Annotated in this window: 93 protein-coding genes, 2 tRNA genes and 1 other RNA gene (2 of these 96 running past the window's edge); 44 read left to right on the forward strand and 52 right to left on the reverse strand. The window is 38.2% G+C overall.

Going from position 1 to position 115,343, the window contains the following annotated elements:
* From ABWU87_RS03170 to ABWU87_RS03180, 3 genes are all read left to right on the forward strand, one after another.
* Positions 1-18 carry the 3' end of a trimeric intracellular cation channel family protein gene (locus ABWU87_RS03170; RefSeq protein WP_353333206.1) on the forward strand. The gene continues 591 nt to the left of window position 1, outside the view, so the window shows 18 of its 609 coding nt (coding positions 592-609); its start codon lies beyond the left edge, outside the window; the stop codon is at positions 16-18.
* A 147-nt stretch (positions 19-165) separates the two neighbouring features.
* Positions 166-669, forward strand: coding sequence for an RNA polymerase sigma factor (locus ABWU87_RS03175; RefSeq protein WP_353333208.1), 504 nt, complete (start codon positions 166-168; stop codon positions 667-669).
* Between the two features lie 221 nt (positions 670-890).
* Positions 891-2,666 (forward strand): biotin/lipoyl-binding protein, encoded by a 1,776-nt coding sequence (locus ABWU87_RS03180; protein WP_353333210.1) that lies wholly within the window; start codon positions 891-893, stop codon positions 2,664-2,666.
* 528 nt (positions 2,667-3,194) lie between these two features.
* Here the strand turns inward: ABWU87_RS03180 and ABWU87_RS03185 are convergent.
* From ABWU87_RS03185 to ABWU87_RS03200, 4 genes are all read right to left on the reverse strand, one after another.
* On the reverse strand, positions 3,195-4,439 hold the full coding sequence (locus ABWU87_RS03185; RefSeq protein ID WP_353333212.1) for a DUF5103 domain-containing protein: 1,245 nt from the start codon (positions 4,437-4,439) through the stop codon (positions 3,195-3,197).
* A 23-nt stretch (positions 4,440-4,462) separates the two neighbouring features.
* Positions 4,463-5,158, reverse strand: a complete 696-nt coding sequence (mtgA, locus tag ABWU87_RS03190) for a monofunctional biosynthetic peptidoglycan transglycosylase (RefSeq protein WP_353333214.1) — start codon at positions 5,156-5,158, stop codon at positions 4,463-4,465.
* Between the two features lie 88 nt (positions 5,159-5,246).
* Positions 5,247-5,924, reverse strand: a complete 678-nt coding sequence (locus ABWU87_RS03195; RefSeq protein WP_353333216.1) for an OmpA family protein — start codon at positions 5,922-5,924, stop codon at positions 5,247-5,249.
* A gap of 198 nt (positions 5,925-6,122) precedes the next feature.
* A complete protein-coding gene (locus ABWU87_RS03200; protein ID WP_353333218.1) occupies positions 6,123-7,472 on the reverse strand; it encodes an MATE family efflux transporter in 1,350 nt (449 codons plus the stop codon).
* A 112-nt stretch (positions 7,473-7,584) separates the two neighbouring features.
* On the opposite strand from ABWU87_RS03200, the gene ABWU87_RS03205 reads away from it, so the two are divergent.
* The 6 genes from ABWU87_RS03205 (at position 7,585) to ABWU87_RS03230 (ending at position 13,773) form a co-directional block, all read left to right on the forward strand.
* Entirely contained in the window at positions 7,585-8,418 is an 834-nt protein-coding gene (locus ABWU87_RS03205; RefSeq protein WP_353333220.1) for a sulfite exporter TauE/SafE family protein, read from the forward strand.
* 7 nt (positions 8,419-8,425) lie between these two features.
* On the forward strand, positions 8,426-8,824 hold the full coding sequence (locus tag ABWU87_RS03210; RefSeq protein ID WP_353333222.1) for a DUF1634 domain-containing protein: 399 nt from the start codon (positions 8,426-8,428) through the stop codon (positions 8,822-8,824).
* 91 nt (positions 8,825-8,915) lie between these two features.
* Positions 8,916-10,094: a glycosyltransferase gene (locus ABWU87_RS03215; protein WP_353333224.1), complete on the forward strand. Its 1,179-nt coding sequence runs from the start codon at positions 8,916-8,918 to the stop codon at positions 10,092-10,094.
* Entirely contained in the window at positions 10,079-11,095 is a 1,017-nt protein-coding gene (locus tag ABWU87_RS03220) for a lysylphosphatidylglycerol synthase transmembrane domain-containing protein (protein ID WP_353333226.1), read from the forward strand. Before ABWU87_RS03215 ends, ABWU87_RS03220 begins: the two co-directional genes overlap by 16 nt.
* Positions 11,096-11,192: 97 nt before the next feature.
* Entirely contained in the window at positions 11,193-11,351 is a 159-nt protein-coding gene (locus ABWU87_RS03225; RefSeq protein ID WP_353333227.1) for a hypothetical protein, read from the forward strand.
* A 250-nt stretch (positions 11,352-11,601) separates the two neighbouring features.
* Positions 11,602-13,773, forward strand: coding sequence for a bifunctional alpha,alpha-trehalose-phosphate synthase (UDP-forming)/trehalose-phosphatase (locus ABWU87_RS03230; RefSeq protein WP_353333229.1), 2,172 nt, complete (start codon positions 11,602-11,604; stop codon positions 13,771-13,773).
* A gap of 1 nt (position 13,774) precedes the next feature.
* Here the strand turns inward: ABWU87_RS03230 and ABWU87_RS03235 are convergent, their stop codons facing one another.
* On the reverse strand, positions 13,775-15,571 hold the full coding sequence (locus ABWU87_RS03235) for a glycoside hydrolase family 15 protein (RefSeq protein WP_353333230.1): 1,797 nt from the start codon (positions 15,569-15,571) through the stop codon (positions 13,775-13,777).
* A gap of 347 nt (positions 15,572-15,918) precedes the next feature.
* Here ABWU87_RS03235 and ABWU87_RS03240 point away from each other — a divergent pair, with 347 nt between their 5' ends.
* A complete protein-coding gene (locus tag ABWU87_RS03240) occupies positions 15,919-17,154 on the forward strand; it encodes an anaerobic sulfatase-maturation protein (protein WP_353333232.1) in 1,236 nt (411 codons plus the stop codon).
* Positions 17,155-17,414: 260 nt separating this feature from the next.
* Positions 17,415-18,080: a DUF4412 domain-containing protein gene (locus tag ABWU87_RS03245; RefSeq protein ID WP_353333234.1), complete on the forward strand. Its 666-nt coding sequence runs from the start codon at positions 17,415-17,417 to the stop codon at positions 18,078-18,080.
* 46 nt (positions 18,081-18,126) lie between these two features.
* Here ABWU87_RS03245 and ABWU87_RS03250 read toward each other — a convergent pair whose 3' ends face one another.
* Genes ABWU87_RS03250 through ABWU87_RS03260 form a run of 3 tightly spaced genes read right to left on the reverse strand, consistent with a single transcriptional unit; the run spans position 18,127 to position 19,288 of the window.
* Entirely contained in the window at positions 18,127-18,396 is a 270-nt protein-coding gene (locus tag ABWU87_RS03250) for a hypothetical protein (RefSeq protein WP_353333236.1), read from the reverse strand.
* A complete protein-coding gene (locus ABWU87_RS03255; RefSeq protein ID WP_353333238.1) occupies positions 18,393-18,857 on the reverse strand; it encodes an N-acetylmuramoyl-L-alanine amidase in 465 nt (154 codons plus the stop codon). The genes ABWU87_RS03250 and ABWU87_RS03255 overlap by 4 nt, the downstream gene beginning before the upstream one ends.
* Positions 18,857-19,288 (reverse strand): HU family DNA-binding protein, encoded by a 432-nt coding sequence (locus ABWU87_RS03260; RefSeq protein ID WP_353334404.1) that lies wholly within the window; start codon positions 19,286-19,288, stop codon positions 18,857-18,859. Before ABWU87_RS03260 ends, ABWU87_RS03255 begins: the two co-directional genes overlap by 1 nt.
* Before the next feature lie 838 nt (positions 19,289-20,126).
* Here ABWU87_RS03260 and ABWU87_RS03265 point away from each other — a divergent pair.
* Together ABWU87_RS03265 and ABWU87_RS03270 are read left to right on the forward strand one after the other, a co-directional pair.
* A complete protein-coding gene (locus ABWU87_RS03265; RefSeq protein WP_353333240.1) occupies positions 20,127-20,741 on the forward strand; it encodes a T9SS type A sorting domain-containing protein in 615 nt (204 codons plus the stop codon).
* Between the two features lie 180 nt (positions 20,742-20,921).
* Complete coding sequence (locus ABWU87_RS03270) at positions 20,922-21,152, forward strand: DUF4248 domain-containing protein (RefSeq protein ID WP_353333242.1); 231 nt, start codon at positions 20,922-20,924, stop codon at positions 21,150-21,152.
* A gap of 237 nt (positions 21,153-21,389) precedes the next feature.
* Here ABWU87_RS03270 and ABWU87_RS03275 read toward each other — a convergent pair whose 3' ends face one another.
* Positions 21,390-21,887 carry a hypothetical protein gene (locus ABWU87_RS03275; RefSeq protein WP_353333244.1) on the reverse strand — a complete coding sequence of 166 codons (498 nt, stop codon included), beginning with the start codon at positions 21,885-21,887 and terminating at the stop codon, positions 21,390-21,392.
* 187 nt (positions 21,888-22,074) lie between these two features.
* Positions 22,075-23,520, reverse strand: coding sequence for an amidohydrolase family protein (locus ABWU87_RS03280; protein WP_353333246.1), 1,446 nt, complete (start codon positions 23,518-23,520; stop codon positions 22,075-22,077).
* 227 nt (positions 23,521-23,747) lie between these two features.
* Between ABWU87_RS03280 and ABWU87_RS03285 the strand changes: the two genes are divergently transcribed.
* The gene (locus tag ABWU87_RS03285) at positions 23,748-24,239 is read left to right on the forward strand and encodes a hypothetical protein (RefSeq protein ID WP_353333248.1); all 492 of its coding nucleotides are present in this window, start codon (positions 23,748-23,750) and stop codon (positions 24,237-24,239) included.
* A gap of 33 nt (positions 24,240-24,272) precedes the next feature.
* On the opposite strand, the gene ABWU87_RS03290 is transcribed toward ABWU87_RS03285, so the two are convergent.
* From ABWU87_RS03290 to ABWU87_RS03300, 3 genes are all read right to left on the reverse strand, one after another.
* A complete protein-coding gene (locus ABWU87_RS03290) occupies positions 24,273-25,760 on the reverse strand; it encodes a phytoene desaturase family protein (protein ID WP_353333249.1) in 1,488 nt (495 codons plus the stop codon).
* A gap of 488 nt (positions 25,761-26,248) precedes the next feature.
* Complete coding sequence (locus tag ABWU87_RS03295) at positions 26,249-27,325, reverse strand: MBL fold metallo-hydrolase (RefSeq protein ID WP_353333251.1); 1,077 nt, start codon at positions 27,323-27,325, stop codon at positions 26,249-26,251.
* A 392-nt stretch (positions 27,326-27,717) separates the two neighbouring features.
* On the reverse strand, positions 27,718-28,836 hold the full coding sequence (locus ABWU87_RS03300; RefSeq protein WP_353333252.1) for a S1 family peptidase: 1,119 nt from the start codon (positions 28,834-28,836) through the stop codon (positions 27,718-27,720).
* A 547-nt stretch (positions 28,837-29,383) separates the two neighbouring features.
* On the opposite strand from ABWU87_RS03300, the gene ABWU87_RS03305 reads away from it, so the two are divergent.
* The gene (locus ABWU87_RS03305; protein ID WP_353333254.1) at positions 29,384-29,983 is read left to right on the forward strand and encodes an ester cyclase; all 600 of its coding nucleotides are present in this window, start codon (positions 29,384-29,386) and stop codon (positions 29,981-29,983) included.
* Between the two features lie 197 nt (positions 29,984-30,180).
* Here the strand turns inward: ABWU87_RS03305 and ABWU87_RS03310 are convergent, their stop codons facing one another.
* On the reverse strand, positions 30,181-30,738 hold the full coding sequence (locus ABWU87_RS03310; protein ID WP_353333256.1) for a hypothetical protein: 558 nt from the start codon (positions 30,736-30,738) through the stop codon (positions 30,181-30,183).
* A gap of 386 nt (positions 30,739-31,124) precedes the next feature.
* Here ABWU87_RS03310 and ABWU87_RS03315 point away from each other — a divergent pair, with 386 nt between their 5' ends.
* Entirely contained in the window at positions 31,125-31,553 is a 429-nt protein-coding gene (locus ABWU87_RS03315; RefSeq protein WP_353333258.1) for a PepSY-like domain-containing protein, read from the forward strand.
* Positions 31,554-31,697: 144 nt separating this feature from the next.
* Here ABWU87_RS03315 and ABWU87_RS03320 read toward each other — a convergent pair whose 3' ends face one another.
* Positions 31,698-33,107, reverse strand: coding sequence for a tetratricopeptide repeat protein (locus tag ABWU87_RS03320; RefSeq protein ID WP_353333260.1), 1,410 nt, complete (start codon positions 33,105-33,107; stop codon positions 31,698-31,700).
* 500 nt (positions 33,108-33,607) lie between these two features.
* On the opposite strand from ABWU87_RS03320, the gene ABWU87_RS03325 reads away from it, so the two are divergent.
* Entirely contained in the window at positions 33,608-34,297 is a 690-nt protein-coding gene (locus ABWU87_RS03325; protein WP_353333262.1) for a hypothetical protein, read from the forward strand.
* Positions 34,298-35,252: 955 nt separating this feature from the next.
* Here the strand turns inward: ABWU87_RS03325 and ABWU87_RS03330 are convergent.
* Complete coding sequence (locus ABWU87_RS03330) at positions 35,253-37,472, reverse strand: VapE domain-containing protein (RefSeq protein ID WP_353333264.1); 2,220 nt, start codon at positions 37,470-37,472, stop codon at positions 35,253-35,255.
* Between the two features lie 1,307 nt (positions 37,473-38,779).
* On the opposite strand from ABWU87_RS03330, the gene ABWU87_RS03335 reads away from it, so the two are divergent.
* Together ABWU87_RS03335 and ABWU87_RS03340 are read left to right on the forward strand one after the other, a co-directional pair.
* Positions 38,780-39,982, forward strand: a complete 1,203-nt coding sequence (locus ABWU87_RS03335; protein ID WP_353333266.1) for an AAA family ATPase — start codon at positions 38,780-38,782, stop codon at positions 39,980-39,982.
* A gap of 12 nt (positions 39,983-39,994) precedes the next feature.
* Positions 39,995-40,609 carry a hypothetical protein gene (locus ABWU87_RS03340; RefSeq protein ID WP_353333267.1) on the forward strand — a complete coding sequence of 205 codons (615 nt, stop codon included), beginning with the start codon at positions 39,995-39,997 and terminating at the stop codon, positions 40,607-40,609.
* A 512-nt stretch (positions 40,610-41,121) separates the two neighbouring features.
* Here ABWU87_RS03340 and ABWU87_RS03345 read toward each other — a convergent pair.
* Positions 41,122-41,454, reverse strand: coding sequence for a zinc ribbon domain-containing protein YjdM (locus ABWU87_RS03345; RefSeq protein WP_353333269.1), 333 nt, complete (start codon positions 41,452-41,454; stop codon positions 41,122-41,124).
* A gap of 446 nt (positions 41,455-41,900) precedes the next feature.
* Between ABWU87_RS03345 and ABWU87_RS03350 the strand changes: the two genes are divergently transcribed.
* Both ABWU87_RS03350 and ABWU87_RS03355 read left to right on the forward strand, forming a co-directional pair.
* Positions 41,901-42,236 carry a helix-turn-helix domain-containing protein gene (locus tag ABWU87_RS03350; RefSeq protein ID WP_353333271.1) on the forward strand — a complete coding sequence of 112 codons (336 nt, stop codon included), beginning with the start codon at positions 41,901-41,903 and terminating at the stop codon, positions 42,234-42,236.
* On the forward strand, positions 42,229-43,335 hold the full coding sequence (locus tag ABWU87_RS03355) for a type II toxin-antitoxin system HipA family toxin (RefSeq protein ID WP_353333273.1): 1,107 nt from the start codon (positions 42,229-42,231) through the stop codon (positions 43,333-43,335). Before ABWU87_RS03350 ends, ABWU87_RS03355 begins: the two co-directional genes overlap by 8 nt.
* 121 nt (positions 43,336-43,456) lie before the next feature.
* Here ABWU87_RS03355 and ABWU87_RS03360 read toward each other — a convergent pair.
* Positions 43,457-43,529 (reverse strand) — tRNA-Lys (locus ABWU87_RS03360).
* Positions 43,530-43,642: 113 nt separating this feature from the next.
* Here ABWU87_RS03360 and ettA point away from each other — a divergent pair.
* The 3 genes from ettA to ABWU87_RS03375 all read left to right on the forward strand — a co-directional run bounded on the left by ettA (position 43,643) and on the right by ABWU87_RS03375 (position 49,605).
* Complete coding sequence (gene ettA, locus ABWU87_RS03365; RefSeq protein WP_353333275.1) at positions 43,643-45,331, forward strand: energy-dependent translational throttle protein EttA; 1,689 nt, start codon at positions 43,643-43,645, stop codon at positions 45,329-45,331.
* 197 nt (positions 45,332-45,528) lie between these two features.
* Positions 45,529-48,195 carry a TonB-dependent receptor gene (locus ABWU87_RS03370; protein ID WP_353333277.1) on the forward strand — a complete coding sequence of 889 codons (2,667 nt, stop codon included), beginning with the start codon at positions 45,529-45,531 and terminating at the stop codon, positions 48,193-48,195.
* A gap of 21 nt (positions 48,196-48,216) precedes the next feature.
* Positions 48,217-49,605 carry a choice-of-anchor J domain-containing protein gene (locus tag ABWU87_RS03375; protein ID WP_353333279.1) on the forward strand — a complete coding sequence of 463 codons (1,389 nt, stop codon included), beginning with the start codon at positions 48,217-48,219 and terminating at the stop codon, positions 49,603-49,605.
* A 198-nt stretch (positions 49,606-49,803) separates the two neighbouring features.
* On the opposite strand, the gene ABWU87_RS03380 is transcribed toward ABWU87_RS03375, so the two are convergent.
* Complete coding sequence (locus ABWU87_RS03380; protein ID WP_353333281.1) at positions 49,804-50,337, reverse strand: 30S ribosomal protein S16; 534 nt, start codon at positions 50,335-50,337, stop codon at positions 49,804-49,806.
* A 220-nt stretch (positions 50,338-50,557) separates the two neighbouring features.
* On the opposite strand from ABWU87_RS03380, the gene ABWU87_RS03385 reads away from it, so the two are divergent.
* Positions 50,558-51,040 carry a ferritin gene (locus tag ABWU87_RS03385; protein WP_353333283.1) on the forward strand — a complete coding sequence of 161 codons (483 nt, stop codon included), beginning with the start codon at positions 50,558-50,560 and terminating at the stop codon, positions 51,038-51,040.
* Positions 51,041-51,047: 7 nt separating this feature from the next.
* Here ABWU87_RS03385 and ABWU87_RS03390 read toward each other — a convergent pair whose 3' ends face one another.
* The 13 genes from ABWU87_RS03390 to ABWU87_RS03450 form a co-directional block, all read right to left on the reverse strand.
* The gene (locus tag ABWU87_RS03390) at positions 51,048-51,434 is read right to left on the reverse strand and encodes a DUF2752 domain-containing protein (RefSeq protein ID WP_353333285.1); all 387 of its coding nucleotides are present in this window, start codon (positions 51,432-51,434) and stop codon (positions 51,048-51,050) included.
* A gap of 68 nt (positions 51,435-51,502) precedes the next feature.
* Positions 51,503-51,889, reverse strand: coding sequence for a CD225/dispanin family protein (locus ABWU87_RS03395; protein WP_353333287.1), 387 nt, complete (start codon positions 51,887-51,889; stop codon positions 51,503-51,505).
* A 221-nt stretch (positions 51,890-52,110) separates the two neighbouring features.
* A complete protein-coding gene (locus ABWU87_RS03400) occupies positions 52,111-55,320 on the reverse strand; it encodes a glycoside hydrolase family 2 TIM barrel-domain containing protein (protein WP_353333289.1) in 3,210 nt (1,069 codons plus the stop codon).
* Between the two features lie 84 nt (positions 55,321-55,404).
* Entirely contained in the window at positions 55,405-56,253 is an 849-nt protein-coding gene (locus ABWU87_RS03405; RefSeq protein ID WP_353333291.1) for an alpha/beta hydrolase, read from the reverse strand.
* Complete coding sequence (locus ABWU87_RS03410) at positions 56,253-58,259, reverse strand: OPT family oligopeptide transporter (RefSeq protein WP_353333293.1); 2,007 nt, start codon at positions 58,257-58,259, stop codon at positions 56,253-56,255. Before ABWU87_RS03410 ends, ABWU87_RS03405 begins: the two co-directional genes overlap by 1 nt.
* 162 nt (positions 58,260-58,421) lie before the next feature.
* A complete protein-coding gene (locus ABWU87_RS03415) occupies positions 58,422-58,850 on the reverse strand; it encodes an Hsp20/alpha crystallin family protein (protein ID WP_353333295.1) in 429 nt (142 codons plus the stop codon).
* A 202-nt stretch (positions 58,851-59,052) separates the two neighbouring features.
* Positions 59,053-59,511, reverse strand: coding sequence for a hypothetical protein (locus tag ABWU87_RS03420; protein ID WP_353333297.1), 459 nt, complete (start codon positions 59,509-59,511; stop codon positions 59,053-59,055).
* Between the two features lie 206 nt (positions 59,512-59,717).
* The gene (locus ABWU87_RS03425; protein ID WP_353333299.1) at positions 59,718-60,233 is read right to left on the reverse strand and encodes a hypothetical protein; all 516 of its coding nucleotides are present in this window, start codon (positions 60,231-60,233) and stop codon (positions 59,718-59,720) included.
* 76 nt (positions 60,234-60,309) lie between these two features.
* Positions 60,310-60,948, reverse strand: coding sequence for a DUF4738 domain-containing protein (locus ABWU87_RS03430; protein ID WP_353333301.1), 639 nt, complete (start codon positions 60,946-60,948; stop codon positions 60,310-60,312).
* Positions 60,949-61,142: 194 nt separating this feature from the next.
* Complete coding sequence (locus ABWU87_RS03435; RefSeq protein ID WP_353333303.1) at positions 61,143-61,817, reverse strand: DUF4919 domain-containing protein; 675 nt, start codon at positions 61,815-61,817, stop codon at positions 61,143-61,145.
* A gap of 11 nt (positions 61,818-61,828) precedes the next feature.
* Positions 61,829-62,263: a hypothetical protein gene (locus ABWU87_RS03440; RefSeq protein WP_353333305.1), complete on the reverse strand. Its 435-nt coding sequence runs from the start codon at positions 62,261-62,263 to the stop codon at positions 61,829-61,831.
* A gap of 38 nt (positions 62,264-62,301) precedes the next feature.
* Complete coding sequence (locus ABWU87_RS03445) at positions 62,302-62,757, reverse strand: hypothetical protein (RefSeq protein ID WP_353333307.1); 456 nt, start codon at positions 62,755-62,757, stop codon at positions 62,302-62,304.
* A 2-nt stretch (positions 62,758-62,759) separates the two neighbouring features.
* Positions 62,760-63,302, reverse strand: a complete 543-nt coding sequence (locus ABWU87_RS03450; RefSeq protein WP_353333309.1) for a hypothetical protein — start codon at positions 63,300-63,302, stop codon at positions 62,760-62,762.
* Positions 63,303-63,927: 625 nt separating this feature from the next.
* On the opposite strand from ABWU87_RS03450, the gene ABWU87_RS03455 reads away from it, so the two are divergent.
* A complete protein-coding gene (locus ABWU87_RS03455) occupies positions 63,928-65,013 on the forward strand; it encodes an HpaII family restriction endonuclease (RefSeq protein WP_353333311.1) in 1,086 nt (361 codons plus the stop codon).
* Positions 65,014-65,799: 786 nt separating this feature from the next.
* Here the strand turns inward: ABWU87_RS03455 and ABWU87_RS03460 are convergent.
* From ABWU87_RS03460 to ABWU87_RS03480, 5 genes are all read right to left on the reverse strand, one after another.
* The gene (locus ABWU87_RS03460; RefSeq protein ID WP_434533901.1) at positions 65,800-67,503 is read right to left on the reverse strand and encodes an alpha-amylase family protein; all 1,704 of its coding nucleotides are present in this window, start codon (positions 67,501-67,503) and stop codon (positions 65,800-65,802) included.
* A complete protein-coding gene (locus tag ABWU87_RS03465; protein WP_353333313.1) occupies positions 67,494-68,300 on the reverse strand; it encodes a patatin-like phospholipase family protein in 807 nt (268 codons plus the stop codon). The genes ABWU87_RS03460 and ABWU87_RS03465 overlap by 10 nt, the downstream gene beginning before the upstream one ends.
* A gap of 112 nt (positions 68,301-68,412) precedes the next feature.
* A complete protein-coding gene (gene fabD / locus ABWU87_RS03470; protein ID WP_353333315.1) occupies positions 68,413-69,294 on the reverse strand; it encodes an ACP S-malonyltransferase in 882 nt (293 codons plus the stop codon).
* A 245-nt stretch (positions 69,295-69,539) separates the two neighbouring features.
* Positions 69,540-69,785, reverse strand: coding sequence for an RNA recognition motif domain-containing protein (locus ABWU87_RS03475; protein ID WP_353333317.1), 246 nt, complete (start codon positions 69,783-69,785; stop codon positions 69,540-69,542).
* A 357-nt stretch (positions 69,786-70,142) separates the two neighbouring features.
* Positions 70,143-70,388: an RNA recognition motif domain-containing protein gene (locus tag ABWU87_RS03480; RefSeq protein WP_073402758.1), complete on the reverse strand. Its 246-nt coding sequence runs from the start codon at positions 70,386-70,388 to the stop codon at positions 70,143-70,145.
* Between the two features lie 383 nt (positions 70,389-70,771).
* Here ABWU87_RS03480 and purT point away from each other — a divergent pair, with 383 nt between their 5' ends.
* From purT to pgl, 4 genes are all read left to right on the forward strand, one after another.
* Positions 70,772-71,971, forward strand: coding sequence for a formate-dependent phosphoribosylglycinamide formyltransferase (purT, locus tag ABWU87_RS03485; RefSeq protein ID WP_353333319.1), 1,200 nt, complete (start codon positions 70,772-70,774; stop codon positions 71,969-71,971).
* Positions 71,972-72,160: 189 nt separating this feature from the next.
* On the forward strand, positions 72,161-73,627 hold the full coding sequence (gene gnd, locus ABWU87_RS03490; protein WP_353333321.1) for a decarboxylating NADP(+)-dependent phosphogluconate dehydrogenase: 1,467 nt from the start codon (positions 72,161-72,163) through the stop codon (positions 73,625-73,627).
* Positions 73,628-73,663: 36 nt separating this feature from the next.
* Positions 73,664-75,166 carry a glucose-6-phosphate dehydrogenase gene (gene zwf / locus ABWU87_RS03495; protein WP_353334406.1) on the forward strand — a complete coding sequence of 501 codons (1,503 nt, stop codon included), beginning with the start codon at positions 73,664-73,666 and terminating at the stop codon, positions 75,164-75,166.
* Between the two features lie 10 nt (positions 75,167-75,176).
* On the forward strand, positions 75,177-75,872 hold the full coding sequence (gene pgl, locus ABWU87_RS03500) for a 6-phosphogluconolactonase (RefSeq protein WP_353333323.1): 696 nt from the start codon (positions 75,177-75,179) through the stop codon (positions 75,870-75,872).
* 468 nt (positions 75,873-76,340) lie between these two features.
* On the opposite strand, the gene ABWU87_RS03505 is transcribed toward pgl, so the two are convergent.
* Complete coding sequence (locus tag ABWU87_RS03505) at positions 76,341-77,660, reverse strand: YihY/virulence factor BrkB family protein (RefSeq protein ID WP_353333325.1); 1,320 nt, start codon at positions 77,658-77,660, stop codon at positions 76,341-76,343.
* A gap of 38 nt (positions 77,661-77,698) precedes the next feature.
* Positions 77,699-78,065, reverse strand: an RNA gene (gene rnpB / locus ABWU87_RS03510) — RNase P RNA component class A.
* 260 nt (positions 78,066-78,325) lie between these two features.
* On the opposite strand from rnpB, the gene ABWU87_RS03515 reads away from it, so the two are divergent.
* The 11 genes from ABWU87_RS03515 (at position 78,326) to ABWU87_RS03565 (ending at position 94,236) form a co-directional block, all read left to right on the forward strand.
* A complete protein-coding gene (locus ABWU87_RS03515; RefSeq protein ID WP_353333327.1) occupies positions 78,326-79,534 on the forward strand; it encodes a C40 family peptidase in 1,209 nt (402 codons plus the stop codon).
* 10 nt (positions 79,535-79,544) lie between these two features.
* On the forward strand, positions 79,545-80,699 hold the full coding sequence (locus ABWU87_RS03520) for a dipeptide epimerase (RefSeq protein WP_353333329.1): 1,155 nt from the start codon (positions 79,545-79,547) through the stop codon (positions 80,697-80,699).
* 122 nt (positions 80,700-80,821) lie between these two features.
* A complete protein-coding gene (locus tag ABWU87_RS03525; RefSeq protein ID WP_353333331.1) occupies positions 80,822-82,147 on the forward strand; it encodes a transglutaminase-like domain-containing protein in 1,326 nt (441 codons plus the stop codon).
* Positions 82,148-82,354: 207 nt separating this feature from the next.
* The gene (locus tag ABWU87_RS03530) at positions 82,355-83,854 is read left to right on the forward strand and encodes a Do family serine endopeptidase (protein ID WP_353333333.1); all 1,500 of its coding nucleotides are present in this window, start codon (positions 82,355-82,357) and stop codon (positions 83,852-83,854) included.
* 173 nt (positions 83,855-84,027) lie between these two features.
* Positions 84,028-84,888, forward strand: a complete 861-nt coding sequence (locus ABWU87_RS03535) for a sigma-70 family RNA polymerase sigma factor (RefSeq protein WP_353333335.1) — start codon at positions 84,028-84,030, stop codon at positions 84,886-84,888.
* Between the two features lie 138 nt (positions 84,889-85,026).
* A complete protein-coding gene (locus ABWU87_RS03540; protein ID WP_353333337.1) occupies positions 85,027-85,428 on the forward strand; it encodes a hypothetical protein in 402 nt (133 codons plus the stop codon).
* 28 nt (positions 85,429-85,456) lie between these two features.
* On the forward strand, positions 85,457-86,626 hold the full coding sequence (locus ABWU87_RS03545; RefSeq protein WP_353333339.1) for a clostripain-related cysteine peptidase: 1,170 nt from the start codon (positions 85,457-85,459) through the stop codon (positions 86,624-86,626).
* Positions 86,627-86,673: 47 nt separating this feature from the next.
* Entirely contained in the window at positions 86,674-89,526 is a 2,853-nt protein-coding gene (locus ABWU87_RS03550; RefSeq protein WP_353333341.1) for a bifunctional fucokinase/fucose-1-phosphate guanylyltransferase, read from the forward strand.
* 489 nt (positions 89,527-90,015) lie between these two features.
* Entirely contained in the window at positions 90,016-92,457 is a 2,442-nt protein-coding gene (locus ABWU87_RS03555; protein WP_353333343.1) for an outer membrane beta-barrel protein, read from the forward strand.
* A gap of 23 nt (positions 92,458-92,480) precedes the next feature.
* Positions 92,481-93,509, forward strand: coding sequence for a sensor histidine kinase (locus ABWU87_RS03560; RefSeq protein WP_353333345.1), 1,029 nt, complete (start codon positions 92,481-92,483; stop codon positions 93,507-93,509).
* Positions 93,510-93,528: 19 nt separating this feature from the next.
* Positions 93,529-94,236 carry a LytR/AlgR family response regulator transcription factor gene (locus ABWU87_RS03565; RefSeq protein ID WP_353333347.1) on the forward strand — a complete coding sequence of 236 codons (708 nt, stop codon included), beginning with the start codon at positions 93,529-93,531 and terminating at the stop codon, positions 94,234-94,236.
* 116 nt (positions 94,237-94,352) lie between these two features.
* Here ABWU87_RS03565 and ABWU87_RS03570 read toward each other — a convergent pair whose 3' ends face one another.
* Both ABWU87_RS03570 and gmd read right to left on the reverse strand, forming a co-directional pair.
* Positions 94,353-95,438: a GDP-L-fucose synthase family protein gene (locus tag ABWU87_RS03570; protein WP_353333348.1), complete on the reverse strand. Its 1,086-nt coding sequence runs from the start codon at positions 95,436-95,438 to the stop codon at positions 94,353-94,355.
* A 1-nt stretch (position 95,439) separates the two neighbouring features.
* Positions 95,440-96,507: a GDP-mannose 4,6-dehydratase gene (gene gmd, locus ABWU87_RS03575; protein ID WP_353333350.1), complete on the reverse strand. Its 1,068-nt coding sequence runs from the start codon at positions 96,505-96,507 to the stop codon at positions 95,440-95,442.
* A 971-nt stretch (positions 96,508-97,478) separates the two neighbouring features.
* On the opposite strand from gmd, the gene ABWU87_RS03580 reads away from it, so the two are divergent.
* Positions 97,479-97,679, forward strand: a complete 201-nt coding sequence (locus ABWU87_RS03580; protein WP_353333352.1) for a hypothetical protein — start codon at positions 97,479-97,481, stop codon at positions 97,677-97,679.
* Positions 97,680-97,853: 174 nt separating this feature from the next.
* Here the strand turns inward: ABWU87_RS03580 and ABWU87_RS03585 are convergent, their stop codons facing one another.
* Positions 97,854-100,262 carry a transglycosylase domain-containing protein gene (locus ABWU87_RS03585; RefSeq protein ID WP_353333354.1) on the reverse strand — a complete coding sequence of 803 codons (2,409 nt, stop codon included), beginning with the start codon at positions 100,260-100,262 and terminating at the stop codon, positions 97,854-97,856.
* A 356-nt stretch (positions 100,263-100,618) separates the two neighbouring features.
* Here ABWU87_RS03585 and ABWU87_RS03590 point away from each other — a divergent pair, with 356 nt between their 5' ends.
* Complete coding sequence (locus tag ABWU87_RS03590) at positions 100,619-101,509, forward strand: cation diffusion facilitator family transporter (RefSeq protein ID WP_353333356.1); 891 nt, start codon at positions 100,619-100,621, stop codon at positions 101,507-101,509.
* Between the two features lie 37 nt (positions 101,510-101,546).
* On the opposite strand, the gene ABWU87_RS03595 is transcribed toward ABWU87_RS03590, so the two are convergent.
* From ABWU87_RS03595 to ABWU87_RS03605, 3 genes are read right to left on the reverse strand one after another with little or no spacing between them, the layout of a single operon-like run.
* On the reverse strand, positions 101,547-102,128 hold the full coding sequence (locus tag ABWU87_RS03595; protein ID WP_353333358.1) for a hypothetical protein: 582 nt from the start codon (positions 102,126-102,128) through the stop codon (positions 101,547-101,549).
* 56 nt (positions 102,129-102,184) lie between these two features.
* Entirely contained in the window at positions 102,185-102,628 is a 444-nt protein-coding gene (locus tag ABWU87_RS03600; protein WP_353333360.1) for a hypothetical protein, read from the reverse strand.
* Between the two features lie 27 nt (positions 102,629-102,655).
* Positions 102,656-103,105 (reverse strand): hypothetical protein, encoded by a 450-nt coding sequence (locus ABWU87_RS03605; RefSeq protein ID WP_353333362.1) that lies wholly within the window; start codon positions 103,103-103,105, stop codon positions 102,656-102,658.
* 199 nt (positions 103,106-103,304) lie between these two features.
* Between ABWU87_RS03605 and ABWU87_RS03610 the strand changes: the two genes are divergently transcribed.
* Entirely contained in the window at positions 103,305-104,615 is a 1,311-nt protein-coding gene (locus ABWU87_RS03610; RefSeq protein ID WP_353333364.1) for an anaerobic C4-dicarboxylate transporter, read from the forward strand.
* Here the strand turns inward: ABWU87_RS03610 and ABWU87_RS03615 are convergent.
* The 7 genes from ABWU87_RS03615 to ABWU87_RS03645 form a co-directional block, all read right to left on the reverse strand.
* A complete protein-coding gene (locus tag ABWU87_RS03615; protein ID WP_353333366.1) occupies positions 104,603-105,607 on the reverse strand; it encodes a hypothetical protein in 1,005 nt (334 codons plus the stop codon). The two genes, ABWU87_RS03610 and ABWU87_RS03615, sit on opposite strands and share 13 nt — an antisense overlap.
* 143 nt (positions 105,608-105,750) lie before the next feature.
* Positions 105,751-106,773, reverse strand: a complete 1,023-nt coding sequence (locus tag ABWU87_RS03620; protein WP_353333368.1) for a DUF3871 family protein — start codon at positions 106,771-106,773, stop codon at positions 105,751-105,753.
* Between the two features lie 301 nt (positions 106,774-107,074).
* Positions 107,075-107,296: a hypothetical protein gene (locus ABWU87_RS03625; protein WP_353333370.1), complete on the reverse strand. Its 222-nt coding sequence runs from the start codon at positions 107,294-107,296 to the stop codon at positions 107,075-107,077.
* Between the two features lie 510 nt (positions 107,297-107,806).
* Positions 107,807-107,880: transfer RNA gene (locus ABWU87_RS03630), tRNA-Arg, on the reverse strand.
* A gap of 601 nt (positions 107,881-108,481) precedes the next feature.
* A complete protein-coding gene (locus tag ABWU87_RS03635; protein ID WP_353333371.1) occupies positions 108,482-109,213 on the reverse strand; it encodes a hypothetical protein in 732 nt (243 codons plus the stop codon).
* A gap of 137 nt (positions 109,214-109,350) precedes the next feature.
* On the reverse strand, positions 109,351-112,221 hold the full coding sequence (locus ABWU87_RS03640) for a PD-(D/E)XK nuclease family protein (RefSeq protein WP_353333373.1): 2,871 nt from the start codon (positions 112,219-112,221) through the stop codon (positions 109,351-109,353).
* A 20-nt stretch (positions 112,222-112,241) separates the two neighbouring features.
* A protein-coding gene (locus ABWU87_RS03645; protein ID WP_353333375.1) for a UvrD-helicase domain-containing protein crosses the window boundary here: on the reverse strand, positions 112,242-115,343 show its 3' portion. It continues 219 nt past the right edge of the window; the window shows 3,102 of its 3,321 coding nt (coding positions 220-3,321); the start codon falls outside the window, past its right edge; it ends in the stop codon at positions 112,242-112,244.

Genomic DNA, 115,343 nt, shown 5'->3' on the forward strand with positions numbered 1-115,343 from the left:
AAACTAAAAGGAGAATAACCCGAAAATTATCTTTTAATAGACTAAAAACTGTTATTAACAGATTTTCCCCCAATTGTTGATAGATTTTAGGTCATGAATTGAACTTTTTTGCTGTAATATTGTGTTAACGAAAAAAACCAGTATTAACACTTTAACAAGCAAGGTATGAAAAGTTTAAATTTTAAGAAAGATCTCTTGGGAGTACAGGACGAACTACTTCGCTTTGCATACAAATTAACATCTAATCGTGAAGAGGCTAATGATTTATTGCAAGAAACGTCGTTGAAAGCGCTTGATAATGAGGACAAGTATACACCCGACACTAACTTTAAAGGGTGGATGTATACCATAATGCGTAATATCTTCATTAATAACTATCGGAAGGTAATGAGAGATCAGACCTTTGTAGATCAGACAGAGAATTTGTACCATCTTAATCTATCTCAGGATTCAGGATTTGACAGCACTGAAGGTGCTTATGACATCAAAGAGATTCACCGCGTGGTAAATTCATTGCCAAAAGAGTACAAAGTACCATTTTCAATGCATGTATCCGGATTTAAATACCGGGAGATAGCTGATAAGCTTGGTCTTCCACTAGGAACAGTTAAAAGCCGGATATTTTTTACTCGTCAAAGACTTCAACAAGAACTTAAAGATTTTGTATAATATTGATAATATAATTACATATTAAAACATTATAGGGAGTAATTTCAATAAATTGGAATTACTCCCTGTTCTTTTATTTTCCAAGCAATTCTACATGATATTAAACATGTTATATAGCAGGTCGATTTTATTCCTTTTTGTGACAGAATGTCAATTCATTTATTATCTTTGCAATAACATATAATTTAATCTTTGTACTCTTTATTATAGCACTATTCACGATGAAAAAAGAAATTAAATTCAGTCTCCTTTACCGGGATATGTGGCAATCTTCCGGAAAGTATCAACCCAGGGCTGATCAATTGGCTAGAATTGCGCCAGTGATTGTAGAAATGGGATGTTTCGCTCGTGTGGAAACCAATGGTGGAGCATTCGAGCAGGTAAACCTGTTATACGGTGAAAATCCGAATATAGCAGTAAGGACATTTACAAAACCGTTAAACGACGTGGGCATCCAGACACATATGCTCGACCGTGGTTTGAACGGATTGAGGATGTTCCCCGTTCCTGCAGACGTGCGTAAACTGATGTATAAAGTAAAGAAAGCACAGGGAGTTGATATTACCCGTATTTTCTGTGGATTGAACGATGTGCGCAACATTATTCCATCCATAAAATACGCATTGGAAGCAGGAATGATTCCTCAGGCAGCTCTTTGTATCACTTTCTCACCGGTACATACCGTTGAATACTATGCTAATATTGCCGATCAGCTGATTGCAGCCGGAGCACCTGAAATCTGTCTGAAAGACATGGCCGGTGTGGGTCGTCCAGATATGCTTGGTAAATTAACCAAGGCTATAAAGGACAAACATCCGGAAGTGATCATTCAATATCACGGCCATTCCGGTCCGGGCCTTTCAATGGCTTCTATTCTGGAAGTTTGTAAAAACGGAGCTGATATTATTGACGTTGCCATGGAACCGCTATCATGGGGTAAGGTGCATCCAGACTTGCTTTCTGTTCAGGCGATGTTGAAAGATGCTGGTTTCCAGGTGCCGGAAGTTGATATGAAGGCCTACATGAAAGCCCGCAGCTTAACTCAAGAGTTCATCGATGATTTCCTTGGCTATTTTATTGACCCAACAAACAAACATACCTCTTCTCTGCTTCTGGGATGCGGACTACCTGGTGGTATGATGGGTTCCATGATGGCCGACCTGAAAGGAGTTCAATCGGGTATCAATATGATGCTGAAAAGCAAGAATCAGCCGGAAGTAGCTCTGGACGATCTTGTGGTGATGCTATTTGATGAAGTTGAATATGTATGGCCTAAGTTAGGTTATCCACCACTTGTAACGCCATTCAGCCAATACGTGAAAAATGTGGCATTGATGAACGTGATGCAGTTGCTAAAAGGAGAAGAAAGATGGACTGTGATTGACCCACACTCTTGGGATATGATTCTAGGAAAGAGTGGTAAGTTACCTGGTGAACTTGCTCCCGAGATTATTGAACTGGCAAAATCAAAAGGATTCGAATTCTCTACCGAAGATCCACAAGAAAACTTCCCTGATGCATTAGAAAGCTTCAAAAAAGAGATGGACGAAAACGGATGGGAATATGGTCCGGACAATGAAGAACTCTTCGAACTGGCTATGCACGATCGTCAATACAGAGATTATCGTTCAGGAGTTGCAAAGAAACGTTTCCAGGACGAGCTGCAAAGAGCTAAAGATGCAGAGATGGAAAAGAAGGGATATACCGAAGAAGATATCAAGAAGATGAAACGTGCAAAAGCCGAACCAATTACTGCACTCGAAAAAGGACAGGTCTTCTGGGAAGCAAGTTTTACTTCGGGTTCAACACCTCCTGCTATCGGTCAGAGATTCTCTCCGGAAGAAACATTCTGCTACATCGGTACAATGTGGGGAACATTTGACAGAATACCTGCCAATTTCTCCGGACGCATTATCGAAGTCTGTGTAAAACAAGGTGCTCATGTTAATAAAGGAGATGTTCTTGCATATATAGAACGTGCTGAAATATTGGCATAAATTAAACTGACGAGTTCTAACCGTTACAGGTTTCTGTGACAAAAGAGATAAAAAAGGGGTTGTCCTAAAGCAGGAACAACCCCTTTTTAATTAAAGATTAAGACTTCGTAATATACAAAAGTAGTTCCCAAAACAGGAACAACCACTTTTACAGCTCTTTACTTTCGGGTTCTATCCAATTCAGTTTTCAAATACCCAGTATTTTGGTTCATCCTACAAATGAGTAGATAGTGTTCACTCGCCAATTTTCAGAAAAACTTTAATTCAGGACAACCTCTTTCTTTTCTACTAATGGCAGTATAGGTAGGCCAAACAGAATCATCTGAAATTTAAGCCGACAACTCTTTCATTATGCAAATGGAAGTATTCCCTTCAGCTTCTGTATAACTGAGTGCATTTACTAAATTACTGGAAGTATTTCCGGAAAAAGTAGCTAGGCTGGATTTGATATATATAAATCAGCTTCATGATTTATAAAAATGGATTTCTTCCCAGGAAAGGAGTCTGTTTTATTAGTAATAATGATTCCTATTTGTAATAAACCGGCTGAACTCCAATCAGCTTGTCATACCGTTCACCAAAGGGACGGTGATAAATCAGGATGAGATATTCGTTTTCTGTTTCATAGAAGTTTCCTTCTGTTAATGCTCCGGTGGCTTTGTTGCTTTTGGTGGGCACAAAAAGATATTGGTAATTGTATGCTCCCTGTTTCAGGAGTTGTGTTGATTCAAACGACTGTGTTTCCGGATTGTATGTCAGTCGGTAATTATCTGTGAAGTTATCGTTTGTAAAAGATCCTTGCAGATAAAGATCGCCGTCAGGCAATAGGCCTTTCCAGGGAAACGAAAAATGAACAAACATGTAGTCGGCATCAATATCATTGTTATTGCCAAGGTCGTAACGTACATAGTATCGACCGTTCTGATCTTTATCGAAACTGTAGTTTCTGTTTCTTACTTCGTCAGGGAAAAGAATCGTATGATAATAAGGGGCAAAATAGCGAATAGTCTGAATCCCTCTGGCTGCATGTCTAATACTAACCATTTCAAAACGGCGGTATTCATTTCCAGCTTCAAATATCAAATCTCTGTTGTACTCGTACCTTAGCTCCGTAGGGCTTACATAAGATGGCTGCACATTCGTTACGCAATTATCCTCACGAAGATTCTGCATCACCTTTATTTTCACCTCATTCTGGGGATTACGGATGGTGTATCCGTTATAATTCACCTTGAATGATACCTGCTGATGCGACTTGTTGGTATCGATGTCGGTATTGCTGCTTACGCTTGCAGCTATCGCCACCTTCTTTTCCACAACAGAGAAATAAGCCTTGCATATTGGTTTGGAACTGTCATCATCATCGAATATGGTTACCACATAGTTGCCCGAAACCTTCAGCTTTACCTGTTCATTGGGTAAGGAGAGGCGATAATGAGTGTACAACATTGTAGTATTCAACGAATTTTTATAGTCCTCAATCGGGCTGTTATTGAATCCCTCCAGATAATCAATCTCGTTCAGGTCCGAAGGGGTCCAGTCGGCATTGCAATGCGAAATTACATACTGAAAACGGTGATATTCGTGTGATAGTTCATCGAAAGATATTTCAACGATGTCGTCCGAGTTCAGACTTATAACCGGAGGAGCCAGCCAGTTATCATTCACTTTTACCTGCAGGCTCTGAATCTTTGATGAATATACTTCATTGTGTTGTGCTTTTGCAGACAGGCAAAGAAGGGCATACAGACATAATATCATTTGTGTTTTCATAGATTCTTTCACATTAAATCCATTTATCTTTTTGAGGAAGGCGGGAATTTAGGAACCAACTGCATCAGCCTCAGAATTTTTGCCTGGCGTCTGAGAATGTATCTGGATGGATTTGCCGAATCAAATCTGAGAGGATTTGGTAAAGTTGCAGCTATCAAAGCGCATTGACCTCTCGACAATTTCTTGGCTGTAGTATGAAACTTATATTTTGCTGCAGCTTCTGCTCCGTAAATACCTTTTCCCATTTCTATGGAATTGAGGTAAACCTCCATGATGCGTTCCTTTGACCAGAAAGTTTCAATCAGTACGGTGAAGTATACTTCAAAGCCTTTTCTTATCCAGGACGATTCAGGCCACAAAAACACGTTTTTTGCGGTTTGCTGACTGATGGTACTTGCCCCTCTTGACCTTTTACCTCTTTCACTCTCTTCCACTGCCATCTGAATGGCCTCAAAATCAAACCCGTGATGAGTGGCAAATTTGTTATCTTCTGACGCGATAACCGCCATCGGAAGATGCTTTGAAATTTTATCGAAAGATACCCATTTGTGCTTTAAGGTTACCTCTTCTCCATCTATTATCTGCTGTCCGCACCTTATCACCATCAAAGGAGTGACGTATACAGGAACGAATCGATAGATAATCGTAACTAAAATAGTCGATCCGAAGAATGCTATTGCAAGATTTCTTAAAATCCGAAGAATTTTTTTCCCAGGCATAGGTGATTTATTGATGTTGTATAATAAAACAAATCGTGTAAGCACAATAAAGGCCTACACGATCCATTTTATGTATTGGAATTATTTATTATTTGCTTGCGTCCTTAATCATTTGTTCGCTGGCATACATGTATACTTCAACACGGCGGTTTTGTTGTCTGCCTTCTGCAGTATCATTGCTAGCAACCGGCTGCTGAAAATCTTTACCTTCTATGTATTTAAACTGGCTGGATGATACACCGCTGCCTTTCAAATAAGTTGCAACAGAGTTAGCACGGTTGTAAGAAAGCTTCTGGTTAAATGCTAAAGCACCAGTATTGTCTGTATGTCCATACACAGCAATATCAATTGTTGGGTCGTCAGAAAGAACCTTAGCCAATTTAGTTAAAGCTGTTTTAGAAGTTGAGTTCAGTGTGCTTGAATTTGTTGGGAACAAGATGCCGCCCTCGAAAGTTACTTTTACAGCAGTAAGTCCGTTAGCATCTGTAATTGTCTCAACTTGTGCTTCTTTAATAGCTCTTGCCTTCTCGGCAGCTTTATCCATCTTTTTACCGATGATAACTCCGGCACCGGCGCCAACGGCGGTACCAATGGCAGCACCAATAACAGCACCTTTACCTTTACCTGCAATCTGACCAACAATAGCACCCAAGGCTGCACCTGAACCTGCGCCAATCAGACCTCCTTTGGCTGTATTTGACATTCCACATCCTCCAAAAACCAGAGAGAAACTGAGTAGAACTGATAATAATTTGATTTTTTTCATAATAAACTGTTATTTAATTTATTTTCAACCATGAAATATAGTGCAAATTTACTATTTTTTTTGAAAGAAGAATTATATATTATTAATTTATTCTTATACAAAACGCACCATATCTTAAATAAGAAACAGTTCTTTGCATTTATTGTTTGCTAAAAATCCTCGAAATAGGATATACTAACATATAAAATTGAAATTAACCTAAAAATCCAGCGGTGAACTCTTCAGAATTCGTTTCTTCACAATGCCAAACCATACAGCAGCAATTATTCCTTTCGCAATGCTTGTTCCGCTTATAGCCCACCATATTCCCACAACTCCCATGCCCATGTTGGTAAGAACTATGGCAAGCGGAATGCGTAAATAGTTGCAGGTAATACTGATTATTGCCGGAGGCGTAGTGCGTCCGGTGCCGTAGAACAACCCCTGGGTGGTTATTTCGAGCATCATAAACAGTTGTGAGTACCCCGAAATCCGAAGATATATACCTCCAGCAAGCATGGCGTTATGTTCAGGAACAAATACAGAAAAGAGTTCCGGTCCAAAGAAAATGAATAACAATGAGCAGAAGGAACCAAAGACGGATGTCATCCACAAAGTCGCCTTATAAGAGCGAAGCACCCTATCGTTCTTTCCGGCAGCATAATTCTGAGAGATAAAAGCACCAAGGGCACTCGAAAAACCTTGCGATGTGTTCCATGTAATCGCCTCAATCTGCCCTCCGGTAGTCAGCGCCATTAAACCGATGTGTCCTCCTTGTTCTGATGCCAGTCGGCAAAGGAACATATTTACAAAGGCAAATAGCGTGTTAAGTGTAGCTGCAGGAACTCCCAGTTTAAAAACCCGTAATGAAACATCTTTCTGCAATCGGGTGATAAACTTGAAGCCACCCAGCAGACTTTTCTTGTACTTAAGCTGGTAAACAAAGAGACTGAAGACAAATGCCTGAGATATCCACGTGGCAATGGCAGCGCCTGTTGTACCCATGTCGAGAACAAAGATGAAAAAAGGGTCAAGAACCATGTTCATTATGAGTCCAGCTCCGCTTATGTAGAATGGAATCTTGCTTCTGCCCGCAGCATTGTAAATGCCGGTAAAGGCGGTCGATAGGAATATAAAAGGCATGGCGGCAGATATAATCCGCAAATAAACCACAGCATTTCCCGAGATGCGGTCGCTAAGTTCATAGATACCTATAATAGGATGAGCAAAAGTAAAGAGCATTGCTCCCCAGCAAATAGAAATGATTAAAGCAATGGTGATGTTGTGCGAGGCGAATTTCTTGGCAGCACTTTCATCTTTGGCACCGATTGCCTGTCCAACGCTAATCTCCGAACCCACCTTATTCAGCAATGAGATGGAGGCCGACATCCACGATAGTATACCCACGGTTCCGATAGTAGCTACAGCTTCACTTCCCAACCGTCCTACCCATGCCATATTTATCAGGCTGTACGCCATCTGTATAAATGAGGTGGCCATAATGGGCGTTGCCAGGTTGAACAGCTGTTTTAAGATCGGACCTTCAGTGAGTTTTTTTATTCCTTGCATGGATTGGCTTTATTTTGAGCTGCAAATTTAGAAAATTAAACCATACGTTAATGTATTCTCTTTGTCAAAAGAGTTACCTTTGCAATCTGAAAAGAAAAAAATCAATAAGATTATGTCTATTCTTATATTTACACTGATTCTTCTTCTGGGGGCATACTTCGCCGGGTTAATAGGCTCCATGACCGGACTGGGTGGGGGAGTAGTTATCATCCCGTTGCTTACCCTTGGATTTCATATTGATATACATTATGCCATTGGTGCTGCACTCGTAGCCTCAATAGCAACCTCGTCAGGATCGGCAAGTGCCTATGTCAGGGAAGGGATAACCAATATGCGATTGGGTATGTTTCTAGAGATAGCCACCACCCTTGGTGCAGTGCTCGGTGCGGCTATTGCCGTCTACATGCCTACCAATGCCATTGCTATTATCTTTGGCATAGTACTTATCTTCTCCGCCGCCATGACTTTACGCAAGAAGCATGATCAAACCGTAGTAGTAGGAAGCGCGGCTTCCAAGAGACTGAAGCTCAATGGTTCGTATCCTACTGTAGAAGGACAAAAGTCTTATCAGCTCACCAATGTATCCGGCGGCTTTTCTTTAATGACACTGGCCGGTGTGCTTTCCGGTTTACTCGGTATCGGTTCGGGAGCACTGAAGGTGTTGGCAATGGATGTTATTATGCGGGTTCCTTTCAAGGTAAGTACAACAACCAGTAACTTTATGATTGGAGTCACTGCGGCAGCCAGTGCGGTGGTATATCTGCAAAGAGGATATATCGACCCGGGTATCGCCTTCCCGGTAATAGTCGGAGTGTTGGGCGGAGCCACCACAGGAGCTCGGTTGCTGCAACGAATGAATGTAAAAGTACTGCGCATCATATTCAGCGTGGCAATTTCCATTGTTGCCATTAACATGATGTATAATGGTTTCCACCATAAATTCTAGTGTAAAGATGAAGAAGTTTTCAACAATGTATTTCCGCGATCGCGATATTCAGAAAATTATCGGAAAGCTGCTGCGGTTGGGAGTTGTTTCTGCAAGTATAATTTCACTGATAGGAGGCATCATCTACCTTTCGGTTCACGGCATGGATAGCATCCCCGATTATCATAAGTTTCACGGACAGCCCGAGACACTTACCCAAATTGCAGGAATCATCGAAAAGACCTTCAGTCTCAATGCTCGTGGCATTATGCAGCTGGGAGTTGTGGTGCTCATTATGACACCCATACTGCGTGTGTTCTGTTCGCTGTTCTCTTTTGCAATAGAGAAAGACCGTATGTATGTTGTAATTACCTTTGCGGTGTTAAGCATCATTCTCTTCAGTATGTTTACCGGTATGAAAATCTAATTTACACATATTTGTAACTTAATCCATAAATTGATGTAACATTACAAGGCTTACTTTGCATACTGATAGATAGAAATTAATACAGAATGCAATGATAGGTCTTTTTAATGATTGTTTCCCTCCTATAATGGACGGGGTTTCCCTGACTACACAGAACTATGCTCATTGGCTGAACAGGAAAACCGGGAATGTATGTGTGGTGACTCCCAAATCGCCCCATGTGAGAGATAATGAGGAGTATCCCGTTTACCGTTATTCCTCTCTTCCTATTCCAATGCGAAAACCATACCGGTTCGGAGTACCCCAGGTAGACCTGGCTTTTCAATACAAGCTAAATCAAATATCCTTCGAGCTGGTGCACGCTCATTGCCCATTCTCTTCGGGTGCGTTGGCTATGAGAATTGCTAAATCTCAGAATATTCCTCTGGTTGCCACTTTTCATTCAAAATACAAGGCCGATTTTGAACGTGCCATTCCCAATAAAAAAATAGTAGATTATCTGATAAAGGATGTAATTCGTTTTTATGAAGGAGCCGATGAGGTGTGGATTCCTCAGGCTTCGGTAGAAGAAACGCTTCGTGAGTACGGCTACAAGGGAAAAGTAGAGGTGGTGGACAACGGAAACGATTTTTCGGATTATGGTTCAGTCTACTCAATGCGAGCTACTGCTCGTGAAGAACTTGGAGTGAACGATGGCGAGTTTGTTTTCCTGTTCGTAGGTCAGCATATCTTCGAAAAGAATCTGGCCTTTTTGCTGGAGTCTTTGGCAATAATTAGATATATTCCGTATAAGATGTATTTTATAGGTTCAGGATATGCCGAAGGCAGACTAAAGCAGATGACCGAAGAATTGAACCTTTCCTCGAAAGTTTTTTTTGTGGGAACGGTTTCCAACAGAGAGCAGCTTAGCAGATATTATGCAGCGGCAGACCTCTTTCTGTTTCCTTCATTGTATGATAATGCTCCTTTAGTTGTACGCGAGGCTGCAGCATTGCACACCCCTTCCGTTTTGATATCCGGCTCAACATCGGCGGCAATAGTTACCGATTCGGTGAATGGCTTCCTGGCATCTCATTCCACGGCCGATTATGCCCGGAAGATTCGTGAACTCACCGTTTCACCGCTTCTGATGAGAATGGCCGGCGATAAAGCCTCTCACAGCATTGCCCGTTCATGGGAAAACGTGGTGGATGAAGTGTGCGACAGATACCAGTGTTTGATGAGGAGAACATCCTGTAACCACCCCGACGTTCTATGGCAAGCAATCTGAAAGTATTTAAAACAGGATATGTCCTGTTCCCCGTAATTGTTGGATTGGCAGTTGTAGGCTGGTTGTTTTACAAAGAAATAAACCTAGAGCTATTATCCTCTCTCACCTTCAGCGGTCGAATGATTTTTTTTATTGCTCTGGCTTTTCTTCTGATGTTAGGGCGCGATTGGGGATTAATGTGGCGTTACCGGGTGATGGCCGAAAAAAAACTGTCGTGGATTCAGGCATTCAATGTGAATATCCTTTGCGAATTTACGTCGGCGGTTACCCCCATGGCGGTAGGAGGTAGCAGTCTGGTTGCCCTGTTCCTCAATAAAGAAGGGCTTAATGCCGGCAGGAGTGCTGCTATCACAATTTCCTGCCTCTTTCTCGACGAGTTGTTCTTTGTGTTGGCCTGTGCCTTGTTTTTCTCAATCATTCCACTTCAGGATTTATTCGGAAGTTCAACCGCGCTATCAACCAGTGTTCAGGTATTGTTTTTTCTGGTCAATGGAGTTATTGCCTTCTGGACATTCCTTCTTTTCATTGCCCTGTTTAAGCGTCCCGATTGGGTAAAAAAGTTCCTGTTCACTCTTTTCAGTCTCAAAATGCTGCGTGCTAAGAGGAAGTCCGTCACCCGTTTTACCAATAGTTTGGAAAGTTGCTCGAACGAACTTAGCCGCAAGCCCTTTTCTTTCTGGGGCAAATCCTTTCTAGCCACGGCGTTTTCCTGGTGTTGCCGATACCTGGTTGTAAATGCTTTACTCATGGCCTTTACCCCGATGGAGAATCACCTCATAGCCTTTGCGCGCCAGCTGATTCTCTGGATTCTGATGGCGGTAAGCCCCACGCCCGGTGGCAGCGGATTGGGCGAATTTATGTTCAAGGAATACTATTCGGAGTTTTTTGCTGTATCAGGTGTTGCAGTAATTGTGGCATTACTATGGCGCATCATTACCTATTATCTGTATCTCATAGCCGGTGTATGTATTATTCCGCAGTGGGTGCGTAAGCTAGGTTAAAAAAACATTCTTTGTTTTTTCATCTGGTTGTAAAAGATTTGAAATATGTTCCGACTACCTTTACGCTCAGAAAATAAATTCTTAATTATATATCAGGATGAAACAAAATTCTTTTGCTCAGCGTAATAGTTTTATGGCCATTGGAGTCCTGATGGCTGTTATTGGAATATCTTTCTTGTTCTACATGGGTAACTCCCTTTATCAAACCAGTCAGCGCATGCATCACGATTATTATTCTGTTTGCGTGTCGAAATAGTTTTTTTCTAACCTACTATATATTTGTCTTGCTGGGGGTGAACAGTAACATGGTTTCACCCTCATCTTTTTTCTCAATTCTTAAAATGCCAATCCAGCCTGTAATATTGCCTCAATTATTAATAAATCTTTAATTCCTTTCTTGAATCTTATATTCCTCTATTTTTTCCCATTTAAGTTCTGGGTTTAGTTGTTTAAGTTTTTAAGTGCTGCTTCAAAATGATTGTGAAATCACTTATCAACCTACCACCATGAAGATTTTTATTATATCGAACAGACTTCCCGTAAAAGCTGTAAAGACAGAATCGGATAACTTTGAGTTCATTCGTAGCGAAGGAGGAGTTGCCACCGGATTGAGCTCTTTAGAGATGCCTATGGAAAAACATTGGATAGGCTGGCCCGGTGTTTATGCTGAAAATGATGCCGAAAAAGAGACTATTATCGCTCATCTTCGTCCGCATAATTATCATCCCGTATTTTTATCTCCCAATCAAATTCAGAACTTTTACGAAGGCTATAGCAACAGTACGCTTTGGCCGCTTTGCCACTACTTCTTTACTTACATAGAGTACGAAAATAAATACTGGGAATCTTATAAAGAGGTCAACAAGCTGTTTTGCGAGGTGGCTATTCCGCTCATTGAACCGGGAGATATTGTCTGGGTGCAGGATTATCACCTCATGCTCCTGCCACAGATGCTCCGCCATACGGTTGAGGGTATCAGCATCGGCTACTTTCATCACATCCCCTTTCCTTCGTACGAACTGTTTCGGGTGTTGCCCGAACGTGCCGAACTGCTTAACGGTTTACTGGGAGCCGATTTAATAGGATTTCATACCCACGATTATATGCGGCATTTTGTGAGTGCAGCCGAACGGGTGCTCGATTTACGCTTCAAGCTGGACCAGGTGTTGTTGGATAATCGCATGGTGTATGTCGATGCCTTCCCCATGGGAATTAACTACTCTCTTTACCACGATGCCATTCTGAAGCGTGAAGTGCAGCAAAAGGCCGTCGAACTGAAAAAGAGCTATGGCACCCATAAGTTGATTCTTTCTGTCGATAGGCTCGATTACAGCAAAGGAATCCTTCATCGTCTCCGTGGGTTCGACCTTTTTCTCGAGAAACACCCCGAATACAAAGAGAAAGTTTCACTGGCCATGATAATTGTTCCATCAAGAGGAAAGGTGGACCGGTATGCCGGACTAAAGACAAAGATTGACGAAACGATAGGAGCCATAAACGGGAAGTATTCTACCATAAACTGGCGACCGGTATACTACTTTTACCACAGCTTCAACTTCGAAGAGCTGGTAGCCATGTATCATATTGCCGATATTGCCCTGGTTACCCCGCTCAGAGACGGCATGAACCTGGTGGCGAAAGAGTATCTCGCCGCAAAGCGAGATGCCCCCGGTGTGCTGATACTAAGCGAAATGGCCGGAGCCTCTATCGAGCTAAGAGAATCGATTATCGTCAATCCCAATGATGTGGGCGAAATTGAGCAGGCAATACTCCGGGCAATGGAAATGCCGGAAGATGAGCAGATGCATAAGTTGCGACTAATGCAGAAGGATATATCAACGCAGACGGTAGACAAGTGGGCGGCGGGCTTTATCCAAGAGATGAACAAAATACGTTCGCTCAACGAAGTCTTAAAAAGAAAACGGATTGAGGGATGCACTTTTAAGCATATCCAGAAAAAATACCAGGATACCCGAAAGAGGTTGCTCATTCTCGATTATGACGGTACGCTGTGTGCCTTTAATAGCAACCCCGAAGATGCGGTTCCTTCTGCTCAGCTCATGGAAGTGTTAGATAAACTCAGTACGGATCAGAATAACAAGATTGTGATAAGCAGTGGTCGAGATCATCAAACGTTGGATAAGTGGTTTAGCTCGCTTCCAATAGATATGGCTGCAGAGCATGGAGCCTTTTACAAGGAAAACGGACGGTGGCATAACAACTTGCAGACCGATCAGTGGGACGATGAAATACTCTCCATTTTAAACTCCTTCATCGATAAAACCCCTCACTCCAGGCTCGAAGTAAAAGATACGGCATTGGTGTGGCATTTTCGCAATGTGGATGCCTGGCTGGCATCATTGCGCGAGCAGCAATTGGTCAACGCCCTGATATCTCCCTGTGCTCGACAAAACCTGCAGATTATGCGCGGCGATAAAATCGTTGAGATAAAATCGCCTCTTTACACAAAAGGTTCCGAAGCACGTAGAATACTGCAGAACAACTGTTTCGATTTCATACTTGCCATGGGCGATGACGTAACCGACGAAGACACTTTCAAGGAATTGCCCGCCGAAGCATTCACAATTAAAGTAGGAAACATCTCCGAAGTAGCCCGTTTCAGCCTTCTTTCGCAAACAGAGGTGCTTCCTTTCCTTAATAAGCTGACCGGCAATTAACCTATGGCTTAATGAATTCCGAACGTTCAATCTCGTCGCCAAACAGCAGGGCGGTATTTATTACTGCCAGATGCGAATAAGCCTGAGGGAAGTTGCCCAATTGGTCTTTCGTCTCAAAATCCAGGTCTTCGCTAAATAGCCCTAAATGGTTTGCATACCCAAGCAGCTCGTTGAACATGTTCAGTGCTTCTTGTTCCCTGCCGATTACGTACAGTGAGCGTATCATCCAGAACGTGCAGATGGTGAAGGCAGATGATGGCTTTCCAAAATCATCCTTATTAATGTATCTGTACATCAATCCCTTATACTTCAGCGTGCGATATACCGCCTCTACGGTTTTCTTGTATTTTTCATCATTGGCATCAATAAAATCGTATGTTTCCATCAGTAAAAGTGATGAGTCCAAATCGTTGTTGCAATATGTCTGCGAAAAACTCTGAATCTCTTCTTTCCATCCATTGGTAAGAATGTCCTCTTTTATCACGTCGGCCTCTTTCTGCCATCTTTGGGCATATAGCTCGTTTTGGTACAGCAGCGCAATCTTCGCAGCCCTGTCCAGTGCAACCCAGCACATCACCTTGGAAAATACAAAATGCTTTTCCTCTCCCCGTATTTCCCATATTCCCTTGTCGGGATTCCTCCAATCCTCGATTACCGTCCTTGCCAGATTCTTCACAATCCCGAAAAGACTCTCAACCTCATCCAGAGTGCCCGGAAAGTAGCGGTAATATTGGTAAATTACATCCATCAGATACCCAAACGAATCGTTTTGCTTCTGGTGATACGCATCATTGCCTATCCTTACCGGCCGCGAGTCTTTATATCCCTTTAAATGAGGGAGTTCCTCTTCCGTTAGGATACGTTCGCCCCGTATGCCATACATAATTTGGAAAGTATCATGTTTGGATCTGATTATGTTGAGGATAAAATTAATAAATCGCTGTGCAGTTCCCCTATGTCCCGTCTTTAACAGAGTCTCGATTGACATGGATGCATCCCTCAACCAGCAGAAACGATAATCCCAGTTGCGTACCTCGCCAACTGATTCCGGCAGACTGGTTGTCAGTGCCGCCAGTGCAGCGCCTGTGCGGTGGTACGACATTAATTTCAGTACAAGTATGCTTCGCTCAACCTCTTCATTGAACTGAGTATATTTTTTCGACCTGTTGGTCCAGTTCAGCCAATAAACCTTGGTTCGCTGAAACTCCAGTTCAACCCTGTCCTGATCTACAATTATCAGTTTCTGGTTATAAGAGAGCATGATAAATTCGTCCTGCTGAATTTCAAAATCCTTTTTATTCAGAATTTTATGAAAATCGAGGCTCGAGTAGAGATATATCGTGTCTTTGTAGTTCTGCTTCGAATAAGTTTTAATGTATTGCGGACCGCTTTTATGGTCCACCTCCTCCCGGGCATAGTTCAGGGCAGGGCAGTAGTCAACTGTGAGATGAGGCTTTCCGTATTTATATCTTATCAGTCGGTACAGCTCGGGTGGCAGGTAGTGCCCGCTTATCTCGCTTATTTTATACCGTGGCATAAAGTCAAAGATTTCAAATCCGCCTTCGTCCGATTCGAAACTGGTCAATAAAATGTTTGTGTGCTCTACGTACCTTTGAGTTATTTCATATTGGTCGCTCACAATAATACCCAGGTGTCCCCCTTTTTCCCGGTCCAGCAGCCTGGCAAACACAGAAGGTGAGTCAAAGTCGGGAAAACAAAACCAGTCTATGCTTCCCTGGTTCGAGATTAACGCCGCTGTACGGCAGTTGCCCACAGCCCCATAATTCAGATGTTCCATATCTTAATACGAATTTTCAAAAATTGAGATTTATTTATAGAACAAACAATCCAGAGAAAAATCATGATTTAAATGTTAATATTTTCTTTTTATTAACTTCTGAATCTCTTTTTATAATTGAATTTATCAATGAAAATAAGCCTTTATTCTGCTAAATTTAGTAATATTGCGCTCCGATATGGGGACGCATCATTTTTAGGCAGTTTTATTGCAGCACAATGATGCGCAAAAGTGATAAAAGAAGCACTTTTATCACTAGAATACATTTACAGAAAAGGTATTAGGAATCAATCGTGAACTGACTGATGTTCATACCCGTTTTATGAAGATTTTATTTGAATAATTTTATGAGTGAAAGAAGCATAATGCCTTTTGCAAGGCCACTATATGTAATGGTTAAGTCCGTTGGCTCGGTTTGTAACCTTTCCTGCGATTATTGTTACTATCTCGAAAAGTCAAAACTGTACAAAGAAACAAAAAATCATGTGCTGAGCGAAGAGCTCCTCGAGAAATTCACGGAAGAGTACATACTTTCGCAAACCATGCCTCAGGTGTTGTTTACCTGGCACGGCGGCGAACCGTTAATGCGTCCCATCAGCTTTTATAAAAAAGCGGTCGAACTGCAGAAAAAGTACGGTCAGGGACGCACGATAGACAACTGCATCCAGACAAATGGAACACTGCTCACCGACGAATGGTGTAAGTTTTTCAAAGAAAACAACTTCCTGGTAGGTGTCTCCATTGACGGCCCTCAGGAGTTTCACGACGAGTATCGCAAGAACAAGCAGGGGCACCCCTCCTTTGCTAAAGTAATGAAAGGCATCGAGCTGCTCAAAAAGCACGGTGTGGAATATAACGCAATGGCGGTAGTGAATGATTTCAATGCAGATTATCCCCTCGAGTTCTATCGTTTTTTCAAGGAGATAGATTGTCGTTACATCCAGTTTACCCCCATTGTAGAACGCATCTCTGACCGGGCCGACGGCCTCTCGCTCTCTTCGCCCGTTCAGAAAGAAAAAGCCGAGCTGGCAGAGTTTAGTATTTCGCCCGAACAGTGGGGAAATTTCCTTTGTACCATTTTCGATGAATGGGTGCGCGAAGATGTTGGCAAATTCTTTATTCAGATATTCGATTCCACCCTGGCAAACTGGGTAGGAGAGCAGCCCGGAGTATGCAGCTTGGCAAAGAACTGCGGACATGCCGGCGTAATGGAATATAATGGCGATGTGTATGCGTGTGACCACTTTGTGTTCCCCGAATACAAGCTGGGCAATCTCTATTCAAGTACATTGGTTGAGATGATGTACAGTGACAAGCAGACAAAGTTTGGCGAGGCAAAATCAAAAACCCTGCCCACACAGTGCAAAGAGTGCGAATTCCTATTTGCCTGCAATGGTGAGTGTCCTAAGAACCGTTTCGCCTTTACCGCCGATGGAGAACCCGGGCTTAACTACCTGTGCAAAGGCTACTTTAAGTTCTTTAAGCATGTGGCACCCTATATGGACTTTATGAAAAAAGAGCTGATGAACCAGCGTCCGCCGTCAAATGTGATGGAGTGGATAAAAGAAACCGGAATCAGATAGATATGAAATAAATTCCGGATATATTGCCGGACTATAAAATACAAGTTATAACCGCCTTTTGGAAACCATCCCATAAGGCGGTTTCTTTTTTTCAAATATCAGGAATCATATTAACTATTTATTCTGAAACAATTATATCTTAAATATTGTTATTTTTTTAATTCGCAGTAAATAAGCATGTTAAATACAGATTACCTATGTCAGTATTTAATTAACGCATATCATATATAAAGAATCCATTAAACCTAAACTTATTAATTATGAAAAGAACGATTTTATTCATGCTGGTTTCCTTCCTTTTTATATCCTGCGGAAACAAACAGGCAAATAAACCAGCGGACGAGGCGTCTATCGCACCAGTCCAAAACGAAAAAACAATCACGGCAAACAAGAAATTTCCTCTTGAGCATGGCACTATTTATCAGCAGGTCACTGCAGCAGGATTCGAAACTACTCCCACTGTTTATTTCGATAAATGGGGCGATTGGCAAACCACCGAATCAACCATGCTGATGGAAGTTATGGGAATGAAAACCGGCAGCTCCACCATCAATATTGTAAAAGGCGATGAGCATTGGGATATTGATTTAACCGATAAGAAGGGAAAGCACTACAAAATGAGTACAAAGATTAACGACCTGGGAGTCGATTTAAACAAGCTTACCGACGATATCAAGAAGCAAATGAAGATTGAAGAGCTGGGCGAAGAGAATTACCTGGGTTATAAATGCAAAAAACTGAAGATTAAGAACGATAAACTGAAAATGGACATGGTTTATCTCACTTATGGCAACATGATGATGAAGATGGACGGTAAAGCCATGGGTATCAATACCTCTATGAAAGTTACCAAAATTGATACCAAAGCACCTCCTGCCCAAAAGTTCCGGGTTCCCGAAGGGATTAAAATGGAAGAGATGAAATAACAAAACGCCCCGCCATCATGTGAGTGACTAGCGGGGCGTTGCTATTTTAACTTCTATCCTTGCAGGCAGGCACCACGCACTGCAGCTTTAGTGCATCACTGAGGCGGGCATTCAGGGTGATGATTTCCTGATACATCTTCCGTACTTTTTCCGATAGCTCGAAATAGTCGGTTTCAAATCGGGTAACCTGCTCCATCAGGTATTCAAACTGGCTCTTCACCAGGTCGGTGAACTCTTGCATCTCGCGCACACTTTTCTTCTTTACGAAGGGCAGCAGCACGGTAAGCACTTTCAGAATTTCATTGATTACTTTCATTTTTCAAGGTTTTTAAATTCGTTAGCAACATCAAAGCAGGGGCACTGCTTCAGCCATTCGTGTTTCTCTATAATACCGTCTCCGTCCAGGTCGGGGCTTAGGTCTCGGTGACCAACCACCCGGCTGTGGGGGTAGTCCATATGCAATACATTTACCAGTGCACGCAGTGATCTTTTCTGCCACATGGTGCGTGTATCGGCAGGCTTTCCGGCAGCGTTTAATCCACCTTCATAGCAGATGCCTATACTGTTGGCGTTGTGTCCGCGGGCATGAGCTCCGGGCTTCTCCACCGGTCGGGTAGAGGCTATGAAGCCATCCTTGCGAATGTAGAAGTGGTAGCCTATGCCGTTGAAACCTTGCTTGCGATGGCTCCGCTCCAGGTCGGCCTCGGAAAAATCGAGGTCGGCCCGGGTGGCAGAGCAGTGCACCACAAGGAGGTTAATCTCTCTCCTGCAGCTCATTACTCACCTTTTTCAGGTATAGGAATGGGTTGCGGGGCAATAGGCAGCTTGGCCACCTGGTGAAAATCCAGAGCCTTGAGCATCTTAGAAAGCGCTTTGCCAGGGCGGAAGCTGATGCGCGCTTTGCGAATCATACTGCTGTTGAACTCCTTCTCGGTTTCGGCACCGTGGCTGCTAACCGAAATTTGGAAACTTCCAAAATCGCCCAACCGTACAATCTCTCCGCGGCCCAGGGCCATTTTCATGGTTTTGATAACTCCGTTTAGCGAGGCGGTAATATCTGCCTTGGTCACGGTGCAACGACTGTCCACATCGTCGCAGATTTCGTCGAAATCCATGTCGCCACGTGCTTGTGCCTGTGCGTAAAACTTAGGTTCATCGTCAATCTTTGACGGATTCTTTCTGGGAACTACTGAAAATCCTACTGACATAACATTCAAAATTAAAGGGTTAATAATGTGGGGTTTGAATCACATTGCTAAGATACAATGGGCGTTTGCAGAGGGGACACTCATTAGGTTTCAATAGGTGCTATTGAGTAAATAATGGTGAATACTCTTGTTCTTTTGGCTTGAACCAAAAGAACCAAAAGTTCAAGGCTGCATTTTTTTTGCTAAAATCTGCCTGCATTCCGCTAAAGGAGCTGAAACTCGCTTCGCTCAAACAACAGCTCCTTTTTAACGCTTCATTCCGGTAGATTTCTTCACGCAAAAAAAAGTGAGGCCGGTCTTTGTGGGGTTTTTGGGCTGCTGCGGGTTTGGGAGCGTTTAACATAGCTCGCTTTGCTCGCTCGTTATGGTGTTGGCTTGCCTTTGGCTTCGCTTTTTTGGTGGTTATAATCCTTTTTGAAAGAGAGTTAAATTATTCAGATTATAAAGTTACCCTGCATAATCATAAATATATATCCGAAGATTAGGATAATGAATTTATATAAATTAACTGGTGCACTAAAACTATAATTCACAGTACTTGTTTCTTAATAAGTTAGATATTAATTATTAACTCATCAAATTTTTTTCCAAAATTATCACATTTTGTTTCTCAAAAAATATTGTTTTATTATTACCAGAACCAAGTTTAATACGCGGTAATTTATTTTGTAAATAATACAATTCCTTTACTAAATATTAGCTCTATTTTTTGGTTCTGCATTGCACTTTTCGCTCAATTGATAATCAATCACATAATCAAAAAAAGGAGGAGTTCTGAATTCTGTATAGCTCAATGTATGTATGAATAAAATTTATAAATCAATAAAAAGAAAGAATAATGAAAAAATTAGTACTCCTTATTTTGCTATTTACAATGGGAATAGCAAGTTTTGGTAAAAACTGGAGAATCACAAATTCGGGATTTACATTTAGTCCGTCTACTTTAACAATAAGCTTTGGCGATAGTGTTGATTTTAGCCTAGCCGGTATTCATACTGTCCAGGAAGTTGATCAAAACACATGGAATTCAAACGATATCACACCCCTTCCCGGAGGTTTCTCTACGCCCTTTGGTGGTGGACAGGTACTGCCGGACAAGCTTACTGTTGGGACACATTATTATGTTTGTACTGTGCATGTAGGCACCACCGGAATGAAAGGGATTATTATTGTTAAGAATGCTACAGGCATTGACCAGAATAATGCGAATAACAATATTTCAATTTACCCCAATCCAACAAACTCAACCATTCATTTTAAATTAAACATTTCTGAATCTGAAATATTCTCACTTAAAATCTTTAATATCGCAGGACAGAAAATTATGGAAAGTAAAGTTCAAAATGGTGAAAATAATGTTGATGTAAGAAGTCTGCCAGATGGATTGTACTATTTAATTATAGCTTCAAACGATAAGCTGTTATACCGAACAAAATTTACCGTAATTAAGTAAGGACCGATAATATACAAATGTACACGCCTGATTTTTAGGTGTACTCATACTTGTACAGCTGTATTTATAGAAAAACAAGCTTTTCAACATTACATTTTGTGAATTCCAATAGTTTAGTGGTTTTCTCTTGCCCATCTGCTTAATATTTTGTATATTGATGTAGTAATCAATATTTATATTATGGGTAATAATTATTTGGAATTCAGAGTAAAGTCTTACGGAAAGTCCGATCTAGCTATGTTGTATAATCCTCAAATGTCTGTGCGCGAGGCGCTTCGTTTGCTCATGCGATGGATTGTGCGTAATGAGGCTCTTTGCAGAGAGTTGGAAGAGATGGGCTACCGCAAGAATAGCAAGATTCTTACACCGAGAGAGGTTGAGGCCATTACGCGCTATCTTGGAGAGCCGTGAGGGTGTTGCTTCTCTATTAATAATACTGCTTCGAGTTAAACAAATGTATTTGATTCGTTTATTTTTAAACGAATCAAATACATCGGCTAAAGGTGCTAAATACCACGTTTCTTAAATGAAGGAATCTTCTTTTTTCTGGCTGAAAATTTACAGAAAGATTTCTATAATCGAGTTATTTGTAGCTTCCCATTTGATCAGTACGGTTGTTCTACAACAATCATTAAAGTTACTTCTGTACTATTTTATACGTTTATATGTGATTGAAACCTTTTGGTTGTTAGAGATAAAACTTTGAATAAATATATCGGGAGATTTAAACTTTTCATAAAATGTCTGATCTATAATATCAGGATGCATAATGTCCTTGATTGCAGTTCCTTCATAAATATTTTCCGAGATAAATCTGGATAGATAATAAGTAAATGTTCCGGATTTTTTTTCTAGTTCAACTCCGAATATTTTGTCAGACTTTTTATCATATATCCACATTTGTTTCGTCTCAAAGATTATCTTATCCTTCACTTTTGTCTTGAAGCTACCTAAGAAGGCATTTTCTCCGTAAGCGGAAGTTTCAAACCAGATGGTTGTATCTTTCCCCACTTCAGCTTTCCAGAGACCAAGGTACCTCTTAACCAGCTCCGCCTGATTGAGATTTTTCTGATTGTTTTGCGCCTGCACAGCATAACAGAATAGGCTTGCCATGAGCAAGGTCCAAACAAAAAAAAGTTTTTTCATGATTGCACAGTTTAGATTATAATTAAGTCACTATTAAAAAAAACAGTTGATGAGAGGAATAGTTGCTCCAGAAAGTATAAGAAATGTTACAGTGACAGAGATATCAGTTACGCAAAATTAAAAGAGAGTATGTCAAAAGTCAATTAAACTTTTAATACACCTTCCAATGAATTAAATCAGATTTATGTTACTTCTTTGCTTTCATTTCAACATCATGCAATAGATTGTCCAGCTTATCTCTTGAATAATAATTGCCGGCTTTTACAACAGAATTAATTTTAGTAGTATTTTGAATATCTTTCAGTGGATTAGCATCCAAGAGCAGCATGTCGGCACATTTCCCAACTTCAAGAGTTCCGGCCTTGTCCAGTACACCAAGCGCCTCGGCTGCATTCTTTGTGGCTGTCAGTAAAGCCTCCATAGGCGATAATCCAGCTTCAACGAGCAGCGATAATTCATCATGCAAACCGAATTTGGGCATAACCTTACCTTTATACCAGGTGATATCCGTGCCTGCCAGTAACTTTACTCCGCGTCGGTTGAGTTCTTTCACCAACTGAAAATCCATCTTTACCAACGTTCTGATAAGATTAAAATCTTCCTTTGATATCTTTGCCGTAGACAGGTCAGCTTTTAAATCATACCAGTATTTAAGATCTTTCGCCGGCACATCTTTAAACCGTCCATCAGCGCATGTGTCGGTATTGATAGCCGTTAGTAATCTTTTCCAGAACACCAGGGTGGGGCACTGGTAGCTTCCGCTGTTTTTAAGCCGCCGGAAAAGATTATTTGCTTTATTTACATCATAGGTACCACTGATATCAGCAGATTGCACATAAAATAAAAGACGAGTAAGGTCTGAAAATGAATCATGAACCTCATGGGTCTTTTGCACCATCTGGCTTCTTATTTGCGTTTCTTTTGAGCTGGAGGCAATTAAGATTCCCAATAAATGCTCAAAAGTAGATTGACCTGCTTCTGCCGCATCAGCAATATTAACGCTGATAGGACAATGGCCCACTACCTTAATGCCTGCCTGTTTGGCTTCATTTACGATGGCAAAGTATACTTCGGGATCGTATAGATCATAGATCTTTATAAAATCGGCACCTGAGGCTTTTGCTTCCCTCACAAAATTGGCAGCTTCTTCTTTCGATTTTACCACGATGCCCCACCACCAGTTCTGATCAGGTCCAAATACCGCCAGAGGAATGTACATGTTGGGCCCAATCAATTTACCTTCGTTTATCAACTTACGCCACTCAGTTTTCATTTCAAATAGTGCAGCATTGTTGTACATATCTCTAACACTGGTAATACCATTGCATATCATCAGTGGGAAAAAGACCAGGCTGTCATTCAGACAGTGAACGTGCATGTCCCACAGTCCTGGAATCAGATATTTACCTTTCCCGTCTATAATCCGGGTGTTTGCTCCAAAGTTTTTCCGGGAAAACTTCTCTATCGCTGTAATCTTACCATCTGTTACCAGCACCGTCATGTTGGGTTTTTCCTTGCTTCCGGTGCAATCTATCACAGACACATTAACAACGGCCATATCCTGAGCTTTTGTTCCCGGATGAAAAAATGCCCATGCTATAAATATGGCCAAAATAGTTGTTTTACTCTTCATATTTTCATGGATTTGGTTTACATAGAAGCAAAGTGTGCTCATATAAGCACTTGTATAGCAGTATAATATATAACAGTATTTATAACCGGTTGTTGGTGATTAAACCGTTATTCTTTTGAAAAAAATATGAATTGTTTTTATGATAGGCATAATCAAAAAAGCCTCTTGACTTGTTTTATAAATACGATGGCTTAACAAATAATCTACTGATTAAAACACTTGAAAAAATGAATAAACATTTAATTTCTTTCATTGCAATTATATCATTAACACTTCTCATCACATCGTGCAGAACATCATGCACCGGTGAAATGTCCGATAAGAAAAGAGAGATGATTAAAAGTGAAATAGAGACAATAGTAAAGAATTTCTTTAATCCAAAGACCCTAAATTATAGCACCCATACCGGGCTAAGGGCCGATAAGGAGGGGTATGTTTTCGGGCTGGAAGGAAAAATCGGGTTTACCAGTTACGCTAGTTACAACGAACAGATGAAAATTAATTTTGCAGGCATTCAGAGGTTCACAGAAGCATCAATTGTTTCAATGTATGTTTACGTGCTTTCAGAGAATGCCGCAACATGTACAACGGAATTTAAAAGTAAGTACTTAACCGTAAAAGGTGATACGATCCCCAATAATGGCTGTTGGACGGCTGTATTTAAAAAGTTCGATAATGGCTGGAAAGTAATACAAGAGAATGCCACACACATAAAATAAATGTATGCCGGCTTCTCATTCTAATCTAATTACTTATTTATCTGAAACAAATTGTTGTTTTTCCTTTTTACAAATCAACTGTACCGCCCATTTACCGGTTTGAGCCGAAGGTGGAAGTCCACCACCGGGAGACAGCCACTGTCCGGCCATGTAAAAGTTCTTAAGCCCGGGAAGCTGCATTTTCAGCGATTTCATCAAGTTGTCTTTTGTAGGCATAAAACCTTCGTAAGCACCATCTTTCACTCCGGTGTACTCAACATCGGTTTTAGGAGTTGCCACATCAATCACTTCAATAAATTCCGTAATGCCCGGATATTCCTTTTCAAGACAAGCCGTGGCATCTTTCTGTATCTGAAGTTTCTCGGCCTTGTATTCTTGCTCGTCCATGCTCTCCCACAGTTTCCAGGGACTGTCGAACCTCAGAACGATTGTTGTTTTTCCTTCGGGAGCCAGGGTGGGGTCGAACGAATAATTCATGATCGAATACCCGTTTTCTAATTTGGTATTGCCCATCATTTTGTCTTTCGACATATTAATAACTATGGGACAGATTGAAGGAATGGCTTTATTTACCCCAAACGAAACCTGAACGATGGGCGTAAAAAGCTCCCAGTTTTTATACGCGAAATCAATTTCTTGTGACATGTACTTTGCATCCAGCATCTTGAAGATGGTGGTATATCCATCGGCAGTGCCAATAACATAATCGGCATCAATTGTAGTTCCATCGGTAAGCAATACCCCTTTCGCTACACTGTTTTCTACAATCACTTTCTCCACTTTCTTTTTATATGATATCACTCCGCCCAGCTTGTTGAGCTTTTCCACCATACGTTGCGCCATTGGGTATGAACCTCCTTTTATATATCCGGCATTTTTCTGATTAAACCAGCCAAGCATAAATATAAATGCCAATGCCGAAAAATTGCGGTTGCCATACAGCGAAAAGAAAACAGATTTAAGACGTTTATTCTTAAACTTCAGTTTCTCAAAATACTCATTACAGGAGAGCTTCCCAAATTTCCGTATTACATTAAATACCGGCAACATTTGGGGTAGGATTCTGATATAATCCAGCGGACTGCGCAATTCCGGTGGTAAGGCAAACGGCTCTAATAAGGCACTTTTACGCATGTCGGTACACATCCTTTGAATGGACGCTTTGTCTTCGGGCGCTAATTCAACCAGGTACTTCTCCCAACGGTCTATATTGGAGTAGATGATAAACTCATTCCCTTCTTCATCCAAAATTCGCGAATGAATTTCGTGGTCAATGATTTCAGTCTCATTATTAATAACATTGGTCTCTTTCCAAATTTCGTGAAAAGCCCCTTTTGCAGTGCCAATCAACCAATGGAGACAATAATCAAAACGATAACCCTTACGGTCCCAGGCTGTACATTGCCCTCCCGCAACACTGTGCATTTCGATAATTTCCGTTTCAAAACCATTCATGGCCGCGTAAATACCGGCAGACAATCCGGCAATTCCACCTCCGATTATTAGTACCTTCTTGCTCATGGGTAATTGTGTTTAACAGTTTATTATCATTGTTGATTTCATTCTCTTTGAATATTGAAGCAGGAACATTATAATGCTGCTCATTTATTATTCACAAATATAAAAACTTAATTCCTAATTTCTCTTTTTTGTTTGTTTTTTATTTTCAATGTTATTTTAAAAGATTTATGTAGATTAAAATAGACCGAACAAACCAGTATTGAATGACCTTGCATTATGTGCTTCTTATAAATAGCGTTGTCCTGGATTAGAAAATAATGATTACTTTTTAATTGGAGGAAATATACTTTTCGTTTTGATTAGTCATTAGAAGCCGAAGAGAGTTAATTGAAAAGAGTCTTGTGCTATTAACTACAATACCAAGTATGATTTTATTAAAAATAAGGAATCACATAAAGCAGAAAGTGGTTTTAAATACCATCATCTTTATATGAAGTAATCTTCTTAAAGTTGTTAGTCCACAGTCAGAATTTTGTTATCCGTTCATATTACTTCACTACGATCCATGCTCCTGTTTTTAAATCTTTATATTCCTTTGAAAAAGCTTTTTTAAATGCTTCTATTGCTTTAACAGAACTATCATGTGTTGAAATTCCAATCAACTTTACATTTTGCTTTTTTATTAACTCTATCTTCTTATTTACATCGCTTACTGTAAGTGGCTCCCAAGGCAACCGGCCTGTAATAAGATATCCCATATATTTTTCCGAGTCCCCATAAATCGGAAAATGGATCCCTCCAAGAATACCATATATCGGCAAATCAGATATCCTTTTACAACGTAAAAGTAGTTTGTCAACTGTCTGATGCCCACAACCAGTAACAATAATTAATCCTTTATCCTTAACATTAATAATTAATCCTTGCTCCTGAGTTGGCCAAAAGAACAAAGGAGCCTTTATAATTCCAGTTGTATAAACCCCCTTACAAATTTTGGTAGGATCATTAAATAAAAGAGCAGGAATTTTGAGATTAAGACTGTCACAGGGAACAAAGATGTTCATTTCAGGAAGGATGGATTTATTTTTTGAGTTTATAAAAGTCTTGTCATTAATCCATTTCCAATTATTCTGGTGATCTCCGTGATTGTGTGATATAACAATAGCATCTATTTCGCAGACATCAATACCAAGAAGGTCAAGATTATAACGAAGAACACACTCTATTGAATCGTCATCAATACCCGTATCAAAAAGTATTGTAAAATTGTCAGTTCGGATAAGATAAGATATCCCTCCGGCTTTTCTAAATGTTTTTCCATCATTAAGATTCTCAACAAGAGGAATTAACTCAAACTTATTTGTATAACCAAAATTTTGAATTTTAAACAACCTTTGTTGATCGTTATTCCATGTAGAATCTGACTTCATTACATTAATCTTATATTGCTTATAAAGTTCTAAGGCATTAGAGGTGTCTTTAACAAATGATGCAAATAAAGAATCGGTTTCAATAGCTTTAAACAAATCCGTTTTCTCCTGTTTCGTAAGCTGAAAGAGGTTATTCTGTTGAGCAGATAATCCAAAACAGAATAATGTTGCCAGAAACAACAATACAGTTTTCATAACTTATTCACTTTTATCTTGTATGATTATTTGTAGTCATTCTACATTTAATCCAGAACTTTTATTATGCAGGTTTGATTAATGATTACCTTTTATATAACAATTACAACCAAAATATGATTCTGTAATGGATGAAGAATTAGTAAACTTTATACGTTAATAATATTCACAGATTTTGAAGCAATTTAGTCAAAAAGTAAACATCTCAAATGAAGATTTGAGATGTTTATATAATCAGTTGGAATAAAATTATATTAAGTCCTGATTGAATATGTTTTAATTTGGATGAAATAAATAAACATTCTAATTCATATATTATTATAACTACAGAAGCTAATGAGCTTCTATCTGTCATTCATAATTCAAAGAAAAGTATGCCAGTTAATATTTAATTACCATTTCATAAAATCCTTAATTTTTTCAACCGGAATACCGAAATTAAAATTGTCTGTTCCAGACAGTTTTGCAAAGTTTACTGCTACCAAATTTCCATATTCATCAATAACAGGGCTACCGCTTGAACCTTGAAGCGTAGGGATACTATAAAGCAGTCGTTGTCCATCTGGCAATTGAGTTAATTTTCCGCTTGTCATTTGTACATTTATTCCTTTTTGTGTATTTGCAAGGGTCAATCCAGCATTGTAACCAATCATATACAATTGCTGATTGATCTTCAACTTTTCTTCATCCTTATTTCCTGAGAATAATTTTGTAAAAGACTTACTTTTTGCATTCTGTTCTGCAGTGGTAAATATGTAACTATCGTTAGGAGTTTTTTTGTTTTTTAGTTGTATTAAAGCTAAATCAACGTCTTCTTTTTCAGAGACACGTACTACAACACAAGGATTTTTATCAATAAAGTCTTTGTCATTCGTTACAAACGTATTATTATATGCAATACCGATTTCGCAAACTGAGCTTATTATTAGTGCTTCAGGATCTAAATTGGCATCAAGGTTATTGTATGTTTGTAATAACTCATTAAAATTGGTCTCTATTTCAGATTGTTTCTGAACAATTTCTGAAAGATTTGCCTGATCTGTATAAGGATTACCGTAGTTATCGTAGTATGTGCAATTACTTTTTTGAGTATCTAAATTATAATATTCAGATTGCATATTTTCAAGTTGGCCTTGGAGTAGTTCTTTCAAGCTTCTAATAAGCCCAATAAATCCCTGTTTTGCTTGCGCTATATCAATGGTTGGCTGTGCAACATGGCGGTTAGTTAATATTGAGCCTTCTTTATCTATAAAAAAGCCTGTCCCTGTCAGCATTTTACGATTTTTGATAATTTCATTAATATCTAATGTGAAGTTTTCTAAGTTCCCCTCATTATCAATTCCTGTAAAATATATTGTTTCTCTATTGGGTATCTGTATTTTATAATAGAATTCATTCAATATAACTACAACACCAGATGCATCATTATTGAATAGCTCTTCAGCTGTTTTTTTAGAATTACAACCAACAAACGTTATTGATAGGAGTAAATAAATGAATATTTTTTTCATAACATCTATACTGTTAAATTTCAACTTCTAAAGATACGTGAATTGTTGCAAATGTATGAAAAAAGTAGTTTAAATTTAAAAAAAATACTAAAAATTTCAATAATCAAGTAATCAAACATATATTTAAAACGTAATAGCGTGAAAGAATGAATTTATTTAGACAAGAATAAAACGTTTGAATATCATTTATATGCTTCTGTGTACCTCTCAGTTAATAGCACCTTTTCTAATTATATATAAGTCTGATTTCATTTAAAAACATACAAATTAGATACAGTGGAGGTGTGGTGTCAAATATAACCATTCTTACATAAAGCAACCTTCGTAGTGTACACGAGAGTATTCTTGCTCATGAACGACAAAGACGTGATACAGAAAGATGACATTCATAATATTGTTTGATTGGACTCTACAATATAATGATTTATCAACTTATTTTTATTTAGCAACTTCCCCTTTCTCGGATGAACTAATTTATTAAACAAATCAGCTTTTGTTTTGTTAGATATTTAATTATAAATCACAAGAACCATTCAAAATACAAAAAATGAAAAAGAAATCAAGAATTATTCAATTATTTGCAGCACTTATTGTAGTAGCAGCAATCGCGTCTTTCAACAGTTGTATGAATAAAAACGGTAACACCTCTGGAAGTAAATCAGAAATTGATTCACTACGTAATCAAATTAAAGAATTAACTGCAGGCAATGATACTCTTACAAAAAACCTTGTAAAGTTTGACACACTTGATTTTACTATATTCAGCAATCAGGAATGGGTAAGATTCCATGAAAATCATTCAAAAGATATAAAGGTGTACTGGCCGGACGGACATTTTACTACGGGATTAGAAAGACACATTGCAGATTTGAAAGCCATGTTTGTATATGCTCCTGACACAAGAATTAAGCAACATCCTGTCCGTTTTGGAAGCAGCACAGGTGAATGGACTGCAGTAACGGGAGTAATGGAAGGAACATTTACAAAACCCATGCCTATTGGTAATGGAAAATTTATTCAGCCAACAGGGAAAAAATTCAAATTGCCTATGTGCACAATAGGACATTGGAAAAACGGAGTAATGTTTGAGGAATTTCTGTTTTGGGATAATCAAACTTACATGAATCAACTAGGATTAGGTAAATAAAGATATCTATTCTTATATTGACGTTATCTCTCTTTTTTGTAATATGAATAACTGTTTTAGAACTACTTATAATAGCACCTTTCAAATACATATATTATGTTTGAAAGGTGCTTAATATTTCTATTAATGCTTTAATTTATTTGATTCAGGTAATTTGTACATCTTTATTGGTGACAATCTTTGCCTTATTCATAAACTTATAGAGATTTCTCAATTATGATATTCTGAAATCCCAGATGATGCATAAATTCTCTTAGGATTAATAACGATGCTGCAAAAGAAGAACTTTCTGGTAATGTATCGGTACTGTATGGTCTGCCAGAGATGATAATTGCCAAACGGCTAAAAACGTCTTCCATTTCTTTAATCGACAAGACTTTTTTCGGAGATGATAGACTCTTGTTTGCTTGCAGAATGATTTCCTGCATAACAGGAGAAAAGGAATACAACTCTGAATTGGTGGGCAATAATTTTTTTAAAGGAATGATAGTATCTTCGATAAAGTTAATGGCATATTCTATCTCATCTGGCGAAGGAGGAGTATGTTTGAAAAATTCTTTGGACGTTTTTTCGCTTCCTAACGGAAGTATCCAAAAATCATCCGGTTCTAATGGAGATTTTCCAGAGGCTACAATAGTGCATTCTTCAGTGATAAGAAGTAATGTTATAATTTTATTTTTTTGTGATTCATTATAGGCTGCACAATAAAGTTTTGTGATATTAGCCTTCATCTCAGGAGGTACAGCTGAATTCATAAGTCGATAACGTTTAAACCAATGTATTGTATCTTTCCCGTAAAGATAGTTTAAAATTACAATAATAATTCGGCAAAGATCTAATTTTAAATTCAATTTCAGGCAAGTTTCAGGCAACTTTTTTCGGTGCTTTGAGCATCGTACACCAACAAAAAACACTCCACCATGGGGTTTTCACGATCCAATTACAACCTTCTCCGCCATATTTTCACTCTTAGTCAGCTTAAGTACATTATGAGGTATATGGAGAAAATCGTGCAAGATGAATTTATTATATCCGGTTGAAGAAGATACTTTTTCAATTTAAGTTCTCTTTCATGTGAAAATTCAAAATTTATACTAAATTGTTTAGTATCATTGCTCAATAAACTTTAAAAACTAGAATCATGAAAAAATTAACTTTAATGATCATGGCAGTGATGATTGCTTCGTTTGCTTTCGCACAAAAAGAACAGAAAAAAAACATTCCTGCACAAGTCGAAAAAACTTTTCAAAAACAATTTCCTAATGCTACAAAAGTAAAATGGGAAAAAGAAGGTGCCAAATATGAAGCAAACTTCACCCTGGATAAAACTGAACAGTCCGTTTTGATAGATAACACCGGCAAAATGGTGGAGGTTGAAGCTGCTATTGGAATTAACCAGTTGCCTAAGAATATTTTAAGCTATGTAACAGCTCATTATCCAGGAAAAGCAATAAAGGAAGCTGCTAAAATAACAGACAGTAAAGGCAAAGTTACCTATGAGGCAGGAATCAAAGGAAAAGACCTCATTTTTGATTTAAATGGTAATTTTATTAAAGAATCAAAAGAATAGACTTTAATAAGTTACTCTTTTCTGATTACCTATTAAATATTTATGTCATTCCCAGTAACTGTGCGCTTCCCTTTTAAAGGGAAGCACCAAAAGGGAAAGCTGACAAGATAAGGAAATTAGCATACTCTACCTGACTGAAAATCATTATGATTTTCCATCCAGTTCCTTAATGGTTTTCTTTGCTGCTGCCAGTCTTATTTTATTATTATTTTCTATAAGCTTCGCTATAGCCAACTTTTCTAATTTGTAATGCAATGGCACTAGTAATGATGCAATACTGACCAGTATCAGCAACATTAAAGACGGGGTATAATTAGTAAATGTTTCAATAATAGGATGGAGCACCTGATCTATAAATTCAAACGAGATAAGAAGTACTACTATACCCAAAAACTTAATCAGCCTCTGACTCGCAATAATTGTACGGCTTAATAACAGGAATACAATAATAAAAACGATAATTGAAATAGCCAGAATAGTTAGCTGTAGTCTGCGAACACGTACTTCTTCCTGATGCTGCTTGGCAAGTTCAATCTCTTTCTGACGAATCTGTTCGTTAAACTTAAGCATATTCATCCTGCTAATTTTGTCCCTACTAAACATAAACTCCTGCGTTTTAAGCATTATGCTCTGATATTTAAATGCACTGTCTATTTGATTCTTCGATTTAAATAATTGACTCAACAGCCGGCTTGATTTTAGAATATATATTCTGAACACACTATTTTTACTAAAAGAAAATGCTTTTCGTCCATAATAAATAGCCGAATCAATTTGGTTATTACGCTCAAAATGTTTTCCTACTTCATAAAAACCAAGAATCTGATCTTGAATACTCAATAAATCCGTAATTTTTAAATAAGTTCTGAAATATTCTAATGCTAATGATGACTGCCCTAATTTTGAATAAATAGTTCCTAAAATGTTTCCCCAATGAGGAATCGATTTTTTACCCCCAAAATCTATACTCATATGTAGTCCATACTGAGCATAGTAAAGAGCAGAATCAAGCATATTTTGTTTTTCATAAGCACGAGCCAGGTTCTCAATTGTTGGGAAAAATTGCACCATCCAGAAACTATATTTTTGTCCATGATAAAGAGAGATAGCTTTTTTATAATTTGATACGGCATCTTTGTTATTTTCTTCCTCCAGATTTATATTCCCTAAACACATATATGCCTTAAAGATTCCAAAAGAATCCTTTATCACCTCACTTTGCTTTAGTTGTTTCAAAAAATATTCTTCTGCATCAGGATAATTACCGATACTCTGCAATGCCATTCCCATTAGATTACTTGCATTCCAGGCTGCCCATACTGGTAGTTTATCATTATTTCTTGTTACAAACTGAACAGCAGCTTGCGCATAACGAATAGCAGAATCCGGATTGTTTTGGGCATAACCTTCACTTAATGATCTGATTACCTGAAACCTCACAGAATCATTTATATTTTTCCTCAATTGTAATTTCAGGCTATCAAAGTAATTCAAAGATTGCGCTAATATACTTAAAGGAAGTATGATGATCACAAATACAAGTTTATTCTTCATTAGTTACTTCATTTTAAACATGTCGGCAAGAGCGTTCTCTCCATAAGCTGCAAACTCAAACCAATTAGTTTTATCCTTATCGACTTCAGCCTTCCAGACACCAATGTATTTCCTGAGCAGCTCTGTTTAATACAGTTAGTATTTAAAAAACATCCGATAACAGGAATTAGTTGCTCAAGGAAGTATAAGAAATGTTATTGTAGCTCAGATGAAAGCCCGTCAATATTTCTTTGTTGTTTATCAATATTCCTCTTACTCTTAATTGGCACTGTGTGTTGTTCAAATCTTGTCAATCAAAGGACAACTAGATAATGTATATCGTTTATATAGTGCATTTTAAATATTTTCACTTTTTTTGCTGATCTACTTTTTTTTTATAACTTGCAATTATATATATGTGAAGTTAGTTAGTTCTGACTCCGTAATTTGTTGTTTTTCACTTGTTAAGTTATGAAAAATATATCAATTATAATCTGATTTACAACGAAAAATATATAGTTATGAAAAAAATGTTATCAATTGTAATGCTGCTAATATCATCAGTAGCTTTATATGCACAAAAAGATGTGACCCAATTTCTTGGTATTCCTGTCGATGGTAGCAAATCTGTAATGATACAGAAATTAAAAGCAAAAGGGTATACAAGTAGTCCAAATAATAAAGATGTCTTAGTTGGTCAATTCAATGGATCAGGTGTCAATATACATATTGCGACAAACAACAATAAAGTATGTCGAATTATGGTTCAAGATGCCAAAACAATAAATGAGAGCGATATTAAAATAAGATTCAATAAGCTGTGCCAGCAGTTCCAGAATAATAAAAAGTATATACCAGCATCGTTATCATCGCCAGACTTTACATTATCAGATGATGAAGATATCTCTTATGGAATATCAGTTAATAATAAACGATATGAAGCAGTTTATTATCAACTGCCAACAAACATAGATTCTGTCACTGTCGCTGAAGAAATAAAGTCTGTCCTCTTGTCGAAATACACGAAAGAGCAACTATCTAATCCAACAGAAGAATTGCAAAAGGATATGATAATAACTGGTATTTCATCTATGTTGGAGAAATATTCAATGAGGCCTGTTTGGTTTATGATTAATGAGCATTTTGGGGAATATTATATCACAATGTTTTATGACAATGAATACAACAGAGCAAACGGAGAAGATTTATAATAACAATAAAAACATTAAGAAAGGATAACGCAACTCTGATTTTTCATTAAATGAAAACAGCAAATAGTTTTCCGAAGCTGCTAATTCCGCTTGTTTACCTGCCTAAAAGATCCAACGGGCTTTTGAGCAAACTCTCGCCATCTTTTTAGAAACTCCCGCCGGCTTTTTTCAAAAGACGGCGGGAGTTTCTTTATTACTCTATCCTCTGGAGCTCTTATTGGTTTGTTTTAAGTTGATAGCCGAAACGTTTTTTATTTATTCAGATATAACTGGGACTGTTTCAACGATTTTTTTACTGTTTTTATCGCAACCGGGTTTACAGTACCGAGGTTATTTCGTGAGTAGGTTTACACTGTTTTTCTTAACCCTAAGCCGGCTTGACAATGGATGAGTATATTATAGCATGTCAGAGAGAAAAATCTTCCCTGGCGGTGAGTGCATGCTTATAAAGAGACAAATATTTTCAGGGCTGTGTGTTCGCTTTGAACGAGTAGGTATTCATGGAAAGTGCAGAGACTGCAGAGACTGCAGATGTATTTTTCAAACATTTATAATATTTATGTATTTCTGTATAAAACGTATATATATCATTACATCACATTTTTTCGCATAAGTTTTGGAATTCAACTCTGCAGTCTCTGCAGTCTCTGCACTTGATACTGGGAATTGTTGAGATTATAAATTTCGTCAGCCATGAATATCAGATATATAGCGCATTTATAGTGTTATTATTTGTACAATCTGCAAATGTGTAAAGTATTGTGAAATATGTACCTAAATGTCATATTAATTTTAATTCGCGATAATGAAAAGTATTAAATCGCAACGTTGGACTTTCTATATATGTATATAATTTTTAAATAAATATAAAATATATACAAAACCCCGCACCACCTATGCAGGGTGATGCGGGGAATAAACACCTCTTAATATGAATTAATTGTTTATCAATTTCTTAAGAGATATCAGGACTCTCGGTTTCTTTTTGCTCTTCATCCGGGTTGTGAAGGCCCAATTTCTGCTGAGTGGCTTCGGGTTCTTTTTCCACCTCGTCGTTTATGTATTTGTTCAAGGTAACCTCTTCGAAGTTGATGACATGCACTTTATACTTAAAAGCTCCTGTGCGGCTTGATTTCTTTTCAAACTCCATCTTCTTCATCACTCTACCAATGGTTACTTTCCCCGAATGAGTAATGTTTGTGCCGTTGCGTTTGTGCAGCAAATCGGCAATATCGCTCGCAGTGAGGTAGGATATCTTATCGCCGGTGAGTGGCTTGCGCAAGTTCACCATGATAAGTTCCTCTTCCGTGCTAAGCTGCATAAAGCGTTCGTTGCGCTTGTTTATTATTTGAGCCTCTTCTTTGGTGAACCAGAATCGGATTTTGTCTACCATAAGCCGGTGCATCACCTGGGCATATACCTGTTCGTGGTTGATGGGTTTATCGTTATCAAAACTGATGGTTTCGAAGCAAAGAAAGCGCCTGTTGCCTGTTGTATCCGTAAGAATATCTTGATTATTGGTTGTTGCCATAAACGTTGCAATGCGCTTGCGTACCTTCAAAGTGCGGTCGTAAGGCATGCGGATATTCATCTCGGCACGCGTGATAAGGGCTTTGTATTGGTTCAGCTCGCGTCCGCTCATGCCGTCTATCTCTTCGGTGTTGATAAGCAGGCACTGAAACATCTTGGTTAAATCGTCCTTGTTATCGCTGTTGATGCGGTCTTCGCAATAGTATTTCTTCAGCTCGGGCGGAAGAATTTTGCGGGCATAGGTTGATTTTCCGATGCTTTGAGGGCCCGTGAGAACCATTACGGCATGGTTAAGCGCATCGGGGAGAACTATGGTGGCCACCATGGCGCAGAGCCACTTTTCGAAGCAGGTTTTCCAGTATTGGGGCGTGGTGGTTTGCACCAGGTCGGCAAGCAGCCCGATGTGGTCGGTTCCGTCCCACTTAGGCAGGTTTTCGAAGTACTCCTTCAGCGGATTGTACGGACGGCTGAAGGAGGAGTTAAGGACCGAGTATACCTGAGCGACGGTGCACTCTGCCCCTTGTTCGCACAGCTCCACCCAGAGGCTGTTGAGCGCAATGTCGTCCAGTTCGGCAAACTCGTTGTCGGCCTCCTTAACGCTGTATTCCAGTTTACAGGTGGTTTCATTGTATCTGAAATCGTACTTCTTATCCAGGTAAGCCTGCATAAAGAACACGCGAATGGCTGCCTTGCCCATTGGGTGATGGCCGTGGCGGTCGGTGTTGCTGTAGGCACTTTCCAGAGTGGCATTGCGCTCGTCTTCGTCCAGGTCGGCAAAGCGTTGTTCCATTAGTAAGCGGAGGCTCTTTTTGGGGATGCCTGCTTCGTTGCACATACCGGCAAGGAGATAAACAAAGTTGTTGCGATTGCCGTGCTGGTACATCTGCGTGCGGCTCAGCTGCCAGCAAAGCGCTTTAAAAAGCATGCCGTAGCTTTTCCTCTTTTCGCCAACATTAGGGGGAGGAGGTGCGGCATCGCCCTCCTGTTTCTCTTTTATCTCCTGCTGTACGCGAATCAGCTCGGCTCTGAATCCGGTATCGTTTTCGAGCGTTACGGGAAAATGTATAGATTCGGAGCAGAAGTAAGCTCCGGGGTCGTGGCAGGTGTAGCAGATGCGAGACACGTCGCTGCCGGACTTGTCTACCTCACACCCGGTAAGTTTTTCAATCCACTGTGCTGCCTCCCTGAACAGATTTCTGTGATAGTCTAGTATCAGCTTAACTCTTTGTTGCGGATTGCACTCCTTGGGGATACTGATGGGGATTCCCCGGACAACAACCTTAAGCCCCATGCGCGGACTGTCGAAACAAAGGTGTGTGTATCTGCAAGCCTGGATGGCTTGTCGCACCGCTTCGCGTCTTTCCAGGGGCAGGTTGTCAATGTCGAGTACCACCTGCGAGTTGTACACCTTAATGTGTCCGGCCTTTCGTTTGCCTTGGAATGTACCTGCAAATGTGTAGCCCGGTAGTTTTGCCTTCAGTCGTGAAGCTGCATCAACATCACCCTGCGCGTGCAGCCGTCTGATTTCGGCAATTGTTTCTTTGTGTTTGCCACTTCGAATCTCTTCGATTACTTCTTGCATACTCATCGCTCTTTCAATGAGCGAGTGGCGAGCAATTCGGCTCACCATGTTTTTGTGTTTCATGTAAAGAAATTAGTTTTTTAATGGTTATAACGTATAACCACGGAGGTAAATAAAGATCAAATAAATGAGATAAGAAAGCAGGTTTTTGTTTATTTGTCAAGGTGTTCATTTTCTGCGCTTTAACCTCGACTGCATTTTGTAAAAGGTGGTTTTTAGGCCGGTTGGAGATAGTGGTTCACGCCTTCTGTCTGTCCGATAAAATGTCATGAACATCTGTAGTATTTCTGCAATATAGCCAATGTCTTTACTGCTTGAATGCCTTAATAATCCTCTGGATATGAGGAGTATGATTAGTCTGCTAAACAGGCTGACACTTCCGCGCCATTCCAATAATCCGAAATAATGTTTTATCAAAATTCGGATGATTGTTAAAAACCTGCGTTGTTCGTGTTGTTTTTGCTTTTTTTCTTTCCTTTTTTCAAGAAATTCAATAAGAAACTCAAGAATCAACTGATTTTTTAGATAAATACTGCGTTGTTCGGGAACAAACGTCTTTTCATTTTTTTCATGATAATATTTATTTGTTAATAAAAAGTTGCAAAGGTAGCAAATTAAAAGATGAAAAATGTTTATTTGTGTGGATTGTGGGGGTGGTATTTGTTTTTAATGTTGTGGTTAATCAATATGAAGTACGTAATATTTATATTTTTAGTGATTATATAATTGGTTGGTATTTTTAAATACCTTTGATAAAAAAAATGTTAGTAGCTGATATAAGAATCTTTTTGATACTATGACTACAAGAAATATTCAATTTTGGCCAGAACCATCAATTTACGTGTGTTGACTGGCTAGAATTACTTTAAATATACCAATTGCAAATAAATAAATCTGGGAAAGAGTATGAAAAGTCAATAAATAGATAAAATGTTTCTGGAGGCTATTAAACAGGAGTACATCAATCTGATACCTGTTCGATAGTCTTGAATTGTATTTGGATATCTGTAAATATGTTAGTTGTTTTAATTATAAACGTGCGCATCAAGGTCTTGAACGACGTATTTCCAGTGGCATATATAGTTGGCTGTATACCAGTTTTATTATTCTCATAGTAAATAAAAGAACTTGTTCCTATTCCTGAAAAAATCAAAATAAATTCGCTCCCTTTGTACTTATTCAATAATATGCATGAAGCTTTTTAAAATGCTATTGAAAATAAAAAACAAAAAAAGTTATTTTATAAATTATGTTCTTATATTTGTGGTCAATAAACTGCTAATATTATAGTTAATTTCAAAATAATTAATTGGAGTTATGAGTGGTTTGTTAGGTCATTTGTTGTTTTATTCTTTTAATATGATTGAAACATGATAACTAAACTATTTATTGATGGTTTTAAGTCTTTAGTTGATTTTGAAGTATCGTTCACAAAAGGCATCAATGTGCTAATAGGACCAAATGGTGTGGGTAAAACAAATGTTTGCCAAGCGATGTCTATATTAGCATCAATGCCTAATAATGAACTTAAAGACGTCCTGAATCAGTTCGGGGGTGCAAATTCTGTCTTTAACAAAGGTAAACTAAAAAATGGGAAAATATTTATTATTAAGGCAGAAGGTGAGACTCTGTTTAAAGTTAATAAAAAGGATGAGACAGAAGAATTTCGCATTAAATATATATATGAGATAAATATTAAGTTACAAAGAAATGGGAGATTATTAGTTAATGAATTTATGCTTATTAAAAGAAAAAATGATAATAGTGAATATATTTCTATACTTGATGTCTCACAAAAGAAAGGTATTCTCAGGTATGAAATATTAGATCGTAGTTTCTTGGGAGATTTTAAATTACCTCAAAAAAAGTTGTTGTTAGAGCTAGATGCGGAGGATAATTTATGGTGTATCATGCCTAAAATATCTTTTGTTTGTCATTTAGTTGGAAGGGACCTATTTAGGATAAAATCTATAAATATTGATCCTAATATAGCCAGACAAGCATGTGATATTGTTGACCCTAATAAAATGCTTGGAAATGGTAAATTTTTATCCAATGCACTTTACTCTATTTCAAAAAAATCAAGTAAATTAGATGAGATTAATTCAATTATGGAGCAATCTCTACCCTGTTGTGTTAAGATTAAGTCTGAAGTGTCACAGCTAAGCCTAAAAAGATATTTTGTGCTGGTTGATAATGAAAAAAATACATTTTCTTCTAATAGTCTTTCTGATGGCACAATAAAATTATTGGGATTACTTGTTGGTGTAATTAATCAAGATGAATATACTATGATTATTGAAGAGCCAGAAAATTATTTACACCCAAAAATACACAGGCTTTTAATTGAATATTTACGAGAAACATTTGAAAATGGTGCTTGTATTTTAACAAGTCATTCTGAAACAATTCTTAATTTAATGAATCCAGAAGAATTAATCATATGTAATCTTGAAGACAATTTAACTAAATGTAAAAGGATTGATGATATTGAATCAATAAAAAAGGCAATATCTGAATCAGGATTTGGTTGTGGTTATCATTATGTAACAGGAAATCTTTCAGGACTTTAATTTAGTATATTTATGGAATTGTCGAAAATAGTGATATATGTTGATGGCCCAACAGAAGAAGGTGCACTTAAAGTAAAGTTTTGTAAGGAATACTATAACAATCCTGAATTCAGATATGGACCAGGGAATGGTGTAAATTATAGTGTAGAAGGTTATGCAAAAAATGTTGCACCAAAAATTATTTTTAATCTAAATAGTAATATTCAAGCAGTAATATTAATTCCTGATTTAGAAAAGAGAGAAAAAAAGGATGGAATTAGTTTTAAAAGATTTGCTGAAAAAATAAAAAAAACAATCGTTTCAGTTATTTCTGAAAAATGTAGCTTTACTGAGGAGTATCTAAATAATGTAATTTATGTTTGTCCCTCTGATATAATGTTTGAAAATTGGATAATATCGGATGTTGAAGGGATTAAATCGAATAGCTTGATAAAAAATGATTGCATGCAAATGTATTATGATGGGAAAAATGGGTCATGCGTTTTAAAAAATATCATGAAAGAAAAGTATAAAAAGACTGTGCATGCACAGGCTTTGTATAAATATGTTAATTCTGAAGTTGGAATGAAATACTCTCCAAGTTATTCAAACTTCATATCTACTATATATGAACTTATCAGTAAATAATATTAATTAATCAATAACATCATTTATGAGATTGCTTTAATGATATTAGTTGTTTTAAAACAATTCGAGTTTAATATTGAGGCTATAGTTCCCTCTTTGAATAACTTCAATTTCGTATTATTCCCCCTATTTTTAAGTTAGAACTTTGTACTCAAAACAATATGAGATTATTGTTTATTATTCTGAAAGTTTATAAGAGTATATATACATTAAATAAATGTTTTTCTTCTTTTTTAGTTTGTGTTATTGTTTTTGTTAAATTATAATATTGTTTTGAAGTTTGTTTTTATTATTTAGTCCGGCTTTTTACTTGTGCTTAGATGCATTTCATGTCTTTTTGCTCGTTATTTTCTGTGATATAATATGATGTTTGCGTAAAATATTAACAACCTTTAGTCAGAATGAAATAGTAATTAGTAATTATTGCTAGAGTCATGATATAAGAAAATTAAAAACGACCATCAAGCCCTTAAGCCATGAAGGTCGTTTTTAATGTTTTTGTAAGTTTCCGCTTATTTCTTCAGGAAGCAGGTTTTAAGAACAATGCTGCTTCCGTCTATTTTGCAGTCTACCTCTTCGGGTACTTCGGTAAGACGGATGCTTTTTACTTTTGTTCCTCTTTTAATGACCATTGAGGAACCTTTTACTTTAAGGTCTTTGATTACGGTTACAGAATCGCCATCCATCAGTTCGGCCCCGTTGCTGTCACGGGGTACATCGGGAGTTGTTTCCGCCGCAGCGCTTTCTGCGTTGAACTCGTGGGAACAGTCGGGACATACGTAAAGGGAACCGTCAAAATAGGTGTTTTCACCCTGACAGTTTGGGCAATTTGGAATTTCGTTCATTCTGTTTTTTGATTGAATTTATATATTAAAAAACTAAAAGCGGATTTCAAAAAAAAAAGAGACAGCCTCTGTTGTCTCTTCCATCGAGCAATCCGCCTGGGATTATTCCTCGAAGGGTTTATGCCTTTGACTACAAGTTGTTTTCTAAACTACAAAAAAAACATAAATTTGTCTGATTGGCATTACGGGGGTCAAAACTACTACATTCCTTTCAATTTGCCAAATTTATATGATTAAAAGAGGTTTTTTGGCGAAATGTGCAAACTTAATGATTTATCAGAGGAATCCATAATTGATTGATAAATAATGTTCGTGTTTTATTTATAATTAAAATAATTAATATGCAAGCATCGCTTTAATTGAAAATCATTATTCTAGTCTTGTTGGTTTGATAATTGAGAAACTTTTATTAGCTTTGTAAGTGCTAATATAATAGCAATATATATATGATAAATAGTATAAATGATAATATATTGTCACTTATAGGTAGAACACCTGATTTATTAATTGGGGGTGTTGCCGAACGTGTTAAGCAGAGACGGTTGGAAAAAGGATGGACACAGAAGATGCTTGCCACAAAAGCAGGGGTCTCTTTGGCCTCTTATAGGCGCTTTGAGTTGTCTGGAGAGATATCCTTACGTTCATTAGTGATGCTTGCTTTTGCATTGGATATGACAGATGAATTTGAAACTCTTTTCAATAAAAAGACATATCAAAGTATTGATGATATAATTAAAGCAGAGCAGCCGAAACAACGAAAACGAGGAAATATAAATGAATAATATTTCAATAATAGAGGTCTTTATGTCAGATAGGCGTGTAGGGCGAATGGCTCTTACCCCTGAAGGGTTATGCGGCTTTGAATATGATGCAGGCTGGATACAGACCGGATTTTCAATATCCCCATTCTATCTTCCATTGAACCCCGGATTGATAATGGCCAAGCGAGATCCGTTTAATGGCAACTTCGGAGTGTTCGATGACAGTTTGCCGGATGGATGGGGCAATCTTCTGCTTGACCGTTATTTGCAACAAAAAGGAGTAGATCCTTATAAACTTAATGTTTTAGAACGACTGTCACTCATAGGTTCTATAGGGCGTGGTGCATTGGAATATCACCCGGACAAAAGTATTGTTACTGATGATATGTTTCTCAACTTTGATAGTTTGGCAAAAGAGGCTGAAAAGATACTTGAAAGTAAGGAGGGTACAGATTCGGTAGACTTGCTCTATAAGTATGGTGGTTCATCGGGTGGAGCTCGTCCCAAAGTATTTGCCAAGATAGATGGTTGTGAGTGGCTTGTGAAGTTTAAGGCAATAAACGATCCTGTAAATGTGGGAGAAATAGAGTACAATTACTCGCTGCTCGCAGGTGAGTGCGGAATTCAAATGGCAGAAACTCGCTTGTTTAATGACCGTTATTTTGGAGTCAAACGATTCGATAGAACTTCTCAAGGTAAGATTCATACAATAAGTGCTGCAGGATTGCTACATGCAAATTATAGAATTCCGAGTTTGGACTACTCTTTGCTGCTAAAACTAACGTTAAATCTCACTAAAGATATGGAGCAGGTAGCCGATATGTTTCGTTTGATGGTCTTTAATGTTCTTATTTCAAATCGGGACGACCATGCTAAAAACTTCTCTTTTCAATGGGTTAACGGAGCGTGGAAGCTTTCACCCGCATATGACTTGTTGCCAAGCAGTGGATTTAACGGTTATCATACCACAACAATAAACGGCAAAGGAGAACCTGCGCTTTCTGATATCATAACTGTTGCTTCGGAAGTTGGTATACAAAAACAAAATGCAATACAGTCAGTGCTGGAAATATCGCAAATATGTTCCGAACGTAAATGCTTAAACTACAGGCTTAAATGATGAAAATATGAGTAGGAATGTAGATAGAATAATTACGATATGATCAAAGGTTTTGCAGGCCGGCTAAAAGAAAAGTAGATTCCAATAAAAAAGAGACAACATTCGTTGTCTCTTTTTTAAGTGATCCGCCTGGGGCTCGAACCCAGGACCCCAACATTAAAAGTGTTGTGCTCTACCTGCTGAGCTAGCGAATCAGTCCTTACTTGTTGTAAGCGGGTGCAAAGATACAACTATTTTGTAAAACACCAAACTATTCGAAGGTTTTTTATTATCTTTGTGTCAAATATCAACTCTATACTTTATATATATGGCTGACGATAAAAAGATTATTTTTTCAATGGTGGGGGTGAGCAAAGCCTTCCAACCGAACAAACAAGTACTTAAAGACATCTATCTATCTTTCTTTTATGGAGCAAAGATTGGTATCATCGGTCTGAATGGATCGGGTAAATCGACTCTGCTGAAGATTATTGCCGGACTGGAAAAGTCTTATCAGGGAGAAGTGGTCTTTTCACCGGGTTATTCTGTGGGCTATCTGGCACAGGAACCTTACCTTGATGATACAAAAACCGTGAAGGAGATTGTAATGGAGGGAGTACAGAGTACTGTTGATGCATTGAACGAATACGAGGCGATTAACCTGAAGTTTGGTGAGCCCGAGTATTATGAGGATCAAGACAAAATGGACGCTCTGTTTGCCCGCCAGGCTGAGCTGCAAGATATAATTGATGCTACCGATGCATGGAATCTGGACTCTAAACTGGAACGTGCAATGGATGCGCTTCGCTGTCCGCCGGAAGACCAATCGGTGAAGAACTTATCGGGAGGGGAACGCAGACGTGTGGCTCTGTGCCGCCTGCTGCTTCAGAAACCGGACATCTTGTTGCTGGATGAGCCTACCAACCACCTCGACGCAGAATCGATAGACTGGTTGGAACAGCACTTGCAACAGTACGAGGGTACGGTAATTGCTATTACGCACGACCGTTACTTCCTGGATCATGTGGCCGGATGGATTCTTGAACTGGACCGCGGTGAGGGTATTCCATGGAAAGGAAACTACTCTTCTTGGTTGGAACAGAAAACCAAGCGAATGGAGATGGAGGAGAAGACTGCCAGCAAACGCAGAAAAACGCTGGAACGAGAACTGGAATGGGTGCGACTGGCTCCTAAGGCTCGTCAGGCGAAGGGTAAGGCTCGTCTGAACTCATACGATAAGTTATTGAATGAGGATCAGAAAGAGAAGGAAGAAAAGCTGGAAATCTTTATCCCGAACGGTCCGCGCCTGGGTAATAAGGTGATTGAAGTGAAGGGGGTTACGAAAGCATACGGTGATAAACTGTTGTTTGACAACCTGGAATTCAACCTTCCGCCTAACGGCATTGTGGGTGTGATTGGCCCGAATGGTGCCGGTAAGACAACTCTTTTCCGCCTGATTATGGGATTGGAAAAGGTAGACAAGGGAAACTTCGAAGTGGGAGAGACCGTGAAGATTGCATACGTAGACCAGCAACACAAGGATATTGATCCTAAGAAGAGCGTGTATCAGGTAATCTCGGGTGGTAATGAGTTACTGCGGATGGGCGGACGTGATATTAATGCGCGTGCGTACCTTTCTCGTTTCAACTTTACAGGAAGCGACCAGGAAAAGCTTTGTGGTATGCTGTCGGGTGGTGAACGTAACCGATTGCACCTTGCCATGGCCTTGAAAGAAGAAGGTAACGTGCTGTTGCTGGATGAGCCTACCAATGATATCGACGTGAACACGCTTCGTGCACTGGAAGAGGGTCTGGACGAGTTTGCAGGATGTGCAGTAGTAATTTCGCACGACCGCTGGTTCCTGGACAGAATCTGTACTCATATCCTTGCTTTCGAAGGTGACTCGGAAGTATGCTTCTTTGAAGGTTCTTATTCTGAATACGAAGAGAACAAGATGAAGCGCCTTGGTAATGTGGAACCCAAAAGAGTACGATACAGAAAATTAATGGCTGATTGATATTTTGATAAGTATGAAAAGAGCCTCGCAAACCTTTGCGGGGCTCTTTTTTTTTCTTTAGGTTAAATAAAACCTTTCAAATCTAAAAAAAAATAAATGGAATGTAATATTCATGTAATTTTTATTAATTACATTTGTTCCATAGTTCTTTAATTTATTAAAATTTAGTTTTAATCAAATAATTAACATTCTGAATTATGAGAAAACATTTTGTTCATTTCCTATTCACAACTCTACTTATAACCTTTTGTGCGGCATCAACGTACGCTCAATCAGTGGTTAAAGGTAAAGTGGTAGATGCAGAGACTAATGAAGAATTAATTGGTGCATCGGTAATGGTTGAAGGAACCTCGACAGGGGTTGTAACCGGCATGGACGGTTCCTTCACTTTAAATGTAAAGTCGGCTAACCCTACTTTACTTTTCAAGTACATAGGCTATAAGGACCTGAAGATGAAACTTACCCAGAAAGGGAAAGTTGATTTGGGTACCATCACAATGCAGTCAAACACTGTAGCTTTAGCCGACATTACTATTACTTCTTCAGTTGCTATTCAGCGTAAGACTCCAGTTGCCGTTTCAACTTTAGACCCAGTATTTATTGAAGAAAAGTTAGGTACACAGGAGTTTCCAGAGATATTAAAATCAACCCCAGGTGTATATGCTACAAAGCAAAGTGGAGGTTATGGAGATTCGCGTATTAACCTTCGTGGTTTTGAATCAGCCAATATTGCAGTAATGGTAAATGGAGTTCCAATGAATGATATGGAATGGGGAGGGGTATACTGGTCAAACTGGGCCGGATTATCAGATGTTACCCGTTCTATGCAGGTTCAACGTGGTTTGGGAGCTTCAAAAATCTGTTCTCCTTCAGTTGGTGGATCTATTAATATTATCACTAGAACAACTGATGCTAAAAAAGGTGGCTCTGTTCTTTACGGAATCGGCAACGATGGATATAATAAAATAGGTTTTAATATGTCTACAGGCATGAATGAAAAAGGATGGGCTTTTTCTATTCTAGGTTCTAAAACATGGGGCGACGGATACATTCAAGGTACCGCCTTTACTGCTTATTCTTGGTTTGTAAATATATCAAAGAAAATCAATGATAATCAGAGCTTATCATTAACAGCTCTTGGAGCTCCACAGTTTCATAATAAACGATATGACCAATTAACAATCCTTGAATGGGCAAAACAAGCTCAATTTGGTCGTAGATATAATGCAACATATGGTTTTGATGCAAACGGCCAGGAGAGAGTTGGCTCTAACTATAATTACTACCATAAACCTCAGATCTCATTAAATCATAACTGGCAGATAAACTATAAATCGAGTTTATCAACTTCTCTCTATATGTCAATTGGACAAGGTGGGGGATATTCTGCTCAAGGTAATAACCGGTCTTCTTTTTATGGAGCAACAAATGGAATTCCTAATACAACTTATAGGAAGATAGACGGAACATTTGACTATGCTACATTGATGCAGGATAATGCAACTGCAGACAATGGAAGTTTAGCTGCAATGTCTTCAAGTATTAATAACCATTTATGGTATGGTGCAATTTCTACTTATACTTGTGAACTGGCTCAGTCTCTTTCTTTACAGGCTGGTCTTGACCTTCGATACTACAAAGGTACTCATACTAATAAGTTAGTTGATTTGTATGGAGGATCATTTTTCATTGACCCGGCACGATCATCTTCTACAAACTGGAGAAAAGATGATTTGGGATATGTTAATGAAAAACTGAAAGTAGGTGATGTTGTTTATCGTGATTATGATGGTTTTGTAACACAAGAAGGTGCTTTTGCACAATTAGAATATTCAAAGGATAAACTATCGGCTTTTGCTTCAGGTAATATTAATAATAATTCTTATTGGCGTAAAGATCGTTTTTACTACGATAACAAAAAATCTGAAGTTGTTAACAAGTTAGGATTTGGAGGTAAAGGTGGTGCAAATTATAACTTAGATGATCACAATAACGTTTTTGCTAATGTTGGTTTCTTCTCAAGAACTCCTTTCTACTCAGGTGGAATCTTTTTATCAAGTGCATTAAGCAATGCGTTAAATCCTAACTCAACAAATGAAAAGGTATTTTCTTATGAAGTAGGTTATGGATATAAATCAAAAGTTTTATCTGCAAATGTAAACGTGTATCGTACAGCGTGGAAGGATAAAACGATGACGAAAGCCGTAGTTAGTGGTGATGCTGCAAGTAATTATATTAATATGAATGGTGTGAATGCCTTACATCAGGGTGCTGAACTTGATTTTAAATATAAACCGTTTAACGAACTTCAAATAACAGGTATGTTATCTTTAGGAGATTGGAACTGGGATAGTAATGCAACAGGTTTCTGGTATAATAGAAATGGTGAAGCATTGAATAAAAAATCTGAAGTAGTACCTGCAGGTAGCCCTGACCACGCACAATCAACATTGAATTTAAAAGGAATTCATGTAGGAAACTCTGCACAGACAACTGCTGCTCTGGGAGTTAATTATGAATTTATGAAAGGATTGCGTTTTGGCCTTGATGGAAACTATTATGGACGCAATTTCTCTAACTTTGATATTTCTGTTGCAGATATTAAATCAAGTGGTGTGCAACCTTTCTCTCAGCCATGGCGAATTCCTGATGCTTTTGTTTTTGACTTTAATATGAACTATCGTTTTAAAATTGGAAACTTAGATGCAAGCTTGAATGCTAATGTTAAGAATATCTTGAACGAGAAATATATTACTGATGCACAAGACAATGGTGCAAAAACAGGTGGACACGGATGGAGTGATGCAACAGTGTTCTATGGTTTTGGAAGAACTTGGTCATCTTCTATAAAAATTAATTTCTAATCGATTGATAAAATAAAAAATATGAAGAAAATATTATTTATTACGACTCTTTTTACATCAGCTTTAGTGTTAAGCTCTTGTAATCATGAACCCGACTTTCCCGGATTAGATGAGGCTACCCGACCTACTGCTGTAAAAAAAATAACTGTTGATTTTGCTGGAACATATCCAAGTAAACAAACAGGAGGGAACTATTTTACAGAATCTGTTCCTGCCTCGGATGTTATACCTTCCTGGTTGTCTTCTAAATATTATTCTTTAGATTCAGCCTCAATTGCGACAGTGGCATATGACTATATGGAAATGACTCAAGAGGTATCTTTGATGCAAAACTTCACTGATGCTGCTCCTGATAAAGCTCCTACCGAAATTGACGGGTGGTACAATATTACAACTAAAGGATCCAAAACATGGGTAAACAGAGCCTATAGCGGCAATATTTATTCTCAGTTTAGTGCTTATGGAGAACCAGGAGAATCTGTGGGATGGCTAATATCTCCACGTGTTCTTGTTAGCAATGGCATGAAACTAACGTTTGATGCTTGTATTGGTAATTTTGATGCGACCTGTTTGCAAATATTGGTTTCTACTAATTTTAATGGTATAAATGTTGCTACAGCTACATGGGTAGATAAGTCTTCTGCTTTCACTATACCAGCTCCGGCAACAGGTTATGGAACTCTAGGCCCTGTTGGTACATTAGATTTGAGTAGTTATGCTGGAAAGAACATTTCGGTTGCCTTTAAATACTCAGGAGATGGTGTTAATCATAAGACTACGACTTATCAGATAGATAATGTTAAGATATATAAGGATGTAAAGTCTGTAACAAAAAAGACTGATAATTTTAAGTTTGACGGCAAACAGTGGAATTGGGTTGATCCGGCTCCAGTATATGAAAGCATTAATCAAACATTTGAAAGACCTGTTACTGTTAATGCAGAAACAACGATCGACGATTGGATGAATGCAACATTGCAAGGAACTTTAACTTGGATAGATAAAACCTTTAGTGGAAACACTTATACTCAATTTACGGCAAATAAAGCACCAGGTATCTGCGAAGGTTGGTTTATTGCTCCTAAAGTTAAGGTTGTACCAAATATGAAATTATCATTTGATGTTAATGTTGGCTATTATAATGCTGATTGTCTTCAGGTACTTATCTCAACTGATTTCAAGAGTAATAAAGACAAAATATCATCTGCAACATGGGAAGATGTAACATCTAACTTTACTATTCCTCAAACACCTACAACAACTTATGGTGTAATAGCTCCTGCTGGTGAGATGTCACTTGCTAAATATGAAGGTAAAATTATTAATGTAGCCTTTAAATATTTAGGTACTGGTCCAAATGTAAAAACTACAACTTATCAAATTGATAATGTTTTTGTTGGAGTGAAATAAATGTATTTAAACATGAAAAAGACCGATATAGTTTTCTTTATCGGTCTTTTTTTATGTTTATATATGAAGAATATAATCACCAATACACCCTTCAACGTAGATGTTGAATAGATATGGATTACTTCAAAATGAAAATCCCTCAGGAAAAAGATTCCTGAGGGATTTTTTAATGCTTTATCTAAGAAAAAAGCTTGCTGATTATTCAGCAGCAGGAGCTTCTTCTGCAGGTGCTTCTTCAGCAGGAGCTGCAGCGGCAGCTTCAGCAGCAAGTTCAGCAGCTTTCTTTTCTGCTAATGCCTGAGCTTTTGCTTCGTTTACTTTCTTTTCAGCATCTAAGCGTGCTTTAGCTTCAGCTTTAGCAGCTTCTTCGTTCTTTGCTTTCAATGCAGCAAGACCGTTTTGTTTGTTGTTCTTCCAAGCTTCGAATTTAGCTTCAGCTTCAGCTTCACCAAATGCGCCTTTAGCAACACCGCCAAGGAGGTGTTTCTTCATATAAACGCCTTCGCTGGAAAGAATGTTACGAACTGTGTCAGTTGGTTGAGCTCCGGTAAGAACCCATTTTAATGCACGTTCGAAATTCAAATCTATTGTTGCAGGATCGGTATTAGGGTTGTAAGTACCGATTTTTTCAATAAATTTACCATCACGTGGTGCTCTGCTGTCCGCAATAACAATCTGATAGAACGCGTAGCTCTTGCGACCGCGTCTTTGCAATCTGATTTTAGTTGCCATTTCTTAATAATGTTTTTAATTAATGATTTGAATTAATGCCGATATCTCGTATCAGCGGCTGCAAAGTTAATGTTTTTGTTTGGATAGGCAAAGAATTTGCTTTTTTTTGTTTCTATTTTGTTGAAACACAGGTGATGGCTGAATTCCTGCTTTAAATACCAAGAACAAAAACAGGTATTAATTTGTTGTACCATAAATATTAACCTAATAAATTATATATATGATAAGCAAAAAGTTACAAGATGCTATTAATGAGCAAATTAATGCAGAGATGTGGTCGTCGAATCTCTATTTGTCAATGTCGGTGTTCTTTGCAAAGGAAGGATTTAATGGTTTTGCATCATGGATGAAACATCAATCTCACGAAGAAATGGGGCATGCTTACTCCATGATGGACTACATGATAAAAAGAGGTGGAACTCCGGTAGTAGGTATGATAAATGTGGTTCCGACAGGGTGGGGAAGCCCTCTGGAGGTTTTTGAAAGTGCTTATAAGCATGAAGTGCATATTTCTGAATTGATTGACAAGCTGGTGGATGTTGCCGCAGCGGAAAGAGATAAGGCCTCGCAGGATTTTCTATGGGGATTTGTTCGTGAACAGGTTGAAGAGGAAGCTACCATTAAAGATATTGTAGATAAGTTGAGAATTGCAGGTACAACAGGTATATTCTATATTGATGCTCAGTTAGGACAGAGAAAATAATCCGATTTTATCCAATCAGGTTTCGCCCAACGGTGAAAATCGTAATTATAATAAGAAGCAGATAGCAGGCCTTCTCTCCGAAAAGAAATTTTCGCATTCGAGGATGCCTGCTTTTGCCATTAAAATATTCGATATATATTCCGAAAACGACATAAGGAATAGAGAAAACCATCATTGCATTGTATCTGAAAGCCTGTATAAAGTCAAGATGCATTAAACAATGAATAGCCCTTTGTGAACCACATCCGGGGCATTGCCATCCGGTAAGTTGATAGATGGGGCATTTGGGAAAGAAAATGTTATGTTGTGGGTTATATGAATAAAGCATAAATAAGAAAATCAGAAAAATACCTATTAAAAGTACTTTTCTGATTTTCTTATTTTTTGAATTCATTGATCAAAATTTAAATTGCCAGAATTTAATTACAGGAAGTATTTACTGAATTCTGTTCTAATATTTGATTACAAACTACTGCTGTAAAATGCAGCTCCTAGTACAACAAAGTAAAGTATATATAACACACCTACGGCAATTCCGCAATATAATGCAATCATCGTCCATTTTTTTGCATCTCTTGATGCTTTCAGTGCAATCTCTTTTCTTCCTGCATACCAATTTGATTCTACTTTAGCTGCATTAATTATTCCGACGATACCAAATGGCAAACAACAAAAGAGAGTTGCAAGAATTGATTCAACCAACCATGTTTTGGGAGGAAGCTCATTACTTGGCTCTTGACTGAAATTGGGGGCTTCGGTATTATGAGTAAAAGGTTTGCCGCAATTTGGGCAATTTGTTGCTTCGGAAGAAACTTGACTTCCGCAGTCTGGACAAGTGTTTAATGCCATAGTCAGATTTATTTGTTAATAATTTAGTTGTTATTTTATAATTTATACAAATATATAGATTCTTTTTTGAAAATAAACAAATTGCTGTAAAAATATAAATATTTGTTGAGTTGTAAAATGTTCACTTCTTTATATTAGATCTGAAACATAATAAAAAAGCTGTTTCAAATTTGACTCATGTCTTTTTGAAACAGCTTTTAAAATTATTCCTGAAACAGGGATCAGTACTGTAAGATCATCTTTTTGTAGTCGGTTCCTTTCTTAAAGGGAACAAGTGTAAATCCATAGCTGATAGGACCTTTGCCCGGGAATATCAGATATTCTTTATGTGGCAAGGCTCCCCAGCTGTCGTCTCCACCAACTCCCATCATTCGGTAATCAATGCACAAATCGATCAGTTTCTGAGGCTGCGGATCGGTCAGGTGACGATGGTTGGTCTTTTCAGTAATTGGTTTGTCATTATCGATGCTCTCTCCGCTATCCATGCTTTCGAGTGTGTAAGGAGATGCATTTATTTCAAATGTTCTATCGGCAACTAAGAGAAGACCTTTGCCTGACTTGTCGGTGAATGCACACCAGTAAATGTCTGTGTGGTGGCTATTCTCTTGCGGACGGATATAACCTTCGTAGTTGTTTTTTACATTGGTTGTAAATTCACCGTGGAATTGTGAAGTGCGACGGTCGCGGTAATTCTCTTTCGGACCACGTCCGTAATAGGTCATATTCTCGAACGAAACCGGTAATTGCATACGGAGGCCGACTCTTGGAATCATTGGGGTTTTTTCGTTGGCTGCAACAAATTTGTTGTCTACCTTGATTGTACCATTTTCATAAACGGTATAAGTTATATCCCATGTGGATTCGGTTCCGGGGAATTCATAAGTACATGATACCTTACTTGCTTTATCATTGCTGGTTACAGAGAAGTTCTTTGCTACCACATCCTGATAACTTGCCTCTTTCCATGCTTTTAGTTTTCTTGGGAGACCTGCGCCGTAATCGTTATCGGTTGGGGCACGCCAGAAGTTAGGGTGCAATCCGTTTTCATTAAGGATGTATTCTGTTCCTTTATAAATATAAGAAATCAGCATTCCGTTCTTCTTGTCAAAAGTTGCTTTGAACTCTTTACCCGTAAGAACAACCTGACTGCCTGTCTCTTTTACAGTAGCTGGTTTTACCACTGGTGCCACTGGCTTTCTGAAAGGATTGATGCATTTCTGTTCGCGGGCTATAACATAACCCACTGGAAGAAGTGGTTCGGCCGTTCTGATTTTTGCTTCGAATTCAATTCTGTCATCACCTGTAGTTGCTGGTGTTGTTGGTAAGTTTTTCAGGTCGATAGATACTGAATCTCCGGGTTCACAATCAATATTGAACTTTTCGGTGAATACACTCTTTCCTTCTCTTTTTATTGTGTAAGTGAAATCGTATTTATTCAGATTAGTAAAGAAGAAACCGTTGTATATAATTGCCTTTCCTTTTTTGAAGTCAGTATCAAAATCGATGTTCTGATATACTTTACGCATCTCTTCGGTAGCAGGTTTTGTAGTACGGTCGGGGTATACAAGTCCGTTGATACAGAAGTCGCCATCGGAAGGTGTTCCAATTTTACCATAATCGCCACCGTATGTCCAGTATTTACGTCCGTCTTTTGTCTTTTCTAGGAAGCCCTGGTCAACCCAGTCCCAAATACATCCGCCCTGTAACAAGGGGTATTTCTTGATTATATCCCAGTATTCCTTAAAGTTTCCAAGACTGTTTCCCATGGCATGGGCATATTCACAAAGAATCAACGGACGGTCAGCGTTTGGATTCTTAGCATATCTTTCAATGTCGGCAGGTCTGCTATACATAGGACAATAAATGTCAGTATTCCACTCCAATCCGGCACGTTCGTATTGTACGGGGCGTGAAGAGTCTTGTGCTTTCAGATACTTGTATGTGTTGTAGAAACAGATTCCGTTTCCTGCTTCGTTCCCCAGTGACCAGGTAACTACACAAGGATGGTTCTTGTCTCTAAGATACATATTCTCTGTACGATAAAGGTGTGCCGCTTCGAAAAGAGGATTGTTTGCCAGTGTTCCCCCTTTTCTCAAATCGTATCCCATGCCGTGTGATTCAATGTTTGCTTCATCTATCACATAAATACCATATTGGTCGCATAGTTCATAAAAACGTTCCTGCTGAGGATAGTGGCAGGTACGAACGGTGTTTACGTTGTATTTCTTCCACAACGTGAAATCCTTCATCATTAAATCTTCTGTAACGTAGTGGCCGTTTACTTCGTTGTGCTCATGTACGTTTACTCCTTTGACGAGGACAGGTTTGCCATTTACAGTGAATTGCTTGTTGATGATGGCAACTGTGCGGAATCCAACCTTTGTACTGGTTGATTCCAGCAGTTTGCCGTTTTCATCTTTCAGGGTAAGAACAAGTGTGTATAAATTGGGAGTTTCTGCATTCCATGATTTTACATTCTCTATTATCTTTTTCCCGAAAGAGATTTTAGCTGATTCATTAACCGCTGCTTTTTCCTGATTCTGAAGAACTGTTTTGCCATCGGCATCCAGCAGGCTATACAATGCAGTAACTGATTTCTTCTCGCCACTTGCGTTGTTAATCTGTACATCCATACTGAATTCACCATTCTTGTAGCTCTTATCCAATGGAGAATGAACAGTGAAATCTGCAATTCGTACTTTAGGCTGTGCATACATATAGATTTCTCTCTCTATTCCGCTCAATCTCCACATGTCCTGACACTCCAGATAAGTGGCATCCGAGAAACGGTGTATCTGAATTGCAAGAACATTCTTTCCGGGCTTTACCAGATTGCTTATCTTAAAACGGGCCGGAGTTTTTGAATCTTTATTCATCCCTAGAAACGTACCATTCAGGTAGTAGAATGCTGCACCTTTTGTACCATCCGCACTCAGGAAGATTTCTTTTCCCTGCCAGTCTGAAGGCAAATTGAACTCACGGCGATAAGTACCGGTAGGGTTCCAGTCCTTTGGAACATAAGGAGGATTTGGTTCATCCCAAAAAGGTTTATATCCGGGAGAGGTAAATTCATAGGTTGTATTTACATAAATAGGAGTTCCGAATCCCTGACGTTCCCAATTGCCGGGCACTTTGATGTCGCTCCATTTGCTGGAATCGAACTCCGGCTTCATAAATTCTAAAGGACGCTCATCGAAATTTTCTGCATAATTAAATTTCCATGTTCCGTTAAGTGAAATACGGTAAGTGTCAGACTTACGGTCATTTTTAATTGCCGCCTCTTCTGATGTGTACGATGTAAATGTACTTCGCGGCATTTCCCGATTAATGCTTGTCAGGTTTGGATTGGTGATCATTTCATATCTGTTGTTCTGCGCAAAAGCAAGCAACGGAATGAAGGCCATCCATGTTAGTGTTAGTTTGTTTTTCATAATTCTTTATTAATTAATAAAAAGAACTCTCTATAGCCTTGAATTACCAAGGCTGAATAGAGAGTTACTATTTTGATTACTGTTTCATAGTTCTCTGAGCCATTTTTCCAGCTCTTCGGTCCATTGGCGCTTATATGCAAAGCTATCCCAGAATCCCCATCCATGACCTCCAATCGGATATATGTGCATAGATGCAGATACGTTGTTCTTCAATAAAGCGAGATAATAATTAATCCCGTTTTGTGGCGGAACCGACCGGTCATCGCTTGAAAGTACAATGAAAGCTTTAGGGGTATCAGGTGTTACTTGCAATTCATTTGAAAATAACAACTCCTTATCTTTGCCGGGGTTCTTGCCTATCAAGTTTTCGCGCGAACCATTGTGAGTATATGCTTTATCCATCGTAATAACCGGATAAAGCAGTATCTGGAAGTCCGGACGGGTTTCTTCTGTAAAATGAGTAGCCAGAGTTGATGCTAAATGACCTCCGGCAGATGCTCCCATGATGCCGACTTTATGAATATCGACTCCCCATTCAGCTGCATGCTGACGAACAAGAGTTATAGCCTGCTGTGCATCCGATAGTGGAACTTCACAATGACCGTTGGGCATACGATACTTTAATACAACATAGGTTATACCTTGCGCATTGAACCATGGAGCCATATCGTGCCCCTCATGATCTGTAGCCAAAAGAAAATAACCTCCACCAGGACACATAATTACTGCCTTGCCATTCCCCCTTTTAGCTTTATAAACGGTGATAGTAGGAGATGTGACATTGCTGATCCTGTTCTTTTCAAGCTCTTGCTCTGGCCCCGTTAATCCGTTAGAGTTTGGGGCGCCTTTTGGCCATAGAGGTAATTCTATCGGTTTTTGAGCGAAGAGAGTGCTTGATGCTGCTACCATAATAGTCAGGAGAACCTTTTTCATTAAAGTTTCTGTTTATCGGATTTATGCATGGTTGCTTTTATGAAATAAACAATCAGTGCAGCATAAAGAACCAGTGAAACAACTTGCGACCATGAGTTTGCCAGCCATTCTTCGTGAACCAGATTGATTCCTCCGAAACGCATTACAGCGCTGACAACTCCCATCAGAGCACCACCGGCAATGAATCCGGAAGCAAGAAGAGTTCCTTTTTCTCCACGTTCAGCATTAACGGCCGAGTCGGAAGAACGAGAAGTTACATACCAGTTGATGGCTCCACCCACAACCAATGGAATATTCAGTTCCAATGGGATGAACATACCCAATGCAAAAGCCAGTGCCGGAATTCCGAAAAAGGTAAGTACAATTGAGATAATGGCACCAATTCCATAGAGTACCCATGGAGCGCCAACACCGTTCATCAACGGTTCGATAACGGCAGCCATGGCATTTGCCTGTGGAGCTGCCAACTGTCCGCTTGTAAATCCATATGTCTTATTCAGGATAATCATTACTCCACCAACTGTTGCTGCCGATACAATGGTTCCCAGGAACTTCCATGTTTCCTGTTTAGCGGGAGTTGTACCAAGCCAGTAACCAATTTTCAGGTCGGTGATGAAACCTCCAGCCATTGATAAAGCGGTACATACCACACCACCCATTACCAATGCGGCAACCATACCTGTTGAGCCTTTCAAACCTACCGATACCATGACAACAGATGCCAAAATAAGAGTCATCAATGTCATACCCGAAACAGGGTTTGTTCCAACAATGGCAATGGCGTTTGCTGCTACAGTGGTGAAAAGGAAAGTAATAATGGCAACTAGAAGGATGGCAACGATAGCATGGAAAAGATTTCCCTGCATCACATCAAAGAAGAAAAACAAGAATACTAATATGATGGTAAGTATTGAACCGATTGCAATAACCTTCATTGGTAGGTCACGCTGTGTGCGAATCACGCTTTTTTCAGGATTTTCCTTGCCGCTCATTTCCTTGGCAGCCAGTCCTACAGCGCTCTTAATGATTCCCCATGATTTGATAATCCCGATAATACCAGCCATGGCGATACCACCGATACCAATGCTTTTCGCATAGTATTTAAAGATCTCTTCCGGGCTCATCATTCCAACAACGGTGTGAATATCAGGATTCCACATATTCAGCAGGCTGTCTCCCCAGATTAAAGAGATTCCCGGAATGATAATCCACCATACTGTCAGCGAACCGATGCAGATAATGGCAGCGTATTTAAGTCCGACGATATATCCCAAACCAAGTACCGCTGCACCTGTATTTACTTTGAAAACCAGTTTGGCCTTATCGGCAATCATTTCACCCCATCCGCATACACGGGTTGTGAAGTTTTCGTTCCACCATCCAAAGGTAGCAACGATAAAGTCATATAAACCACCCACGATACCTGCTATAAGCAACGGCTTAGCTTGGTTTCCGCCTTTCTCTCCCGATACAAGCACCTGTGTTGTAGCGGTTGCTTCGGGGAAAGGATACATACCGTGCATCTCCTGCACGAAATATTTCCGGAAAGGAATTAAGAACAGGATACCAAGAACACCTCCCAACAAAGAGCTGACAAATACCTGGAAGAAGGTTACCGACATATCGGGGTACTTTGCCTGTAGAATGTAAAGTGCCGGAAGTGTGAAGATGGCACCGGCAACAATTACCCCTGAGCTGGCTCCGATTGACTGGATAATAACATTCTCGCCCAATGCGTTTTTCCTTTTAGCAGCGCTTGATACTCCCACCGCAATGATGGCGATAGGAATAGCAGCTTCGAATACCTGGCCTACTTTTAGCCCCAGATATGCAGCTGCTGCAGAGAACAGAATTGCCATTGCAATACCCCAGAGTACCGACCAGGGAGTAACCTCCTTGTATTTATTTTCGGGAGACATCAGCGGATTGTAGACTTCGCCCGATTTAAGCTCTCTGAATGCATTTTCGGGTAATCCCGTAAACTTTTCGTTTTCTTCGTGTTTCATATTGAATTTTTTGATTTTATAATTGAACTTCAAAGGAACGAAAAATATAGGTAATATACAATTCTGAGTTTAACTAAAGCGCATCTGAATACAAAAAATGAGGTTGTTGCAATCAAGCAACAACCTCATTAATTTACAAATTATTAGATGACCAGGAACAGCTTATTTGATCTCAATCAATCTTGCATATTTCTTTTCTTCTTCCGGAGACATTTTGGGGATGTTAATGGTAAGCACTCCATTATCCATCGAAGCTCCGATTTTATCTTTCAATACATTGTCCGGAAGAAGCATGGTTTGTTGAAACTTTGTGTACGAAAACTCACGTCTCAAATAACGACTGTTCTTATTCTCCTCTTTGCTTTCTAGCTTTTTCTCCATGGCAACTACCAGTTGATTTTCATCATCAATCTTGATACTGAAATCTTCTTTAGTCATTCCCGGAGCAGCAACTTCCACTTTGTACTCATTCTCTGTCTCAATAACATTGATGGCAGGGGCGGTAGCGTTTGACCTTGACATCCAGTTAGTGTCGAACAAATCATTGAACACATCTGGTAACCAGTTTTGAGATCTTCTAACAGGCATCATAACTTTAATCTCCTATAATTTAAAGGTTTAACATTAAATTTATCATGAACTGGGTTTATGAACTCAAATTCACTGAATATAAAACAAAGTTTGTGCCAAAGAGGTTTATTGAACTATTCGTGTCTTAACACTGACAAACTTTCTTTATGAAATTGTCATTTGTGTCAGTTTGAATGTGATTTTTTCTTAATGATGTGAAAGGTTAAGCCAGTTTAAAACGTAAACGCAATTTCCCTTCCGAATAATCGTGGCTAATGATCTTAAAAGTTCCAATTTCTGAAGTATTTTTCACGTGCATACCAATGCATGGACATGCATCATAATCTCCAACTCTGATAATGCGGAGCGTATCAGTTGCATCATCCGGCAGCCGGCTCAGGTCGAACTCCTTCTGTGCCAGTTCCGAAGGCATCAGTTCTTCTGTTACCTCCAGGTTCATAGCGATTATTTCATTGACTTTATTCTCTACTTCCTGTAATTGTTCTTCAGTAGGGCAGGAGGAGAGGAGGTAGTCGCACTTGCTTTTCTTCTTTTCAATATGTGCATTCACCGAACGTGTGCATCCAAACGTTCTCACCATTGTCTGGTTCAGAATATGTTCTGCAGTGTGCATCTGCGGATTTTCTGACTTATTATGACTATTTAGTATAGGTTTTTCCATTATTTTCTTAAAATAGATATAATATTGTTGCATAAACTTAAAAGAGGTCTAGGCTTAAATCTTTATTTTGAATCTAATATTTTGAATATTAATGTTTTAAAAAGGAATATACCAAGAACCAGCAGTATGCATCGGAGTGCAGTAGTCTTTCTTGGGTTGGTTTAGTATCTGTTCTTCCATGTTTTATATTGCTTTTTGCAAAGATACTACTTTTTATTTTCTTTATATTCTTCATCAAAATTAATGATTGTCGTAGTGTTACGCTGGATGTTATATTCAGTCCAAAGCCCCTTTAGTTTTCTTCTGTCACAGTCAAATGAAATGCGGAATTGTCCAAAGTCACCAATTATTCTTCTATCACGGTAATCATGAATTATAAGCTCTCTCCGCTGACTTATTACTTTTTCTCCGTCTTTATTTGTGTAAATTGACAGATCTTCCCACATTGGACAATCTATTATCATTATTTTGCAAATACCATTTAACAAATAGGGAATAGCTAATATACAAATTAATCCAGTGATTATTCTTTTAATTGTTCTTTTCTCAATTTTATGAGCTAGTATAAATAAAAAAATAAATACTAAAATAATTAGTAGCATTAATAAACAAGTAGCTATTCTATCAACTGTTGGATTTAAAAATTCAAACGGTGTCCCGACAATTAATGCAACTGTCAATAACAGCAATCCGCAAAATATGATAATTAAATTCTTCTTCATTTAGATTTGTTTGAATATGATATAGCAACCTAAATAGATGACTGTTTAAATGTTTGATGGAAAATAATTCTAATTCTTATTCATCATCTGAACCGTGGTATGATTCATCCTCAACTTTAATAACGATAAGTTCTCCTTTATCAGTAATAGTATACTCTATTGCGTATTGGTAATCTGTATCGGGTTGTGCAAGCGTCGCTCGAAACACAGGAATGCTTCCATCTATATGCGAAAACTCATTTTTCCACATATGGCAAATTTTATAAAAATCAATATCTAAACTAGCTTTAAAATGCTTCTTTGTGACACATAATTTTATATTTCTTTTATTTGCCTTTTTTATTATGATGTCAGTAGCATAATTATGAGCGACACTATATTCAATGAGTTTTTTGTTTTTTTTCCTTAAGTCTGAAAAAGTCTCGTTGTAGACTGCACTATCATTTAAACAATATGTTTTCATATGATAGTTTGTATTATTTATAATAGTGTCGAATGAATAAATACCATAATCTGGTTTCCAGTAGTACATTAGGGAATCAGATGAATGTGTTGATTTGTCAGTAGTATTTATTGATTTCTTCTTCGTTCCTTCAATCACAGTGGCTGCATTATTTTTAGCCAATCTTTTATCTCCAGTGCAGGACGTGAAAATTAAAGCTAAAATAATTAATGTACTATGTTTTATTGCGAACCTGTACAATGTATTATGCATTTTATTGATAAATTTAAAATCAGACATCTCTTGTAAAAATGGCAAATGTATTTATACCAATGCCGTTTATCATTTGGTTAGTTGGTGATCTCTACTTCATCCTCTGCTAATTTATATTTAAAGTACACGCCCAATTTTGGAGAGTAAACCTTAAAAACAATTGCTGGGATTTATTCATATCAGCTTGCTGTCTATTATTTAAATGCATTATTCAGAAAATCAAAAACTTTCGTGATATCAAAATATATTTTTGTGCCTTCATAGTATTTGCTGGAGGTAAATTCCATCAGGTCATACGAATTCTCTCCACTATTTACTAGTGATTGTTGTTTAAAACCTTCAATCTCGAAATAATTCCTCAACAGTTGATATTCATCATTTACACAGATAACATGGAATGCAGTTTTCTCTGATTGCCCATCTCCTGTTGATACTATCATGTTCATCAGTTTCCAGAATTTCATTATGTAATTTTCAAGTTCCTCTTGGGGCTTTCCCAGAGCTTTTCCTGCATAGTAGAGGTTTTCCAATGTGTTGAGTGAAACAGGGTTCTTCTGCAATATTTTCAGACATTGCTCATAAGCTTTGTTGTATTCTTTGGCTTTCATCAATTTATTAGCTTCATCAAGCCCTTCAACATTATAAGGATTATACGATTTCTGGTACAGTTGACCATAATAGAGTATTGAATAATCGTTTTTTTTCAAGGTTGTATCGTTTGCTTCATAACGTTTCAATAATTCCTTGTATGTGTTCTCACTTGTAACTGCTTTCTTAATGGATTCGTAGTTGATCTCCAGTTTTTCTTGTGCACCAATGCCGGGTAAAATGAATGATAACAGTAATAAAATAATAATGTTTTTTTTCATAGTTCAAGATTTTATTTTAAAATAAATTTTCCTTCTTCAATATATAGCACTACTACTTTCTGAAATTTAATGTTTATTCCGTTTTGGGTTCCTGGCATCCAATCGGGCATACTGTTTACTGCATCTTTGAATGAAATGGCATTTAAATTATAATCTGTCATGTTTACGAAAGAGGTGCAGCAGGTTTTGCCGTCAACATTGACAATAAAGGCAATGATGACCTTCCCTTTCTTTATCTTTTTTATTTCCTTGTCATCAACATGCTGATTCATGTATTCTATTAATCCGATGGAATCACATTTCCACTCAGGTTCTTTTTCCGATTTTATATAAGTGTTATTCCTGTCGCATTCTTTAAAATTAATAGGCTTATAGCTGATTGCCTTATTCTGAGAATAGGAGCAAAGAGTGATGAACGATGCTAAAATAAGTAATGTCTTTCTCATAATGCTTTTTGTTGTTTTAATTATTCTTCCTGATTTATTTAAGGAAGCATTTCGTTAGTGATCGATATGCTGTAAATACCTAATAGCGTTTTGGATTTGAACGACCAACAATCTTCGTTCCAGTATTTCATATCTATCTCTTTGTTGTTTGCATAAACTTCTAAAATAAAATCGAATAGAGGAGAATCATAATAACTTTTTATCCGTTCTTCTTTACTAATCGATCTCAAATCAACTGGCTTATATGCCCAGCCACAAAGTGAGCCATCTTGTTCTATCGTTAATTTCGAACGCGGATTTATTATAAAAACAGAATCTTTTTTATTTATTTTATTAACCGTCATATTATCAAAAAAACGAGGTGGCAGGTTATTTACATAAATACGCAGAGTGTCATTTGTGTTATTGTTTATAACATAGTGGTAGCTATACCATCCATCGCAACTATATAGTATGAATGGCAGGAATATAAGCCAGATCTTTCTTTTTATCATTTTCATTCAATCTCTTTTGGAAAGTTCTTAAACTCGTACAAAGCTATGTGTGAAATGCAATAAGGCCATAGTTCCGTGCTCATAGCGTTGGGAAACAGTGTCACTACTGAGGTGTTCTCAAATTCTTGTTTCCCGCATGGTACAATGTCTGCTTTATAATTCAGTGCAACGTCACTATTATTTCTGATGCATAAGATTGTTTGCATTCTTTCCTTACTTTCCTGTCCGGCTTCAGGTTTGCTGTAGTAACCAAATCCGAAAATGGCTTCAATTGTGCCTTTTTCCGGATTTTCGCTGAAATACTTATTTGTTTCACCCAGAATTAAAGTATCTTTCAACTCTTCAGAATTGATAACCGTGTATTGATAACTGGCTGTATCGTTTTGTGGAGTAACCAGTTTTAGTTTCAGCTTCATTCCTAGGGTGAAAACATATCCAGTTGCTGGTTCGCTTCCATTGGCCATTGTGGTTTCTTGTTGTGCAAATAATGGACGGCTGATTCCTGTAATAATCAATAACAGGACGGTGAATAAAGTCTTTTTCATAGAATAAATTTTAAGGATGAAGCCTGAGCGCATTATTAACTAAATGCACTTTATTTTAATTTATTAATTTAAGAATCAACAACTGAAACGATTACAAAGAATATTTTCATACTTCTTTATTGGTCGTTTTTACAAAGATAATAATCTTTTATAACGAAGGATACTTTTATAATAATATTTTGATAGGTAATTATAAATATCTTAAAATGATGTTTATTGTAAAGTGAGGGGAGTTTTAAGTACGGGCAAAAAAAAAGGAGTCACGCCTGACTCCAACCTTTGTTAACCTTAAATCTAATACTATGAAAAACACATTGCAAAGGTACGGCTTTTATGGATATCTCCAAATATTTCTGCTGAAAAAGCATGTTTAATAACATGTTTTAATGATTACTTTGTAATCTGTTTAATTGTGTAAAGGGGGAGGGAATGGCCGTTGATTGAAGGATTTCATACTAGGAACGATTGCTATAAGACTGAACATTAGATAAATATTGCACAAAATAAATGGTGCTTACTGATTGCTGCAAGATAATAAATGAGATTCTGCAGATTAATAACTATCTTTGCGGCAAAGAAAGCCCCTTTGGTCAATAGGTATATATAATCAATAACAAATTCAAGAATGTCATTCGAAGCAACAAAAAGAGAGTGGAGCGAACTCTATACTTTTTTTCGTCTCCTGAGCAACGGTTTTATTTATTCCGGAACTCCACAAGTGAAAATCAATGAGGACGAACGTCTTCAGATTGCTATGATTCAGCGCGAGGAACATGATGGCACCCGTAAGTATATTATTGAAGGTGAGGAGGTACATGTTTTGGGTGAAGCTGTGGATAAAACATTTCCACGTAACCGGTTCGGTAGTGTTGCTGATGCTATATTGGCGGGGATTAAAAGTTCGTCGGACGACCAGGTTCTTTCTCCGGAAGGGGTGGAAGAGTTTCTTGACGAGGTCTCTATTTTCGATCTGGAATCACGCACACAAGACCGCACCGATTTTTATGTAGCCTTTTATCATCCGGAGGCACCTCTGGTTGGCTTCAATGTTCGTTCGCGCATGAGTGCTATGAATCCACTGCTGGATGGTGGTCGGGCTGCCAATCTGAAGTTTGAGCAAACCGGGATTAAATTTGCAAATCCTATGGTTAATAAAGTGAATGCGATGGATACCCCAAATGAGGTGGCAGACAGGATGATGATGATTGAACGGCTGGGCGGTATACTGAAATATACAGATGTGGCCGACAAGGTGTTCCGTTGCAATCTGCATATGATCGATCTTCATTTTCCACGTGTTCTGGCCGAGATGGTACGAATAATGCACCTGGATGGCATAACAAAAATATCGGAACTGACAGAGCGTATCAAGGAAATCAATCCGTTGAAAATAAAGGATGAGCTGATTACCAAACACGGCTTCTATGAATTCAAAATGAAACAGTTCCTGCTGACTCTTGCTTTGGGGATGCGTCCGGCCAAGATCTACACCGGCGAAGATTCGGCTGTATCGGGAATTCTTCTGGTAGATGGAAGTGGTGAGGTGCTTTGTTATCAGAAATCATCCAAAAAGGTGTTCGAGGATTTCCTTTATCTGAATACCCGTCTCGAAAAGGGCTCTACCGAAAAGGATAAGTACGGCTTTATGGAGAAAGAGAATGGGGTAAACTACTTTAAACTGAACCTGAAAATAGGATTGACGAAGCGATAGATTATCTTTTCTTCCTTTCTGTTTATTGGGTTTGCCTGCAAGAACTAATCATTTATTGGCGAAGAACTAACTGAATCATGTACATGTTTCATTCCAATCTTGTACATGTTTGGATTCAATCTTGTACATGATTACCCCCTAATCTTGTACATGATTGGGGTAATTCATGGCGTTGTTTGGGTTAATTCATGGTCTTGTTTTTCTAATCGTCGGTTTTTGGTTGACTACTGTTGCTCTAAATTGTGTAATGGGTTGACTAATGAATCCTTAATCCTGATTCGGGTTGTCCTTCGTATTTATAGTGAAGATAATCAGCAGTGTATTGCTGTGAGAATATTTTCTGGGTGGCAGAGGTGGTAGTAAAATTATGCTTTTTAGCTTTCTAAGAAATGATATTTGAAAAATCTTCAAAAAGAATTTTTTTGGATTTGCGATTTACAGAATGAGAAATAGAATGTTTCCTCTGCCACACTGCCACTAAAAATGTTTACATTTAGTTTTGTGAAACCCGATGATTGATGCTGTATATCAGCTCAATCAATTGATATACAGTGTGATGTGGGTTTCGTGATCATTCTCATTGTCGACAGCATTACCCATCTTACTTTTAAGGCGTTCTGTCAATCGGTCGGCTTTGCTTGAAGGCATGGTTAGTTATGCATGCACTGCGCAAACCTTGGTCAATGCAATCCGTTATTGTGGAATGATGCATCAACCGGTAATAGCAACCTGCTAACCTCCAAACAATGAAGGAATAGTCAAAACTTAAACAGACTCCGACAGCTTTTATAAGGTGAATTTCAGGATCTTCCCGTTCATTCCCTCTACAAACGTTTCTGCAGGTTGATAGGGGAGAAGACTCAAGTTCTCTTCTTTCCCGGTAAGCAGATCGACTGTTGCGTACGAATCCTTTTGGGGGATCTGCAAAAAGTCGAAAGCGTGGCTGGGGATGTTGATGGATATTTTGGATGCCTGTTTGTCGAAATTGGCTATGATAAGCAGAAGCTCGTTATCTTGTTTCCTGAAAAACGCATAGTTTTTGTGCACGTTAAAGTCGGCCTTGCCGTAGTTGACATACATCAGGTCAAAGAAACTTCCCTGAGAAATGGCTTTTTCCTGATTGCAAAGGTTCAGTAATTTACGATAAAAACGTTGCAATAGCTTTTGTTCCTGAGTAAGAAACTTACCATCGAACTTACCTTCGTTTCGCCAGTTTCTGATTGTTTTCACACTCCAGTAATCAAAAATGGTTGTTCTGCCGTCTTTTCCGCTGAATCCTTCTTCGTCCATACCATGCTCGCCCAACTCCTGGCCGAAATAGATCATTACAGGGTTTACATTCATGCACGAAGCAACAATCATGGCCGGAATACCATAGAATCCATTTCCAGTGAGAAAACTGGATGCGAACCTTTGTTCATCGTGATTCTCGATAAAATTGAGCATCTTTTTTTCGATTCCTCCCAGGCTTTGCCAGCAGCGGGTAATATCGGATGCCGATTTGTAACCACAGCTTACATCGCGAAGCGTTTCATAAAGCCCCACTTTATCGTACAAATAATCAAACCCTCCGTTGAAGAGGTAGTTGTGATATTCCTCCGGTTTATAAACTTCAGCAATAAAGAGGATATCCGGATACTGGAACTTAACCTGAGCAATCACCCATTTCCAGAATTCAACCGGTACCATTTCGGCCATGTCGCAACGGAATGCGTCAACTCCTTTCGATGCCCAGAATAGAAGTATATCTTGCATTTTAAGCCAGGTGTCGGGAACCGGATAGAAATGCCGGGTATCTCCATTGGCATAATCAATTCCATAGTTCAGCTTGATGGTTTCGTACCAGTCATTTACTCCGGGACATGCATCAAACCGATCGTTGCCGGTAGCCTTGGCGGGAAATTCGTAGTAAGCTTTCTTCGCATTCCCTTTCATATCAAATTGTCCGTTGAGTACGGTCTGGGGAATATAATAGAAGTTATTGTACGGACTGAATGCATTTTCCGGATTATCTTTCTCGCCCAGGTCGCTTACATTTTTGGGTTTGGCATCCGAATGATACTGCCGTGCCACATGGTTGGGCACAAAATCAATAATAAACTTCAGATTTGCCTGATGGGTGCGGTCTACCAGCTCCTCAAACTCCTTCATCCGATGGAGAATATCGTCTGCCAGATCGGGATCTACATCGTAATAGTCTTTAATTGCATAGGGAGACCCGGCTTTTCCTTTTACAATGGCCGGATGATCTGCCCGGATGCCGTATTGTCTGTAATCAGTTTGAGTGGCATGCTCAATTATTCCGGTATACCAGATATGGGTAATACCCAGTTTCTTGATTTCGCTTAATGCTTTCGGTGTGAAATCGGAGAACTTACCACATCCATTTTCGTTTATCGAACCGTTTGGAACACAATTGCTGTTGTTGTTTCCAAAGAGACGGCTAAATATTTGATAGATAATTATTTTTTCTCCATTGTTTATTTCCATATATTCCCTTTTTCCTGCTTAAGTTTATTGATTACTTTATTGGCGGTATCGTAGCCATGTTTAAAGATCTCTTCAGCCTTTCCAAGCTCCCTGTTGCGGTATCCATCCAGTCCGTAAGGCTCGATTAGCAAGTCGCTGTGTTCTCTGTCGGGAAAGGTGTTGGCACGAAACATAAAATGATAAGAGCGCAAGGCGATATCAATAACATTCATTTTGTACTTGCCTGCTACAAGGGGACTTACGTTGATAGCAACCACCTTTTCACACTCCTTGCGAATGGTTGAGACAGGCAAATTTTTCAATACTCCGCCGTCTATAAAATTGGTACCGTTTATGTTTACCGGAGCAAACATTACCGGCATACAACAAGAAGCTGCTACAAGATCCGCTGTATTCCCTTTACGAAATTGTACACTTTTACCGTGATCCAAATCGGTTGCCGTAATTACAAGGGGGATTTTCATGTCTTCCAGATTCTGATTTTTCAGATTTGTTTTCAGGAAATCCTTAAAATCGTCTAACTTAAAGAATCCGGTTCTAGTCAGGGCCCAACTGGTTAAATCCATAAACTTATAGCCGTTGAAGATTTCCACCACTTTATAAGGTTCGTTCCCATCGGCATAGAATGCACCGGCCAAGGCTCCGGCACTTACACCCGATATTATATCAGGTTTGATATCGTTTTCGAGTAAAGCCTGAATAACTCCTAAGTGAGCAAACCCTTTTATGAATCCACCGCTGAGGGCGTAACCAATTTTGTGGGGCTTGTTGGCTTGTAAGTTATCTTGTTGTATCATCTTTTTTTTCTGACTGATTAATGATGCTACTAAATTACGAATTAATTTGGGACTATACGAAAAGAGGCCGGACTTTTTCAAATCCGGCCTCTTTAAAAAAAACTAATATTTTTTATGCTAATCCGTGAGCATTTACGGATGGTTCAATCTTCTTGATTAGCCCCTGAAGAACAGCACCAGGTCCGCATTCAGTAAAATCAGTAGCGCCATCGGCAACCATATTCTTAACTGTTTGTGACCAACGTACCGGTCCGGTAAGCTGAGCAACCAGATTCTCTTTGATCTTGGCCGGATCTGTTTGAGGAAGTGCGTTCACATTCTGATAAACCGGGCAGCTAGGTGCGTGGAATTCAGTATTGTTAATTGCTGCTGCAAGTTCTACTTCAGCTGGTTCCATAAGCGGAGAGTGGAAAGCGCCTCCAACCTTTAAAGGAAGAGCACGTTTTGCTCCGGCAGCCTTCATCAGTTCGCAAGCTTTTTCAACTCCGGCAATCGAACCCGAGATTACAATCTGTCCCGGACAGTTGTAGTTTGCTGCCACACAAACTTCATCTTCGATAGATGCACAGATTTCTTCTACTTTTTCGTCAGACAATGCAATGATTGCAGCCATTGTTGAAGGAGCAGCTTCGCATGCTTTCTGCATTGCCATGGCACGTGCATAAACCAGCTTCAAGCCATCCTCAAAAGAAAGAGCTCCAGCAACTACCAGTGCAGAGAATTCGCCAAGTGAGTGACCGGCTGTCATTTCGGGTTTAACATCATCGTTCTTGCAAAGAGCTGAAATTACAGAGTGAAGGAATACGGCAGGCTGAGTTACTTTAGTCTGACGAAGATCTTCATCGGTACCTTCAAACATAATATCCGTAATGCGATATCCTAAGATATCATTCGCTTTTTCAAAAAGTTCTTTGGCTAATGCCGAGTTTTCATACAGGTCTTTACCCATGCCCACGAATTGTGCGCCTTGACCCGGGAATACGAATGCTTTCATACTATTCTTTTTTTATGTTTTTATGAATAACGGCCGCAAAGGTAGTGATATTTGGTTATAATTGAAACGTTTCTTCCAATTTTCATACTCGGAATGAGTAATCTTGATTCTTATCCTGCTGATATTCACGAGTGGGTATACAAATGAATCATTCGGAAAACAGGGCAAAGGTATTACGGTATATAAATAAAAAAAGGTAGATACAGCGTAAGCTTTATCTACCTTATAATAAGTTTATTTGGTTGTTATGCTTTTGGAAGAGCTTCTTTTACAACCATCTGACGGCCTTCAAATTCGGCACCGTTTAATTCTTTGATTACGTTTTCTGCTTCAGCTTGGTCAGGCATTTCTGCAAAAGCAAATCCTTTAGATCTGCGAGTTTCGCGGTCAATGATTAATTTAACTGAATTAACTGTTCCATACTCTTCAAGTACCTGATTAAGATCTGATTCTCTAACCTTATAGCTAAGGTTGCCAATGTAAATATTCATGCGAATAAAATTAAAATAAATAAATTAAATTTTGAAACGATTTAAGTTTTAAAAGATCTGTTTCGTCAGTAGAAGATGCCCGATGTTAAACGGGTAAATTATAAAGAAGATAGAGAACGATATAAACTGTCTATTGTTTTATGCTGCAAAGAAAAGCAATTATTTTTGATCTTGAGCTATAAATCCTAATTATTTTTTTCAAACTGAGATTTATTTATTCTATTTTAATGAATTATAGCTGAATAATCACATTTTGAAACAAATAAATAAGATTCCTTCGTGCTGGTTTATACAAATAAGAAAAGGTAGATAAGCTTTCACTGTATCTACCTTTACCTTATAATGTTTTTATAGTTGTTATGCTTTTGGAAGAGCTTCTTTTACAACCATCTGACGGCCTTCGAACTCGGCACCGTTTAATTCTTTGATTACGTTTTCTGCTTCAGCTTGATCAGGCATTTCTGCAAAAGCAAATCCTTTAGATCTGCGAGTTTCGCGGTCAATGATTAATTTAACTGAGTTAACTGTTCCGTACTCTTCTAAAACTTGACTAAGATCTGATTCTTTAACCTTGTAGTTAAGGTTTCCAATGTAAATATTCATGCGAATAAAAATTATAAAATAAATAAATTTAAAAAATGAAACAGAATAAGTTTCTAAAAGATCTGTTTCGTCAATTAAATACCTAATTGAAAGGGTATTTAGTTAGAAGATTAAGAACAATACAAACTTTTTCTTGTTTTATGGCTACAAAGAAAAGTATTTATTTTTAATATCAAACAATAAAATCAAATTATTTTTCAGTAAGATAAAAAAATATTCTATTTTTAATGCATTAAAACCCTGTTTGCGGCATTTATGTAATTTCTAATAAGCCAACGTTTCTACACAGATGAAGTAATGCATGTCAGATATGGAGAAAATATAGTCATCTATTTTTAGATACTCTCTTTTATCCGAGGATATTTTCCTTTTTAATATTACCTTTGCAAACGTTAAAAGATAAAGCTAAGGTTATGACAAAGAAGATAGTTTTACTCGGATCCGGAGAGTTGGGAAAAGAGTTTGTAATATCAGCTCAGCGTAAAGGACAGTATATTGTGGCTTGTGACTCGTATGCCGGAGCCCCTGCCATGCAAGTGGCAGATGAATATGAAGTATTTGATATGTTGGACGGCGATGCGTTGGAGCGTGTTATCACGAAACATAAACCAGATATTATTGTTCCCGAAATTGAAGCAATACGTACAGAACGCCTTTATGATTTTGAGAAAGAGGGTATTCAGGTTGTTCCAAGTGCTCGTGCAGTGAACTTTACCATGAACCGTAAAGCGATTCGCGATTTGGCTGCCAAGGAACTCGGTTTGAAAACAGCGAAGTATTTCTATGCTACATCACTTGAAGAATTGAAAGAAGCCGCTTTAAAAGTTGGTTTTCCTTGTGTGGTGAAACCGTTGATGTCTTCTTCCGGAAAAGGTCAATCACTTGTTCGTTCTGCTGAAGAGCTGGAAAATGCCTGGGAATATGGATGCAGTGGCAGTCGCGGAGATATTAAAGAACTTATTATCGAGGAATTTATCAAATTTGATAGCGAAATAACCTTATTAACTGTTACTCAGAAAAATGGTCCTACACTTTTCTGCCCACCGATTGGTCATATTCAAAAGGGAGGCGATTACCGTGAAAGTTTCCAACCAGCCCACATTGATCCGGCACATTTAAAAGAAGCTCAGGATATGGCCGATAAGGTTACCCGAGCATTGACAGGAGCAGGTATCTGGGGAGTAGAATTCTTCTTAAGTCATGAAAACGGAGTGTATTTTTCTGAACTGTCTCCACGTCCTCACGATACAGGAATGGTTACACTAGCCGGAACACAGAACTTAAACGAATTTGAACTTCACCTTCGTGCAGTTCTTGGTTTGCCTATTCCAAATATTAAGCTTGAAAGGATAGGGGTGAGTGCGGTTATCCTGTCACCAATTGCTAGTAAAGAGACACCTAAATATAAAGGACTGGAAGAAGCTCTGAAGGAAGAGGATACTTATTTGCGTATTTTCGGTAAACCTTTTACGAAAGTTAACCGACGCATGGGGGTAGTTCTTTGCTATGCCCCGATTGGATCAGATCTGGATAAACTAAGAGATAAAGCAAAAGATATTGCTTCAAGAGTAGAAGTATATTAATAACTCTTTAAACTAAATTCAATTCCCTTGCAGAGAAAGAACCCTCTTTTTATGCAAGGGAATTTTTTATGGAATACCTTAACGGTATGATTCCTTTCTTTTTGTTTTTATAAACCTTTTTTTCTGAACATCTAAGATATCGCCGTTGTTCAATAATAGATATAACAGTTATCTAACTCAGTGTTCTATATGAAAAAATCGGATATAGGAATTATTGGTCTAGCTGTAATGGGTGAGAATCTGACTCTGAATCTGGAGAGCAAAGGATGGCTTGTTTCTGTATACAACCGAACTGTTGCAGGTGTTGAAGAAGGAGTAGTAGACCGCTTTACGTCGGGGCGTGCGAAAGATAAAAATATAGTTGGCTTTAACCAGCTTGGAGAGTTTGTAAACTCGCTTCAAGCACCACGGAAAATTATGATGATGGTGAGAGCGGGAACCCCTGTTGATGAGCTGATTGAGCAACTTATACCGCTTCTTTCTGCTGGTGATATTCTTATTGATGGAGGAAACTCGAATTACAAAGATACCGAAAGAAGGGTAGAACAGCTTGAGAAGAAAGGTTTCTATTTTATAGGTGCCGGAGTATCGGGAGGTGAAGAAGGAGCTCTGAATGGAGCATCAATTATGCCGGGAGGATCTGTAGATGCTTGGCGTGATGTGAGGCCAATTTTACAAAGTATTGCTGCTAAGGCTGAAGATGGTGCTCCTTGCTGTGAATGGATAGGAGGTGGTGGATCCGGACATTTTGTGAAAATGATTCATAACGGAATTGAGTATGGCGACATGCAGCTTATTTCTGAGGCGTATTTTATAATGAAAGCCCTCCTCGAATCTTCAAATGATGAAATGGCTGATTGCTTTTCTCATTGGAATGAAGGAAAACTGAAAAGTTATCTGATAGAGATTACCTCTCATATTTTGAAATATAAAGATGCAGACGGATCTTATGTAATTGATAAAATACTGGATGTTGCAGGTCAAAAAGGAACAGGGAAATGGACAGTAATCAATGCTCTTGAACTGGGAATGCCTCTTAATCTAATTGCTACTGCTGTATTCGAAAGAACTATCTCAGCATGGAAAGAGATTCGTATTGAAGCAGCACAAGCATTTAACAGAGAAGCACCGAAAAAAACTTATGTAACAGAACAGTTGCTCGTAGAGGTTGAGAATTCTTTGTATGCTTCAAAACTGGTGTCGTATGCCCAAGGTTTTAGTGTGCTAAAACAAGCTTCCGAAGAGTTTGGCTGGATGCTCGATTTGGCTGCCATTGCTCGTCTCTGGAGAGGAGGATGTATTATTCGTTCAGCCTTTTTAAATAATATCGCAAAAGCATTTGAGGAAGATCCGCAGTTGTTTAGTCTATTATTGGCTCCCTATTTCAAAGACGAAATTCTGAATGCCTTGCCTTACTGGAAAAAACTTGTTTCTGTTGCAGTTAGAGAGGAGTTACCGGTTCCTGCTGTTTCGTCAGCGCTTAATTACTTTTATTCTTTAACTGCCAGCTGGTTGCCGGCAAACTTAATTCAGGCACAAAGAGATTATTTTGGAGCTCATACTTTCGAAAGAATAGATTTGCCCAGAGGTGTTTATGTTCATACCAACTGGAAAGGCGATGGAGAAAATACAAAATCGGGAAGTTATAATGCATAAATCATGGATGTTAAGATGAAACCTCAAAGCCTGGTCATGGTTATCTTTGGAGCCTCTGGTGATCTGACCCGCCGAAAACTGATTCCGGCTCTGTATTTATTATATAAACATAATCGTTTGCCTGAGAATTTTGCTATTCTTGGTGTTGCAAGGACAGCGTTTACTGATGATGAATTCCGCGAACGAATCCATCTGCAGCTTCTCCGCTTTGTAAAACCTGAAGACGTTAACGAGGAAAAGATTCGTAGTTTTGTATCTTTGATTAATTATTTCCCCATGGATCCGGCCGATCCGGATGAATATTTGCGTCTGCAACCCAGGTTGTTGAAGCTTGATCAAATGATAGGGAATGGGGAGAATTACATTTATTACCTAGCCACACCGCCTTCCTTGTATGGAGTGATACCTCAGTATCTGAAAAATGTAGGATTAAATCTTAGCAAAGGCCCCAAAGGAAATAAACGGATAATTGTTGAAAAACCATTTGGCTATGATTTGGAATCGGCACTTGAACTGAATAATATATATTATAAGGATGCATTTCGGGAGGATCAGATTTTCAGGATAGATCATTACCTGGGCAAGGAGACTGTGCAAAACATTCTGGCTCTTCGTTTTGCAAATACTGTTTTTGAACCTGTCTGGAATAGGAACTATATTGATTACGTGGAAGTTACTGCTGTTGAAAATATGGGTATAGAACAGAGGGGAGGATATTTTGACGATGCCGGAACTTTGCGTGATATGGTGCAAAATCACCTGATTCAGCTTGTGGCACTGACGGCAATGGAGCCTCCTACAGCTTTTAATCCGGATAGTTTTAGAGACGAGCTGGCTAAGGTTTATCAGTCGTTGACTCCTTTGACTGAAAAAGATATTAATCAACACATTATCAGAGGACAATATACAGCGTCTGAAGGGCGTAAAGCGTACCGTGAAGAAAAGGATGTCGCTCCGGATTCACGTACGGAAACTTTCCTGGCCATGAAGCTGAGTATTAGTAATTGGCGATGGAGTGGAGTGCCGTTTTACATCCGTACTGGCAAACAGATGCCTACAAAGGTTAGTGAGATTGTGGTTCATTTCAAACCAACTCCTTTTCCATTATTTAATTGTGCTGAAAGAACTTGTCCGACAGCAAACCTGCTTATTATTCGTATTCAGCCGAATGAAGGCATTGTCCTGAAATTTGGGTTGAAAGTTCCCGGTTCCGGATTTGATGTGAAGCAGGTTGCAATGGACTTTAGTTACAGTTCTCTAGGTCCAATACCAACCGAGGACGCTTATGCTCGCTTAATCGAAGATTGTATATTGGGTGACTCTACACTTTTTACCAGAAGTGATGCTGTTGAAGCTTGTTGGAAGTATTTTACTCCTGTATTGGAGTATTGGAAAAATCATCCGGAATCTCCGCTCTATGGATATCCTGCCGGAACTTGGGGGCCACGAGAAGCTGATATGTTGATACAAGAGCAAAATGCAGAATGGAGCAACCCATGCAAAAACTTAACGAATACGGAGCTTTATTGTGAACTTTAAGTGCTATCTCATGGTTAAAATCAACAATTATTTATCGTCAAAAGAAGCCGCTTGTGCACTCACGAAGGCTGTTTTGGAACAGATAGAGCACTCGGGAAATAAAATTTTTCACATTGCTTTATCAGGAGGTAATACTCCTGCAACTCTTTTTCGATTGTGGGCAGAAGATTTCAGGGATATTATTCCCTGGAAAAAATTACAAATTTATTGGGTTGACGAAAGATGTGTTCCTTCAGATCATCCTGATAGTAATTTTGGAATGACAAAGAAAATTCTTCTTGATAAAGTACCTCTTTCAGAAATGCAGATTCATCGTATTCATGGAGAAGAAGAACCGCAAAACGAAGCGAAAAGATATTCGGCATTGGTAGAAAGATTGTTGCCTGAAAAAAATACATTTCCTGTCTTTGACTCTGTTCTTCTGGGAATAGGTATTGACGGACACACGTCTTCTTTGTTTCCTGGGCAGAATTCTTTAATAATTTCCCCCGATACGTATATTGTGAATGAAGAACCTGGGAGTGGACGGCATCGTATTGCTCTAACGGGTTTACCCATACTCCATGCGCGTTCTGTCTTTTTCTTTGTTACAGGAGAAGATAAAAAAGAAATTCTCAGAAAAGCGATTAAAGGAGACGACAGCTGTCCGGCTGGATATATTATTGCCAGACTGGAAGAAGCAGAGTTGTTCACTGATAGTATTTAAAATAAAAGTATTCCCCATACCCTGAACATTGCCAGGAGGGGAATACTAAAAACTAAACTAGACTTAACTAAACTAAACTATTTATATTGAGTTATCGCAACTCCTTGATTGTATAAAAAAACTTGTGTGTTTTAAGTGCCTGGAAACCATTTTCACGGTTTCATTCGGATGCTAACAAGTTTTTTATGACTTTAATGATTCTGTTTTTTATTGTTCTATTCAATAGCATCATTGCTGTTTAATATATGTGTGCATCACATTCGTTAAACTGCTATTGAATTTTGTTGCAAATATAATACAATGTGGCAATTAATTCTAAAATCAACACTTAAATTTATTTTCGTAATTGAATCTTTTTTAAGTGCTCGTTAACTATTGAATATAATCTTAATATTGTGCTGCTAATAGTTGTAATACCAATACGTTACTATTTTTTTCTGAAAGGCTGAAATAGACTTATTGATACAGTTACAAGTCTTTAACTAATATCTCGCTGTTTCTTCTAGCGAATAAATCTCTCGATTCGATAAGAGCATTCCATTGATTATTGAATTTCTCGTCTTTATCTACCTTGAAATCCTCTGATCCTTTTGTGTCTATCCTGTCAAGAAGTAGTGCCACATTTATTTTATTAATATCCATTGATGGAAGATACATAATGCTTTCGCTTTTTGTATCTTCAACCAATTCGTGAATCAGATTGATATCCTGTAACTGATTCAATATATGATGAGTCAGCCTGATTGGAATTTTATGTTCCGATGATATTTCTTCTGCTGTATATGGCTTGTCTCCATTTTCAAATCGTTTACATATTAATGACATAATTAGTATGGATAGAAAATCGCGGTAACGTCTGCTTATATTTTTGGTGTCTTTTTCAAAATTGAAATTTTTTATATTTTGTCCTGCGTAAGTTAATTCTACTCCGAATAAACATATCGTCCATGAAATTTGAAGCCATAATAAAAAAAGAGGGATAGCAGCAAAACTACCATAAATAGCATTATATTTAGTGACAGATATCTGTCCGCTGATGTAGAGGAATTGAAAAGCCTGATATGCAGTCCCCACAATAATTCCCGAAATTAATGCATTTTTTAAACGAACTTTAGTATTTGGAATAAAAACATAAAGTGCCGTAAACATTCCCCAGGTAAGAGCAAACGGGATTAATCTCACCAGAAACTTTAAAAATGGCGCAAGCACTGCGAATCCTTCCATGCTTTTTATCATGGTACTCATAAAGATAGTAAGACCACCGGATACAACAATCAAAATAGGCAAAAGTAGAAACATAGAAAAATAATCGGTTATTTTTCTGTAGAGAGTGCGTTGCTTTTTAACTTGCCAGATATTGTTGAAGGTAAGTTCGATATTAGCTGTTAGGTTAACAACTGTCCAAAGCAGCATTACCAAACCAACACCTACGAATACGCCACTTTTGGTTTGTTTCAGATAGGAGTCAACAAAGCTGAGTATGGTTTCTGTAGCGACTTCCTGACTACCTAATCCAGATCTGACTTGTTCTTCCATCATATTGTCAAAACCGAAACCTCTGGCTATTGCAAATACAATTGCTAGAAGTGGAACAATCGAAAGTAATGTGCTATAGGTTAAAGCTGATGCCTTGTTCATGATACGGTCTGAAGTAAACCGACGAACCGCCAGAATAACCGTTTTTAAAATATTGTAGAAGGAGAATTTTGCATGAGTTACTTCACTCTCGGATACACGCCAAATTTCATAGTTTACGAAATCGGATAGTTTTTTTATTCTCTTATTCATAGCTTTAATCTAAAGTTGTTAAAGTATCAAGAAAAGAAAAAAACAGCCAACCTGTAAGCCGGGTTCTGTACTTTATCTGAAAAAACAGATATAGTGTTTGTCATTTATCTGGACTTAATGTCACCATTAAATTCTAGCGGTCTACCCTCCGACATGGGGCGAGCAGCCCTCATAACGCCGGTATACATGACCTTACAACTCCTAAGACGTACGGCTCTTATGTCGCCATAAGACCGGTAGGCTCTTACCCCACCTTCTCACCCTTACCCTCCGAAGAGTGGCGGTTATTTTCTTCTACGTTACTCTACCCTCACGAATAGCTTTCTGTTAGGAAGTAGGATGCTCTTTGTTGCCCGGACTTTCCTCCCGCATAATAAATATGCAAGCGACAAACCGGTCGACTGTTTTTCTTTTGCAAAATTAGTGAAAATTATTGGGAAAGACATCATGTTTATTTGAGAATTTACACCAATGATAGAGCGTTTCTGTTTTTATTGAATTTCCATTTTTAGAGACATGCTTGTTTATCATTTAATTAAAAATGAATCTCATTACCAACTGTTTAAATTTTATTTGTTAATAATTCTAATAAAATGTATCTGTTGATAAAATAAATAATATCTTTGTGTATGTAGATAATTATTTATACTTAGCAATTGGTCAAGATGAAAAAAAGATGTTTTTTATTTCTTGCATTATTTTCTTTGCTATTATTAAGTAGCAATAGCAGTGCTTTAGCCGGAAAGCTTCCTAAGCGCCTCAAAGAAATTGTAGAAGTGGTTGAACAAAGGTATGCACCTGATAAACGAACAGCGGTTTTTGATCTTGAAATAAAAAAGAAAAGGAAAACGATAACATTAAATGGCATAACATCGGTTCCTGAAGCTAAATATGAATTGATAGACCAGCTCCATAAATTAAACAAGAAATATAAGATTGTTGATAATTTCCGTTTATTGCCGGATAGTATGTTAGGTGATAAAGTATATGGGGTTGTGAATTTATCTGTCGCAAATATCCGCAGAAAAGTGAGTTTTGCCAGTGAAATGATGACACAGGCTTTATTGGGTACACCAGTAAAAATTCTTCAAGAAGATGAATGGTACAGGATACAAACTCCTGACGATTACATTTCATGGGTCAATAGTTCAAGCGTTTATCCAATGAATAAGGCTCAATTTAACTCTTGGAATGCTGCAGATAAAATTGTGGTTACTTCACATTATGGATTTACATACGAAGAGCCGGATGTAAACTCTCAAACTGTTTCTGATTTGGTGAGTGGCTGTATTCTTAAATATGAAGGAGATTCCGGTAATTTTTATAAAGTCTCATATCCTGATGGAAGAATAGCTTACTTATCTCAAAATGAAGGGATGTTGAAGACAAAATGGCAGAATCAGTTTAATTATAATGCTGATAATATTATTAAAACCTCGAAAACATTTATGGGTATACCTTATTTGTGGGGAGGAACTTCTGCCAAAGGAATAGATTGCAGCGGATTTGTCAAAATCACAATGTTCTTAAATGGGATTATTTTGCCAAGAGATGCTTCCCAAATGGCCAAGGTAGGAGAAAAACTGGTAGTAGATAGTGTGTTTAGTAATCTGAAGCCGGGAGACCTGTTGTTCTTTGGACGAAAAGCAACTTCTGAGCAAAGTGAGCGTGTAATACATGTAGGAATTTATATCGGGAACCGTAAATTTATTCATTCGCAGGGATTTGTACACATCAGTAGTTTTAATCCGGAAGATAAAGAATTTGATGAATATAATCTTAACCGGTTTTTAGGTGCCAACCGAATACTTGGACATCTAAATTCCCCGGGCATTACTACTATACAAACAAATCCATTCTATCAACTTCAATAAAAATATAACCATGGGTCAGGACAGAAGACAATTTATAAAAACTGCAGCCTTGGCAGCGATTGGCTCCGGCATGGCAATGCAAAATGCATTTTCCGGAGAATCGGCGAATTCAATTTTCTCAATTAACAAACTTACCTCTTCAAACAAAATGAAACTAACTTTCCGTCCGTACGATTTACAACTAAAACATGTCTTTACTGTTGCCACATATTCACGAACTACAACTCCGGATGTTCAGGTGGAAATTGAATACGAGGGGATTACTGGGTATGGTGAAGCCTCTATGCCGCCTTATCTGGGAGAGTCGGTTGAGTCGGTAATGAATTTCCTGAAAAAAGTAAATCTGGAACAGTTTAATGATCCTTTCCAACTGGAGGATATTTTAGCTTATGTAGATGGAATTATGCCTGGGAATACCGCTGCGAAAGCTTCTGTAGATATTGCTCTTCATGATTTAGTGGGTAAACTTCTGAATGCTCCTTGGTACAAAATATGGGGGCTGAATAAAGATAAAGCACCTTCTACTACTTATACAATTGGTATTGACACAGCTGACGTTGTAAGACAAAAAACACAGGAGGTAGCTGGACAGTTCAATATTCTGAAAGTAAAATTAGGAAGAGAGAATGATAAGGAAATAATCAATACTATTCGTTCTGTGAGCAAATTGCCGATAGCTGTCGATGCAAATCAAGGATGGAAAGATAAGTACCAGGCTTTGGATATGATTTTGTGGCTTAAGGAACAGGGGATTGTTATGGTGGAACAACCTATGCCAAAGACCCAACTGGACGACATTGCTTGGGTAACTCAGCAAAGTCCACTTCCTATTTTTGCAGATGAATCACTTCAGCGGTTAAGTGATGTGCCCAAGATTAAAGGAGCATTTTCTGGCATTAATATAAAATTGATGAAATGTACCGGAATGCGAGAAGCCTGGAAGATGGTTACATTAGGAAGATCTTTGGGGATGAAAGTTATGGTGGGATGTATGACTGAAACATCTTGTGCGGTTTCGGCTGCAGCTCAATTGTCTCCAGCCGTTGATTTTGCTGATTTGGATGGAAATCTGCTTATCTCTAACGATCTGTTCAAAGGGATGGAAGTTGTTAAGGGGAAAATTACGCTGAATGACCTTCCTGGAATTGGAATTAAGAAATTATAAAAGAATATGGAATAATCTTCCCTTGTTTGCGGCAGATATTCTTGATATTCCTATTGTTCTGTTTGTATAAAGTAAAATCTTGCAAGGACAAATCATTTATGAATTAGATAAATAACTGTAATATGGGAATAAAATACTGGCTAGGCTTGTGTGGACTATTTGTATTTACCGGTTGTGCAACTCGTATTAGCCAAAAAGGTGATTTTGAACAGGAAAAGATGAGTCGTATCCGGCTTGATTTTACAAAAACCAAAGAGCAGGTAACAGATTATATACGTAAATATATTCCAGATGTAACCAAAGAACAGTTATTGCAATGGGAAAATGAAAAATCATTGGAATGCATAACTATTGATGGTCAGAAAATGTATTTTTATAATGCTGCACCTAATCTTTTTAGAATTAATAAGGAAGCCGCGGAAATAAAGCTTGCAAAAGACGGAGTTGTACTTGATGGAAAAGATTTAGTGAACTTAACTCATGTGCCCCAAGTTGTCAATGAGGTTAAATCGAGCCAAAAAAACATAGTGCACCCTGTCAGAATGAGAGTTAAGTATACTTTAACGGTAAAACCGGGTGTGGTTCCTGAAGGGGAGATTATTCGCTGCTGGCTTCCATTTCCACGTACTGATCAGTCTCGTCAGACAGATGTAAAATTGCTTGCTACCAGTGAAAAGAAGTATACCATCGCTCCTGCAAAATACAAACATTCCACTCTTTATATGGAAAAAAAACAGGAAAAAGAGAAGCCAACTCTCTTTTCTGCTGAATATGAATATACTTCTTCTGCAGAATGGCACCCACTTAAGCCAGAGGATATATTGCCATATAATAAGAAAACTGCTATATACAGAGAATACACCTCTGAAAGGAATAGTCACATCCTTTTTACTCCACGCATTAAAGCATTGGCTAAACAGCTTGTGGGTGATGAACAGAATCCATTACTTAAAGTAAAGCGGATTTATGAATGGATCAACCAAATACCGTGGGCTTCGGCAAGAGAATATTCCACATTGGATAATATACCCGAATATGTGCTGGAAAATAAACATGGTGATTGTGGGCAGGTTAGTTTATTGTTTATTACCTTAGCCAGATACTGCGGTATTCCGGCCCGATTTCAAAGTGGATTTATGATGCATCCTGGAGGTAAAAATATGCACGACTGGGCAGAAGTCTATTTTGAAGGACCGGGATGGGTTCCTGTCGATCAGTCATTCGGAATCTTTCCTTCAAACAATGACGATGAGAAATATTTCTTCATGTCCGGAATCGATTCATATCGGATGATTGTGAATGATGAATATTCTTGTGATCTATTCCCGAAAAAGCGTTTTCCACGTAGTGAAACCGTCGATTTTCAGAGAGGAGAGGTAGAGTGGAGAGGAGGAAATCTGTATTTCAATAAATGGAACTGGAATCTTGAAATTGAATATTTGAAATAAATTGTATAAGTTGCTTTTTTTATTCCTCATCTAATGAATGTAAAATTGTCAGTCTCTGTCGTTAAGCGCTGTTAAGTGTCAGATTTCTGTGTTAAAATATAGCAAAAATGAATGACAAGGTGAATAGTTGAATGATTTTTGTTCTTATTTTAACGTCGATAATGTTAAGGACTAATCAGATATTAACAAATTTAATGGAAAAACAATATGAAACAGACAACAAAAAACATTTTAGGCCTGGGATTTGTAGTTGCTATCAGTTCGGGAGTAGCCGGAGTTACGACTTACTCATTAGTTGCTCCTAAAAAAGGAAATACCTCATATGAGGAGATGTTTCAACAGAATCCGAATGTGCGTCGCGCCAGCTTTAATGCTTCAGAAGGAGGCCCGGTTGATCTTACATTTGCAGCCGAAAATTCAATTCATGCTGTAGTTCACATAAAATCAACTATAAATGCAAAGACTACTACAGTAGAGGTGCAAGATCCGTTTGCTGATTTCTTTGGTGACTTCTTCGGAAATGGTGGCGGACGTCAGCAGAGAAAAGTTCAACAGCCTCCGAAAGTGGGCATAGGATCCGGGGTTATAATCTCAAAAGATGGTTATATTGTCACTAATAATCATGTGATTGATGATAGTGATGTTATAACGGTTACACTGAATGATAAAAGAGAATTTAAGGCTCGCCTGATTGGAGCTGATGCTGCAACTGACCTTGCTTTGATTAAGATAGAAGGAAATGATTTCCCAACTCTTCCGGTAGGAAATTCAGATGATTTGAAAGTGGGTGAGTGGGTGCTTGCAGTAGGTAATCCGTTAAACCTCTCTTCAACAGTGACAGCTGGTATTGTTAGTGCAAAGGCACGCAATCTTGGTATGGGAGGTGGAGGAATAGAATCCTTCATTCAGACTGATGCAGCAATAAACCAGGGAAACAGTGGCGGCGCTTTGGTAAATACCCGTGGTGAACTTATCGGAATTAACTCGGCAATCTATTCGCCAACAGGATCGTATGCAGGGTATGGATTTGCTATTCCAACAACCATTATGAAAAAAGTAGTAGCCGATCTTAAAGAATATGGAACCGTGCAGCGTGCGTTATTGGGAATCAAGGGAGGTGATAATAGTGCCGAACTTTCAAAGGAAAAAGATCTGGGAGTTATTGATGGCGTTTATGTTGATGAAGTAACAGAGGGAGGATCTGCTGCAGATGCCGGATTGAAACAAAAGGATGTAATTGTGGGAATTAATGGCAAAGAGATCAAATCAATGGCTGAATTGCAGGAAACAATTACCCGATTGACTCCTGGAACTAAGATTAAAGTCAAGATAATTCGTGATAAAAAGGAGAAAACAATTGATGTAACTTTGAAAAACTCACAAGGAACTACCAAGGTGGTTAAAAACGCTGGAATGGAGATTCTTGGTGCAGCATTCAGAGAGGTTCCAAATGATTTGAAAGAGCAGTTGAAACTATCCTATGGATTGGAAGTTACCGGACTTGAAAGTGGAAAAATGAAGGAAGCTGGAATTACAAAAGGATTTATAATCCTGAAAGCAAACGGCCAACCGGTAAAAAGCACTTCCGACCTGGAGAATATATTAAAAGCTGCAACTCAATCTCCCGAACAGGTGTTATTTATGACCGGAATGTATCCATCTGGCAAACGAGCAAATTTTGCAGTGGATTTGTCCTCTAAAGAATAAAAAATCATGATTATTTAAACTAAAATTGCCCGGATTTGTTTTAGATATCGGATATTTAATAAAATCCGGGTTTTTAGCATTTATTTATCGTGTAAAAATACAAATTTGCGTTATATATTCGTTAAAATGAATATTTTATTGTAACTTTGCACCTTCAAATTTGTTTTATAAGCATGAGACAATTAAAGATTACCAAAAGTATCACTAACAGGGAGAGCGCTTCTCTTGATAAGTATTTGCAGGAAATCGGCCGTGAGGATCTGATTACTGTAGAAGAGGAAGTAGAACTCGCCCAACGCATTCGTAAGGGAGATCGTGTGGCATTAGAAAAACTGACACGTGCTAATCTCCGTTTCGTTGTATCAGTAGCTAAACAGTACCAGAACCAAGGCTTAAGTTTGCCGGATTTAATCAATGAGGGTAACCTGGGATTGATTAAAGCTGCTGAGAAGTTTGATGAAACGCGTGGATTTAAATTTATCAGTTATGCCGTATGGTGGATCCGTCAATCAATTCTTCAGGCTTTGGCAGAGCAGTCTCGTATTGTTCGCCTACCGCTCAATCAGGTTGGTTCCTTAAATAAAATCAGTAAGGCCTTCTCTAAATTTGAGCAGGAAAATGAACGTAAACCATCACCTGAAGAACTGGCAGATGAACTGGATATCCCGGTCGACAAAATATCGGATACACTGAAAGTGTCGGGAAGACATATTTCCGTGGATGCCCCTTTTGTTGAAGGTGAGGATAATAGCCTGCTGGATGTGTTGGTTAATGATGATTCACCAATGGCGGATCGTTCTCTGGTTAATGAATCTCTTGCGAAGGAAATTGATAGAGCTCTATCTACGTTGACCGAAAGAGAAAAGGAGATAATCCAGATGTTTTTCGGTATTGAAACGCAGGAAATGACGTTAGAAGAAATTGGCGACAAGTTTGGACTCACACGTGAGCGCGTTCGCCAGATTAAAGAAAAAGCGATTAGAAGATTAAGACAGAATTCGCGTAGTAAATTGCTCAAATCTTATTTGGGATAAGTAAGAAAATCAATTTTTGGAAAAATTATATAAAGCCGGTTGGTCATAAAGATCTTCCGGCTTTATTTTTATCTCGTTTTTACTTTGGCGTTGTCTGCTTTTAGTTATCTTTGTGACACAAATTAAAGATATATGTATATGAAATTTATAAAAAATGTTTTTCCAGCAGTGCTCATGATATTACTGCTTTCTTCTTTTTCATTCCTGGGAAAAGGAAATAAACAAAAACCTGTATATGCTTTTGGTGTTTCGGCATCATTCACAGATTCTATAGTTTATTATACAGAAATACAGCAGCTGGATAGCGTACATCTGACAAAAGATGGCTTTCTTCCCAAAAGAGATGCCTACAGTGCACAGCTGAAACTATTTTTGGAAAACAGAGGTGAGGCTGGCCGTACTTGCATGATTTATTTTTCTAACAGCAAAAAAACTATAAACAAAGAGTTTGATAAAATAACAAAACGATATAAGAATAAAAAATCAGTTTCTTTTCAGAAAATCACGGCTAACGATTTTCAGTTCAAAAAGCCTGAATAATAGTTTCAATATAAGATTTGTTTAGCTGATGAAGAAGCTCCTTCTATTATTTTGCATAGCATTCACCCTTGTTGCTTGTCACAATGACGAACCGCAAATTCCTGAAGCGGCAAACCGGACTGTATTAGTCTATATGATTGCGGACAATACTCTTGCCGGGAATGTGGAAGCCAATGTGGATAGTATGATGTCCGGGTATAAAGCAACAAAAGAGGCCGCCAATTTGATTGTATATGTTGATGAAGCTGGCAAGACACCTGTTTTGTTTAAACTAGAAAAGAATTCAAATGGCTCCGTTTCTAAAACAATAATTAAAAATTACCCGGAGCAAAACTCTGTTGATGTTACTGTTATGCAGGGGGTTCTTTCTGATGTATTCAACAATTTTAGGGCTGATAGCTACGGACTTATTTTATGGTCGCATGGTTACAGCTGGGTGCCATCTTCTTCAACAAAGACTATTTCTACGCGTTGGTTTGGACAAGATAATGCCACCAAAACACAATACGACTCAAATAACTTCATGGATATCACAGATTTAAATGAGGCATTATCTGTGGCTCCGAAGTTTGATTTTATCCTTTTTGATGCCTGTCTGATGAGTGGAGTAGAGGTGGCATATGAATTGAAAGATCGCGCAGAATATATTATTGCTGCTCCAACCGAGATTATTGATCTGGGATTCCCTTATAACCGGATAGTTGAACCAATGTTTGGATCAAAAGATAATTTTAAAGAACTGGCGATACGATACTTTGACTATTACAATGCAATGAACGGTCTTTATAAATCTGCTACCATCGCTATGATAAAGTGTAGTGAGATGGGTAATCTGGCAATGATTACTAAAAATATTCTTGCTGCTCATAAGTCTGAGTTTAGCACACTGCCAACAACCTCGATACAGCTTTACGACAGGGTGGGAGCTTCCTCTCATTTTGCATATGATTTCGGTCAACTGATTGGAAGCGTTGCAACTTCTGCCGAGCAGTCTGCTCTTCAAAAACAACTGGATGCCACCGTTGTCTATAAAGCGACTACCGACTATTTTATTGATTTACGTATTGATCCTCTACATTTCTCGGGATTGGGTGCATATATTCCCCGTCAGGAACAGACTGCATATAATATATTCTTTAAAACTTTATCTTGGTATCAGGCTGCAGGTTGGGATCAGATTCAATGGTCCTGGGAATAAATTATGCCTATTCTTTATCTTAATAGCTTTAAAATACTTAATATATCATGCAAAAATTACTTTCACTTCCTCCCAATTTAGTAAACTGTTTCCATGAAATTGAAGAAGCCGATCATAAAGATTGGTTCTGCACGTCCGATCCAATTGGAGCAAAACTTGGTTCAGGTGGAGGAACAACCTGGTTATTGGACGAATGCCACAGGAAAGATGCTCCTGAAAAAGATTTCGGACAGTGGATTTCCCTGGAGAAACGTATATTGTTGCATGCTGGAGGTCAGAGCCGCCGCTTGCCGGGTTATGCACCTTCGGGCAAGATTCTTACACCAATACCTGTTTTCCGGTGGGAGAGAGGACAACGATTGGGGCAGAATCTGTTATCACTTCAGTTGCCTCTTTATGAACAAATCATGAAAAAGGCTCCGGATTCTATGCATACGCTCATTGCCAGTGGAGATGTATATATCCGTTCGGAGAAAACTTTGCAACCTATTCCGCAGGCAGATGTTGTGTGTTACGGATTATGGGTAGACCCTTCGCTGGCAACCCATCACGGCGTGTTTGTTTCGGATAGAAAAAGTCCGGACCATCTTGATTTCATGCTTCAGAAGCCGACACTCGAAGAGCTTGGGGCATTGACTAAAACACACATGTTCTTGATGGACATAGGAATCTGGGTTTTAAGTGACAAAGCTGTCGAGCTATTGGCAAAGCGTTCTCAGTCGGCCGACGGTAATGGGTTAAGATATTACGACCTGTACTCCGACTTTGGAATGGCATTGGGGGCTAATCCTCGCATTGAAGATGATGAACTTAATGCTCTTTCGGTTGTTATACTTCCTCTCCCGGGCGGAGAGTTTTATCATTACGGCACCAGCAAGGAACTTATATCATCGACGTTGGCGGTACAAAATCTAGTAAGAGATCAGCGTGAGATAATGCAGCGTAAAGTGAAACCTCATCCTGCGATGTTTGTTCAGAATGCAGAGATAGGAATTCGGCTTACAGCGAAAAACTCTGAGTTGTGGGTGGAAAATAGCTTCATAGGCAATAAATGGACGCTTACCCACCAACATATCATCACCGGAGTTCCTGAAAATGATTGGGAAATAAAACTTCCTGCCGGTACTTGTGTAGATGTTGTTCCGGTTGGTGAGCAGAATTATGCCGCAAGACCTTACGGATTAAACGACCCTTTCAAGGGAGCTCTGACAAGCAACGACACATTGTTCCACGGAACGCCATTTATGGAATGGGCTTCGGCGAGAGGCTTGAACGTAGACGAAGCTTTTTTTGGAAGAACTGACGATTTGCAGGCTGCAAAGCTGTTTCCGTTATGCCCAACGGTTGAGGATTTGGGTAAAGTGATGCGTTGGATGATTTCCGAGCCTGAGCTGACCGAAGGAAAGAGAATATGGGAAGAGGCCGAGCGTCTCTCGGCTGACGAGCTTTCGGCTAAAGCAAATCTGAAAAGACTTTATGCTCAGAGGTTATCCTTTAGAAATAAAAACTGGCCGGCATTGGCTGCCAATTACGAAAAAAGTGTCTTCTATCAGCTGAACCTGGCGGATGCGGCTTCAGAATTTGCCAAAAATAAGTTAGCAATGCCCAAGGCTCTGCCTGAGGATGCACCGTTGATGACACGTATTCACGACCAGATGTTCAGGGCACGCGCCCTGCAGCTGCAGAATAAAGAATACAAGGCCGAAGAGCAGAAGGCTTTTGCGCTTCTTAAAGAGGGCTTGATAGGCTCGCTCTCCGGCAAACAACAAGAGCCATTTCTGAATGTATATCCAGACCAGATTGTCTGGGGACGAAGCCCGGTTCGTATTGATCTGGCAGGCGGATGGACCGATACACCTCCTTACTGTCTTTACTCAGGAGGAAACGTAGTTAATATTGCTATCGAACTCAATGAACAGCCACCTTTGCAGGTTTACGTAAAGCCCAGCAAGGAGTTTAAAGTTATATTGCGTTCAATCGATTTGGGCGCCATGGAGGTTGTCTCCACTTACGAGGAACTTGCCGATTTTGCTAAAGTAGGTTCACCATTCTCCATCCCGAAAGCTGCATTGACATTGGCTGGCTTCTCCTCATTGTTTGGTTCTAAATCATACAAAACACTAGAAGAGCATCTCAAAAAGTTTGGTTCGGGTATCGAGATCACTTTGTTGTCGGCAATTCCGGCCGGGTCGGGACTTGGGACAAGCTCTATCCTTGCATCGACAGTTCTGGGCGCGGTTTCCGATTTCTGCGGCTTGGCGTGGGATAAGAATGAAATCTGCCAGCGTACACTTGTCTTGGAGCAATTGCTGACTACCGGCGGCGGATGGCAGGATCAGTACGGTGGTGTGTTGCACGGCGTGAAGCTGCTTCAGACCAATAAAGGCTTCGATCAATCGCCTTTGGTTCGATGGTTACCCGATTATATCTTTAATAATCCGGAATATAAATCCTGTCACCTGCTTTATTACACCGGCATTACCCGTACGGCAAAAGGAATTCTCTCAGAAATTGTGTGCAACATGTTCCTCAATTCAACCGAGCATCTCACATTGCTCAATGAGATGAAAGCGCACGCCCTTGAAACATATGATGTCATTCAGCGAGGTAACTTCGACGAGTTTGGCCGATTAATTGGTAAAACGTGGAGTCAGAATAAAGCGCTGGACTGTGGAACTAATCCACCGGCAGTGGAAGCAATCATTGAACTGATTAAAGATTATGCACTAGGGTATAAACTTCCGGGAGCCGGGGGAGGAGGGTATCTGTACATCGTTGCGAAAGACCCTAAAGCCGCCATGCGGATTCGTGATATACTGACAGAAAACCAACCTAATCCGAATGCCCGATTTGTTGATATGACTCTCTCAAACAAAGGATTGCAGATTAGTAGGTCGTAATATTGGTACAACTATAAAATAAAGTCCTCTTATCTAAAGATTATATCGGATAAGAGGACTTTTTTATTAATCTCCTGGTTATTTCCCTATTCCAGTTTTCTTTCACTAAAAGTTCCTGCTTTCTATTATCTCCGCAACTATAGAACATAATCGTATCATTTTTCTAATATTTGGTTTTAAATCAATTAATTCTTGTACAAAAGAATGCAATCTTCTGTACAGAAGAATGATTTCTTTTGTACAAAACAATTCATTCTTTTGTACAAGGAAATAAGAATGTTACACCAGCTTTTTTATTTCTGATTAGAGAGCTGATTAAATAGCTCACCGGAGTTTGAAAAAACAGATAACTTAGCTTTTGAATTTCATATTATTATCGCTTTTATTTATGAATTGCATTTCGTCAATGATAATATGCAGTTGGTCAAAAGAATTTGAGCCCCCCATTTTTAGATTCTAGCTTTGCGTAGAACTAAAAAAGAGATAATTATGTATAAGTTAAGTTGCCTTTTTCTTTTATTGAATTCTTTTCTATGTTTTAATGTTCTTTCTTCAGAGACAAACAGTGTATTAAGTGGTAAAATCTTTGTAGAAAGCAAATCACCTTTGGAAGGTGCTCAGGTTATTTTATTAGCTCAGAAAGATTCCTCTTTTGTGAAGGGAACTGCCAGTGATAATAATGGAGATTTTGTTTTCAGACAAATAGCTCCAGGACGTTATTTTGTTCAGATTTCCATGCTTGGTTATAAAAAGGAATTCAGAAACACTGTAGTTGAGGATGGGAAATCGGTTGTACTTTCGCCTGTGTATATGGAAGTTGAAGCTCAGAACCTGAAGGCAATTGTAGTAACCGCTAAAAGGCCTTCAATAGAGATTATGGCAGATAAAACAGTTGTTAATATTGAATCGTATACGTTAAGTTCGGGAAATAGTGCACTTTCTGTTATGCAAAGTCTTCCGGGCGTAATTGTTGGCAATGATGGCTCTTTCTCATTGAATGGTAAAGCCGGAACAAAGATTCTAATTGATGGAAAAACCTATTATCTGGGGGGGACTGAGTTGATTAATTATTTAAAATCTACTCCGGCTTCAGCTCTTGATAAAGTGGAATTAATAACAAATCCTTCTGCTAAATATGAAGCTAGCGGAAATTCGGGCATTATTAATATCAGGACTAAAAAATCAAAGATGATGGGCTTTAATATGACCCTTAATTCAAGCTTTGAACAAGGCGATTACGGGAGGTTTAATAATAATGTTTCGTTCAATCATCGTAATGGCAAAATAAATATTTTTGGAATGTATGGCTATTATACAGGGCATGATTTTGTAGATTTAAAAGTAATCAGAAAAATGAATAGCTCTTTTTCTCCATCATATACTACCTTCGATCAGAATTCGTTCCGCAAAAGAGCAGATGATAATCAATATTTTAAGGCAGGAATTCAATATTACCTGTCGGACATGACTACTTTTGAGCTTTCAGTCAACGGATACTCAGCAAAACGTTCGGAGAACGGAACAATTAATTCTGCATTCTATAAGTCTGTTTTGAAGAATGATTCAACTCTTAATTCGTTTACCAGAAACTATGAACATAGAAATAATTTCAGTTCAAGCTTGAACATGCTCCATAAATTTAATAATAATGGGAAAGAATTAAGTTTTTCTTTAGATTATCTGCGTTATTCACTTGATGAAGATCAGATGCATAATGATAAATTTGCAGGACAGAATGGTTTAATTCGTGACAAATATTTGAAAGGGTTAAATAATGGAATAATTAATATGTATTCCGGAATGGTTGATGTGACTTATCCTGTATCTGAAAAATTATCCTTCGATGCAGGTTTTAAATCAGCACTTGTAGATATTGATAATGCATCTGCCTATCAAAATAAAGCAGAAACAAACTGGGCTCCGGATTATAAATTAAGCTGTAACTTTCTTTATCGTGAAAATATAAATGCTGCTTATATAAGTGCTAAGTATTCTTTTAAAAAACTTCGCCTTGAAGCGGGAATAAGATTGGAAAATACAAATGTGAAGGGCCATAAATTAGCTAATCGGCTGCAGAATGATTCTTTGTTTACTCAATCGTACATAAATATATTTCCAACAGTTATGCTGGGGTATAGCATTAATAGTATGAATTCTTTTAATTTTTCTTATGGAAGAAGAATTAACCGACCTAATTACAAAGATCTTAATCCGTTTACTTATATCTTTGATGATTATACCTACGAACTGGGAAATACAGCATTAAAGCCACAATTGTCTGACAATTTTAATATATCATATATTCTAAAGAATAACTATAATTTTGGTTTGTTTTATAGTACAACTCAAAATGTTATAGTAAAATCATATATAATTGATGGTAATAAAGATAGGGTATATGTTATGCCAACTAATATGGCATCATATAAATCGTACGGTTTAAGAGTAGGTGTAGGCGATATTTCGTTTGTGAATTTTCTGCACTCAGCTATTAATGCAAATTTAGTGCGAAATAATTATAATTGGGATTTAAATGATTTCTGTAACAAGAACAGAAAAACAACCTTCATGTTCAGTATGAATAACAGCATAATTTTGCCTAAAGACTGGACTGCAAGTATCTCCGGATTTTATAATGATAAAATGGCTTACGGACAAATGATAGTTTCTTCAATGTGGAGACTTTCAGCCGGAATTCAGAAGAAATTCCTAAATGGAAATGCTACTTTAGGAATATATTTAAATGATATTTTTAATTCATACAGAGAAAAAGGGAGTGGAACTTTTAATGGAACATGGGCTTCTAGTACTGATAAAACAGATCGTTGCCTGATAGGTATTTCTTTTAGTTATAGATTTAAAAAAGGCTATATGTCAAAAGAATACAAGAGGAAAAGTGAATCTTTTGATTCAAAAAGAATAAATTTGTAGTAGTAAAACCTTAAACAATCAAAATGAAGAAATATAATATATGGTTCTGGCTCACTCCATTAATTTTTGCAATGGTTGTATTGACCGGTATTCGTTTGGTAAGTGATACTCCTACCGGTTACAAATTTTGGGAACGACCTTTGGAATGGAACCTTATTGAGTTTGGTTGCGCAATAATAATTGCGTATTTGTGCCAGTTTATTATCAGTTATTTATTAGAAAGAAATAGTAAACGCACCCGAAAACTGACATTTAAAATGTTTCTTTCGGAATATCTTTTGGTTTTGGTTGCAGGAATTATTCTATTCAATCCTTGTTTGGCGTTGATACATTATCTAATAAATGATCCATTGGGTATAGATGACATTACTATTGCTAATACTATTTTTCTTTTAGTGCTTATTATCAGTTATTCTCTATTTAGAGGAAATCAAATTCTTAATGCATATATTGATCAGAAACTGCAGACTCAGAAAATGAAAAATATGCAGATTGAAACAGAGCTGAAATTTTTAAAGGCTCAGTTCCATCCTCATTTTTTATTCAATGCATTAAATACTATTTATTTCCAGATTGACGAGAAAAATGAAACTCCAAGAAGAACGATTGAACAATTGTCTGATTTGTTACGCTATCAACTTTATGATGTTAATCAGGCCGTAACTATAGAACAAGAAATTAATTTCTTGCTTACTTATATAGATCTGCAAAAAACACGCATGAAGGAGAGTCTTATATTAGATATTAATTTTAATCCGGAACTTAAAAATCAGGAAATTCACTCTTTAATTTTATTCCCTTTTGTTGAAAATGCATTGAAATACGTAGGAGGGGAGTATTGGATAAAGATAGATGGTAAACTTGATGGAAATAAACTGTTGTTTGAAGTTGTGAATGCTATACCTCAAACTCCTTTTCATGCATCGAAAACAGGTGGTATAGGACTGGAGAATTTAAGAAGAAGACTTGAACTGTTATATCCTGGTAAGCATAAACTTATGGTTTCTAAAACAGCCGACTCTTATAAAGCAAATTTGATGATTGAGTTTTAATTTGAGATAAATAGCCAGAATGAAAATTAAATGTATAATAACCGATGATGAGCCGATAGCAAGAAATGGAATTCAAAGCTATGTTGAAAGACTCGACTTTCTTGAATTAGTAGGCGTTTGCGAAGATGCAATACAACTAAATAATATTTTGAAAACTCAGCAAGTAGATTTGCTGTTTTTGGATATTGAAATGCCATACATGTCAGGCATTGATTTACTAAACACTTTGGTTAATCCTCCCAAAGTTATTATTACCAGTGCTTATGAGCAGTATGCAATAAAAGGATATGATTTAGAAGTTGTAGATTATTTGCTTAAACCTATTTCTTTTGAACGATTTCTAAAAGCTGTGAATAAGGCGTATGACGTTATTGCAAATCAAACGGCATCAGAATCTCCCGATTATTTCTTTGTAAAAGCAAATCAGAAACTGGAAAAGATCTTCTTCAAGGATATATTATATATTGAGGGAATAGAGAATTATGTGGCTATTCAAACAATTTCGGGAAAGATTATAACTCATTCAACTCTTAAGCTTATATTAGAGAATCTTCCTGAACAACTTTTTATTCAAACACATAAATCTTTTATTATAAACGTAGAAAAGGTCTTGAATATTGAAGGAAATATGCTTGGCATAGATAAATATAAAATCCCAATATCAAGGACTTATAAAGAAAAGGTGCTGGAAGCTATTCTTAAAAACAGATTGCTTTGTGGTTGTTGACAATCTTATTTAAAACAATAATAGGACATATCACATGCCCTATTATTTGATTTATTCTATTCATTAACTTAATTTTGTTGTTCAGATTGCTCTGAACTTCATCATATCTCTATTTCTTATTTATTTATATACCAATCATACATCATGGCAACTCCCTCTTCAAGCTCTACTTTATGCTTCCATCCCAGACTGTGAAGCTTGGAAGGATCGGTCAGCTTGCGCATTGTTCCGTCTGGTTTGTCTGCGTTGAAAACAATGTTGCCATTGAAGCCTACTTTTTTGGCTATAAGATAAGCCAGCTCTTTAATTGAAATCTCTTTTCCGGTTCCAATGTTGATATGGCAGTTGCGCACCTCTTTGCTATCTCCCTTCAGGTCTTTGAAATCCACATGTTCCATGATGAAAACACAGGCGTCGGCCATGTCTTCACTCCAAAGAAACTCACGCAATGGAGTACCAGTTCCCCAGATTTCAATATTTACTTTGCCATCAAGCGAAAGTGTGATTCCATATTTGTTCAGCTTTTCAAGGATTTGTTCCTGTGTGGCAGTACCGTCAACACCTTCTACCGGTGCAAGATTAAAGTCTTTACGAATGAATTCCCAGTTGCCATCCATCAGTTGCTTGCCTAGGTGAGCTTTTCTTATCAGTGCCGGTAGCACATGGCTACGTTCCAGATTGAAATTATCATTCGGACCATAAAGGTTGGTTGGCATCACAGCAATATAATTGGTGTCATATTGCAGGTTAAAGCTCTCGCACATTTTTAATCCTGCAATTTTAGCCAATGCATAAGGTTCGTTGGTATATTCCAGTTCCGATGTCAGCAGGCAATCTTCTTTCATTGGTTGAGGAGCCAAGCCGGGATAGATGCAAGTACTACCAAGAAACAATAGTTTTTTAACCCCGGTGCGATATGAGTTATATATTACATTATTCTGTATTTCCAGATTACGGTAGATAAAGTCGGCCCTATACAGGTTGTTTGCCACTATTCCGCCCACATGCGCCGCAGCTAGAAATACATATTCCGGTTTTTCCTGGTCAAAAAACTCGACTACGGCAGCTTGGTTGCATAAATCAAGTTCCGCATGAGTACGTAGAACAAAATTGCTGTATCCTTTTTCCTTCAGATTATTCAGGATAGCCGAACCTACAAGTCCCCGATGTCCGGCAACAAATATCTTTGCGTTTTTTTCCATTCTATCTATTTGCTATCATTTTTCTTACCTTTTCAAGATCATGCTTAACCATGATTCTTACCAATTCCGGGAAAGGAGTCTGTGTTGGGTTCCATCCCAGTAAAGTTTTAGCTTTTGTTGGATCACCCAGCAGCAAATCAACTTCAGCAGGGCGGAAGTATTTTGGATCGACTTCAACCAAAACACGTCCGGTTGCTGTATCAATACCTTTTTCATCCACGCCTTCTCCTTCCCAGCGAATATCAATTCCTGCTTCTTTGAAAGCCAATGTACAGAATTCGCGAACAGTATGCATTTCACCGGTGGCAATAACAAAATCTTCAGGCGTTTCATGTTGCAGAATCATCCACATACATTCAACATAATCTTTTGCATATCCCCAGTCACGTTTCGAATCCAGATTTCCCATATAGAGCTTATCCTGCACACCATGCTTGATTCTTGCTACGGCAAGTGAGATCTTTCTTGTAACAAATGTTTCACCGCGTCGTTCACTTTCGTGATTAAATAAAATTCCGTTTACGGCAAACATTCCATAAGATTCGCGGTAGTTTTTAGTAATCCAGAAACCATATTGTTTGGCTACACCGTATGGGCTTCGCGGATAGAAAGGAGTTGTTTCTTTTTGAGGAACCTCCTGTACCAGTCCAAAGAGTTCAGAAGTAGAGGCCTGATAAATTTTTGTTTTCTTCTCTAATCCCAGAATGCGTACTGCCTCCAATACACGAAGAGTTCCAATTGCATCTGAATCGGCTGTATATTCCGGAACATCAAAACTCACCTTTACATGGCTTTGTGCTGCAAGATTATATATCTCATCCGGCTGTACCTGCTGAATGATGCGAATCAGGGAACTTGAATCGGTCATATCTCCATAGTGAAGATTAATGGTACGTTGTTGTTTCATGTCGCGCACCCACTCATCGAAGTAGAGATGTTCAATACGTCCGGTATTGAAAGAGGATGATCGACGAAGGATGCCGTGCACTTCGTATCCTTTCTGTAATAGGAATTCTGCTAAAAACGAACCGTCCTGACCGGTTATCCCTGAAATTAATGCCTTTTTCATTTTTTATGCTATTTGGATATTGTTTTTTATATTCTAATTATGTCAATAATATTATTTATTTCACAAAGATATGTTCTTTATTTATTATGAGAAAGAAATTATCTTTAAAAAGAAGATCAGATCAATGTGCTATTTTCTTCATAGTATGGTTATAATACTCAATTATAACGATTTTATATAGCTGTTTATTGTCTATACTTACATTCGGGTTTTAATTATTGAAACTTAAATTACAGTCAGATTCTTATTTTTAACGACTTGAATTTATATATTTTAATGTCTGTATTTATCTAATATCTTCCTGGCTTTTACCTGATTGTGTTTAGCTGACTATACTTAACTGTGCTGAAATATAATCATGCTCTTTTCATCTTCTTTATCACTCAAAAAAATGTTTTTTGAGTGGTATATGAGTTTTTATACAGTATAAAGTTTGTTGATTTATAAATTAGGTTAGCAAATATTACTTGCTTTCAAATTATTTATAAGCGAGTGTAGCTTTTGATTATTGATTAAGAAATAGATTAAATGCCTTATAAATCTTGCTACAATTACTTTATAATATTATATTTAGTAATTGCTTATTGTTTTGTAATGTATAAAAAAATAAAATAGAATCTATTTGGTATATATATGCAATGTGCTTTAATATCTTTTTAAATATCTAATAATAAATATACTAAAATAAATTAATTTCTTTTTATTCTTTGAATTAATGGGAAAATGCTATATAGTTATAAATATTATTTCTATTTTTGTGTCGAAATTGTTGAATTTACTAATACAGCAACTGATTAGTTACTAATTTAGTATTATAGCTTGCCTCTTTTCCGGAAGATCTATTTTGGGTTCGAAGACTATTTCTCATTTTATAAAATATAAGATATAATCAAGCGAACTTATTGTTTTGTAATTTGTTTTTTTGTAAAGCTATTGAATGAATTTAATCATTCGATAGTAAACTAATAGATATGAAACCCTCTAAAGTTTTATTGCTGTCGGCTTTTATAGCTACTTTATCATTTGTCTTGGGAAGTTACTACGAAGGACTTTATAATAAAGATGTGCCCTTCATGGTTACTGATACTGTATATGTTTATGCAAAAGATTCTCTCCAACACAATATTTCTCAGACTAAGAACAAAGAGAACAACATGAAGAATCTGGACTAGAAATTTTAGACAATTCCTCTTTTACAGAACATTTTAAAGCTAGTTGTGAACATTTCATTCAGAACGTTTGTTCTATAAATGGTTTTTTCATTGTGTGAGATTTAAGGTTAAAAAAAATAGCACTGATACTATAATTATAGGTCAGTGCTATCTTTTTAATGAGATTATAGTTTATTAAAACTCTTGTTCAATGTTGGTGCCATCATCAGCGCCTTCTTCAATTCCAATACTATCTGTTGCATTTACATTAGTAGAGTCATTCTCTTCCACCGGATATGCTGACTGGCATTGATATGGTCTTGTAATCGGTTGTTTTGGTTTCGGGAATTTTGCCCTGTACTTAGTTAAGCTGGCATCGGCGAGTACCTTTTCCATAAAGTATCCAAATATCGGCAAGGCTGTCTTGCTTCCTTCTCCAAGCTTCCCTGTTCGGAAGTGGATACTGCGGTGTTCACCGCCAACCCATGCGCCACCTACCAGGTTAGGGGTAACTCCTACAAACCATGCATCCGAGTGATTTGATGAAGTTCCTGTTTTACCACCAAAATCTGTGTTGGATTTAAACAAATTGAACGACCACAAAGCTTGCGTAGTTCCCATAGGTTCTGTTAATCCTCCTTGAAGCATTTGCTGCATCAGGAAAGCTGTTTCATATGGAATTGCTTGTTTCTGTTCAGGCACATAATTATATATAACATTACCGTTGCGATCTTCAATACGTGTAACCAGCACCGGATCATGTGTCATACCATCATTGACAACAGTACAGTAGGAATTGACTAATTCCAACAGAGATACATCTGATGATCCTAATGACAAGGACGGAATATTATGCAATGGTGTTTTAATACCCATTGCATGAGCTGTTTTAATAATTTCTCCGATTCCCACTTCTTTGGCAATCTGCACTGCGATACTATTGATTGAACGGGCAAAAGCAGCTTTAAGCGTCAATGTTTGGCCAGAATAAAATCCGTTGGCATTACGTGGAGTCCATTTTTTCAGTTCACCTTTTTCCATTACTTCCCATTCAAGATATTGGTCTACACGTTCATCACATGGTGACATACCTTTGTTGAAAGCAGTTGCATAATCAAAGAGTTTAAATGTAGAACCTGGTTGTCTTTTTGAAAGCACCTTATCATATTTCCATGAGTCAAAATTAATATCTCCCACCCATGCTCTTACAAATCCTGACTGAGGTTCCATAGCTACGAAACCGGTATGCATAAACCTTTCCATGTATCGTATGGAGTCCATTGTACTAAATGTAGTATCCTTAACACCGGTTTTATAGTCGAAAACTTTAAGACGGTGAGGCTTGTTCATGAAGTAATTAATAGAATCGGGCTGATCAGGAAATTTCTGCTGTAAGATCTTATAAGCAGATGTTTTTTTAGCCAGGTCTTCAATGAATCCTACAATTTCTTTGTGGTTTTTATCTTGCCAGGGATTCTCTTTCCCCCAGTGGTTGTCGAAATTTCTCTGGACAATACGCATCTGTTTGTCTACCGCCTCTTCAGCATATTTCTGCATTCGGGTATCGAGCGTTGTGTATATTTTAAGACCGTCAGAATATAGGTCTATATCATTCTCTTTACACCATTCTTTAAGAGATTCTGCAACTGCTTCTCTAAAGTAAAGTGCCTCTCCTCCATAATTGGTTTCAACGCTGTAGTTCAATTTTATAGGGATCAGTTTCAGAGAATCGCATTCTTTAGAAGAAATCAGATGGTGAGTCAATAAGTTTTCCAATACTACATTTCTTCTTTTAAGACTGTTCTTTGGATTGATGCGTGGGTTGTATGTGGTTGTGGCTTTAAGTAAACCAACCAATGTAGCCGCCTGTTCTATTGTCAAATGTTGAGGATTTGTGTTAAAGTAAGTCTTACATGCGGTTTTAATACCATATGCATTACTTCCAAAATCTACGGTATTGAGATACATTGTAAGAATCTCCTCCTTGGAATAAAACATTTCAATTTTAACTGCAGTAATCCACTCTTTTGATTTCATTATCAAAAGCTTTAATCCTGGTATGTTACCCAGTAATCCTCTGGAGTATTGTGAACGTACCTTGAATAGATTTTTTACAAGCTGCTGAGTAATTGTGCTTGCTCCTCGGGCATTTCCATGAGCCATATCCTTTATTGCGGCAAAGACTCCTTCTAAATCAACACCAAAGTGCTCATAGAAACGTTCATCTTCAGTGCTAATCAGTGTTTTAATGAGGATTGGAGAGATTTCTTCGTATTTTACGGGAGTTCTGTTTTCTCTAAAATATTTGCTGATGAGCTTCCCATCCGCACTGTATATTTCTGAAGCCACGCTTTGGTTAGGGTTGTTAATGCTTGACATGCTTGGAGATTTCCCAAATAACCAAAGGAAGTTGATATCTACCAGAAAGAGGTAGAGAGAGAATAAAAGAATAATTGAGCAAAAAACAAGTACAATCTTTTTGTACCAAGGAGAATTACGGTAGTAAGATTTGCCTTTTTTGTACCAGTTTTTGCATTTAGACTTTAAAAAATTGAAAGCGGATTTACCGTTTGTAATCAATTTACTGATATCAATGTTAATCATTTAAGTATGTTTCAATTATATTATTTATCAACTAATGCAACAGGTTGCAGTTGTCTTTTTATTCTCCTGAAAAGATAGCGCAAAATTACTAAATTTGTTTGGTAAAAAGCGATTCGGTACTATAAAAAAGAGATTGATTTAAGAATTCTTATTATAGATATATTAATTGGTGTAATTAAAAGGCAGAATATTAAATAATTAGCAATATTTTTGACTTGATTTCATTACGGCCTGTTTGATAATGCAGATGTAGAATTATCTAAATTGTTTTTCTATCAGAAGGAATTTATATTCAACTTATTTATATAGATTTGCGTTATATTGATTAGCATTTACAAATTGTAAAATGTTAGAGGATGAAGAATGAGAAAAAGAAAGTAGCCTTACTCTCAGTGCTAGCGGCAATTTTTCTGACTGGCTTTAAGATGATTATCGGTGTCCTTACTGGTAGTTTGGGGATTCTTTCTGAAGCATTGCATTCAGGACTGGACCTCATAGCAGCTGTAATTACTTTATTTTCAGTCAGTATCTCCGATAAGCCTGCAGATAAAGAACACAACTATGGGCATGGCAAGATTGAGAATTTATCGGCCCTTATTGAGACGGTATTGTTACTAATTACATGTGTCTGGATTGTGTATGAAGCAATCAATCGTCTGGCAACAGGGAATACTCATATCAAAGTAAATATTTGGAGTTATGTGGTTGTAATTACTGCAATTGTTGTCGATATTTCGCGCTCGAAAGTACTCTACAAAGTAGCAAAGAAGCATAATAGCCAGGCGCTTGAAGCAGATGCATTGCATTTTTCTACGGATATCTGGAGCTCTTCAGTTGTATTGTTCGGACTTATCTGTGCCAATTTTGGGTTTTATTTTGCCGATTCTGTAGCTGCATTGTTTGTGGCAATACTTGTAGTTTCGGTCTCGTTGAGGTTGGGAAAGAAGTCAATTGATGTTTTGCTTGATAAGGCTCCAGAGGAAAAGATCCGTTTGGTAGAGGAAAAGCTTCACTCAATAGCTGAAGTAAAATCCTTTCACGGTCTCAAGGTTCGCTCGGCTGGAGCCGACACTTTTATTAAAGTGAATGTACATTTTGATTCAAGGCTGACATTGACAGAGGTTCACAATATATGTGATAAGATAGAGAAGGAGATAAATATGCTCATTAACAGAAGTGAAGTATATATTCATGCCGAACCGGAAGATGAAACGCATATTGATTCTGAAAAACAGATAGATATCTGATACTTATCAATGCTTTTTCCAAGCAAAAGAACAGTTACTAATCATTTGTGTTTTTAATTTCAATTCGGTTGATTTCCCAAATATTATTCTTTTTTATTAAAGCAGCGTAAAGATATTTATTCCAGTAACTTTTGTCCGAAACCGGGCTGGTTGAACTGTAAAATTTTCCTTTGACAATTACATTATTGGGATCAATTGTTATGGTCTCAATTATATCAATTCCGCTTAATGGCTCTACGCACATTGTCCATCGGTATATATTGAAAAAATCACAACCAATGTTTCTATAATCTTCAAGATTTGGCAACTTCTCATTCAATTGTCCAAAAGGTATCTTTCTCACTTCCTCAATACATTTCAGATATGATTCAATTTCTTTATTTATAAGACTATCGCTAAAATGATAGCTCTTTAGGTTTGTTATATATTTATTCATATTAAGTGTGGTCATCCCCGTTGTATCAGGCACAAAGATTGGCTGATATTCTTCAATCGTTCCTTGCTCAATCATGCTGAAATACCATTTATAAAAGCTTATCACAACGCTATCGGGCTGTTCTTGTGCGAGTGCCTTTTGAGAAAATATAATAAATAATAATAGAATAAAGAGCTGTTTCATATGTGTTCTAATAAGATAGTTGTTTTAATACATTGTATCCAATAATGCATAATCATTTAAAAGATTAACATAACAGTGCCACTCCCATCTTTAACAAATAGTCTGAGTTCTTTTCCTGCTTTTTTGTTGTACTTAATAGACTTAATTGTACAAACAACGGCAGTGGCGAACAACAAAGTTCCTGCAATCATGCATGCAGCATTAATAGAGTGAGTGTTTTCTTCATCAAATATATTAAAATTATTGAAACCAATAAAAAAACAGGCGGTACTTGCTGCAAGTGTTCCAATAGCTCCATACTCATAATAACCAGATCTTTGCAAATATCCGCCCGAACGGTGCAGAATTTCTTTTGAATTCTCTGTCAACATTATGCTTATGCTGTCTGTTAATTCCTTTTTTGAAAACCCTCTTTCTGTTACTCCGTTTACCTGCTTCGTTTCTTGAGTATATGCTTTTACAGAAATCAGAAGTAGAGTTACCAATATAATTTTTCTCATAGCATGATATTTATAAAGTAATTACGATCAGAAAGTATAAACAATACAACCTGTAGTTCCATTCATGGTTAGTTTTAATTGCTTTCCGGCTTTAATCTTATAATTGATTGAGATAATAGTGCATACTACAGATGAAGCCAGGAACAGACCACTTATTGCATAATAAAAATCTCCTTGGTTATTATTGTTACTTCCATTGTATTGATTGTCCTTATTTGAAGCAATTGAAGATAAAATTGCACTGGCCGCCAAAGAGCCAAGAGCAAAATAACTGAAGTTGGCCGATTTCTGAAGGAATTCCCCCGATTTTCTAATGTGGAACCCGGTTGATTGCCCGATAAATTGTTGAGTAGATTCATCCACATTTTGACTTAAATTATCTTGATAAATAGCATCTTTACCCACCTGACTCTCATTTCTCTGAGAAAAAAGACTAGATGAAAAAATGAACAAGAGAATAAATAATTGTGTTCTCATATGGCAATCTAATTATTGGATAAAATCTGATATTCTTATACCAAATCGATTTATTTAGAGTTGATTTGCACTATCTTTGCCTAATTAAAACATAAATCGGAGTGAAATGGTTTTTATCATTCCATGAATTTACTATCTAGAGATTCTTAAACAGATTCTCATCAAAGGATGAATTATATAATTATCAAGAAAAAAATAGATGATATACCAATTAATATTTGTGCTGGTTGCCATTCTTATCGGAGCAAGACTGGGAGGGATTGGCCTTGGAGTGATGGGAGGTGTGGGACTGGCTATTCTCACATTTGCATTTGGACTGCAACCGACTGCTCCTCCAATTGATGTAATGTTGATGATTGCAGCAGTAATTTCGGCTGCATCCTGTATGCAAGCTGCCGGTGGACTCGATTACATGGTAAAAGCTGCAGAGAAACTTCTTCGGAAAAATCCGTCGAAAGTTGTTTGGTTAAGTCCTCTTGTAACATATTTGTTTACGTTCCTGGCAGGTACCGGACATGTTGCTTATTCTATTCTTCCAGTGATTGCCGAGGTTGCTACCGAAACTAAAATTAGACCAGAACGGCCATTGGGTATTGCAGTAATTGCATCACAACAAGCTATTACAGCCAGTCCTATTTCTGCGGCCACGGTTGCATTACTTGGATTATTATCCGGATACAATATATCTCTGATTGATATTTTAAAAATTAGTATTCCTGCAACTTTGGTTGGAGTGCTTGTCGGATCTTTCTATTCATTATACGTGGGGAAAGAACTGGTGGAGGATCCTGAATACAAAAAAAGAATTGCTGCGGGTGAATTTGATGATCGTAAAGTTCAAACTAATGATGTTGCAAATAACCGAAAAGCTTTATTATCGGTAATTATCTTTTTGTTTGCAACTATTCTTATTGTACTTTTTGGCTCGTTTGAGAGTCTTAAGCCTGCTTTCGTTGTTGATGGTGAGGTTGTTAAACTGGGAATGTCGTCTATTATAGAAATCTTGATGCTTTCGGCTGCTGCTTTGATTTTATTATTGACTAAATCAGATGGGATAAAGGCAACTCAGGGTTCTGTATTCATTGCCGGTATGCAGGCAGTGATTGCTATATTTGGTATAGCATGGATGGGAGATACATTCTTACATGGAAATATGACAGAACTCACGGCATCTATTAAGGATATTGTAACTGCTACGCCCTGGCTTTTTGGGATAGCTTTGTTTGTTATGTCAATCTTACTGTATAGTCAGGCAGCAACTGTCCGGGCACTTGTTCCTCTCGGAGTTGCATTATCTATATCTCCATATATGCTTATTGCTCTATTCCCGGCAGTGAATGGTTATTTCTTTATTCCTAACTATCCCACAGTAGTTGCTGCTATTAATTTTGACCGTACCGGAACTACTCGAATCGGTAAGTATGTGTTAAATCACTCCTTTATGATGCCTGGAATTATTTCAACGGTGGTAGCTGTAGGGGTAGGTTTGTTGTTGATTCAATTCTTTTGATTGATTTTTATCATTTGAGATACCACTTTAATAGCCTTAATCGATTTGATAAAATCATCTTGTTCTTTAAATGATGCGACCTTTACAACATAGGTCTGTAACCGGCTGATACCAGGTTCTTCCTCATTGGAGTATTTAATAACAAAGGGATATTGCATGCATTCGCACGGTTGCAATTTTAAGATGAAACTACCTGAACTGCTAATATCTCCTTCATTTGGATTTGAAATGCTGACATCGGTATTTGGATCGTATTTTTCTGGATAAGTATAGCTCTTCTTGAATGAACAAACTAATGTGTCAGCTCTGTCTTCAAAAGTTCCGATATTGTATTGAATGCTATCCGAACCTACACATTCAAACTTAAACAGACTATTGCCGTTTGCTGCAAGAAAAATATACCCCCAATTGCAATCTCCCGGAATAAGGTTTTTATCGTTGCAGTAATTTTCATTTTCAGATTCCATGAATAATAAAAATGTTCCAGCGTAATCTTTCTGCTCTTTGTAATAAGAATATGCATACTTTAATGGGAAAAGGTCAGAGAAGGAATTTATGATTGTATCGACCAGAGCATTGACAACATTTCTGTTCATGTATCTAATTTGATTGTTCAGACTGTCTTTCATCAACTGAATTGTATGCTCTCTGATTTTGTTGTACTGTTTAATTGAAACGAGTTCGTTGCCTACAGATGCCAGTTCGTATTGAAAAATAGCAGAAGGAATAATCTTGAATGATTTATTACTTATTATCTTTTTTATTAAATCAGATGAAAGAATTTGTTTTGTATCCGTACTATTTTCTAAAGGCAATAAAGCCTTTTCGAGAGATACACTTATAAATGCCACATGTTGATCCATATATAAGTGGTACTTCTCGCTCATTTGTCTTTTGATCTGGTTCATTTGTTCTTTTTGGTCTGTGCATCCATAAGCCAATACAATACCAGCAATGACTACTGATTTTAATATATTGAAAATTAGTTTCATGTTCGTTTTTAGTTATTTATATAAAATAACATTGTTCCAGTCAAAAGGTTTTCATATTATTTTAATCTTCATTCATTTTTTTGATAGTATTTTCATTTTGGGATGCGAGCAGGCTTATCAATAATTAAGTCGAAACAGAAATACTATTCAATAAACCATCTATAAACACCATCTCCATTTAAAGCCTTGCTGATTCCTGTTGCCAGCTCTGTAGCATTCAGTGTTCTATCGAGAAAGAGATCTATATAGGAGTTTCTATTTGCTTCTGTAAGTAAGTTATAGAAATTCCACATGTTCGTTTTCTTATTTGAATTACCAGAATATTTGACATTACAATATGCCTTGACAATAGAGTTAATCTGTGTGTCCTTAAAAAGCATTTGAGGCAATTCTTTTTGTTCTTTTATAGACAAATACTGATACAATTGCATTCTGCCAATAATCTGAGCAAATTGCCTTTCTGTTAGTTCAGATTCTACTAAAGATTTCATCTGTTTAATCTGTTTTTCCGGATTATATCTGAGAAACAGTTCCAAAGCAGAAATAAATAAGTCGGCCGTGTTTGTAGCTTCAAGCTTGTTCAGATATCCATCAGTAGTGACACAAAGATTGCAACAACTACTATTCTGGTATCCAATAAAAATCTTGAATTTTTCTTTTCCTTTTCTTCCGTACAGATTCTCATTATTGTAAGCTCGGACACCACCTATGGAGAGATGTATCTTTTGCCCGTTTATTGTTTCGTTTATATCAGGAATATCAAAGTAGAATGCCATTCTTTCATAATACATGGTTTTGTCTGATTCCAAGAGTTTATTTACTGGTTTGTGGATTGCTGAAGGAATCCGACCTTTTATCCTGTGGGAGACTCTGATATTTGGCTGTCCTAAGGTCTCACCAAGAAAAAAAGAATTTGCAGCTTCCCAGATAGTCTCAATGAATACAGGATGGGAAATTGTCAACTCATTATCTTTCGAAAATACCGGAACAATGCAATCGTCTTCCAAGCTAAGAATGTCGATTTCTTCTGAATTTGCTTCAATAAAATGATTTGATTTACTATTACCGGAATTGTTTGGATGAGAAGGCTCATTTTTTACATTTGCACTGAGTTTATTACCGTTTTTAGCTATTGTCATTTCAGACAGACTCTGTGATGTTTCCATGATGAATAAATTTTAGAACCTAATTAATTGTTTAGTGGACTGAAGGGGAAATAAATACTTGTTTATTCTAAACAAAAAATATGGGAAGATTGTTGGATATAGTTTGCCTTATTTCTAAAAAAGAAAAACTGCAAACACTTCAATAATTGAAAAATGCTTGCAGTTAGTTTAGGTCATGCTCATCATCCAGTAAATTAAGACTGGAATTCTTTAAATCAATTCATTCTGGAAATCAAATCCTTTTTGAATGGGTAAAGTTAAATGATGATGTGTCAATTGACTTTTCTTGGATATTCACAGTTTAATTTTTAGACGCTTCTTCAATCTCGCGAAGTTCCTCTTTCATTTTTTTGAGCTCGTTATTGAGCCTGACAATTTTATCACGTGTTAGCTTTTTTTCTTGCCTGAACTCCTCTAACGTAATTTCACCACTTATTAATTTGCTATGCTGGATTAGTTGATCCTGGAAGAATTCTTTCCTTTCATCATTGTTGTTCCTGAATATGAATCTTATTCTTTTCATAGTTCTGCTTTTTTAGTAATCTCAAGTTATTTTCGTTAGAAAATAATTATGCAAAACTAATTGGATTTATGCCCTCAATAAGGTTCTATTGTACATTTTTGGTGCTTAAAAAGTTCATACTAGCCATAAAGAACATACAAAAATTAAGTATTAATATTTTGCTTAATCTTATTTGAAAATAATGTTAGGTACCAGGTAAATGGAGCTCTTTCATCTCAGATGACACTTTCACATAGGACAATTTTGATAACAATTATATTTTGTGTTTGATTTGTTCCAACAATAACCTCAGAAAATATCTTGTATCCGGATTATGACTAGAATTTATTCAAAATGGGATTTCTTAGTATATCGTTAGTAACATACACAATTTAGATTGGTGTGCATTAGTAAGGCAATTATGATTAGGAATAGTAATGACCTATTTTATTTGTTCTTGCATGAAATGGATTTTATTTAGCCTTAGTTGTAATAAAACAAAAAAAGCAGCCTGTTATGACTGCCTCTTTGTGATTCCGAAGCGATTCGAACGCTTGACCCACGCCTTAGAAGGGCGTTGCTCTATCCAGCTGAGCTACGGAACCATCCTCATTTGCGCTGCAAAGGTACAACAATTTCTGAAACTTCAAAAGGATTCGCAGACTTTTTTTCATCTTTTTTCTCTTTACCAAAGGCTGAACCGCCCTTGTTTGCTTGCATTTTTGCAAGACACTACTGCATTTTGACGCTGAAAATATCTATCAATAAAACAGTTAGCTCAAGGCTATTTTATTTTCTGTAAAATGTAATTCACCTATAATATTTCTGGAAATATTTCGAATAAAATGCAATGAATAGGGTCGAATTGCCATTAAAGAGAAAATGAGGCTTATGAATTTAGCCAATGAACAAACCGGTTTTATAAGAAACCCCATATAGAAATAACGGTTCTATGGAAAGAGCATTGGTTGGAATGCACTCAATGCGGACAGTTTTTTAGACCTTTATTGGGAGGTTTTAAGAAAGAACATTGATAGTGCATCCATTTAACATCTACACCATAGTATTACTTTAATGTCGTTTACGAAAAGAACATTGAGAATGCATTTAACATAAAAAAAGTCCCTGCAATCAAACGTATTCTTTGCAGGGACTTTCTTATATTGAAATCAGTTCGAATCCGGTAATCGGAGCCTAACTCTTTTGTTAGTGCTTATCGTTTCCTCTTTTATATCGAATATATTTGAATTGATCAACACGCTTCAGGATTTTCTTGTAAAGTTCAATATTTGATTCTTTGCTAATAACAATTTTACCATCTTTAACTGCATTATCGAGTTCGGCTTCAGTGATGTTCTTGCTTATCAAAGTGGATAAATCTAGCTGGAACAAGGCTGCGAGAGATTCTACAGTTGCATTTCCAGTTAGGTCTTTGGCAGACATGTTAAATTTAATATCTTCGTTAATAACCACAGCTATTGGAGAAACAACTCCCGATGCGTTGGTGTATTTACCAGATAGATAAAAAACAGGTGATTTACCTGCGTCTCTTTTATTTGACTGAATCTGAAGAGCTATTTTACTATAATTGCCTGGTTGAAGAGGTAAATCGCCTAAAACTGCATCCACATTGAACAGATCAACCAATTTTGGACCTTTGATTTTAAATTCAGCTGAGAATTTGTAAGTAATAGAATCACCACACTTTTGCATTGCTTCAAAGTGAATTCTGGAAACATACATTCTGCAGGTGTCCCATGATAATGTACCGGCGGTTAACGCTTTTGTTCCTACAAATGAGAAGGTTTTGTTGATTGCCTGAAGCTGAATCCCTAAGGAGGAGTCTCCGCTTGTGGGAATGTCTGAGTCTTTCTGACAGGAAGTGAAAAATAATCCGAATGCTGCAACCAATAAGACAAAAAGCTTAATTGTTTTCATACTTCTTTTAAGTTTAATTATTACTTAGGTTAGGGTAAATGCACGACTTCTAGGTGCTGGATATAGTTCCAGACCTTATGAAATCATGCAAAAATAAAATAAAATTCATAAAATTAGTATGATGCAAAAGCTTTTTTTTACCTCTTGCAAAAAGCTTTAAAGTCGCAATATTCGCACTTACTTACGAAATCAGTTTGTTTGAAAGGTTCTTCAGGATCAAAGATTTCCGATAAAAGCAAAGATAATGACTCTCTGAATTCCTCTTCATACTGAGAAAAATCTTCTACATATACTTTATTGTTTCGTAGTCCAATTTCTATGTATGGTTTGTAGTCTGCCGATGCTGCCTGATGTATGTACAGCAAGGAAGGCGCCACCTTCTGCTTTTTTTGACGGGTAACAATTGCTGCATAAAGAAATGTCTGGAATATATAACTAGGACGAGATTCCCCCGGGTTGAAAAGGGAAGCAATATCTGCTGCAGCCTTAGGTGTTCCACCAGTTTTGTAATCAACTATACGGAGGGTACCGTCTTTACTATCCATTCTGTCTATGTTGCCTCCGATTCTTGAGTAGATGTTTCCTTTGGCAGTAGTGATGGTAATCTCCTCTCTTACCTCTTGCTCTGTTCCTACCAACGTAAAGGGGGCGTACTCCTTGTCGTTGCGCAATAACTGACGGAGATAGGAAGCAATCACTTTTGAGTTAATCAACTGTATGCCGTTATATTCCGGCTTTTCAGATTCTGAGACTTGAAAGAACTTCTCCTTGAATGCCCTATCTACATAGTCCTGCAGTTTCACTTCATTACGAAGCAGTTGTTCCAGTTGCTCTTTATTGACCACATTGCCATGGCTGCTCAAATCCTCATATACCATCTCGGCAGAGCGGTGAAAGATGGTGCCGAACATGGCTGAGTCTATTTCTGAAGAGACTCCGGGTTTGGGTTTCAGGTTGGCCACATAATTGAAATAGAATTTCAGCCGGCAATCCAGGTAGGTGTTCAGTGCCGAGGGTGAAAAGCAGGCTTTCTTATTACAACGGGTATCGTAAAAGTTTTGCAGGCGCTTCATCACTTCGGGACTCTTTTCAATGGTGATTTTTTGAGATGTCTGTGGCGATTGTCCTGCTTCAAGACATTCACGAATAATTTCATGTGGCCATTCAATCAGGAATTGGAGCATAAAACGCGACCATTCACCTCGATTTAATCCATCGGCCGAGGTGTTGTACATCAAGGTTATGTTCTCAGCTCGTTGTATCAACCGATAAAAATAGTAAGCATAAACGGCATTCTTATGTTCGATTGTGGTCATCCCGAATGCTTTACGGAGGTTGTAGGGAATAAACGAAGAGTCGCCGCTTCCTTTGGGCAGCTGCCCTTCGTTGAGCGACATCATCACTAGGTTCTTAAAGTCAAGGTTGCGGGTCTCCAGCACTCCCATAACCTGCATCCCAATAGCCGGTTCGCCATGGAATGGGATGTTTGAGGCAGATAAGACCTTGTTCAGCAAACGCTTGAAGGTCTCTGTCTGAACAGTAAGGTCGTCGCTCTCTAGCAAACTCCCGAGGCGGTTAATCAGTGTGAAAGCCTTGAACAGCGATTCGCGGTAAAGCTGATTGAACACATCATCACTCTTTTTTTCGCGGTGATATATTCCGGCGACCTCTTTCAGAACGTCGGTCAGATACCGGCACAAATCAAGGTTCCCTATTTGCGGAGTGAAAAGCAGCGTAAGAATGCTGTCACGTTTTAGCTCGGAAGGGAATGGATAGAAACGGTTCTTTTCCGTAAGCTCCGTTTCCAGCTTGTCAGCTTCGGGCGATAGTTGGCGGGTATAGGGGTGTTTTAATACCGCCTGCACCGCTGCGTAAGTATATCTACCTGTATCGGGACGGAAACCTTCGGTCTGCAGCTCCAGCAATGCAGTGATAAAACTGTGTATAGGTGTCTGCGCTAGGGGAAATCCCATGGTAATGTTCACATGTTTCACGCTGTCGGGGATAGAGTGGAGTACGGGCAGCAGGAGCGCCTCGTTGCATAGCACAACCGCACTTTCTGATTCTTTCCCGGTTACATTGTTGCGAATCCACTCCGGAAGGAAGCGTGCTTGTCCGTTTTCGGTTGACGAGGCCACAAACCGGACCTTCTTTGGCTGAATCAGCTTATTGCAAGCAACTCCGCTCAATGCAGAGGGGAACTCTTTCAGGTTGCGACGGATAAACTCTCCTGCCTCATGATTCTTCGCTTCGGTGTAAAACTGGTCGTAATCCCAATAGAAAAGCGCTTTCCCGGCATCGCGAAGCAATTGGAAAAAACGTGTCTCCACTTTATTCAGCACATTGAAACCTACAAACACATAGGTGTCGTATTTCATTTGGGAAGCATCCAGTTGTTCAATAACCGAGCGGTAGAGCATCCCTTCGTAGGCAATATTCTGATTGGCCAGTCTCTCTTTGAAACGGCAGTAGATATTACCCAGCACATCCCATAGGGAGATGAATTTCTCTTTCAGTGCAGTGCGCTTTTCGATGGAAAAGTTCTGGAAAAACTGCTGAATGGCCGCCTCCTGCTCTTCACTGAGAAAATCAAAGCCATCCATCATCTTCTTCAAGTCCTGCAGATTGCTGAAAAGCTTCTCGGTATTTACCAGGTTCTTGTCCGCATCGTCAAAGTCGCCGATAAGCAGTTCGCCCCAAAAGAAGAAGTCGTCAAGCGACTCCTCGCTTTTTGTTTCCTCCCTGAATATCTTGTAAAGTTCGCAAACTAGTTTGATGGAATCTCCTAGTTTTAAAGGCTTTTGAGCATTTTGAGCCGCCAGTTGCTGGAACAGTTCGCTGATGCTGAGGTAAGCCGGCGACCAGATTGGGCGTCCTGCCTCCTGTGCCAGATGTTCGTTGAAGAACAATCCCGCCCGTTTATTGGGGAAAATGACTGCCACGCGGGAAAGATCGGCCCCATGCCTTTTATATATATCTTTTGCGACGATACTTAAGAACGTTTCCATTATATAATTCTTTATTTGCTCTATACTACTTCAATTTTTTCCAGCTCATTGTTGTATACATACCACAGATAGCCGGTAATGTTTTTATAACCCATCTGGTTCAGCAGTGAAATGTACCCCTGCACCTGTTCGTTATATTCCCGTTTCTTCTTACCAAATTTAAAATCAACTACTATCACCTCATCATCACTCATCATTACCCTGTCCGGGCGTCGCACTTCCAGCGTGTCGTTCTTCCTGTAAATAATGGCACATTCGTTAAAGAGGCGGTACGAACCCGAATACCATTCCTGAACCATTGGGTGGGAGAGCGCTTTTTCCGCCAGATTCTGAATCTGCATTGCACTCTTCCGGTCGGGTATCACCCCTTCGAAAAGAAGCCTTTCGACAGCGCCCTCTATATCGTTGGGCGTTTCAATTGCAGAGAAAAGGGTGTGAAGCAATTGCCCCTGATCGATGTATTTATTTTCCCCTTCGCCCGTATCGTCCCCTTTTATGAAGTCGGCCGAACGGTTCGACTGACGGAATTCGATATCATGCCGGTGCGACTCAATCTCCACCGCCAGCCTTTTGAGGGGCATAACCAGTTTGTTGGTCGTGGCTTTTGATTCCTTGGCTTCAGACGGACAAAGGGTGCCAAATTCATAAGAGTCGTCCTCATCCCATTCCATGGAATTTTCTTTTGCAACCGTTAGAAGGGAATTGTAAAGCAGTTCCGAGACAGTGTTCTTTTGCGCTTTTTTACCCCATACAATCAGGTTCTTTTCCGCGCGGGTAAAAGCCACATAGAGCAGGTTTAGATTGTCCACCCACAGTTGGAGGCGCTCGTTTTCATAATCCTGCTTGTAGATAGATTCCGCCATGGCCGATGAGTAGTTGACCGGAACGATGTCAAGCTCGTTGAATGGCGGGATAACCGGAGCGCACCACACCAGCTGGTTGTTCGTTTCATTCTCCAGTTTCCAGTCACAGAAAGGAAGCAAAACGGTATGAAACTCCAGCCCTTTCGATTTATGGATGGACATAATCCTTATTCCATCTATCTCTCCCGAAGGGATGGTTTTTGCACAAAGACGCTCTTCCCAGAACTCAATAAACGAGTCGGGGTCGGAGGTGTTGTTTTGCAGGTATTCCACAACCGCATCGAAGAAAGAGAATAGGTATGCATCCTGATTTTCTATCTTCTCCAATTGGAAGATGCGGAAGAGTTCCTCTATCAGCTCGTAGAGAGGCATCAGCGGAAGGGTATCTGCCCGTTCAACAAACTCCTGTGGGAGATAGCTGTCTACCTCTCCAAGTAGCAATGTATTCAAATCTACCCCTTGTTGCCTCATTTCACTTTCGTGAAACAGCATGCCCTCCTGTGGTACTTTTTGTTCTGATATGTTTTTGTTTGATGCACCCTGTTCCTGAGCAGTTGCCTTATTTCCCTGAAACAGCACTTCGTTTTGGTAGGCTGCCGCAAGCTGAGCTTTGGCAATCGAGTTTTCGGGGTTTGAAAGATAACGCAATCCGTCCATAATCATGCAGATTGCAAGAGATGCGTCCAATCGGAAAGCCTCGTCTGAGACAATTCGATAGGAAAGGTTCTCGTCAAAGAACTTGGCAATTTGCGGAATTACCTTATTCTTACGCACAAGGATGGTTATGTCGTTCAGTTTTACCCCTTGTTCAATCAGGTTGTCCACCTCTTCTGCCAGGGCTTCAAGTGTATATTGCACATAATCTTTCTTATCTTCGGTAGGGACATCTTTGTCATCTCCTTCCAGGAACGTGGCTTTTACATATCCTTTATCTTCTTTTTTGGGTGATTCTTGTTTTACGTCCCAATAGGCATCTTTCAGGCTGTCGCATTCATCTCCCAGTTCTTCTTTGTATATTCCGCACAGGTATTCGCAAGCCGCGGTAAACAGACGGTTGTTGAACCCGATGATATTTGCTTCGCTTCGGCGGTTGGTGGTCAGCGTTTTTACGCGGACCGGAAAGTTCTCCATCTTATCCCGCAGACTATTCAAAATTCCCCAGTCGCCATTGCGCCAACGGTAGATAGATTGCTTAACGTCGCCCACGATGAGACTATCGGCACCTTGCGACAACCCCTCAAGCAGCAGCAATTTAAAGTTGTCCCACTGCATTCGCGATGTATCCTGAAACTCATCAATCATCACATTGCGGATGTTGGCCCCGATTTTCTCAAAAACGAAGGATGAATCTCCATCTTGTACCAACCTGTGCAACAGAGCATTTGTATCCGACAATAGAAAGCGGTTACATTCCTTGTTCAGTATGCGCACCTCATCATCAATGTTTGTCAGCAATCGCACTTTGTTTACGTGCTGTAGCGACAACCGACAAGAGTTAACCAGCCTGTTGTTCTTCATTCGGAACTCCTCTGCCGTTTCAAGAATCGGAATCAGTTCCTCTTCCGCCAGTGAAATGATGGTGCTTTTATAAGGCGAAGTTTTGGTTGCCCAGTTTTCAGCACTTTCCAGACACTTCTCCACTGTGGTATTGCGCACGTCATTGCCAAGATTTCCGTTTTGAATCTTATTGAAATAGCTACTTATTCCCCTTGTTCCGTTCTTCAAGTCGGCAGGAGTCAGTCCATGTTCCTCAAGAAGTCCGAAGAACTGCTCCGAAAACCCAATCATCTGGTCCAGTGCCTCCGTTTGGATAGCCTGAAGTTTCTTTTTATAATTCGATATATAGTGTGGGTCTTTCAGCTTTTGTCGCAATCCGTAACCTTTTTCAATATAGCCTTCATCGAATATGTTCCGGCCAAAGTTTTTTACCTCACCCGAAACATTCCATCGTTTGTCATCCTTAATCCGCTCGTCTATGTAATCCAGCAGCCATGCCAGCACTTCCGACGTTGGTTTCAATTTCTCAATCATTGAATCCACTGCATCACTAAGCACGTCTGCGTTGTTGAGCTCAATGTTCAGGTTCGGACTCAGTTCCAGTTCCCGCGCCAGATTGCGCATCACCGACTGGAAGAAGGAGTCAATGGTCTCCACCCGAAAACGACTGTAGTCGTGAATCATGTAGTTTAGTGCCGTGCCGGCTGCATTGCGCACCTCGGTTTCCGGTAGGTTTAGCTCAGTGCATACCTTTTCCAGATA

The sequence above is a fragment of the Bacteroides sedimenti genome, from assembly GCF_040365225.1.
GTDB classification, from domain to species: Bacteria; Bacteroidota; Bacteroidia; order Bacteroidales; family Bacteroidaceae; genus Bacteroides; species Bacteroides sedimenti.

What these genes read in the sequence shown, in the direction of transcription:
- ABWU87_RS03445 (WP_353333307.1), bottom strand. Translation starts at nt 62,757, where the DNA reads ATGATAAAAAGAAAGATCTGGCTTATATTCCTGCCATTCATACTATAT.
- ABWU87_RS03595 (WP_353333358.1), bottom strand. Translation starts at nt 102,128, where the DNA reads ATGAAACAGCTCTTTATTCTATTATTATTTATTATATTTTCTCAAAAG.
- ABWU87_RS03590 (WP_353333356.1), top strand. Translation starts at nt 100,619, where the DNA reads ATGAAGAATGAGAAAAAGAAAGTAGCCTTACTCTCAGTGCTAGCGGCA.
- ABWU87_RS03605 (WP_353333362.1), bottom strand. Translation starts at nt 103,105, where the DNA reads ATGAGAACACAATTATTTATTCTCTTGTTCATTTTTTCATCTAGTCTT.
- ettA (WP_353333275.1), top strand. Translation starts at nt 43,643, where the DNA reads ATGGCTGACGATAAAAAGATTATTTTTTCAATGGTGGGGGTGAGCAAA.
- ABWU87_RS03480 (WP_073402758.1), bottom strand. Translation starts at nt 70,388, where the DNA reads ATGAATATTTACATTGGAAACCTTAACTACAAGGTTAAAGAATCAGAT.
- ABWU87_RS03585 (WP_353333354.1), bottom strand. Translation starts at nt 100,262, where the DNA reads ATGATTAACATTGATATCAGTAAATTGATTACAAACGGTAAATCCGCT.
- ABWU87_RS03520 (WP_353333329.1), top strand. Translation starts at nt 79,545, where the DNA reads ATGGGTCAGGACAGAAGACAATTTATAAAAACTGCAGCCTTGGCAGCG.
- ABWU87_RS03555 (WP_353333343.1), top strand. Translation starts at nt 90,016, where the DNA reads ATGTATAAGTTAAGTTGCCTTTTTCTTTTATTGAATTCTTTTCTATGT.
- ABWU87_RS03270 (WP_353333242.1), top strand. Translation starts at nt 20,922, where the DNA reads ATGGGTAATAATTATTTGGAATTCAGAGTAAAGTCTTACGGAAAGTCC.
- ABWU87_RS03300 (WP_353333252.1), bottom strand. Translation starts at nt 28,836, where the DNA reads ATGAAAAAAATATTCATTTATTTACTCCTATCAATAACGTTTGTTGGT.
- gnd (WP_353333321.1), top strand. Translation starts at nt 72,161, where the DNA reads ATGAAAAAATCGGATATAGGAATTATTGGTCTAGCTGTAATGGGTGAG.
- ABWU87_RS03340 (WP_353333267.1), top strand. Translation starts at nt 39,995, where the DNA reads ATGGAATTGTCGAAAATAGTGATATATGTTGATGGCCCAACAGAAGAA.
- ABWU87_RS03305 (WP_353333254.1), top strand. Translation starts at nt 29,384, where the DNA reads ATGAAAAAGAAATCAAGAATTATTCAATTATTTGCAGCACTTATTGTA.
- ABWU87_RS03260 (WP_353334404.1), bottom strand. Translation starts at nt 19,288, where the DNA reads ATGTCAGTAGGATTTTCAGTAGTTCCCAGAAAGAATCCGTCAAAGATT.
- ABWU87_RS03415 (WP_353333295.1), bottom strand. Translation starts at nt 58,850, where the DNA reads ATGATGCCTGTTAGAAGATCTCAAAACTGGTTACCAGATGTGTTCAAT.
- ABWU87_RS03400 (WP_353333289.1), bottom strand. Translation starts at nt 55,320, where the DNA reads ATGAAAAACAAACTAACACTAACATGGATGGCCTTCATTCCGTTGCTT.
- ABWU87_RS03620 (WP_353333368.1), bottom strand. Translation starts at nt 106,773, where the DNA reads ATGGAAACATCACAGAGTCTGTCTGAAATGACAATAGCTAAAAACGGT.
- mtgA (WP_353333214.1), bottom strand. Translation starts at nt 5,158, where the DNA reads ATGCCTGGGAAAAAAATTCTTCGGATTTTAAGAAATCTTGCAATAGCA.
- ABWU87_RS03545 (WP_353333339.1), top strand. Translation starts at nt 85,457, where the DNA reads ATGAAGAAGCTCCTTCTATTATTTTGCATAGCATTCACCCTTGTTGCT.
- ABWU87_RS03425 (WP_353333299.1), bottom strand. Translation starts at nt 60,233, where the DNA reads ATGAAGAAGAATTTAATTATCATATTTTGCGGATTGCTGTTATTGACA.
- ABWU87_RS03525 (WP_353333331.1), top strand. Translation starts at nt 80,822, where the DNA reads ATGGGAATAAAATACTGGCTAGGCTTGTGTGGACTATTTGTATTTACC.
- ABWU87_RS03280 (WP_353333246.1), bottom strand. Translation starts at nt 23,520, where the DNA reads ATGAAGAGTAAAACAACTATTTTGGCCATATTTATAGCATGGGCATTT.
- zwf (WP_353334406.1), top strand. Translation starts at nt 73,664, where the DNA reads ATGGTTATCTTTGGAGCCTCTGGTGATCTGACCCGCCGAAAACTGATT.
- ABWU87_RS03455 (WP_353333311.1), top strand. Translation starts at nt 63,928, where the DNA reads ATGTCATTCGAAGCAACAAAAAGAGAGTGGAGCGAACTCTATACTTTT.
- ABWU87_RS03200 (WP_353333218.1), bottom strand. Translation starts at nt 7,472, where the DNA reads ATGCAAGGAATAAAAAAACTCACTGAAGGTCCGATCTTAAAACAGCTG.
- ABWU87_RS03335 (WP_353333266.1), top strand. Translation starts at nt 38,780, where the DNA reads ATGATAACTAAACTATTTATTGATGGTTTTAAGTCTTTAGTTGATTTT.
- ABWU87_RS03250 (WP_353333236.1), bottom strand. Translation starts at nt 18,396, where the DNA reads ATGAAAGTAATCAATGAAATTCTGAAAGTGCTTACCGTGCTGCTGCCC.
- ABWU87_RS03175 (WP_353333208.1), top strand. Translation starts at nt 166, where the DNA reads ATGAAAAGTTTAAATTTTAAGAAAGATCTCTTGGGAGTACAGGACGAA.
- ABWU87_RS03370 (WP_353333277.1), top strand. Translation starts at nt 45,529, where the DNA reads ATGAGAAAACATTTTGTTCATTTCCTATTCACAACTCTACTTATAACC.
- ABWU87_RS03610 (WP_353333364.1), top strand. Translation starts at nt 103,305, where the DNA reads ATGATATACCAATTAATATTTGTGCTGGTTGCCATTCTTATCGGAGCA.
- ABWU87_RS03635 (WP_353333371.1), bottom strand. Translation starts at nt 109,213, where the DNA reads ATGAAAACAATTAAGCTTTTTGTCTTATTGGTTGCAGCATTCGGATTA.
- ABWU87_RS03625 (WP_353333370.1), bottom strand. Translation starts at nt 107,296, where the DNA reads ATGAAAAGAATAAGATTCATATTCAGGAACAACAATGATGAAAGGAAA.
- ABWU87_RS03195 (WP_353333216.1), bottom strand. Translation starts at nt 5,924, where the DNA reads ATGAAAAAAATCAAATTATTATCAGTTCTACTCAGTTTCTCTCTGGTT.
- ABWU87_RS03460 (WP_434533901.1), bottom strand. Translation starts at nt 67,503, where the DNA reads ATGGAAATAAACAATGGAGAAAAAATAATTATCTATCAAATATTTAGC.
- ABWU87_RS03290 (WP_353333249.1), bottom strand. Translation starts at nt 25,760, where the DNA reads ATGAGCAAGAAGGTACTAATAATCGGAGGTGGAATTGCCGGATTGTCT.
- ABWU87_RS03580 (WP_353333352.1), top strand. Translation starts at nt 97,479, where the DNA reads ATGAAACCCTCTAAAGTTTTATTGCTGTCGGCTTTTATAGCTACTTTA.
- ABWU87_RS03230 (WP_353333229.1), top strand. Translation starts at nt 11,602, where the DNA reads ATGAAGATTTTTATTATATCGAACAGACTTCCCGTAAAAGCTGTAAAG.
- pgl (WP_353333323.1), top strand. Translation starts at nt 75,177, where the DNA reads ATGGTTAAAATCAACAATTATTTATCGTCAAAAGAAGCCGCTTGTGCA.
- ABWU87_RS03435 (WP_353333303.1), bottom strand. Translation starts at nt 61,817, where the DNA reads ATGAAAAAAAACATTATTATTTTATTACTGTTATCATTCATTTTACCC.
- ABWU87_RS03275 (WP_353333244.1), bottom strand. Translation starts at nt 21,887, where the DNA reads ATGAAAAAACTTTTTTTTGTTTGGACCTTGCTCATGGCAAGCCTATTC.
- ABWU87_RS03390 (WP_353333285.1), bottom strand. Translation starts at nt 51,434, where the DNA reads ATGAATTCAAAAAATAAGAAAATCAGAAAAGTACTTTTAATAGGTATT.
- ABWU87_RS03410 (WP_353333293.1), bottom strand. Translation starts at nt 58,259, where the DNA reads ATGAAACACGAAGAAAACGAAAAGTTTACGGGATTACCCGAAAATGCA.
- ABWU87_RS03430 (WP_353333301.1), bottom strand. Translation starts at nt 60,948, where the DNA reads ATGCATAATACATTGTACAGGTTCGCAATAAAACATAGTACATTAATT.
- ABWU87_RS03350 (WP_353333271.1), top strand. Translation starts at nt 41,901, where the DNA reads ATGATAAATAGTATAAATGATAATATATTGTCACTTATAGGTAGAACA.
- ABWU87_RS03355 (WP_353333273.1), top strand. Translation starts at nt 42,229, where the DNA reads ATGAATAATATTTCAATAATAGAGGTCTTTATGTCAGATAGGCGTGTA.
- ABWU87_RS03375 (WP_353333279.1), top strand. Translation starts at nt 48,217, where the DNA reads ATGAAGAAAATATTATTTATTACGACTCTTTTTACATCAGCTTTAGTG.
- ABWU87_RS03505 (WP_353333325.1), bottom strand. Translation starts at nt 77,660, where the DNA reads ATGAATAAGAGAATAAAAAAACTATCCGATTTCGTAAACTATGAAATT.
- ABWU87_RS03215 (WP_353333224.1), top strand. Translation starts at nt 8,916, where the DNA reads ATGATAGGTCTTTTTAATGATTGTTTCCCTCCTATAATGGACGGGGTT.
- ABWU87_RS03405 (WP_353333291.1), bottom strand. Translation starts at nt 56,253, where the DNA reads ATGAAAAAGGTTCTCCTGACTATTATGGTAGCAGCATCAAGCACTCTC.
- ABWU87_RS03530 (WP_353333333.1), top strand. Translation starts at nt 82,355, where the DNA reads ATGAAACAGACAACAAAAAACATTTTAGGCCTGGGATTTGTAGTTGCT.
- ABWU87_RS03255 (WP_353333238.1), bottom strand. Translation starts at nt 18,857, where the DNA reads ATGAGCTGCAGGAGAGAGATTAACCTCCTTGTGGTGCACTGCTCTGCC.
- ABWU87_RS03395 (WP_353333287.1), bottom strand. Translation starts at nt 51,889, where the DNA reads ATGGCATTAAACACTTGTCCAGACTGCGGAAGTCAAGTTTCTTCCGAA.
- ABWU87_RS03540 (WP_353333337.1), top strand. Translation starts at nt 85,027, where the DNA reads ATGAAATTTATAAAAAATGTTTTTCCAGCAGTGCTCATGATATTACTG.
- ABWU87_RS03235 (WP_353333230.1), bottom strand. Translation starts at nt 15,571, where the DNA reads ATGGAACATCTGAATTATGGGGCTGTGGGCAACTGCCGTACAGCGGCG.
- ABWU87_RS03265 (WP_353333240.1), top strand. Translation starts at nt 20,127, where the DNA reads ATGAAAAAATTAGTACTCCTTATTTTGCTATTTACAATGGGAATAGCA.
- ABWU87_RS03205 (WP_353333220.1), top strand. Translation starts at nt 7,585, where the DNA reads ATGTCTATTCTTATATTTACACTGATTCTTCTTCTGGGGGCATACTTC.
- ABWU87_RS03600 (WP_353333360.1), bottom strand. Translation starts at nt 102,628, where the DNA reads ATGAGAAAAATTATATTGGTAACTCTACTTCTGATTTCTGTAAAAGCA.
- ABWU87_RS03310 (WP_353333256.1), bottom strand. Translation starts at nt 30,738, where the DNA reads ATGAATTCAGCTGTACCTCCTGAGATGAAGGCTAATATCACAAAACTT.
- ABWU87_RS03330 (WP_353333264.1), bottom strand. Translation starts at nt 37,472, where the DNA reads ATGAAACACAAAAACATGGTGAGCCGAATTGCTCGCCACTCGCTCATT.
- ABWU87_RS03240 (WP_353333232.1), top strand. Translation starts at nt 15,919, where the DNA reads ATGAGTGAAAGAAGCATAATGCCTTTTGCAAGGCCACTATATGTAATG.
- ABWU87_RS03640 (WP_353333373.1), bottom strand. Translation starts at nt 112,221, where the DNA reads ATGGAAACGTTCTTAAGTATCGTCGCAAAAGATATATATAAAAGGCAT.
- ABWU87_RS03315 (WP_353333258.1), top strand. Translation starts at nt 31,125, where the DNA reads ATGAAAAAATTAACTTTAATGATCATGGCAGTGATGATTGCTTCGTTT.
- ABWU87_RS03180 (WP_353333210.1), top strand. Translation starts at nt 891, where the DNA reads ATGAAAAAAGAAATTAAATTCAGTCTCCTTTACCGGGATATGTGGCAA.
- gmd (WP_353333350.1), bottom strand. Translation starts at nt 96,507, where the DNA reads ATGAAAAAGGCATTAATTTCAGGGATAACCGGTCAGGACGGTTCGTTT.
- ABWU87_RS03615 (WP_353333366.1), bottom strand. Translation starts at nt 105,607, where the DNA reads ATGAAACTAATTTTCAATATATTAAAATCAGTAGTCATTGCTGGTATT.
- ABWU87_RS03295 (WP_353333251.1), bottom strand. Translation starts at nt 27,325, where the DNA reads ATGAAAACTGTATTGTTGTTTCTGGCAACATTATTCTGTTTTGGATTA.
- ABWU87_RS03440 (WP_353333305.1), bottom strand. Translation starts at nt 62,263, where the DNA reads ATGAGAAAGACATTACTTATTTTAGCATCGTTCATCACTCTTTGCTCC.
- ABWU87_RS03380 (WP_353333281.1), bottom strand. Translation starts at nt 50,337, where the DNA reads ATGGCAACTAAAATCAGATTGCAAAGACGCGGTCGCAAGAGCTACGCG.
- ABWU87_RS03325 (WP_353333262.1), top strand. Translation starts at nt 33,608, where the DNA reads ATGAAAAAAATGTTATCAATTGTAATGCTGCTAATATCATCAGTAGCT.
- ABWU87_RS03345 (WP_353333269.1), bottom strand. Translation starts at nt 41,454, where the DNA reads ATGAACGAAATTCCAAATTGCCCAAACTGTCAGGGTGAAAACACCTAT.
- ABWU87_RS03515 (WP_353333327.1), top strand. Translation starts at nt 78,326, where the DNA reads ATGAAAAAAAGATGTTTTTTATTTCTTGCATTATTTTCTTTGCTATTA.
- ABWU87_RS03220 (WP_353333226.1), top strand. Translation starts at nt 10,079, where the DNA reads ATGGCAAGCAATCTGAAAGTATTTAAAACAGGATATGTCCTGTTCCCC.
- ABWU87_RS03385 (WP_353333283.1), top strand. Translation starts at nt 50,558, where the DNA reads ATGATAAGCAAAAAGTTACAAGATGCTATTAATGAGCAAATTAATGCA.
- ABWU87_RS03550 (WP_353333341.1), top strand. Translation starts at nt 86,674, where the DNA reads ATGCAAAAATTACTTTCACTTCCTCCCAATTTAGTAAACTGTTTCCAT.
- ABWU87_RS03570 (WP_353333348.1), bottom strand. Translation starts at nt 95,438, where the DNA reads ATGGAAAAAAACGCAAAGATATTTGTTGCCGGACATCGGGGACTTGTA.
- ABWU87_RS03210 (WP_353333222.1), top strand. Translation starts at nt 8,426, where the DNA reads ATGAAGAAGTTTTCAACAATGTATTTCCGCGATCGCGATATTCAGAAA.
- ABWU87_RS03465 (WP_353333313.1), bottom strand. Translation starts at nt 68,300, where the DNA reads ATGATACAACAAGATAACTTACAAGCCAACAAGCCCCACAAAATTGGT.
- fabD (WP_353333315.1), bottom strand. Translation starts at nt 69,294, where the DNA reads ATGAAAGCATTCGTATTCCCGGGTCAAGGCGCACAATTCGTGGGCATG.
- ABWU87_RS03420 (WP_353333297.1), bottom strand. Translation starts at nt 59,511, where the DNA reads ATGGAAAAACCTATACTAAATAGTCATAATAAGTCAGAAAATCCGCAG.
- ABWU87_RS03450 (WP_353333309.1), bottom strand. Translation starts at nt 63,302, where the DNA reads ATGAAAAAGACTTTATTCACCGTCCTGTTATTGATTATTACAGGAATC.
- ABWU87_RS03245 (WP_353333234.1), top strand. Translation starts at nt 17,415, where the DNA reads ATGAAAAGAACGATTTTATTCATGCTGGTTTCCTTCCTTTTTATATCC.
- ABWU87_RS03185 (WP_353333212.1), bottom strand. Translation starts at nt 4,439, where the DNA reads ATGAAAACACAAATGATATTATGTCTGTATGCCCTTCTTTGCCTGTCT.
- ABWU87_RS03225 (WP_353333227.1), top strand. Translation starts at nt 11,193, where the DNA reads ATGAAACAAAATTCTTTTGCTCAGCGTAATAGTTTTATGGCCATTGGA.
- ABWU87_RS03285 (WP_353333248.1), top strand. Translation starts at nt 23,748, where the DNA reads ATGAATAAACATTTAATTTCTTTCATTGCAATTATATCATTAACACTT.
- ABWU87_RS03475 (WP_353333317.1), bottom strand. Translation starts at nt 69,785, where the DNA reads ATGAATATTTACATTGGCAACCTTAGCTATAAGGTTAGAGAATCAGAT.
- ABWU87_RS03560 (WP_353333345.1), top strand. Translation starts at nt 92,481, where the DNA reads ATGAAGAAATATAATATATGGTTCTGGCTCACTCCATTAATTTTTGCA.
- ABWU87_RS03320 (WP_353333260.1), bottom strand. Translation starts at nt 33,107, where the DNA reads ATGAAGAATAAACTTGTATTTGTGATCATCATACTTCCTTTAAGTATA.
- ABWU87_RS03565 (WP_353333347.1), top strand. Translation starts at nt 93,529, where the DNA reads ATGAAAATTAAATGTATAATAACCGATGATGAGCCGATAGCAAGAAAT.
- ABWU87_RS03535 (WP_353333335.1), top strand. Translation starts at nt 84,028, where the DNA reads ATGAGACAATTAAAGATTACCAAAAGTATCACTAACAGGGAGAGCGCT.